The sequence below is a fragment of the Nonomuraea roseoviolacea subsp. carminata genome, assembly GCF_024172185.1.
GTDB lineage: Bacteria > Actinomycetota > Actinomycetes > Streptosporangiales > Streptosporangiaceae > Nonomuraea > Nonomuraea roseoviolacea.
Map to the genome: position 1 here is coordinate 2728926 of NZ_JAMZEC010000001.1, position 109436 is coordinate 2838361.

The 109436-nt window shown below is 71.6% G+C and carries 115 protein-coding genes, 1 tRNA gene and 1 pseudogene (2 of these 117 cut by a window edge); 46 read left to right on the forward strand and 71 right to left on the reverse strand.

The genetic code is table 11. The features are described 5' to 3' along the window. A protein-coding gene (locus HD595_RS12445; protein WP_253768621.1) for an epoxide hydrolase family protein crosses the window boundary here: on the forward strand, nucleotides 1-573 show its 3' portion. Its footprint begins 567 nt before the window's first position; only the last 573 of its 1140 coding nucleotides appear in the window; its start codon lies beyond the left edge, outside the window; the stop codon is at nucleotides 571-573. 70 nt (nucleotides 574-643) lie between these two features. Here HD595_RS12445 and ygfZ read toward each other — a convergent pair whose 3' ends face one another. The 4 genes from ygfZ to HD595_RS12465 all read right to left on the reverse strand — a co-directional run bounded on the left by ygfZ (nucleotide 644) and on the right by HD595_RS12465 (nucleotide 3168). Next, nucleotides 644-1582: a CAF17-like 4Fe-4S cluster assembly/insertion protein YgfZ gene (gene ygfZ / locus HD595_RS12450; protein ID WP_253768622.1), complete on the reverse strand. Its 939-nt coding sequence runs from the start codon at nucleotides 1580-1582 to the stop codon at nucleotides 644-646. 35 nt (nucleotides 1583-1617) lie between these two features. Further along, nucleotides 1618-2031, reverse strand: coding sequence for a Fur family transcriptional regulator (locus tag HD595_RS12455; protein WP_175595643.1), 414 nt, complete (start codon nucleotides 2029-2031; stop codon nucleotides 1618-1620). Between the two features lie 352 nt (nucleotides 2032-2383). Further along, the gene (locus tag HD595_RS12460) at nucleotides 2384-2683 is read right to left on the reverse strand and encodes a DUF2470 domain-containing protein (protein WP_253768624.1); all 300 of its coding nucleotides are present in this window, start codon (nucleotides 2681-2683) and stop codon (nucleotides 2384-2386) included. Then, nucleotides 2680-3168, reverse strand: a complete 489-nt coding sequence (locus HD595_RS12465) for a heme-binding beta-barrel domain-containing protein (protein ID WP_253768625.1) — start codon at nucleotides 3166-3168, stop codon at nucleotides 2680-2682. Before HD595_RS12465 ends, HD595_RS12460 begins: the two co-directional genes overlap by 4 nt. A gap of 53 nt (nucleotides 3169-3221) precedes the next feature. Between HD595_RS12465 and HD595_RS12470 the strand changes: the two genes are divergently transcribed. Further along, complete coding sequence (locus HD595_RS12470; protein ID WP_253768627.1) at nucleotides 3222-3584, forward strand: DsrE family protein; 363 nt, start codon at nucleotides 3222-3224, stop codon at nucleotides 3582-3584. 18 nt (nucleotides 3585-3602) lie between these two features. Here the strand turns inward: HD595_RS12470 and HD595_RS12475 are convergent, their stop codons facing one another. Next, nucleotides 3603-3896 carry a hypothetical protein gene (locus tag HD595_RS12475; protein ID WP_253768628.1) on the reverse strand — a complete coding sequence of 98 codons (294 nt, stop codon included), beginning with the start codon at nucleotides 3894-3896 and terminating at the stop codon, nucleotides 3603-3605. Between the two features lie 80 nt (nucleotides 3897-3976). Between HD595_RS12475 and HD595_RS12480 the strand changes: the two genes are divergently transcribed. The 3 genes from HD595_RS12480 to HD595_RS12490 are packed head-to-tail and all read left to right on the forward strand — an operon-like array spanning nucleotide 3977 to nucleotide 9973. Then, the gene (locus HD595_RS12480; protein ID WP_253768630.1) at nucleotides 3977-4363 is read left to right on the forward strand and encodes a YbaB/EbfC family nucleoid-associated protein; all 387 of its coding nucleotides are present in this window, start codon (nucleotides 3977-3979) and stop codon (nucleotides 4361-4363) included. A gap of 19 nt (nucleotides 4364-4382) precedes the next feature. Next, nucleotides 4383-9446 carry a hypothetical protein gene (locus tag HD595_RS12485; protein ID WP_253768631.1) on the forward strand — a complete coding sequence of 1688 codons (5064 nt, stop codon included), beginning with the start codon at nucleotides 4383-4385 and terminating at the stop codon, nucleotides 9444-9446. Next, a complete protein-coding gene (locus HD595_RS12490) occupies nucleotides 9443-9973 on the forward strand; it encodes a hypothetical protein (RefSeq protein ID WP_253768632.1) in 531 nt (176 codons plus the stop codon). Before HD595_RS12485 ends, HD595_RS12490 begins: the two co-directional genes overlap by 4 nt. A 36-nt stretch (nucleotides 9974-10009) precedes the next feature. Here HD595_RS12490 and HD595_RS12495 read toward each other — a convergent pair whose 3' ends face one another. Then, on the reverse strand, nucleotides 10010-10729 hold the full coding sequence (locus HD595_RS12495; RefSeq protein ID WP_253768634.1) for a type 1 glutamine amidotransferase: 720 nt from the start codon (nucleotides 10727-10729) through the stop codon (nucleotides 10010-10012). Then, on the reverse strand, nucleotides 10719-11948 hold the full coding sequence (locus HD595_RS12500; RefSeq protein ID WP_253768635.1) for a MurT ligase domain-containing protein: 1230 nt from the start codon (nucleotides 11946-11948) through the stop codon (nucleotides 10719-10721). Before HD595_RS12500 ends, HD595_RS12495 begins: the two co-directional genes overlap by 11 nt. Nucleotides 11949-12113: 165 nt before the next feature. On the opposite strand from HD595_RS12500, the gene HD595_RS12505 reads away from it, so the two are divergent. Then, complete coding sequence (locus HD595_RS12505; protein ID WP_253768636.1) at nucleotides 12114-12536, forward strand: YjdF family protein; 423 nt, start codon at nucleotides 12114-12116, stop codon at nucleotides 12534-12536. Between the two features lie 26 nt (nucleotides 12537-12562). Here the strand turns inward: HD595_RS12505 and HD595_RS12510 are convergent, their stop codons facing one another. Both HD595_RS12510 and HD595_RS12515 read right to left on the reverse strand, forming a co-directional pair. After that, nucleotides 12563-15607: an ATP-binding protein gene (locus tag HD595_RS12510; RefSeq protein ID WP_253768638.1), complete on the reverse strand. Its 3045-nt coding sequence runs from the start codon at nucleotides 15605-15607 to the stop codon at nucleotides 12563-12565. A 70-nt stretch (nucleotides 15608-15677) separates the two neighbouring features. After that, nucleotides 15678-17651: a hypothetical protein gene (locus HD595_RS12515; RefSeq protein WP_253768639.1), complete on the reverse strand. Its 1974-nt coding sequence runs from the start codon at nucleotides 17649-17651 to the stop codon at nucleotides 15678-15680. A 176-nt stretch (nucleotides 17652-17827) separates the two neighbouring features. Between HD595_RS12515 and HD595_RS12520 the strand changes: the two genes are divergently transcribed. The 3 genes from HD595_RS12520 to HD595_RS12530 all read left to right on the forward strand — a co-directional run bounded on the left by HD595_RS12520 (nucleotide 17828) and on the right by HD595_RS12530 (nucleotide 20110). Then, the gene (locus HD595_RS12520; protein WP_253768640.1) at nucleotides 17828-18484 is read left to right on the forward strand and encodes a hypothetical protein; all 657 of its coding nucleotides are present in this window, start codon (nucleotides 17828-17830) and stop codon (nucleotides 18482-18484) included. Then, a complete protein-coding gene (locus tag HD595_RS12525) occupies nucleotides 18481-19128 on the forward strand; it encodes a hypothetical protein (protein WP_253768642.1) in 648 nt (215 codons plus the stop codon). The genes HD595_RS12520 and HD595_RS12525 overlap by 4 nt, the downstream gene beginning before the upstream one ends. Nucleotides 19129-19375: 247 nt before the next feature. Then, complete coding sequence (locus HD595_RS12530; protein WP_253768643.1) at nucleotides 19376-20110, forward strand: hypothetical protein; 735 nt, start codon at nucleotides 19376-19378, stop codon at nucleotides 20108-20110. A 15-nt stretch (nucleotides 20111-20125) separates the two neighbouring features. Here the strand turns inward: HD595_RS12530 and HD595_RS12535 are convergent, their stop codons facing one another. The 12 genes from HD595_RS12535 to HD595_RS12585 form a co-directional block, all read right to left on the reverse strand. Beyond that, on the reverse strand, nucleotides 20126-21427 hold the full coding sequence (locus tag HD595_RS12535) for a hypothetical protein (protein WP_253768645.1): 1302 nt from the start codon (nucleotides 21425-21427) through the stop codon (nucleotides 20126-20128). A 74-nt stretch (nucleotides 21428-21501) separates the two neighbouring features. Further along, on the reverse strand, nucleotides 21502-22245 hold the full coding sequence (locus tag HD595_RS12540) for a methylated-DNA--[protein]-cysteine S-methyltransferase (RefSeq protein WP_253768646.1): 744 nt from the start codon (nucleotides 22243-22245) through the stop codon (nucleotides 21502-21504). Continuing rightward, on the reverse strand, nucleotides 22242-22793 hold the full coding sequence (locus HD595_RS12545; RefSeq protein WP_253781142.1) for an RNA polymerase sigma factor: 552 nt from the start codon (nucleotides 22791-22793) through the stop codon (nucleotides 22242-22244). The genes HD595_RS12540 and HD595_RS12545 overlap by 4 nt, the downstream gene beginning before the upstream one ends. 128 nt (nucleotides 22794-22921) lie before the next feature. Continuing rightward, nucleotides 22922-23224 carry a DUF1416 domain-containing protein gene (locus HD595_RS12550; RefSeq protein WP_253768647.1) on the reverse strand — a complete coding sequence of 101 codons (303 nt, stop codon included), beginning with the start codon at nucleotides 23222-23224 and terminating at the stop codon, nucleotides 22922-22924. Beyond that, nucleotides 23221-24060 carry a sulfurtransferase gene (locus tag HD595_RS12555; RefSeq protein ID WP_253768649.1) on the reverse strand — a complete coding sequence of 280 codons (840 nt, stop codon included), beginning with the start codon at nucleotides 24058-24060 and terminating at the stop codon, nucleotides 23221-23223. The genes HD595_RS12550 and HD595_RS12555 overlap by 4 nt, the downstream gene beginning before the upstream one ends. Then, nucleotides 24057-24470, reverse strand: a complete 414-nt coding sequence (locus HD595_RS12560) for a DUF4395 domain-containing protein (RefSeq protein ID WP_253768650.1) — start codon at nucleotides 24468-24470, stop codon at nucleotides 24057-24059. The genes HD595_RS12555 and HD595_RS12560 overlap by 4 nt, the downstream gene beginning before the upstream one ends. A gap of 61 nt (nucleotides 24471-24531) precedes the next feature. Next, nucleotides 24532-24615 (reverse strand): putative leader peptide, encoded by an 84-nt coding sequence (locus HD595_RS47205; RefSeq protein ID WP_358371395.1) that lies wholly within the window; start codon nucleotides 24613-24615, stop codon nucleotides 24532-24534. Between the two features lie 32 nt (nucleotides 24616-24647). Next, nucleotides 24648-25202 carry a TlpA family protein disulfide reductase gene (locus HD595_RS12565; RefSeq protein WP_253768652.1) on the reverse strand — a complete coding sequence of 185 codons (555 nt, stop codon included), beginning with the start codon at nucleotides 25200-25202 and terminating at the stop codon, nucleotides 24648-24650. A gap of 52 nt (nucleotides 25203-25254) precedes the next feature. After that, complete coding sequence (locus HD595_RS12570) at nucleotides 25255-26112, reverse strand: anti-sigma factor family protein (protein WP_253768653.1); 858 nt, start codon at nucleotides 26110-26112, stop codon at nucleotides 25255-25257. Then, a complete protein-coding gene (locus tag HD595_RS12575; RefSeq protein ID WP_175595620.1) occupies nucleotides 26109-26621 on the reverse strand; it encodes a sigma-70 family RNA polymerase sigma factor in 513 nt (170 codons plus the stop codon). Before HD595_RS12575 ends, HD595_RS12570 begins: the two co-directional genes overlap by 4 nt. 49 nt (nucleotides 26622-26670) lie before the next feature. Next, on the reverse strand, nucleotides 26671-27354 hold the full coding sequence (locus HD595_RS12580; RefSeq protein ID WP_253768654.1) for an LmeA family phospholipid-binding protein: 684 nt from the start codon (nucleotides 27352-27354) through the stop codon (nucleotides 26671-26673). Between the two features lie 85 nt (nucleotides 27355-27439). Then, a complete protein-coding gene (locus HD595_RS12585) occupies nucleotides 27440-27691 on the reverse strand; it encodes a MoaD/ThiS family protein (RefSeq protein WP_253768656.1) in 252 nt (83 codons plus the stop codon). Between the two features lie 175 nt (nucleotides 27692-27866). On the opposite strand from HD595_RS12585, the gene HD595_RS12590 reads away from it, so the two are divergent. Beyond that, nucleotides 27867-28559, forward strand: a complete 693-nt coding sequence (locus tag HD595_RS12590; protein ID WP_253768657.1) for a response regulator transcription factor — start codon at nucleotides 27867-27869, stop codon at nucleotides 28557-28559. 49 nt (nucleotides 28560-28608) lie between these two features. Here HD595_RS12590 and HD595_RS12595 read toward each other — a convergent pair whose 3' ends face one another. Continuing rightward, nucleotides 28609-30390 (reverse strand): bifunctional metallophosphatase/5'-nucleotidase, encoded by a 1782-nt coding sequence (locus HD595_RS12595; protein WP_253768658.1) that lies wholly within the window; start codon nucleotides 30388-30390, stop codon nucleotides 28609-28611. A gap of 108 nt (nucleotides 30391-30498) precedes the next feature. Between HD595_RS12595 and mshD the strand changes: the two genes are divergently transcribed. Continuing rightward, the gene (mshD, locus tag HD595_RS12600; RefSeq protein WP_253768660.1) at nucleotides 30499-31410 is read left to right on the forward strand and encodes a mycothiol synthase; all 912 of its coding nucleotides are present in this window, start codon (nucleotides 30499-30501) and stop codon (nucleotides 31408-31410) included. Between the two features lie 4 nt (nucleotides 31411-31414). Here the strand turns inward: mshD and HD595_RS12605 are convergent, their stop codons facing one another. From HD595_RS12605 to dcd, 3 genes are all read right to left on the reverse strand, one after another. Further along, on the reverse strand, nucleotides 31415-32419 hold the full coding sequence (locus HD595_RS12605) for an inorganic phosphate transporter (RefSeq protein WP_253768661.1): 1005 nt from the start codon (nucleotides 32417-32419) through the stop codon (nucleotides 31415-31417). Nucleotides 32420-32424: 5 nt separating this feature from the next. Continuing rightward, nucleotides 32425-33042, reverse strand: a complete 618-nt coding sequence (locus tag HD595_RS12610) for a DUF47 domain-containing protein (RefSeq protein WP_175595614.1) — start codon at nucleotides 33040-33042, stop codon at nucleotides 32425-32427. Between the two features lie 559 nt (nucleotides 33043-33601). Continuing rightward, entirely contained in the window at nucleotides 33602-34177 is a 576-nt protein-coding gene (gene dcd / locus HD595_RS12615; protein WP_253781144.1) for a dCTP deaminase, read from the reverse strand. Between the two features lie 77 nt (nucleotides 34178-34254). Between dcd and HD595_RS12620 the strand changes: the two genes are divergently transcribed. Both HD595_RS12620 and HD595_RS12625 read left to right on the forward strand, forming a co-directional pair. Beyond that, nucleotides 34255-34328, forward strand: a tRNA-Gly gene (locus tag HD595_RS12620). A 1643-nt stretch (nucleotides 34329-35971) separates the two neighbouring features. After that, on the forward strand, nucleotides 35972-36199 hold the full coding sequence (locus tag HD595_RS12625) for a hypothetical protein (protein ID WP_253768662.1): 228 nt from the start codon (nucleotides 35972-35974) through the stop codon (nucleotides 36197-36199). A 514-nt stretch (nucleotides 36200-36713) separates the two neighbouring features. Here the strand turns inward: HD595_RS12625 and HD595_RS12630 are convergent. Then, nucleotides 36714-37838, reverse strand: a complete 1125-nt coding sequence (locus tag HD595_RS12630; protein WP_253768664.1) for an alpha/beta fold hydrolase — start codon at nucleotides 37836-37838, stop codon at nucleotides 36714-36716. Between the two features lie 1180 nt (nucleotides 37839-39018). On the opposite strand from HD595_RS12630, the gene HD595_RS12635 reads away from it, so the two are divergent. Both HD595_RS12635 and HD595_RS12640 read left to right on the forward strand, forming a co-directional pair. Next, nucleotides 39019-39366: a DUF6247 family protein gene (locus HD595_RS12635; protein WP_253768665.1), complete on the forward strand. Its 348-nt coding sequence runs from the start codon at nucleotides 39019-39021 to the stop codon at nucleotides 39364-39366. Further along, nucleotides 39367-39561 (forward strand): hypothetical protein, encoded by a 195-nt coding sequence (locus HD595_RS12640; protein ID WP_253768666.1) that lies wholly within the window; start codon nucleotides 39367-39369, stop codon nucleotides 39559-39561. Nucleotides 39562-39734: 173 nt separating this feature from the next. On the opposite strand, the gene HD595_RS12645 is transcribed toward HD595_RS12640, so the two are convergent. The 3 genes from HD595_RS12645 to HD595_RS12655 all read right to left on the reverse strand — a co-directional run bounded on the left by HD595_RS12645 (nucleotide 39735) and on the right by HD595_RS12655 (nucleotide 41520). After that, entirely contained in the window at nucleotides 39735-40148 is a 414-nt protein-coding gene (locus tag HD595_RS12645; RefSeq protein ID WP_253768668.1) for a type II toxin-antitoxin system VapC family toxin, read from the reverse strand. Then, nucleotides 40145-40405 carry a CopG family transcriptional regulator gene (locus tag HD595_RS12650; protein WP_253768670.1) on the reverse strand — a complete coding sequence of 87 codons (261 nt, stop codon included), beginning with the start codon at nucleotides 40403-40405 and terminating at the stop codon, nucleotides 40145-40147. The genes HD595_RS12645 and HD595_RS12650 overlap by 4 nt, the downstream gene beginning before the upstream one ends. Nucleotides 40406-41253: 848 nt before the next feature. Next, a complete protein-coding gene (locus tag HD595_RS12655; protein ID WP_253768671.1) occupies nucleotides 41254-41520 on the reverse strand; it encodes a hypothetical protein in 267 nt (88 codons plus the stop codon). A gap of 157 nt (nucleotides 41521-41677) precedes the next feature. Here HD595_RS12655 and HD595_RS12660 point away from each other — a divergent pair, with 157 nt between their 5' ends. Beyond that, nucleotides 41678-41959, forward strand: a complete 282-nt coding sequence (locus HD595_RS12660) for a hypothetical protein (protein WP_253768673.1) — start codon at nucleotides 41678-41680, stop codon at nucleotides 41957-41959. A gap of 178 nt (nucleotides 41960-42137) precedes the next feature. Next, nucleotides 42138-42473: a hypothetical protein gene (locus HD595_RS12665; RefSeq protein ID WP_253768674.1), complete on the forward strand. Its 336-nt coding sequence runs from the start codon at nucleotides 42138-42140 to the stop codon at nucleotides 42471-42473. Between the two features lie 202 nt (nucleotides 42474-42675). Here HD595_RS12665 and HD595_RS12670 read toward each other — a convergent pair whose 3' ends face one another. After that, nucleotides 42676-43074: a VOC family protein gene (locus tag HD595_RS12670; RefSeq protein ID WP_253768676.1), complete on the reverse strand. Its 399-nt coding sequence runs from the start codon at nucleotides 43072-43074 to the stop codon at nucleotides 42676-42678. A 109-nt stretch (nucleotides 43075-43183) separates the two neighbouring features. On the opposite strand from HD595_RS12670, the gene HD595_RS12675 reads away from it, so the two are divergent. Beyond that, nucleotides 43184-44152, forward strand: coding sequence for a helix-turn-helix transcriptional regulator (locus HD595_RS12675; RefSeq protein ID WP_253768678.1), 969 nt, complete (start codon nucleotides 43184-43186; stop codon nucleotides 44150-44152). A 5-nt stretch (nucleotides 44153-44157) separates the two neighbouring features. On the opposite strand, the pseudogene cpt reads toward HD595_RS12675, so the two are convergent. The 3 genes and pseudogenes from cpt to HD595_RS12690 all read right to left on the reverse strand — a co-directional run bounded on the left by cpt (nucleotide 44158) and on the right by HD595_RS12690 (nucleotide 46032). After that, a pseudogene (cpt, locus tag HD595_RS12680) lies at nucleotides 44158-44711 on the reverse strand (chloramphenicol phosphotransferase CPT). A gap of 66 nt (nucleotides 44712-44777) precedes the next feature. After that, the gene (locus HD595_RS12685) at nucleotides 44778-45389 is read right to left on the reverse strand and encodes a hypothetical protein (protein WP_253768681.1); all 612 of its coding nucleotides are present in this window, start codon (nucleotides 45387-45389) and stop codon (nucleotides 44778-44780) included. 13 nt (nucleotides 45390-45402) lie between these two features. Beyond that, complete coding sequence (locus tag HD595_RS12690) at nucleotides 45403-46032, reverse strand: hypothetical protein (RefSeq protein ID WP_253768682.1); 630 nt, start codon at nucleotides 46030-46032, stop codon at nucleotides 45403-45405. Between HD595_RS12690 and HD595_RS47210 the strand changes: the two genes are divergently transcribed. The 5 genes from HD595_RS47210 (at nucleotide 46031) to HD595_RS12715 (ending at nucleotide 50917) form a co-directional block, all read left to right on the forward strand. Further along, nucleotides 46031-46540 carry an SCO4402 family protein gene (locus HD595_RS47210; RefSeq protein ID WP_420540754.1) on the forward strand — a complete coding sequence of 170 codons (510 nt, stop codon included), beginning with the start codon at nucleotides 46031-46033 and terminating at the stop codon, nucleotides 46538-46540. The genes HD595_RS12690 and HD595_RS47210 overlap by 2 nt on opposite strands. A 495-nt stretch (nucleotides 46541-47035) precedes the next feature. Beyond that, a protein-coding gene (locus HD595_RS12700) for an IS5 family transposase (protein ID WP_420540749.1) occupies nucleotides 47036-47901 on the forward strand; the annotation gives its coding sequence in 2 pieces (ribosomal slippage) (nucleotides 47036-47432 and nucleotides 47432-47901; 867 coding nt in all). 195 nt (nucleotides 47902-48096) lie between these two features. Further along, a complete protein-coding gene (locus HD595_RS12705) occupies nucleotides 48097-48696 on the forward strand; it encodes a PadR family transcriptional regulator (protein ID WP_253768686.1) in 600 nt (199 codons plus the stop codon). 13 nt (nucleotides 48697-48709) lie between these two features. After that, a complete protein-coding gene (locus HD595_RS12710; protein ID WP_253768687.1) occupies nucleotides 48710-50059 on the forward strand; it encodes an FAD-dependent oxidoreductase in 1350 nt (449 codons plus the stop codon). Nucleotides 50060-50134: 75 nt separating this feature from the next. Then, nucleotides 50135-50917: a transposase family protein gene (locus tag HD595_RS12715; RefSeq protein ID WP_253768689.1), complete on the forward strand. Its 783-nt coding sequence runs from the start codon at nucleotides 50135-50137 to the stop codon at nucleotides 50915-50917. A 57-nt stretch (nucleotides 50918-50974) separates the two neighbouring features. On the opposite strand, the gene HD595_RS12720 is transcribed toward HD595_RS12715, so the two are convergent. Continuing rightward, on the reverse strand, nucleotides 50975-51526 hold the full coding sequence (locus HD595_RS12720) for a winged helix-turn-helix transcriptional regulator (RefSeq protein ID WP_253768690.1): 552 nt from the start codon (nucleotides 51524-51526) through the stop codon (nucleotides 50975-50977). Between the two features lie 73 nt (nucleotides 51527-51599). On the opposite strand from HD595_RS12720, the gene HD595_RS12725 reads away from it, so the two are divergent. After that, nucleotides 51600-52970 (forward strand): M20/M25/M40 family metallo-hydrolase, encoded by a 1371-nt coding sequence (locus HD595_RS12725; protein WP_253768691.1) that lies wholly within the window; start codon nucleotides 51600-51602, stop codon nucleotides 52968-52970. Continuing rightward, nucleotides 52967-54253, forward strand: a complete 1287-nt coding sequence (locus HD595_RS12730; RefSeq protein ID WP_253768692.1) for an MFS transporter — start codon at nucleotides 52967-52969, stop codon at nucleotides 54251-54253. Before HD595_RS12725 ends, HD595_RS12730 begins: the two co-directional genes overlap by 4 nt. Here HD595_RS12730 and HD595_RS12735 read toward each other — a convergent pair. Next, complete coding sequence (locus tag HD595_RS12735; RefSeq protein ID WP_253768693.1) at nucleotides 54222-54641, reverse strand: MerR family transcriptional regulator; 420 nt, start codon at nucleotides 54639-54641, stop codon at nucleotides 54222-54224. The genes HD595_RS12730 and HD595_RS12735 overlap by 32 nt on opposite strands. A 15-nt stretch (nucleotides 54642-54656) precedes the next feature. Then, nucleotides 54657-55433, reverse strand: coding sequence for an SDR family NAD(P)-dependent oxidoreductase (locus HD595_RS12740; protein ID WP_253768694.1), 777 nt, complete (start codon nucleotides 55431-55433; stop codon nucleotides 54657-54659). A 112-nt stretch (nucleotides 55434-55545) separates the two neighbouring features. Between HD595_RS12740 and HD595_RS12745 the strand changes: the two genes are divergently transcribed. Next, complete coding sequence (locus HD595_RS12745) at nucleotides 55546-56241, forward strand: class I SAM-dependent methyltransferase (RefSeq protein WP_253768695.1); 696 nt, start codon at nucleotides 55546-55548, stop codon at nucleotides 56239-56241. Here HD595_RS12745 and HD595_RS12750 read toward each other — a convergent pair. Further along, nucleotides 56196-57467, reverse strand: a complete 1272-nt coding sequence (locus HD595_RS12750; RefSeq protein WP_253768696.1) for an MFS transporter — start codon at nucleotides 57465-57467, stop codon at nucleotides 56196-56198. The genes HD595_RS12745 and HD595_RS12750 overlap by 46 nt on opposite strands. Before the next feature lie 129 nt (nucleotides 57468-57596). Between HD595_RS12750 and HD595_RS12755 the strand changes: the two genes are divergently transcribed. Next, nucleotides 57597-58577, forward strand: a complete 981-nt coding sequence (locus tag HD595_RS12755) for a LysR family transcriptional regulator (RefSeq protein WP_253768697.1) — start codon at nucleotides 57597-57599, stop codon at nucleotides 58575-58577. On the opposite strand, the gene HD595_RS12760 is transcribed toward HD595_RS12755, so the two are convergent. Further along, a complete protein-coding gene (locus tag HD595_RS12760; RefSeq protein ID WP_253768698.1) occupies nucleotides 58547-59128 on the reverse strand; it encodes a GNAT family N-acetyltransferase in 582 nt (193 codons plus the stop codon). The two genes, HD595_RS12755 and HD595_RS12760, sit on opposite strands and share 31 nt — an antisense overlap. Next, nucleotides 59121-60194, reverse strand: a complete 1074-nt coding sequence (locus HD595_RS12765; protein ID WP_253768699.1) for a hypothetical protein — start codon at nucleotides 60192-60194, stop codon at nucleotides 59121-59123. Before HD595_RS12765 ends, HD595_RS12760 begins: the two co-directional genes overlap by 8 nt. A gap of 87 nt (nucleotides 60195-60281) precedes the next feature. On the opposite strand from HD595_RS12765, the gene HD595_RS12770 reads away from it, so the two are divergent. Both HD595_RS12770 and HD595_RS12775 read left to right on the forward strand, forming a co-directional pair. Then, nucleotides 60282-60908: a hypothetical protein gene (locus tag HD595_RS12770; RefSeq protein ID WP_253768701.1), complete on the forward strand. Its 627-nt coding sequence runs from the start codon at nucleotides 60282-60284 to the stop codon at nucleotides 60906-60908. 115 nt (nucleotides 60909-61023) lie between these two features. Next, entirely contained in the window at nucleotides 61024-61434 is a 411-nt protein-coding gene (locus tag HD595_RS12775; RefSeq protein ID WP_253768702.1) for a 2'-5' RNA ligase family protein, read from the forward strand. On the opposite strand, the gene HD595_RS12780 is transcribed toward HD595_RS12775, so the two are convergent. The 5 genes from HD595_RS12780 to HD595_RS12800 form a co-directional block, all read right to left on the reverse strand. Continuing rightward, entirely contained in the window at nucleotides 61421-61927 is a 507-nt protein-coding gene (locus tag HD595_RS12780) for a pyridoxamine 5'-phosphate oxidase family protein (RefSeq protein ID WP_253768704.1), read from the reverse strand. The two genes, HD595_RS12775 and HD595_RS12780, sit on opposite strands and share 14 nt — an antisense overlap. 85 nt (nucleotides 61928-62012) lie before the next feature. Next, nucleotides 62013-62852, reverse strand: a complete 840-nt coding sequence (nadE, locus tag HD595_RS12785; protein ID WP_253768705.1) for an ammonia-dependent NAD(+) synthetase — start codon at nucleotides 62850-62852, stop codon at nucleotides 62013-62015. A gap of 67 nt (nucleotides 62853-62919) precedes the next feature. Beyond that, a complete protein-coding gene (locus HD595_RS12790) occupies nucleotides 62920-63168 on the reverse strand; it encodes a hypothetical protein (protein ID WP_253768707.1) in 249 nt (82 codons plus the stop codon). Between the two features lie 13 nt (nucleotides 63169-63181). Beyond that, on the reverse strand, nucleotides 63182-63727 hold the full coding sequence (locus HD595_RS12795; RefSeq protein ID WP_253768708.1) for a dihydrofolate reductase family protein: 546 nt from the start codon (nucleotides 63725-63727) through the stop codon (nucleotides 63182-63184). A gap of 55 nt (nucleotides 63728-63782) precedes the next feature. Further along, a complete protein-coding gene (locus tag HD595_RS12800) occupies nucleotides 63783-64484 on the reverse strand; it encodes a helix-turn-helix domain-containing protein (RefSeq protein ID WP_253768709.1) in 702 nt (233 codons plus the stop codon). A 179-nt stretch (nucleotides 64485-64663) separates the two neighbouring features. Between HD595_RS12800 and HD595_RS12805 the strand changes: the two genes are divergently transcribed. After that, entirely contained in the window at nucleotides 64664-66046 is a 1383-nt protein-coding gene (locus HD595_RS12805; RefSeq protein ID WP_253768711.1) for an alpha/beta fold hydrolase, read from the forward strand. A gap of 91 nt (nucleotides 66047-66137) precedes the next feature. On the opposite strand, the gene HD595_RS12810 is transcribed toward HD595_RS12805, so the two are convergent. Then, a complete protein-coding gene (locus HD595_RS12810; protein WP_253768712.1) occupies nucleotides 66138-67151 on the reverse strand; it encodes an MOSC domain-containing protein in 1014 nt (337 codons plus the stop codon). Nucleotides 67152-67373: 222 nt separating this feature from the next. Continuing rightward, nucleotides 67374-68993 (reverse strand): ADP-ribosyltransferase domain-containing protein, encoded by a 1620-nt coding sequence (locus HD595_RS12815; protein WP_253768713.1) that lies wholly within the window; start codon nucleotides 68991-68993, stop codon nucleotides 67374-67376. A gap of 443 nt (nucleotides 68994-69436) precedes the next feature. Here HD595_RS12815 and HD595_RS12820 point away from each other — a divergent pair, with 443 nt between their 5' ends. From HD595_RS12820 to HD595_RS12830, 3 genes are all read left to right on the forward strand, one after another. Next, the gene (locus tag HD595_RS12820; RefSeq protein ID WP_253768714.1) at nucleotides 69437-70114 is read left to right on the forward strand and encodes a macro domain-containing protein; all 678 of its coding nucleotides are present in this window, start codon (nucleotides 69437-69439) and stop codon (nucleotides 70112-70114) included. A gap of 25 nt (nucleotides 70115-70139) precedes the next feature. Beyond that, a complete protein-coding gene (locus HD595_RS12825; RefSeq protein ID WP_253768715.1) occupies nucleotides 70140-70616 on the forward strand; it encodes a hypothetical protein in 477 nt (158 codons plus the stop codon). Nucleotides 70617-70703: 87 nt separating this feature from the next. Continuing rightward, entirely contained in the window at nucleotides 70704-71105 is a 402-nt protein-coding gene (locus tag HD595_RS12830) for a hypothetical protein (RefSeq protein ID WP_253768716.1), read from the forward strand. A gap of 133 nt (nucleotides 71106-71238) precedes the next feature. Here HD595_RS12830 and HD595_RS12835 read toward each other — a convergent pair whose 3' ends face one another. After that, a complete protein-coding gene (locus tag HD595_RS12835; RefSeq protein ID WP_253768717.1) occupies nucleotides 71239-71742 on the reverse strand; it encodes a VOC family protein in 504 nt (167 codons plus the stop codon). Beyond that, a complete protein-coding gene (locus HD595_RS12840; RefSeq protein ID WP_253768718.1) occupies nucleotides 71739-72215 on the reverse strand; it encodes a GNAT family N-acetyltransferase in 477 nt (158 codons plus the stop codon). The genes HD595_RS12835 and HD595_RS12840 overlap by 4 nt, the downstream gene beginning before the upstream one ends. A 111-nt stretch (nucleotides 72216-72326) precedes the next feature. On the opposite strand from HD595_RS12840, the gene HD595_RS12845 reads away from it, so the two are divergent. Then, nucleotides 72327-73031, forward strand: a complete 705-nt coding sequence (locus tag HD595_RS12845) for a hypothetical protein (RefSeq protein ID WP_253768719.1) — start codon at nucleotides 72327-72329, stop codon at nucleotides 73029-73031. A gap of 511 nt (nucleotides 73032-73542) precedes the next feature. Here the strand turns inward: HD595_RS12845 and HD595_RS12850 are convergent. From HD595_RS12850 to HD595_RS12860, 3 genes are all read right to left on the reverse strand, one after another. Beyond that, nucleotides 73543-74097, reverse strand: a complete 555-nt coding sequence (locus HD595_RS12850; RefSeq protein WP_253768721.1) for a GNAT family N-acetyltransferase — start codon at nucleotides 74095-74097, stop codon at nucleotides 73543-73545. Between the two features lie 27 nt (nucleotides 74098-74124). Further along, entirely contained in the window at nucleotides 74125-74664 is a 540-nt protein-coding gene (locus tag HD595_RS12855) for a DinB family protein (RefSeq protein WP_253768722.1), read from the reverse strand. Nucleotides 74665-74746: 82 nt separating this feature from the next. Beyond that, nucleotides 74747-75505 (reverse strand): NAD(P)H-binding protein, encoded by a 759-nt coding sequence (locus HD595_RS12860; RefSeq protein WP_253768724.1) that lies wholly within the window; start codon nucleotides 75503-75505, stop codon nucleotides 74747-74749. Nucleotides 75506-75756: 251 nt separating this feature from the next. Here HD595_RS12860 and HD595_RS12865 point away from each other — a divergent pair, with 251 nt between their 5' ends. Both HD595_RS12865 and HD595_RS12870 read left to right on the forward strand, forming a co-directional pair. Continuing rightward, complete coding sequence (locus HD595_RS12865) at nucleotides 75757-77139, forward strand: APC family permease (protein WP_253768725.1); 1383 nt, start codon at nucleotides 75757-75759, stop codon at nucleotides 77137-77139. After that, nucleotides 77136-77774 carry a GOLPH3/VPS74 family protein gene (locus HD595_RS12870; protein ID WP_253768727.1) on the forward strand — a complete coding sequence of 213 codons (639 nt, stop codon included), beginning with the start codon at nucleotides 77136-77138 and terminating at the stop codon, nucleotides 77772-77774. The genes HD595_RS12865 and HD595_RS12870 overlap by 4 nt, the downstream gene beginning before the upstream one ends. A 32-nt stretch (nucleotides 77775-77806) precedes the next feature. Here HD595_RS12870 and HD595_RS12875 read toward each other — a convergent pair whose 3' ends face one another. Together HD595_RS12875 and HD595_RS12880 are read right to left on the reverse strand one after the other, a co-directional pair. Beyond that, complete coding sequence (locus tag HD595_RS12875) at nucleotides 77807-78139, reverse strand: YnfA family protein (protein WP_253768729.1); 333 nt, start codon at nucleotides 78137-78139, stop codon at nucleotides 77807-77809. A 32-nt stretch (nucleotides 78140-78171) separates the two neighbouring features. After that, complete coding sequence (locus tag HD595_RS12880; RefSeq protein ID WP_253768731.1) at nucleotides 78172-78663, reverse strand: GNAT family N-acetyltransferase; 492 nt, start codon at nucleotides 78661-78663, stop codon at nucleotides 78172-78174. 104 nt (nucleotides 78664-78767) lie between these two features. Between HD595_RS12880 and HD595_RS12885 the strand changes: the two genes are divergently transcribed. Together HD595_RS12885 and HD595_RS12890 are read left to right on the forward strand one after the other, a co-directional pair. Further along, entirely contained in the window at nucleotides 78768-79040 is a 273-nt protein-coding gene (locus HD595_RS12885; protein WP_253768733.1) for a hypothetical protein, read from the forward strand. Nucleotides 79041-79074: 34 nt separating this feature from the next. Continuing rightward, complete coding sequence (locus tag HD595_RS12890) at nucleotides 79075-80070, forward strand: MerR family transcriptional regulator (protein ID WP_253768734.1); 996 nt, start codon at nucleotides 79075-79077, stop codon at nucleotides 80068-80070. On the opposite strand, the gene HD595_RS12895 is transcribed toward HD595_RS12890, so the two are convergent. Further along, nucleotides 80063-81271, reverse strand: coding sequence for an MFS transporter (locus tag HD595_RS12895; protein ID WP_253768735.1), 1209 nt, complete (start codon nucleotides 81269-81271; stop codon nucleotides 80063-80065). The genes HD595_RS12890 and HD595_RS12895 overlap by 8 nt on opposite strands. 65 nt (nucleotides 81272-81336) lie before the next feature. On the opposite strand from HD595_RS12895, the gene HD595_RS12900 reads away from it, so the two are divergent. From HD595_RS12900 to HD595_RS12920, 5 genes are all read left to right on the forward strand, one after another. Beyond that, on the forward strand, nucleotides 81337-81735 hold the full coding sequence (locus HD595_RS12900) for a MerR family transcriptional regulator (RefSeq protein ID WP_253768737.1): 399 nt from the start codon (nucleotides 81337-81339) through the stop codon (nucleotides 81733-81735). Further along, nucleotides 81735-83342: a serine/threonine-protein kinase gene (locus HD595_RS12905; RefSeq protein ID WP_253768738.1), complete on the forward strand. Its 1608-nt coding sequence runs from the start codon at nucleotides 81735-81737 to the stop codon at nucleotides 83340-83342. Before HD595_RS12900 ends, HD595_RS12905 begins: the two co-directional genes overlap by 1 nt. 35 nt (nucleotides 83343-83377) lie before the next feature. Continuing rightward, a complete protein-coding gene (locus HD595_RS12910; protein ID WP_253768739.1) occupies nucleotides 83378-85861 on the forward strand; it encodes a molybdopterin oxidoreductase family protein in 2484 nt (827 codons plus the stop codon). Next, nucleotides 85858-86310, forward strand: coding sequence for a hypothetical protein (locus HD595_RS12915; protein ID WP_253768740.1), 453 nt, complete (start codon nucleotides 85858-85860; stop codon nucleotides 86308-86310). Before HD595_RS12910 ends, HD595_RS12915 begins: the two co-directional genes overlap by 4 nt. Before the next feature lie 132 nt (nucleotides 86311-86442). Then, nucleotides 86443-87228, forward strand: coding sequence for an alpha/beta fold hydrolase (locus HD595_RS12920; RefSeq protein WP_253768741.1), 786 nt, complete (start codon nucleotides 86443-86445; stop codon nucleotides 87226-87228). Nucleotides 87229-87282: 54 nt separating this feature from the next. Here HD595_RS12920 and HD595_RS47215 read toward each other — a convergent pair whose 3' ends face one another. The 3 genes from HD595_RS47215 to HD595_RS12930 are packed head-to-tail and all read right to left on the reverse strand — an operon-like array spanning nucleotide 87283 to nucleotide 88964. Next, nucleotides 87283-87423, reverse strand: coding sequence for a zinc ribbon domain-containing protein (locus tag HD595_RS47215; protein ID WP_420540702.1), 141 nt, complete (start codon nucleotides 87421-87423; stop codon nucleotides 87283-87285). Continuing rightward, nucleotides 87359-88408, reverse strand: a complete 1050-nt coding sequence (locus HD595_RS12925) for an RNA-guided endonuclease InsQ/TnpB family protein (protein ID WP_420540755.1) — start codon at nucleotides 88406-88408, stop codon at nucleotides 87359-87361. The genes HD595_RS47215 and HD595_RS12925 overlap by 65 nt, the downstream gene beginning before the upstream one ends. Next, a complete protein-coding gene (locus HD595_RS12930; protein ID WP_253768742.1) occupies nucleotides 88293-88964 on the reverse strand; it encodes an FAD:protein FMN transferase in 672 nt (223 codons plus the stop codon). Before HD595_RS12930 ends, HD595_RS12925 begins: the two co-directional genes overlap by 116 nt. An 18-nt stretch (nucleotides 88965-88982) precedes the next feature. Between HD595_RS12930 and HD595_RS12935 the strand changes: the two genes are divergently transcribed. Then, nucleotides 88983-89273: a sensor histidine kinase gene (locus HD595_RS12935; RefSeq protein ID WP_253768743.1), complete on the forward strand. Its 291-nt coding sequence runs from the start codon at nucleotides 88983-88985 to the stop codon at nucleotides 89271-89273. Between the two features lie 10 nt (nucleotides 89274-89283). On the opposite strand, the gene HD595_RS12940 is transcribed toward HD595_RS12935, so the two are convergent. From HD595_RS12940 to HD595_RS12980, 9 genes are all read right to left on the reverse strand, one after another. Continuing rightward, nucleotides 89284-91242 carry a dipeptide ABC transporter ATP-binding protein gene (locus tag HD595_RS12940; protein WP_253768744.1) on the reverse strand — a complete coding sequence of 653 codons (1959 nt, stop codon included), beginning with the start codon at nucleotides 91240-91242 and terminating at the stop codon, nucleotides 89284-89286. Further along, nucleotides 91239-92132, reverse strand: a complete 894-nt coding sequence (locus tag HD595_RS12945; protein ID WP_253768745.1) for an ABC transporter permease — start codon at nucleotides 92130-92132, stop codon at nucleotides 91239-91241. Before HD595_RS12945 ends, HD595_RS12940 begins: the two co-directional genes overlap by 4 nt. Then, complete coding sequence (locus HD595_RS12950) at nucleotides 92129-93214, reverse strand: ABC transporter permease (RefSeq protein ID WP_253768746.1); 1086 nt, start codon at nucleotides 93212-93214, stop codon at nucleotides 92129-92131. Before HD595_RS12950 ends, HD595_RS12945 begins: the two co-directional genes overlap by 4 nt. Beyond that, nucleotides 93211-94833, reverse strand: a complete 1623-nt coding sequence (locus tag HD595_RS12955) for an ABC transporter substrate-binding protein (RefSeq protein ID WP_253768747.1) — start codon at nucleotides 94831-94833, stop codon at nucleotides 93211-93213. The genes HD595_RS12950 and HD595_RS12955 overlap by 4 nt, the downstream gene beginning before the upstream one ends. An 11-nt stretch (nucleotides 94834-94844) precedes the next feature. Further along, the gene (locus tag HD595_RS12960) at nucleotides 94845-95408 is read right to left on the reverse strand and encodes a flavin reductase family protein (RefSeq protein ID WP_253768748.1); all 564 of its coding nucleotides are present in this window, start codon (nucleotides 95406-95408) and stop codon (nucleotides 94845-94847) included. Beyond that, entirely contained in the window at nucleotides 95405-96577 is a 1173-nt protein-coding gene (locus tag HD595_RS12965; protein WP_253768750.1) for an LLM class flavin-dependent oxidoreductase, read from the reverse strand. The genes HD595_RS12960 and HD595_RS12965 overlap by 4 nt, the downstream gene beginning before the upstream one ends. Next, complete coding sequence (locus HD595_RS12970) at nucleotides 96574-97608, reverse strand: LLM class flavin-dependent oxidoreductase (RefSeq protein ID WP_253768751.1); 1035 nt, start codon at nucleotides 97606-97608, stop codon at nucleotides 96574-96576. Before HD595_RS12970 ends, HD595_RS12965 begins: the two co-directional genes overlap by 4 nt. Then, on the reverse strand, nucleotides 97605-98783 hold the full coding sequence (locus HD595_RS12975) for an LLM class flavin-dependent oxidoreductase (protein ID WP_253768752.1): 1179 nt from the start codon (nucleotides 98781-98783) through the stop codon (nucleotides 97605-97607). The genes HD595_RS12970 and HD595_RS12975 overlap by 4 nt, the downstream gene beginning before the upstream one ends. Before the next feature lie 78 nt (nucleotides 98784-98861). Beyond that, nucleotides 98862-100211, reverse strand: a complete 1350-nt coding sequence (locus HD595_RS12980) for an NtaA/DmoA family FMN-dependent monooxygenase (RefSeq protein WP_253768754.1) — start codon at nucleotides 100209-100211, stop codon at nucleotides 98862-98864. A gap of 194 nt (nucleotides 100212-100405) precedes the next feature. On the opposite strand from HD595_RS12980, the gene HD595_RS12985 reads away from it, so the two are divergent. Beyond that, nucleotides 100406-101419, forward strand: coding sequence for a zinc-binding alcohol dehydrogenase family protein (locus tag HD595_RS12985; RefSeq protein WP_253768755.1), 1014 nt, complete (start codon nucleotides 100406-100408; stop codon nucleotides 101417-101419). A 74-nt stretch (nucleotides 101420-101493) separates the two neighbouring features. Here the strand turns inward: HD595_RS12985 and HD595_RS12990 are convergent, their stop codons facing one another. The 4 genes from HD595_RS12990 to HD595_RS13005 all read right to left on the reverse strand — a co-directional run bounded on the left by HD595_RS12990 (nucleotide 101494) and on the right by HD595_RS13005 (nucleotide 105860). Next, nucleotides 101494-102369 (reverse strand): universal stress protein, encoded by an 876-nt coding sequence (locus HD595_RS12990; protein WP_253768756.1) that lies wholly within the window; start codon nucleotides 102367-102369, stop codon nucleotides 101494-101496. Nucleotides 102370-102396: 27 nt separating this feature from the next. Then, a complete protein-coding gene (locus HD595_RS12995) occupies nucleotides 102397-103491 on the reverse strand; it encodes a carboxylate-amine ligase (protein WP_253768758.1) in 1095 nt (364 codons plus the stop codon). A gap of 112 nt (nucleotides 103492-103603) precedes the next feature. Continuing rightward, nucleotides 103604-105184 carry an aminotransferase class I/II-fold pyridoxal phosphate-dependent enzyme gene (locus HD595_RS13000; RefSeq protein ID WP_253768759.1) on the reverse strand — a complete coding sequence of 527 codons (1581 nt, stop codon included), beginning with the start codon at nucleotides 105182-105184 and terminating at the stop codon, nucleotides 103604-103606. A 64-nt stretch (nucleotides 105185-105248) separates the two neighbouring features. After that, entirely contained in the window at nucleotides 105249-105860 is a 612-nt protein-coding gene (locus tag HD595_RS13005) for a DUF305 domain-containing protein (RefSeq protein ID WP_253768760.1), read from the reverse strand. A 183-nt stretch (nucleotides 105861-106043) separates the two neighbouring features. Here HD595_RS13005 and HD595_RS13010 point away from each other — a divergent pair, with 183 nt between their 5' ends. Beyond that, nucleotides 106044-107711: a VanW family protein gene (locus HD595_RS13010; protein ID WP_253768762.1), complete on the forward strand. Its 1668-nt coding sequence runs from the start codon at nucleotides 106044-106046 to the stop codon at nucleotides 107709-107711. Nucleotides 107712-107789: 78 nt separating this feature from the next. On the opposite strand, the gene HD595_RS13015 is transcribed toward HD595_RS13010, so the two are convergent. Beyond that, nucleotides 107790-109436, reverse strand: partial view of a heavy metal translocating P-type ATPase gene (locus HD595_RS13015; protein WP_253768763.1) — the 3' portion only. The gene runs 627 nt beyond the window's last position; 1647 of the gene's 2274 nt are visible here — the last part of the coding sequence; its start codon lies beyond the right edge, outside the window; its stop codon occupies nucleotides 107790-107792.

Genomic DNA, 109436 nt, shown 5'->3' on the forward strand with positions numbered 1-109436 from the left:
GGCCTCGACGGCGAGCACGTCATCGGCGTGCACGTGGTCACCGATCCGCTGACCGCCGCGAACGTCGCCACCTTCATCCCCGGAATGGCCGACCGGCTGGATGCGAACGACCCGGTCGACAAGCTGATCCTGGACCGGATGGACGACTTCGCGAAGGAGGGCTCCGGGTACCTGGCGATCCAGAACAGCCGGCCGCAGACCATCGGCTACGGCCTGGTCGACTCGCCGCTGCTGCAGCTCGCCTGGATCGCCGAGAAGGTCCACGAGTGGACCGACCTGCCGGTCGACCGCGACCAGCTGCTCACCACGGTCAGCCTGTACTGGTTCACCGGCTCCGGCGCCAGCGCCGCGCACACCCTGTACGAGCAGGCGCACTCCTCCGAGTGGGGCGCGCCGTCGGCCGTGCCGCAGGGGTTCGCGGTCTTCGGCGCGGACGACACCGTACGCAGGCTGGTCCCCGCGCCGGCCGACGCGCACTGGACCGAGTTCCGGCGCGGCCGGCACTTCCCGGCGATGGAGGCCCCGGCCGAGCTGGCCGCGGACCTGCGAGCCTTCTTCGAACCGCTGAAGTGACCGAGGCGCCGAGCCGGCGTGGCCCCGACCGGGCCACGCCCACCGCCCGGGGCCCGTTCCTGGACGGCCCCTATCGGATGCGACGCCGCAGCGAAGGGTCGATCTGGACGTTGCGCCCGGCGTCCGGCGGGACGATCACTTCCTGCGCGGCCGCCACACCCCCGGCCAGCAGCGGCGCGTCCACCGGCACCGTGCGCTTGACCACCGCGAGCGCGATCGGCCCCAGCTCGTGGTGGCGGGCGGACGAGCCGACCGTGCCCACCTCCTGGCTCTCGAAGATCACCGGCGCCCCGTGCGGCGGCAGCGTGTCGACGCTGCCGTCGAGGTGCAGGAACACCAGCCGCCGCGGCGGATGCCCCAGGTTGTGCACCCGCGCGACCGTCTCCTGGCCGCGGTAGCAGCCCTTGCTCAGGTGGACGGCGCTGCCGATCAGGCCGATCTCGTGCGGGATCGTCTTATGGTCGGTGTCGAGGCCCATCCGCGGCTCGTACCGCTCGATCCGCAGCGCCTCGTACGCCCACAGCCCCGCCAGCGGCCTGCCCAGGTGCTCCGGCAGCTCGGAACGCGGCACCAGGAAGTCCTCGGTGGCCGTGGACAGCACGGCCAGGTCGTCGGCCCGCGACACCTCGACCCGCAGCATGAACCGCATCCGGTCGAGGTAGGCCACCAGGCTGTCGGCGGCGCCCGGCTCGACGTGCGCGAGCACGCTCTCGCCGTCGTCGACCAGCGTCAGGTGGTGCAGGATGCGGCCCTGGAGGTCGAGGTCGAGCGTCCGCGTCCACTGGCCCGGGGTCAGCGTGTCGAGCTTCTGCGAGGTGAGGTCGTTGAGCCACTTCAGCCGGTCGGCGCCGGAGATCCGGATCACCTCGCGGTTGCTGCGGTCGACCACCGCCTCGCCCCGCACCAGCGCGCGCTGTTCGGCGAACAGGTCACCGTAGTGGCCGGCGACGTCGGCGTCCGGGGCCTCGGCGGCCACGGCGCCGGGCAGGTCCAGCAGAGGACTACGCATGCCGTCCAGATTATCGGCCGCGCGGACCTCCGATCTCAGCGGCAGTCGCGGCAGCGGCCGAACACCGTGAGGTGGTGGACGTCGGCCGCGAACCCCAGCTCCTCGTCCAGCCCCCGCACCAGGCCCTCCGCCAGCTCGGGCCGCACCTCGATCACCTCGCCGCAGCCCCGGCACACCAGGTGGACGTGGTCGGCCTCGGCCGCCAGGTGATAGGTCGGCGCGCCGTGCCCCAGATGGGTGTGCGTCACCATGCCCAGCTCCTCCAGGAGCTCGAGCGTGCGGTAGACGGTCGAGATGTTGACGCCGCGCGCCGTCTCCCGGACCTTGGCGCAGATCTCCTCCGGGGTGGCGTGCTCCAGCGTCTTGACCGCCTCCAGCACCAGCTGCCGCTGGGGAGTCACCCGGTAGCCCTTGGCGCGGAGCTCCTCGTGCCACTGCGTCTCGGTCATGCTCCGAGTCTACGGCCGGCGCTTTAATCGCTTGCCCTTCTCGCGGGCCACCGCATAACTTCGTGAGTACGCGGAAAGGAGGTGGTCCAAACAATGGTGATTCATAGTTGGGCTAGCGAGGTGGTTGTCCGCTGACGATGCGGACGCCCCGTCTCGCGCCGTTCGGCGAATACGAGGCAACCACCGGGGCCCCCGGCGGCTGGAGGGCGGGAATCCCATCCCGACCATGGTCCATCCAGCCCGCTCACCATCGAGCGGAGCACGCCCGGGGCCCTTTTTCATGCCCGCGTTTTCATGCCCGCGTCTTTCCATGACCGCGTCCCGGCCCGGCCCCGCTGCTCGTCAGTGCTCGTCAGTGCTCGCCGCGCGGTTCGACGCCCAGTTCCTCGCACGCCCGCCGGTAGAGCCGCACGACCGCCGTGCGCACCTGCGCCCGCTCGGTCAGCGTCTCGCCCCACGGCACCCGCACCCGCTCCCCGCCGTCGACCGTGAACTCGATCGCCTCGCCGTCGACGCCGCTCGTCAGCGCGCTGGTCGCCTCCGGACGGCCGCCGAGGCCGCGCACGATGAGCAGCGCGTCTCCGCCGTGGTCGTCGTTCATGTGCCGCTTGATCGCCTCGACCGCCTCGGCGGTGAACGGGCTCGCGCTCATGCCACCTTCTTCAGCTCGGCCGACATGTGCGAGGTGAGCGGGTGCCCCATCGCGGCCATGTCGTAGGCCCACATCAGGTTGCCCTTGACCAGCCCGTACAGGCGCCGCCCCGCGGTGTACTCCTTGGCCGTCACCGTGCGGGCCACCACGTCGGTCTGCAGCTCGATCTTGTGGAAGACGACCTCGCCGACGTAGATCTCCACGACGCCGGTGGGATGGGCGAGCACCACTTCGAGCTGGCGGTTCGGCTGCGCGCGCCAGTAGCCGGACTCGGTGGCGAGCGGCCTGACGCGGTTGCCGTCCTCGTCGAGCAGCCAGGTGCGGCTCACGTACGACAGGAACGGCTTGCCGTTGTGGCCGAACTCGATCTCCTGGCCGAAGTTGAAGCTCTCGATCGTCGGGTAACCCCCGACACCGGCGCCCTCCCACCTGCCGAGCAGGAAGGCGATCGGCTCCAGATCGGGATGCAGCTCAGGTTCTTCCATGTCCCCCAACCCTAGTGGCCGCGCGGACGGTCGAGGGCGTTAGTGTGACGGGCATGGCACGATCACTGGTGATCAAGGTGACCGCGGGGGCCGACGCTCCGGAGCGCTGCAACCAGGCGTTCACGGTCGCGGCCGCCGCGCTGGCGAGCGGTGTCCCGGTCTCCCTGTGGCTGACCGGCGAGTCCTCCTGGTTCGCCCTCCCGGGACGGGCCAAGGAGTTCAGCCTGCCCCATGCCGTCCCGCTGACGGACCTGCTGGACGCGGTGCTCGCGGGCGGGCGCGTCACGGTGTGCACGCAGTGCGCGGCCCGGCGCGACATCACGGTGGACGACGTCATCGAGGGCGTGCGGATCGCGGGCGCGCCGACGTTCGTCGAGGAGGCGGTCGCCGAGGGCGCCCAGGCGCTCGTGTACTAGTCCAGGCGGCTCACCGGGTCAGTCGCCGGGGTCGGCCTCGCGGTAGTTGAAGGAAGCGTGGCTCAGGCGCGCCTCCTCCCTCTGGGCGGCCTGGACGAGCAGCCGGAGGCCGAGGCCGATGGCCTCCAGCCGCGGTCCGTTCGCCTGCCAGTACGCGCGCCCGTAGTCGTCGTCGCTGAGCGCCGTACGGGCGGCCGCCTTCGTCGTGTCGTACCGCTCCGCGGTTTCCCGGAACCGGTCCGCCAGATCGCCCATCGCCCCGGCCAGCCCGTTGATGTGGCTGACGCTGTAGGTGACGCCTTGCATCTCCATCCAGCGGTTCCCCTCCCTGACTGCCTCGGTTGATCGATAGTATGCGGGCGTCCTGACTGCTTTGTGGGATTGAAGTAACGATGAGTGATTCATGGGAGTTGCTCCGGCAACTCGTCCAGGACGTCAACCGGCAGGCCGAGCAAGCCAAGGAGTTGCACCGTAAGGCACGCGACCTGACGGGTTCGTCGCAGTCCGAGGACGGCATGGTCACCGTCACCGTCGGCCCCCAGGGAGAGCTGCGGTCCGTCGACTTCGACCCCCGCGTCTACCGGGAGCTGTCACCCACCGAGCTGGCCGCCTGCGTCGTCGAGCAGGCCGCGCTCGCCACCCGGCAGGTGTCCGACGAACTGCGCACCCTGGCCGGACCACTGATCGCCGACGACGTCCCGCTGGAGGACCTGTTCGGCGAGGGCGTGAGCTTCGAATCCTTCCTGCCCGGGACCGACCGGCGGGAGCCGGGCGCGTGAGAGCCCGGGTCATCGGCTGATGGGGCTGGATCTGGGGCTGGTCCCCGAGGTGGTCAAGCCGCTGGCGCTGCCGCTGACGGCCAACGCGTTCCCCGAGGGGGAGCCGGACGCGATCACGCGGCAGGCCGGCGCGCTGGAGGCGCTGGCCGACGAGCTGGCCGGCATCCGCGCCGAGGACGCCGAGCCGCTGCTGAGCCGGCTCAGCAAGCTGGAGTGGGAGGGCGCCGCCAAGGAAGAGTTCGAGAAGGTGCTCGCCGACCTGGCCGGCGAGGGGCACAAGGCGTCCTCCCGGAAGGACAACGGCGGCGAGACGCTGCTGAGGCTGCTGGAGAAGGCCCTTCGTGAGGAGGCGCAGCGGCTGCGCAAGCACGGGGAGACGACGGAACACACGCAGTGGATGCAGTACGCGGCACTGGCGCTGCTGGGCCTCGCCATCGTCCGCCTCCTGGTGTGGATCATCGCGAACGGGCCGTCGGTGCTCAGGCTGATCCAGTTGCGCACGATCATGACCCGGATGTCGATCCAAGCGCTCAAGTGGCGCCTGCTCATGAACATCCTGGGCTTCGGCGGGATGATGGGCCTCACGGACCTCACCGTCCAGGAGCTGCAGAAGCGCTTCGGCCACCGGGAGGACATCGACGGCCACTCGGTGCTGATGTCGTTCCTCAACGGGGCGATGATGGGGCTGGTCTACACCGGGGTCGACTTCGGGCTCTCGCGCCTGGCCACCCGCGAGGTCGTGTTCATCATGTCCCGCGCCGAACTGGGCGTGCGCGACCAGATCGCCGCCATCGGACAAAGCATCTACGGCCGCGCCGTGGTGGGCGGCTTCTCCGGCGCCGTGGGCTCCGTCCCGGGCCTCGCCGTGAGCGACCAGCTCGACCCCGCGCACCTGTTCTACTCCTTCGTGGCCGGTACGGCGGGCGGCATCGGCATCCCGCAGAGCGCCCGCGTCTCCTTCATGCCGACGGCGGCCGGGGACCTCCCGCCGAACCGTCCCCCGTCCGGCGGCCCCGCGTGGACGCGTACGGCAGGGGGTGACGGCCCGCCGCCGGTCGGCGGGCACAAGCCGCCGTCGAGCGGGGACGGCTCCTCGCTCGGCCTCGGGTCGCGGCGCGTGGTGGAGCCGACCCAGGTGGTGCTGAGCGGCGAGACCGCCCCTGCCGCCGGGCGGCCTGCCGACGTGCCCATGCCTCCGAAGGGGGACGGCGGGTCCGCGCCGGCCCCGGCGCGGGAGGCGGAGATGATCGCGGGCGAGGTCGTCCGCAGGGAGGACGGCCCCTCGGAGGGCCCCCTTCCGCCGCCGGACACGAGGATGCTCCACGGTCCGGCCCCGGAGCTGCCCGGCGCCGCCTCCCACACGGCCGGGGGCGCCACCCACACGGCCGGGGGCTCCTCCCACACGGCCGGGGGCGCGCACGACACGTCCGGCCACGCTCCCGCGGCCGGCCTGACGCCCGACGCCCCCGTGGCCGGCCGACAGCCCCACGCCCCGAACGGCACACCGGCCGGCCATCCGCAGAACACGGCACCCGCCGGCCATCCGGCGAACGGCACACCCGCCGGTCATCCTCAGCACACCGCGCCCGCCGGCACCTCCGGCCACGCCAACGCCGCCGGCACCCCCGGTCATGCCAACGGCGCCGGCCACACCCCTCTCGCGCCCCCACAGCCTGTACGCGACGCCCTGCCGCTCCACACCCCGTACGTGCAGACCGCCCCCGCGGCGCCGGTCCCGCCGTTACCGCCCACGGACGCGCAGAACGGGGCGACCGACGCCTCCCAGGACAACGACCGCGGGCAGGCCGCCCGGCACGGCACCGGCCACTCCGACGGCCCCAGGCACCCGGACACCCCGCAACCCACGGACCAGCCCCGCCCGGTCACCCCCCGAGACGGTTCGGACACCCCAGCCGCTCCCCGGGACGACGCGGCGAATCCCCGGAGCACGGACCCGGCGCGGGTGACGCACGCCCAGGACGTCGCCTCGGGGCGCGCCCCGGAAGGGCAGCCCCTCGTCACCGGCCGCCTCCCGGACACCCAGGCCCCCGGCCGGGGCACGGACGGGCAAATCAGGGACGCGGCCCCCGCGGGCACCCGCGAGACCCCACCCGCCCGCGCCGGCGACCAGCGCACCACCCCACCGGCACGCCAAGCCGACCAGCACGCCACCTCGCCGACCCACCCGGGCGGCGGGCGCACCACCGCGCCCGACCCCGCGCCCGAGCAGCACCCCACGCCCCACCCCGATGACCCGACCACCACACCCCCCGCGACACCCGACGGCACGCGGCAGGGCGGCGCGCACGAGGACGCGCCCGCCGTCGTGCGGCACGGGAACGACGCTGGACCGGGCACAGGCCGCATCGACCAGCTCATCAACCGGGACGAGCACGCCCCGGCAGCACTGGACCCCGCCCGCGTCGCCCTCGGGCACCGCGTCGCGCGCCTGCTGGAGGAGCCGGTGCCGCACGACACGTTCGCGCACAGCCTGGGGACGATGGCCCACATCGTCACCCAGGGAGTGAACCGGCCCACGGGTGAGACCATGGCGGGCGGCATCCGCGCGATCGCGACGCACCTGGGCATGCCCTACATGGTCGACGGGCTGGTGCGGGTCTTCGACGAGGCGCAGCGGCAGGGTCACGACCCCGCCGGGGCGACGGACCGGCAGGACCTGACCGACCGGCTCGACCAGTACCGGCAGACGGACCCACTGGTCTTCCCCGGCCTGTGGCTCGCGCACCGGGACGTGCCGAACGTGTCCTTCCCGGTCGCCCGGGCGCTCGCCCGGATGGACCAGGCGCTCGGCTCGCACCCGACGACCGATCTCGCGGACAGGCTCACGCAGCTTCGCAGTCTGGCCTACGACGCGGACGTCGGGTTCCACTCGATCGACCACGTGGGACGCCTGTTCGTGGACGCGCAGGCGCGGGGCATCGACGTCCGGAACGCACCGGGATGGCACGAGCTGAGGCAGGGACTCCGGCAGGCCCGGCAGCACGACACGGACCTGTGGGACGGGCTTCGGGCGGCGGACGAGCACGCCATGGGCGGGCTCGGCGACCCGGAGGCGCGGGCGCTGGGCCGCGCCGGGCGGCTGCTCCACTCGGTGTCGCCGGACGCCCGCCTGCGCGACCTGGCGGCCGACGCGGGGTTCTCCCACGCGTACCGTTCGTTCTCCGAGATGCTCGCCGAGGCGGACGCGCACGGCGCCCTCCCGGAACGTCCGGCGACCCGCCGGGAGCTCGTGGACAGCCTCGCGTCCTTCCGCGACAGGGACGGCGACGGCTGGGACCTGCGGGTGATGGAGGAACGCTTCCCCGACGCGCGCCTGGACCCGGCGAAGGCGGCGACGCTGGGCCGGCTCGACCGCGTCATCGTCGCCGACGCCGCGCCGCGTCCCGCGATGGACCCCCTTCTCGTGCTCGCGCGGGAGCTGGGTCTCGGCGACTCGCCCCGCCGCCTCGCCCACGCGGCCGACCGGGCTCGGCGGCTCGGCTTCGACCCGGCGGGCGCCCCGGACCGGGCGACGCTCGTGGCGAGGATGCGCGGATACATGGACACCGCCCCGGACACCTGGGCCCGGGTGCGGGTGTCGGAACGGTACGCGACCCAGCTCGGCGAGCCCACCACCAGAGCGCTGGCGCGCATGGACCGGATCGTCGGCTCGCGTGGCAAGGCTCCCGCGTGGGTTCTGGACCCCCTCCGGAAGCTGGCCGGCGACCTCGGCCTGGACCACTCGGTCGAGCGGCTGGCGCACGTGTTCCAAGGGGCCGAGCAGCGCGGGCTGGACCCGGGCGGCGCCGTCGACCGGGCCGACCTCGTCCAGCGGCTGAGCTCGTACCATCGGGCGGCGGCGGAGAAGCCGTACCACTTCACGGTGACGCTGCTTCGCGTGGCCGAGGACGCGCTCATGGACCAGCTTCGCCAGGCGGCCGCGCGTGACGCCGCCTTCGCCCGTGCGTCGCTGACCAGGGCGGGCGGAGCCGCCTCCGACCTGGAGAACGCACACGTGCAGGCGCTGGAGGCCCGGGCGCGGGCGTGGGAGAGCTGGCCGGCCGAGCCGGAGGTCTCCTACCGGGAGAACCCCGAGGTGTTCGAGCGCCACCTGGCCGAGGCGTTCGAGCGGGCCGAGAGCGGGGAGCCGGTGGTCCCCCTCATGATCGAGGAGGCCACTGACGGGCTGACCGTGCCCGGTGGCCAGTTCAAGTTCGCGCGGGAGATCGAGTACACCTTTCCGGAAGCGCTCGATCGGCACCGGGACGCGATCAACCAAGCCATCGCCCGTGACCTGTACGACGCGGGACTGACTCTGGATCCGTGGGTGCATCCCTACCACACCTCACGCGACACCGGCTATTACGAGGGGGACAACGGCTGGCGGCTGGAGCGGGAGGGCACGGCCGCCGGTGAGCTCGTCCCGCCACCGCTGCGCTACACCGAGCGCGCGTGGCAGGCCGTCAAGCTGGTCTGCGAGATCATCAAGTCGCACGGCGGCGAGGCGACGATGGACGCGGGAGGCCACATCCACGCGGGCACTTCGGTCTTCGATCACGTCGCGGGCTTCTACCAGCGGCTCCTGCAACTGGAGAACATCACCTTCGCCGACACGACCCTGCGGCTGTTGACGAACCCGGAGCAGCAGCACCACCGAGGCACCGAGTTCTGCCGGCCGAACGCGCTGCTCTCCCGCGGTTACGCCTCCCTCGATGGTCTTGTGAACCAGCACAAGAAGCACCTTGCCGCGGTCAACCTGGCAGCCGTCAAGGGTGGCCGGACCGACCACACGGAGTTCCGCCGCCCCGACGCCTCCTTGGACCCCGGCGTCATCCAGGCGCAGACCAAGCTGGTGCTGGCCGAGCTGGCGCTGGCCCTGCGGCTGGCGGATGATCAGTTCCCGCTCAACAACGGCGAGAAGGACCTTCCCGGTAGTCACGCTGACCACCGCAGAAGCCGCGACTACTCGTCCTACTTCGAGCTGGCGGACCTCCTCTTCCACCGGGAGGCCGACAAGGCGCAGCTCACCGCCCTGTTCGCGATCACCCGATGGAACGAGAAGAAGGAGGCCCGGTACCTGTGAGCGGATCCGCGGCCGTCGTCGTCCGCAACACCTCGGCCGCCGACCGGCCGCCCGTCGCGCCGGTCAAGGGCGACGGCTTCCCGTACCGGTACGAGATGATCTTCGCGGGCGGGAGTCTGCGGGCGTACGCGGACGAGCCGGGCGCGCTGGTCGCGGCGCTGCGCCCCGGCTACGACGCGCTGGCGACCGCCGAGGAGCGGCGCGAGGCACGCCTGCGGGCCGCGCTGGACACCCAGGTGCGGGTGCAGGCGGAGCTGGCGGCCACCGGGCCGCTGGAGGAGTGCACGGCCGAGGAGCGGGCGGTGCTGCTCGGCGGCCGGCACGTGCCGCCCGCGCCCGAGGAGTGGACCGGGCCGGTGCCCCTCGTGCTGGTCACGTCGTTCTACGAGCCCTCCGGGTCGCTGCCCCGGCCGCGCGGCCCGGAGGAGCTCCAGGTGTGGCTGGACCCGGCGGACGACTGGACGCTGCTGCGGAGCCTGCACTCCGCCGGCGCGATCCACGTCGCCGTGAGCCAGAACCGCCGCTGACCGTGCCACCACCTCGGATGGCGGCCTGACGTGCGGTCAGCCGGCGGCGAGGACCGTGTTGAGGCGCTCCTGGCGGAGCAGCTCGTAGCGGGTGTCGTCGAGGGGGGCGAGCTGCCCGCCCACGCGCCAGGACAGCAGCAGGTCGGCCAGTGCCGGGTTGCGGGCCAGGGCCGGCCCGTGCAGGTAGGTGCCGACGATGTGGCCCGTGTAGCAGCCCTCGAAGCCGTCGCCGTTGCCCGTGCCCTTGACCGTGCGCGACAGCGGCTTGACCCCGGGGCCGAGCCGGGTGACGCCCATGTGGTTCTCGAAGCCCGTCAGCGTCGGCAGGCCGAGCGCGGCGTCGACCTCGGCCACCAGCTCCCCCACGGCGCGGGCCGGGCCGCGGACGCTGGCGATGTCGAGGATGCCGAGCCCGTCGACCGGCTGGCCCTCCTCACCGCCGAACGTGCTGCCCATGATCTGGTAGCCGGCGCACACGGCCAGCAGCGCCGCGCCCCGGTTGAGGGCGCGGTGCAGACCGCCGTCGCGGCGCAGCCGCGCCGCCGCGAGGATCTGCGGCCGGTCCTCGCCGCCGCCGATGAGGTAGATGTCGCCGGTCTCGGGCACCGGGTCGGCCGAGCGCACGTGGATGGTCTCGGTCTCGATGCCGCGCCGCTGCGCGCGCTGCTCCAGGACCAGGACGTTGCCCTGGTCGCCGTACGTGCTCAGCAGGTCGGGGTAGATCCAGACGATGCGCAGGGCGCTGTCAGACGGCACGGCCGAACTCCGATCGGATCTGCTGGAACGCGGTGTAGTTGGCGATCACGTCGACGCGGCCGGGCGGCTGCATGGCGAGCGCCTCGGAGAACGTCTCGCACACCGCGAACGGCACGTCGGCCACGTCGAGCCGGAGCGCCAGGTCGAGGCGCCGCTCACCGGTGACGAACACCGGCCGGCCGCGCAGGATGCGGTAGTCGACGTCCCACAGCCAGGACGTGTCGCGCCCGTCGGGACCCTGCGCGTTGACCGACAGGATGATCGGCAGCCGCGGGTCGGCGACGTCGAACGCCTCCAGCCAGCCGGCGGGGTTCTTGGCCAGCAGCAGCCGCGCCTGGCGGCCCTCACGCTCGACCGTGGTGTAGCGGCCGGCGACGCTGGTGACCTCGCGCAGCCGGGGCAGCGCCCGCTCGACGGGCAGGTCGAACGCCTCGGCCACGGCCAGCGCCATGACGGCGTTGGAGCGGTTGGCCAGGCCGGGAAGCTGGATGTCGAGCAGCCACCGCTGCCCGCGCGGGTCGATGACCGCGTCGTCGTCGAGGATCCACTGCGGCTCGGGCCGGTGGAAGGTGCACTCGCGGCAGGCCCAGTCGGCGTCCTTGCGGTCGAGGGGGCCGCCGCACTCGGGGCAGCACCAGGAGTCCTCCTTCCACCGCTGGCCGCCCGCGACCCAGGTGACCTTGGCGGCCGTGGAGGCGCCCCAGGTGACCAGCGGGTCGTCGCAGTTGGCGATGACGTGGGTGGGCTTGCCGGACAGCGCCCGCCGCCACTTCTGCGCCAGCAGCCAGATCTCGGCCGCGCGGTCCATCTGGTCGCGGCTGAGGTTCATCAGGCAGACGACGCCCGCGCCGGTGGTGTCGAGGACCTCGGGGAGGTACTTCTCGTCGACCTCCAGCACGCCGTAGGGGGCGTCCTTGTGCTGCGACAGCGCGGAGACGTGGCCGGCCGGCATGTTGGCGCCGAAGACGTTGGTCGCGACCTCGCCCATCTCCAGCAGCGCGGACGTGATCAGCCGGGTGGTGGTGGTCTTGCCGTTGGTGGCGCTGACCAGGGCGAGCTTGCGGTCACGCGCCAGTTGGCGGAGCAGGTCGGGCTCCAGCATGAGGCCCACCCGGCCGCCGATCACCGAGCCGTCACCGCGTCCGGTCATCCGGGACAGCGTGGCGGCGCTGCGGCCCAGGGCGCTCGCGAGCTGTGCGCGCAGTGGAAGCTGGGTCATGGCTAAGGATCCTAGTCGGCGTCGGCGGTTACTCTGATAACGCACACGAAAACGCGGCCCGGTTGGTAGCCCGGGCGACATATCCGTAACCGCCCTTGAGGGATGTCCGGTGTGCCGGAAGCGGTCTCGTCAGACCGCCGTTCGGCATACCTGGGGAGCAAGGGCATGGTCACGTTCTCCGTCTACCTCGACGGGTCGTTCTGGGTCGGCGTGCTGGAGATCGCCGAGGGCGGCGTCCTGCGCGTCACGCGTCACACGTTCGGCTCCGAGCCGACCGATCCCGAGCTGTACGTCTTCCTCATGCGCCACGGCGTCCCGCTCCTCGAACAGGCGTCGGCCGCGCCCGCGGTGCCCGCCGGGGAGCGCACCGGCCGGCGGGTCAACCCCAAGCGGGCGGCCAAGCTCGCCGCGCGGGCCGCCGCCCGGGTCTCCTCGCGCAGCACGGCGGCGCAGGAGGCCATGCGGCTGGAGCTGGAGAGCCGCAAGCGCGAGGCGGCGGAGGGGCGGCGCGAGCGCCGGCGGGAGCTGGCCGAGCACAAGCGGGAGGTGGCCCGCCGCAAGCGCGTCGAACGCCGCCGCGACCGCTGAGCCGGTGAGCGGGATCTCGGGCGCGCCTAGCCGGTGAACGGGATCTCGGGCGCGCCGCCGTGGTCGAACGGCAGGACGAACCGGCGCGGCCAGGACAGGACGCCTTCGAGCCACCCGGCCCCCATGGTCTGCCCCACGTGCCGCAGCCGCGCGGCGGGCTCGATGCCGATCGCGACCGTCATGACGTCGCGCTGCAGGCCCTCGTTCTCGTCGTCGCCCAGGATGACCCGCCAGGCCAGGGCCCGGTTGTGCTCGATGGCCATGGACAGCGGGTGGTGGCGCAGCGCCTTGGCCCGATGGCCGAGCAGCTCACCGTGCGGGGCGGCGGCCGTCACCACGGCGGTGGCCGCGCCACTCGGACCGCCGGTCATCGCGCCCGTGCCGCCGGGCGTGTCGCGCGGGGCCGAACCGTTCTCGCGGCCCGCCGCCGTCCCGGGCGTGTCGCCGAACAGGGCGTACTCCATGGGCGGCGCCGGGGTGCGCAGGTCCGGGGCGGGCCGGCCGTACGGGAACAGGCGGTCCACCTCGTGCAGCCAGCGCACCTGCGGGATCACCCACGCCACGCCGGGACGCTCGCCGCCCCGCTCCACTCCGGCCAGCAGCCGCGTGGCGGTCTCGGCCGCCTTCTCCGTGAGGAGGGCGGGGTCGAGCCAGCTCCGCAGCGCCCAGGCGCGCCGCTGCACCGACCGCTCGACCAGCGTGGCGAGCAGGCACTCGCCGCGCCGCACCGGCAGGTCGGACCAGGCGGCGGCCAGCGCGCGCGGCACCCCGGGCAGCGGGCGGTTCGTCACGAACGCGAGCACGACGGTGTCGCACCAGACGCGCAGCCACGCCCAGTCGGGCGCGTCGGCCAGCACGTCGGCCTCGCGCAGCTCGACGAGCGTGCACGCCTGGCCGGTGCGGCACTGGCTGCCGCAGGCCGCCGAGCGGCGTCCCCTTATCGGCGGCGGCGGGCTGGGCATGAGCCGCTCGCGCGACTCGCCGAGCGGCACCCGCACCCGCAGCGGCCGGTCCATGCCGTCGGCGAACACGGCCGCGCAGCCCGGCTGCAACGACACGACCTGGCGGGACTGCTCCTCGCTGAGGTTCATGGCCGCGCCGACGAGCTGCCGGTCGTCCTCGGCCGGCAGCCGGTGGACGACCTTGAGCGCGGTGTTCTTGACCACGTCCGGCACCAGCTTGGTGGGGATCTGCTCGGCCACGACGATGCCCTCCCCGTACGCCCTGATCTCGGCGAGCATGCCGGCCAGCAGCTCCACGGCGTGGGTGGCGGCCCGGCCGGCGCCCCGGTCGCGCAGCAGCCGGTGGGCCTCCTCGATGACGATGACGTGCCGCAGCCCCGTGGACTTCTCCTGGCGGGCGCGCATCCGCAGGTGCTCCACGATGCGGATGATCAGCGTGCCCATGAGGAACGCCTTGTCCTCGTCGTTGGCCACGTCCTCGATGGCGAGCACCACGTTGCGCTGGAGCAGGCCGCCGACGTCGGCGGGATGGCCGCCCTCGAAGAAGCGCCCGGCCGAGCCGACGCGCAGCGAGCGCAGCCGCAGCGAGATGAAGCCCTCGACGTCGGCCTGCACCTCGCGGCCGTAGCCGATCTCCTTGATCACGTCCATGGCGTGCTGCTGGAGCAGCTCCAGGGTGGGCACGCTGGGCGGCACCTTGGAGCCGGGCACGGCGCCGCCGGTGACGACGTCCCAGCCGGTCGCCTCGTAGACGCGCTGCAGGGCCAGCGACATGATCTGCGGGAACGGCTCCTCGGCGTCGAAGGCGGCCATGAACAGCGCCCTGACCATGTCGATGTGCGCCTGGACGGGGTAGCCGGGCTCGGGTTCGAGGGGGTTGATGCTGAACGGCACCCCGGCGGGCGCCGACGGGTTGATCACGGTGACGGGCCCGAGGTGCTCGACCCGGCCGGCCATGGCGGCGTACTCCGACTTGGCCGGCTCGATCGCGAGCCACGGGATGCGGGCCGCGCTGAGCTGCTCCAGCAGATGCCGTACGGTCTGCGACTTGCCGGAGCCGGTGGCGCCGGTGACGAACGCGTGCCGGTTGAGCGTGGCCAGCGGCACCCGGAACGAGCCGACCCCCCGGTCCTGCCCGTCGAGGATCTCCCCCAGCTCCAGCTCCCCGCCGTCGGCCTCGGAGGTGACGTCGAAGAACCCCGAGTCGAGCACCCGCACGCCGGGCACCTCGCGCCGGGGCAGCCCGGCCAGCGCCGCGAGCGCGCCGGCCGTGGCGGCGAAGGGCGCGGCGGCACCGTCGGCGGGGTCCTGGAGCGTGATGGTCAGCGCCTCGGCCAGCGGGTGGACGGCGCCCTGGGCGCTGCGCAGCCGGTAGGGGTGGTGGCTCATCTCGACCGAGCCGACGAGGACGGGCGCGATCTGGCGCAGCTCCTCGGCCGTCGCGCCGCCGGCCAGCACCCGCACGTTCCACAGCCCGGCCTCGCGGAACGCGTCGAGCTCCTGCATGCGCCGCTCGGCCCGCTCGGCGTCGAAGCGGGAGCGCTCGGAGGCGTCGCCGTACTGGCGCAGCACGTTGAGCTGGGTGCGCAGGTGGGCCACCTCGGCGTCGAGCAGGCCGGTCGGCTCGGCCACGACGAGCCAGGCGAACGGCCGCGACATGAGCGTGATCAGCGTCGACTCGAACAGCGTGGGCCGCTTCAGCTCGTCCGGGTCGAACTCGCGGCGGTTGCCGAGCGGCGGCGCCTGCCGGCCGGGGCACGGCGTCCACACCAGGTCGGCGAGGTCGTCCAGGTACTCCTCGCCGAGCTGCACCCCGCGCGCCCCGCCGGGGAACAGCAGCGGCTGCGGCCCCGTGGGCGTCCCCGGCGCGCCGGTGGCGCGGCGCGGCTGGCGGGGCGGCGACAGCGGGCCGGCGTTCGTGATGAGCTCCAGGGGCGCGCCCGAGCCGCGGGAGAGCCAGCCGATGGCGAACGGCCGGTCGCGCTGGGCGGCCGACAGCACGGCGGGCAGCACGGTGACGAAGTCCCACTCGGCCGAGGAGCTTCGCGAGGGTGCGGCGATGGACTGGATCCGGTACCACGGCCCGCTCAGCGAGACACTCGGCTGCATTTCATCCCCCCACAGACGGCTCTAAGTAAAATCCGCCGACCGTCAGCCCGTCACCTTGACATTGACCATCTCATTGCCTTCCCTTGCGCCAGTCGAGGCGTGGCGGCGGCGGCCCGAGGTTCGGCGGCGGCTCGGCGCCGTCGCGCCCCGGCGGGTCGCCGTGCTCGCCCGCGCGCTCGCCCTCCTGGTCGGCGCCCTGCTCGCCGTCGAGGGCCAGGACGGCCTCGCGCACGTCGTCCAGCTCGCCGAGCGTGGTCTTGGGGAAGGTGAGGATGGCCGGGTTGGCGTCGGCGAGGCGGACCCGCCGGCCCTGCGAGGTGGCGTCGGTGACGATGACGGACGTGGTGGGGAGCTGCTGGAGCTGGTGCGGCTCGACGAGGAACTCGCGGGAGCGCTGGAGCACCCGCTCCCTCTCGCCGATCTTGCCGGTGGTGCGGCCCCACTCGGTGGACTCGTTGATGTCCTCGGCCAGGTCGGTGGGGTTGTCGTCGTGGTCCTCGTGCCGGCCCTCGACCTCGGCGATCGTGCTGGTGTAGCCGCCGTCGACGCCGGGGAGCGAGTCGCTGATCGTCTCGGTGAGCTGGGCCAGCTCCAGCCGGTGCTCGGTGCCGACGTGCTCGCTGGCCACCCGGGCGTCCTCGGCGTTGCCGAGCCGCATGAACGCGACCGCGGCGTGGCCGCGGCCCAGCCGCTCCCGCACGGTCGGGGTGAGCGACCGGTAGGTGAGGACGAGCCCCGTACGTGAGGTCTCGCAGGCGTCCATGAGCCGGTCGAGCACGTCGCCGCGGAGCTTGTCGGCCCCCGCCACGATGATCGTGTGGTACCAGGGCCGGTCGGAGGCGGGCGACTGACGCAGGATGTGGGTGAGGGCGGTCGCCACGTACGTGCCGAGCACCCGGTTGCCGAACACGCCGGCCTGGCGGTCCATGCTGATCACGCGCAGCCGGGCGGGCGGCAGGCGCACGGCCTCCGTGCCCAGCGTCTCCAGCTTGCGAAGCTGCGACTCCAGCGCCCAGGCCCGCTCGATGACCACGCGGTCGCTCACGCCCCGGCCGAACAGCGTGCCGATGCGTTCGAGCTGGCTCGCGGTGATCAGCCCGTACCTGAGGTCGTCGCGCGGGTCGCCGACCTGGGCCAGGGCCCGCAGCGCGGCGGTGACCTGGCTGATCGTGGCGTTCTCGCCGAGCACTTCGAGGACACGCTCCAGGATCGCGTTGTCGAAGCTGAGGTCGCGGGTGGTGCGGTGCTCCTCGCTGACGCTGACCACGTGGGCGAGCACGTCGGCGAACGCCTCGGGCTTGAGCGTGGCGCCGAGGTCGAGGCGGGGCAGGTCGACGGGCAGCACCCAGACCAGCGGGTCGTCGCCGCCGCGCCGGGCCAGCTCGATGAGGTCCTTGGCGATGGCGCCCTCGGACAGGTCGAGCACGGTCAGGTGGCCGCCGCTGTAGAGGCGGGTGGCGCCGAGCAGGGTGACGAGCGCCGACCAGCCGGGCAGGGTGCCGCCGGCCACGTCGATGCGGTCGATCTCGTCGGGCACGGCCACGGCGTACCAGGTGAGCTGGCGGTCGTGGCGCTCCTTGAGCCGCTGCCACTCGCGGTAGCGCTGGGCGTGCTCCTCCTGGGCGCGGAACAGCTCCTTGTCACGTTCCTGTCGCCGACGGTCGTCACGGGCCCGCTGCTCGCTGATGCGGTAGCGCACGGCCCGGTCGCCCTGGACGAGCGCGTAACTGCAGATGATCGCCACGCCGCAGGCCGCGACGAGGCCGAGCAGGGCGAACTTCCACTGGAGCAGCCCGGCCACGGCGAGCACGAGGACGAGCAGCGACAGCACGACCGCGAACAGCCGGAAGACGCGTACCGGCCGGTTGAGCATGTCCTGCTGCATGCGCTCGCGGCGGGCGAGGTCGGCGTCGGGGCGGGCGGGCGGCGGCTCCTCCGCCGGCGAGGGCCGTTTCGGTGGCGGACCGGGATCCGGGTGCAGCAGGATGTACTGCCAGCCCAGGTAGATGCGGTCCGCCTGCAGCTGCGCATGCTCAGGATGCACGTCCACCACGTGACCCTCCGGCCGCGATATGTCGTTAGTCGTCGAGGCTAGTCCCGCTGCTCCGTGACAGCGTATGAGCTAGAACCCCTTCTACGGCAGGGTTCTCGGCAATTAGACCAGCCCGTTGGGAGGATAGCGGCGGATGGGACAAGCGTGACCTATTACCATCCTTACCCATGACCGAACCCTCCGGCGGCAGCGGCAGGCCCAGACGCCCGGTAGTGGTGCCCGCGGTGGCGCTGGTGCTGGTCACCGCCCTCGGGATCACCGCCCTCATGGGCGGCCTGAACGAGGCCCCGGACGCCCCGCCCCAGCTCGGCAAGGGCGCGGTGCTCGACCAGGGCCTGTACTCCACCCGCTTCGTCGAGTCCCGGGTCCGCACCGAGCGGGCGCAGACGCAGTTCGACGAGGACAAGCGGTTCGTGGAGATGGTCTTCGAGGTCACCAACCGCGGCGACGGCACCACCTCCGTCGGGATCCCCCCGGCCGAGGGGAAGGGCGGCTTCGCCACCACGTTCGCCGGCTCGCTGGTCAAGATCAGTCCCAAGTTCCCCGACGACGCCGGCCCGTTCGCCTTCGCCCTGGCCAAGGGCGGCGAGAGCCGGCAGCTCCACCCGGGGATCAAGACCACGGTCATCGTCCGCTACCGGCTGAAGGAGGGCGAGAAGCCCCCGGAGAAGATCACGATGGACGTGGGCTCGTTCGAGTACGCGGCCGGCTTCAACGACCCGACCGAGAGGTGGACGATGGTCACCCAGGCCGCGGGCGAGAGTCTCGTCCCCGAGATCAAGGCACAGGTGACCCTGCCCGTCCAGGAAGAAGCCGCGACGTGACCGCGGTCCAGCCCCGGCCGGCGGCGCGGCCGGGCGGGCGCCGCGGAGGAGGCTCCGGCTCCGGGCGCGGCGGCTCGCGCGCGCTCAACGCGCTGCTGGGCCTGCTCCTCGCGGCCGGCGCCGTCGGCCTGCAGACGTTCGCGCTGACCGAGAACGACACCGGCGCCCCGCTGACCTACACCGGCGCCAAGGGTCAGGACGTCGACGCCCGGCGCTTCCACGTGCGGCTCGACTCCTTCACCGCCGCCAAGGCGATCCGGACCAGCAGCGTCAGGACCGTCGAGACGGACAACGTGTTCCTCGTCGTGAACGCCTCCGCCAAGTCCGTCCTCAAGCCGTACCACCTCGGCCAGCCCACGCTGCTGACCGAGGACGGCCACCGCTTCGCCGCCACCGACCGGGTGGAGTCCACCGCCACGCTGGCCGCCACCTGGATGCAGCCGGACATCTGGGTCAGCGGCCGGTTCTTCTTCGAGGTGCCCGCCTCGGCGCTGCCGGGGGCCAAGGTGGTGTTCGGGCTGCCGCCGTCGGCCCTGGTGGAGCCGTACCAGCCGGAGGTCGAGATCGACCTCGGGCTCGACGACAAGGCGGCGCGCGACCTCGCCGCCAAGCCGCAGGACGTCTACTCCATCGTCAAGAAGTGATCGGCTCATGAGCGCAGACGACCGCGACTGGTTCGCGCCCCGCAACCCCCGCCCGGCCAACGGAGCGCCCCGGCCCCCGGCGCCGCCGCCCCAGCAGCCCCCGGCGGGCCCTCAGCCGCCGCAACAGCCCCCGGCGGGCTCTCAGCCGCCGCAGGCGCGCCCTCAGCGGCCCTCCGCACCCCCTCAGCCCGGCGGGCCTCGGCCGGCTCAGCACGGCGGGCCTCGGCCGGGCGGCTCGTGGCCCGGCATGCGCCCGCGGGTGCGGCCCGACCGGCAGGTGTGGCCCCCGCTCCCTCCCGAGCCCGTCGAGGGCGTCACCCAGCCCCTGCCGCCCGTACCCGCGAGCGCGCCCCCTGAGGAGCCCGCGCGGGCCCCGCTGCCCCCGCCGCAGGCCCCACCGCGGGCGCCCGAGCCCGCGGCGCGGCCGCGGAAGCGGGGCAGGGCCCTCCTGGTGGCCGCCGGCGCGCTGGTGAGCGTCGCCGTGGCCGTCGGCGCGACCACGTACGACGGCTACCTGTTCTACGAGAAGGTCTCCGCCAAGGAGACGCGCCTCGTGCCCGTGGCGGCCGGCCAGGCCGGCACCGTGCACGGCATCGAGTGGAAGGCCGCGCTCAGCCCCGCCGAGGCCCCGCCGAACAGCAAGCACGGCGACACCGTCGCCTGGCTCAAGGTGGACATCACGGAGAAGGTCGTGGACCCCGCCAGCGCCACCATGACCGCCAAGCCGGACGACATCCGGCTGGAGGACCGCACGGGCCGCGCCTGGGTCGTGGAGCTCGCCGACGGCGAGCGGCCGACCGAGCGGCTGGAGGTCGGCAAGGAGTACCGGCTGGAGGGTCTGGCCGTGGTGCCGAAGCCGGTGGCCGGCGAGGTGGAGCTGTCGTTCCGGCCCAGCGGCTACCGCTCCGACACGCCGACCGCCGACCTGTTCAAGCGGGGGACGAGCAAGCCCGACGTGGACGTGCTGCGCTTCCGCCGGTAGCGGAGGCGGCCCGGGTCAGTCCGTGGTGAACGCCTCGCCGCGCAGGCGGGCCCGGGTGGCGGCGAGGTCGAACGTGGCGGCCAGCAGCGCCATGGTGACCACGGTCACCAGCAGGTCGCGGCCGAACGCGAGCGGCGGCTCCAGGTACGCCCAGGCCCACTCCACCTGCGACCCGACCAGCGTGCGGACCGCGCGGTCGGCGTACTGCGCGCCCACCGTGACGGCCACGTAGCACAGGCACATCATGCCGAACAGCGGCGCGCCACCCTTGATCACCAGCCGCAGGGAGTTGACCAGCGGCACCCAGCGCTCCTGGAACCCGCCGGTCACCCGCTCGAAGGACCGCTTCGTCAGGTCGTGGCTGCCCTCCAGGCGGTCGATGCCGCGCTCGAACCGGGTGCCCTTGAGCATGGTGCGGGTGTCGTCGGCGTACGCGCCGAACACGAGCATCGCCACGGTGAGCCAGGCCAGCGGGATGGCGACGGAGTCGAGGAACAGCGGCCAGACGTCGTTCACCACGTCAGTGAGGGTCTTCAGGACGGGCACGGCGTCCTGCGCCTTGGTCCACAGGCTCTCGGTGCCGACGACCACGGTGCGGTGCTCCACCCACTCCGAGCGCGCGTCGGCGATCGCGACCGTGGCGTTGAGGCCGTAGAAGACGAAGGCGAACTCCGAGAACGCGGCGGCGAAGCCGTAGAAGCGGCCGGTGCCGCGCTCCACGAGCTTGGCGAACAGCGTCTTCAGACCGAACGCGACGAGCATCGTGGCCACCGACACCCGCCAGTCGAGGTCGATGAGGCTCCGGCCGACGTGCGACTTCTCGCCGAAGAACGCGGCGTCGGTCATGTCGAAGAAGTGGTGGAACAGGTCCATCTGCTGCAGGTCGCGGGCGTCCTCGGTCTGGAAGCCCCAGGCCATGTAGAGCACGGCGAAGGCGGGGGCGACCCGGTCGAGGGCCGTGAAGAACGGCTCGTCCTCCGCGCCCTCGGCCGTCCTCGCCCGCATCTCCCACAGGGCGCCGCGCAGCGTGTGCAGCATGCCCGTGACCACGGTCAGCGCCGCCAGCACGACGAAGGTGAGCAGGGTGATCGTGGCCACCAGCCGGGCCTGCCGGAAGTCGCCGTAGGCCACCTCGGTCGCGCCGTACAGCAGCGCGAAGCGCACGGCCTCACCCGCGGCGAACCACAGGACGAGCGGCAGCACACAGCGCCCGAGCAGGCGGAGCGTGTGCACGGGCAGCGAGAACGGCGACGGCGGCTTCCGGGCCGGTGAAGGCGCAGGTCGGGGCGGCGCCGCCACACCAGACGAACCTGACATCTGGTGCATCGTAGCGGCACCGTCACCCCACCGCAGCCCCCGCCCGCCCCTCGGGCACCTTCGGGACGGACCGGTCAGGCGGCCTGGAGGTCGGGCCGGCAGGTGCGGCAGGGGCGGTAGCCGGCGGTGCGGGCCGCGCCGAGCGTGCGGAAGCCGTGCCGGTGCGCGGGCGTGATGCGCCGGGCGTTGTGGCAGGTCGGGAAGCACACCACACCCGTCGTGTCGCTGGCCAGGTAGAAGACCCGCTCCTTGGCCAGGCCGTCCAGCCGGCCCAGGTCCACGCCCTCCGCCAGCAGCAGCCGCTGCTTGGCCGCCGGCCCGAACACGTACTCCCCCAGCGCCCCGTCGGAGCGCGTCACCCGGTGGCAGGGGACGAGCAGCGGCACGGGGTTGCGGGCGAGCGCCGTGCCCACCGCGCGCACCGCTCCGGGCCGCCCCGCGCGGGCCGCGATCCACGCGTACGGCCTGACCTCGCCGCGCGGGACGGCCTGGACGGCGCGCAGCACGTCCCGCTGGAACTCGCCCAGCTCCTCCAGGTCGAGCGCCAGCCCGGAGAGCCTGCCGGTGCGCAGCGCGGGCACGAGACCCGCGGGCGGCCGCGTGGCCGGCATCAGCGGCCGGCCGAAACGCGCCCGGAACGCACCGGAGAACCCGTCGCCCTGATGGACGTAGGCCACGCCCCGGGCGGTCCAGGCCACGGACAGCTCGCCGATCGGGCTCGGCACCGCGATCCAGCGCGCCGCGATCCGGTCCAGCAGACCGTCGGGCGGCTCGACGGCCAGCCCGGCGAGCCTGGCGAGCAAGGGGTCGTCGTTCATCGGACACCTCCTAGCGTGCGCAGCCGCTTCAACCCGCGCGACACGTGTGACTTGACCGTGCCCTCGGGGATCCTCAGCACTGTGGCGATCTCACTGACCGGCAGGTCGGAGACGTGCCGGAGCACGACCGCGAGGCGCTGCTCCTCCGGCAGCAGGGCGAGCAGCCCCGCCAGCTCGTCGCCGGTCTCCCTCCGCAGCGCGCTCTCCTCGACGCCCTCGCGTGGATCGACGGTGTCCACCGGCTCCTCGCGCAGGTCGGGTGGCGGCTTGCGGGACTTGGCGCGGCCGCAGTTGCGCCAGATGTTCATGAGAATGGTCAGCAGCCACGGCCTGGTCTGCAGCGCCGCGATGCGTTCGGCGTCGTAGCCGGCCACCGCCCGGTAGGCGCGCAGGAACGTCTCGGCGGCCAGGTCCTCGGCGTCGGCCCAGCGGCCGCTCAGCCGCAGCGCCGTCGAGAAGACGACGCCGCGGTGGGCGCCGTACAGCTCGGCGAACCCTTCGTCGAGGTCGTCGAGCAGCGCCTTGCGCACCGGGTCGAGGCAGTCCATCACACTCACGTCTACAGCAACACCGCCGGGCGACGATCGGTGGCACCTGGAGAAAAAATCTCGCCGGAACATGCGGAAGGCCCGCGCCGTTGCGGCGCGGGCCTGTCGCGATGGGGCGGACGTACGGGTCAGACGGCCACGGCGAGCTGGGACACCTCGCCCAGCTTGGCCGCCACCTGCACGTCACGGGTGACGCCGCCGCCCGCGATGATGCGGACGGTCCAGTCGCCCGGCGCGGCGAAGAACCGGAACACGCCGTCGTCGGACACCACGACCTCACCGGTGAACTCACCGGAGTGGTCGAGCAGCCGCGCGTAGGCGGTGCCGGCGCCGGTGACGACGCCCTGGATCACGGCCTGGTTGGACAGATCGATCCCGGCGGGCAGAGCGATCGTCTGCTCCGGGGCTCCGCATCCCTGCGCGGTGCTCATCGGGCCTCCCCCAGCTCGATCGGCACGCCCACGAGCGAGCCGTACTCGGTCCACGAACCGTCGTAGTTCTTCACGTTGGACTGGTCGAGCAGCTCGTGCAGCACGAACCAGGTGTGCGCGGAGCGCTCGCCGATGCGGCAGTAGGCGATGGTGTCCTTGCCGAAGTCGACGCCGGCCTGCTGGTAGAGCGTGCGCAGGTCGTCGTCGCTCTTGAAGGTGCCGTCGTCGTTGGCCGCCTTGGACCACGGGATGTTGCGGGCGGTGGGCACGTGACCGGCGCGCTGGGCCTGCTCCTGCGGCAGATGGGCGGGGGCGAGCAGCTTGCCGGTGAACTCGTCGGGCGAGCGGACGTCGACCAGGTTGAGCTTGCCGATGGCGGAGACGACGTCGTCGCGGAAGGCGCGGATCGCGGTGTCCTGCTCCTGGGCGACGTACTGGGTGCGCTCGCGCTGCGGAACGTCCTTGACCAGCTCGCGGGAGTCGAGCTCCCACTTCTTGCGCCCGCCGTCGAGCAGCTTGACGTTGTCGTGGCCGTACAGCTTGAAGTACCAGTAGGCGTAGGAGGCGAACCAGTTGTTGTTGCCGCCGTAGAGCACGACGGTGTCGTCGTTGGAGATGCCGCGCTCGGACAGCAGCGTCTCGAAACCGGTCTTGTCGACGAAGTCACGGCGGACGGGGTCCTGGAGGTCCTGCCTCCAGTCGATCTTCACGGCGCCACGGATGTGGCCCTTGTCGTAGGCGCTGGTGTCCTCGTCGACCTCGACGAGTACGACGCCTGGCGTGTCGAGGTTGGCCTCGACCCAGTCGGCATCCACCAGGACGGCGGAGCGGCTCATTGGTGAACCTCCCATGTGGCGGCGGGCAGTAGACGGCGAATCAGCAGGTACGTTTCGCAGCCGAGACAGAGTCCGAAGGCTGCGTTGAGGAAGGCGGCGAGGAGAGCCGCGGCCGTGGCCCCGAGGGCCAGCGGCGTGATCCCGGCGACGAATCCGGCCAGTCCCGCGACCGCGAAGGCCAGCCCCACACCCTGCGCGAACCGCGGGGGGCGGGCGTCCTCTGTCACCTTCGGCGCGCTCGTGACGAGCGCCCGGAAGACCATCCCGTACGGTGATCGGCCCGCCAGCCCGAGAGCGAACACCACGGCCTGGGCGGCCAGCAGCCACACGCTTCCCGTCACGAGGACGAGGGCGAGGACCAGGGTGGTGACGGCCGCGCCGAAGCGCAGCGCTCTAGGGTCGGCACGCATCTGGGGATGCTCCCTGAAGGGGTCGGGTTGAGGCGGACCGGATGTCCGCGCGAGACCGTCCTCAGGCAGCGCGACAGAGCGCGGTGGCCACGCGGCAGAAATCCACCGCGCGCCGCTTCGTCAGCAGCTCTGTCGAAAGGTTCATGCGGAAGACACTACTCGTCGTCTCGCCATCTGTCACATCTCGTCCGTTTCTTGAGACATAAGCGTCTCGGGACGTGACTCCGCGGGCGTCGCGGGGCGTGAATCCGCGGGCGGAACGGGGCGTGAATCCGCGGGCGGGACGGCGGCCGCGAGGGCGGTCAGCACGTCGGCCTTGCGTGGCTGGCCAGAGGCCCTTTTCACGATATTTCCGGACGGGTCGAGGACGAGGACCGTCGGGGTGCGCAGGACGTCCAGCTCCCGCACCAGATCCAGCCGCGACTCCGCGTCGATCTCGACGTGCGCGACCCCTGGCACGACCGCGCTCACGTCGGCCAGGACGCGCCGCGTCGCCCGGCACGGCTGGCAGAACGCGGTGGAGAACTGCACGAGCGTCGCCCTCGGCCCGAGAGGGGCGCCCAGCGCCTCGGCGGTGAGGCGGTCACCGTGCCCGTAGCCGTTCCCGTCACCGTGCCCATCGCCGGCCCGGTCGCCGGACATGTCGCGCATGCGGCCGTCGCGGCGCAGACGTACCACCCCGATTCCCGTACCCAGCGCCAGCGTCGCCAGCACCACCCACACGCCCGTCATCGCCAGGTGCAACCACGCCCGCGCCGACGGCATTCCGGCCCGGCCGGCCGGGTCAGCCCCGCGGTCCGGGGATCTTGACCAGCACCTGCCGCGAGGAGGCGTCCACCACCTCGAACCCGGCGATGTCCTTCACCGGGAACGACGTCCGGCTGGCGAAGACCGGCTTGTCCTGGTAGCTCTCCCTGTCCACCGTCCAGCCGTCCGTGACGTCGCGCCGCCCGTCGCGGCCGACCACGACCAGCCGGCACGTCGTGCCGACCGGCACCCCGGACACCTTCACCGACAGCCCGGTCCCGCGCGCCCCGGGGAACACGGTCACGCTCGCGTAGTAGTCGGCCGACCGGTTCCGGCCCGCGAACTCCGACCCGCTCGCCCTGGCCGACGGCTTCGGCGTCGCGCTCGCCTCGGGCTGCCTCTCGGCCATGATCCTCGGCTGGTCGTCCTGCGTCTTCTTCGCGCGCGGCCCCTCGGTGGCCTTCGGGCGCGCCGCCTCGCCCGACGAGCGGGCGGAGTCCTGGGCGCTGGTCAGCCCCTCGCCGGACCGGGACGCCGCCGGGGCGGAGGCGGTCGTCGCGTGCTCCTGCTGGGTCCCCACGGCCGTCCACACGGTGCCGCCCGCGACGATCGCCGCCGCGGAGGCGGCCACGACCATGAGCATCCGGCCCCTGCGGTGCCGCCTGACGCGCGCGTTCAGCAGCCGGTCGAGCACCTGGCGCGGCGGGCTGGTCACGAGCTGCACGTCGCGTTCGGACACCTTCTCCAGGAACGCCGACACGCCCTCCAGCTCCACCAGCTCGGCGCCGCACACCTCGCAGGTCGCCAGGTGGGCGTCGATCTCCAGCGCCTCGTCCGGCTCCAGCGCCCCCAGCGCGTGGGCGCCCAGCGAGATCCGCACCTCCTCGCACGTCATGGCGCCAGCCCCCGCTCCTCCAGGGCGAGCTTCAGCGCCCGCAGCGCGTAGTAGGTGCGCGACTTGACCGTGCCGGGCGGTATGCCCAGCGTGGCCGACGCCTCCTTCACCGATCGCCCCCGGTAGTAGACCTCCAACAGCACCTCGCGGTGCTCGGGTCGCAGCGCGGCCAACGCCTCCGCCACGGCCCACGACTCGACCGCCCGCTCCAGCTCGTCCTCCGCGGGGACGACGGCCAGCGCCTCGTCGCCGGTCTCCTGCGGACGCGACTTGCGCGCGCGGTGCTGATCGACCACGAGGTTGCGGGCGACGGTGAACAGCCAGGCGCGGATGGGGCGGCCGGAGAGCGCCTCGGGGTGTCGCCACGCCCTCAGCAGCGTCTCCTGCACCACATCCTCCGCCCGTCCGGCATCGCCGGTCAGTCGCAGCACGTAACCGTAAAGCGGCCCGGCGTGCTCGTCGAAAAGGGTCCGCACGAGCTCCTCGTCGGCGGTGCCTGCTGGACTCACGCCCTCATCACGTACGGCGGGGCCGGATGGTTCAGGTGAGCCCGGGGGTTCATCGGGATCCGAGCCGCTGTCCGCTGAGGGGGACGTTCTCCGCCTCGGCCGTGAACTCCAGCCCGTCGGCCACATTGCGCACCCCCGTCACCTTCACGTCGAACGGCAGGTCGCCCTTGAACGGGATCGTGTAGCTCACCAGCCCGGCGATCGCGTCGGGCACCCCCTCGATCTTCTGCGCCCGCAGCCGGATGCCGCCGTCGGCCACCTCGATCTTCATCTCGGCGTCGACCTTCACCTTGTTCACCCCGACGGCCACCTCGCCGGACGCGACGAGCCGCGACCCGTTGCCGCTGATCTTGATGCCCTTCGGCGCGTACTTGTCGATCGTCGCGCGCGTCAGCGTGCCGCGCACCGTCAGCCGCCCGGCCCGGACGTCGGCCCGGTTCTGGAGCACGTCGGCGAGGGGCGCCGTCACGTCGTACGCGGTGCCCTGGAGGTTCTTCACCGGCACTCCCCCGTACGTGAGCGTGCCGAGGTCGAAGCGCACCTCCGGGTAGCGGCCCGCGACGGCCTGGGTGAGGAACGGGAAGCCCTCGATCGACACCTCCGGCTGCCGGTCGAGGTCGGCGGAGGCCGCGATCCGGGTGGACAGGTCCCGCTCCACGCCCGCGACCGCGACCCGGTCGACGACGGCGAGAAGGACTCCCAGGACGATCAGGAAAACGAGCAGTTTGCGCATCGGGCTCCCTGTCTCAGGCCATGGATCATGAGCTTATCGACAGAAATGCCCCTTCCCCGCAGGGTCGCCCGTTCACCGAAAGACGTCAGCCGCCCGCGAAAGGCGGCAGCACCTCGACCGTCGCCCCGTCGGCGAGCACGACGGTGTCATGGGCCCGCCTGCCGACCGGTGAGCCGTCGACGAGGAACGACGAACGGCTCACCACCCGCGCCAACTCGGCGCGGTCGCGTGTGATGTTCGTCATGAGTTCGCCAAGGGTCGCCGCCTCGAACGGCTCCTCGGCGACCCCGGCGGCAGCGCGCGCCGCGGCCCAATACCGCACTTTTCCAGTAGCCATGGCAACCTCATCATCGCAAAATCGTCGCCGTGCGACTTCCTTAACATTGTCGTCGCAGGTAAAACGCTGTTCATCTGTCGGACGCCCCCTGGACGCGACTTTCGCGTGGGTTATCCTCCCCTACAGGACCTGGGCGATGTAGCCCCCGGGTCCTTGTGCGTTTGAGGAGGCCGAAATGAGCAATCTGCTCCTGCTGACCAACGCCCTCGAGCCGTCCTCCGAGGTGCTGCCGGCGCTGGGGCTGCTGCTCCACTCGGTCCGTGTCTCCCCCGCCGAGGCCTCCGCCCTCATCGACGCGCCACCGGTCGACACCGTGCTGGTCGACGCGCGCAAGGAGCTGGCCCACGCCAAGAGCCTCTGCCGGCTGATCCGCACCACCGGCGTCGACTGCCCGCTCATCGTCATCGTCACCGAGGGCGGCCTCGCCGCGATGACCGCCGAGTGGGGCGTGGACGACGTGCTGCTCGACAGCGCCGGCCCGGCCGAGGTCGAGGCGCGGCTGCGCATGGCGACCGGCCGCATCTCGCAGGCCGGCGGCGAGGATGTTCCCGACGAGATCCGCAGCGGCGACCTGGCCATCGACGAGGCCACCTACACGGCCCGGCTGCGCGGGCGGGTGCTCGACCTCACCTTCAAGGAGTTCGAGCTGCTCAAGTACCTCGCCCAGCATCCCGGCCGGGTCTTCACGCGGGCGCAGCTCCTGCAGGAGGTGTGGGGGTACGACTACTTCGGCGGCACCCGCACGGTCGATGTGCACGTGCGGCGGCTGCGGGCCAAGCTCGGCACGGAGTACGAGTCGCTGATCGGCACGGTACGCAACGTCGGCTACCGCTTCGTCCCGGACCGCGCCGAAACGGCCGACGTCTGACGAGAGGCCCGCCCCCTCGGGGAGCGGGCCTCGCCGGTTCGTCAGGAGGTCAGCTCGTCACCGTGATGCGATCGGTGGCGGGCGGGGCGATCGGGCCGTTCTTGCCCAGGTGGTCGACGAACGCGTCGATGTCCAGCGGGCCGCTCCAGAGGTCCGTGCCGTCCTTGAAGGCGAGGAACGCGTCCCCGCCGCCGACCAGGAAGTTGTTGGCCGCGACGCGGATCTGCTGGGTGTCCGTGACCGGGGTGCCGTCGATGCGGATGTCCGACACCTTCGAGCCCCACGCGGCCGAGGTGCTGTAGGTGTAGGTCAGGTTCGCCGAGGGCTGCAGGATCTTGGTGAACGGCTGGTTGTTGGGCCCGCCGGTGAACTGCTGCTCCAGCACCGTCTTGAGCTGCGCGCCCGTCAGCGTGACCACCTGCATGAGGTTGTTGAACGGCTGCACGGCGAACGCCTCGCCGTAGGTGACGACGCCGTCGCCCTCACCCGCCGGCGAGCCGGCGTAGGTCAGGGGCATGCGGACGCCGCCCGGGTTCATCAGGGCGATCTGCGCGTTCCCGCCGGTCTTGGTGGCGGCGAGCTGCGCGTCGGCGATGAGGTCGCCCAGCGGCGTCTCCCCGCTCGGCCCGCCCGTGTTCTTGATGTCGGCCGTGATGCGGCCCACGGGCCTGTTGGCGACCGGCGCGACCCGGTCCTTCCAGGTCTGCACGAAGTCCGCGACATCCCGGTCCGGTTCGACCGTGCGCGTCACGACGTGGTTGTCCGCCACGACCGAGGAGCGCACGACGTCCCGCGTGCGGACGTCCACCTTCAGGTCCACCTGCGTGATGACGCGGCCGAACGAGCCGCCCTGCGAGTAGAGGCGGTCGTTGCCGGCCGGGTCCTTGACCTTGCACAGGTACGCCTGGTGGGAGTGGCCGCTCAGCACCACGTCGATCTCGGGGTCCACCTGGGTGGCGATGCGGTTGCCCGCGCCCGGGACGGCGCTGCACGCGTCCGGCGACTGCCCCGGCGTGACCTGGTCGCCCTCGTGGACGAGCACGACCTGGGCCTTCACGCCGAGGAGCTTGAGCACCTTGGAGGCCACGTTCGCGGCCTTGACCTCGTCCACGAACTTGAGGTCCTTGATGCCCTCCGCCGTGACGATGCCGGGGGTGGTCTGCGTGACCAGGCCGATGAAGCCGACCGGCACGCCGTTCATCCACTTGACGCTGACCGGCGGCAGCGCGGGCACGCCCCAGTCGGACAGCAGCTTCGTGACCTCGGGCCGGCTGCCCAGCGCCGCGAGCGCGTCGGACTTCTCGCCCGGGTTCTTGAACAGCACGTTCGCGCCCACGTAGTCGTAGGAGGCGCCCTTCCACTCGCCTGCGGGCGAGCAGCCGTCGACCGGGTGGCAGCCGCCCTTCATGATCCGGCGCAGCTCGGCGTAGCCCTCGTCGAACTCGTGGTTGCCGACCGCGGCGACCTTCAGCCCGAGCTTGCCGAGGAACTCGACGGACGGCTCGTCGTGGTAGGCCGCGGAGATCAGCGGGGTGGCGCCGATGAGGTCGCCCTGGGCCACGGCGATGGTGTTCGCGTCGGTGTGGGCCTTCATGTGGGTGGCGATGTAGGCGGCTCCGCCCGCGTCCACGGTGGCGCCGTTCTCGTCGACCATGCGGCCGGACGAGCCCGTGGGGGGTTCGAGGTTGCCGTGGAAGTCGTTGAGGGCCAGCAGACGGACGGGGACCGTCCGGGGGGCCTGCTGCGCGTCCGCCGGGGCCACGGCCAGCAGGGCCGTGGTCGTGGCGACGGCTCCGGCCACGGCGAGCCGGAGGAGGGAACGAGACGTCATGGCCCAAGACGTTACGGCGCGCAGCTTTGCAGCCAATGTCGCAAAGGTAACGATTCACCAGTCGACGCCATGGCGTGTTTTGCCAGTCGTACGCCTAGAGTTCGACCTGTGACGGCACGCGTGGAAGTAAGGCAACGGCTGGATGACCAGGAAATCACCGACGTGCTCGCGCTCGTCGAGGCGGCGACGGAGGCCGACGGCGTCCGGCCGCTGAACGAGCACGTCATGCTCCACCTGCGCTACGGGGGCGACCCGCGCGCCCGCTCGCTGCTGCTGCACGCCGGCGACGCGCTGGCCGGGTACGCGCACGTGGACCCCACCGACGAGGTCGAGGGGCCGAGCGGGGAGCTCGTCATCCAACCCGCGTACCGGCGCCAGGGGCACGGGCGGCGGCTGCTGCGGGCCGTGCTCGACGAGGCCGGCGGGCGGCTGCGGCTGTGGGCGCACGGCGACAACGAGGCGGCCGGGGCGCTGGCCGCCTCCCTGGGGCTCCAGCGGGTGCGGTCGCTGTGGCAGCTGCGCCGGTCGCTGTTCGCGCCGCTGGCGCCGTACACGCTGCCCGACGGCGTGCGGCTGCGGACCTTCGAGCCCGGCCGGGACGAGGAGGAGTGGCTCAAGGTCAACGCCGCCGCCTTCGCCCACCACCCCGAGCAGGGCGCGTGGAGCCTGGACGACCTGCGCAGGCGGGAGGGTGAGCCGTGGTTCGACCCGGCGGGGTTCTTCCTGGCCGTACGCGACGAGCGGCTCGTGGGGTTCCACTGGACGAAGATCCACGGATCGTCGGAGCACGGGCACGAGCCGCTCGGCGAGGTGTACGTCGTGGGCGTCGACCCCTCCCAGCAGGGCACGGGCCTGGGCAAGGCGCTGACGCTGGCCGGGCTGAGCCACCTGCGCTCGCGCGGGCTCGCGCAGGCGATGCTCTACGTGGACGGGACGAACACGGCGGCGATCCGGCTGTACGAGTCGCTCGGCTTCGCCCGGTGGGACGCCGACGTCATGTACGCCACCACCGTGTCGTGAGGGCTTACTCGACCATCCAGTGGAGGGCGAAGTAGGTCAGGGCGGCCACCAGCGCCGCCGCCGGGATCGTGAGGATCCAGCCGGTCACGATGTTGCCCGCCACGCCCCAGCGCACGGCCGAGAGCCGCTTGGTGGAGCCGACGCCCATGATCGCGCTGGTGATGGTGTGGGTGGTGGAGATGGGGGCGCCGAAGCCGATGGCCGCGGTGTACAGGACCGTGGCCGCCGCCGACTCGGCCGCGAAGCCCTGCGGCGGGTCTAGGGCGATGATGCGCCGGCCGAGCGTGCGCATGATGCGCCAGCCTCCGGCGTACGTGCCGAGCGAGATGGCGCCCGCGGCGGAGATGATGACCCACTGCGGGATGGGGTCCTGCGGGCTCGCGTAGCCGCCGACGACGAGGGCCAGGAAGATGACACCCATCGTCTTCTGCGCGTCCTGCAGGCCGTGGCCGAGGGCCATGGCGGCGGCCGAGACCGTCTGGGCGTACCGGAAGCCGCGGTTGGTCTTGCCCGGCTGAGCGCGGCGGAAGATCCAGTAGATGGCGATCATGATCGCGGCGGCGATCGTGAAGCCGAGCACCGGCGAGAGGATCATGGGGATGACGACCTTCTCCACCACGCCGTCCCAGTGCACGAGGCTGGCCGAGGCCAGCGCCGAGCCCACGAGACCGCCGATCAGGGCGTGGCTGGAGGAGGAGGGGAGTCCGAAGTACCAGGTGATGAGGTTCCAGGCGATGGCGCCGACCAGGGCGGCGGCCACGATGACCAGGCCGTGTGTGCCCTGTGGGGCGTCGATGATGCCCTTGCCGACGGTCTGCGCCACCTGGGTGCCGAGGTGGGCGCCGATGAAGTTCATCGCCGCGGCCATGAACAGCGCGGCCCTGGGGGTCAGGGCGCGTGTGGAGACCGAGGTCGCGATGGCGTTCGCCGCGTCGTGGAAGCCATTGGTGTAGTCGAAGGCCAGCGCCACGACGACCACGCCGATGACGAGGGCGAGCGTGAGGTTCACGGGGCTTAGCTTTCCTTGACCGCGATCGACTCGACGGTGTTGGCCACGTGCTCGAAGGCGTCGGCCGCCTCCTCGAGGGCGTCGATGACCTCCTTCATCTTCATGACCGTCAACGCGTCGTACTCGCCGCTGAACAGCTTGGCCAGCAGCCGGCGGTAGACCTGGTCGCCCTGGTTCTCCAGGCGGTTGACCTCGATCCAGTACTCGTTGAGGTTCTTCATCGAGCGCAGCCGCGGCATCGCCTCGGCGGTCAGCTCGGCCGCCCGCTCCAGCACCTCGACCTGGCGCACGACGTCCTTGGGCAGGTGGTCGAGCTGGTAGAGCACGATGAGGTCGGAGGCCGCCTCCATGGCGTCCATCACGTCGTCGAGGTTCGAGGCGAGACGGTAGATGTCCTCGCGGTCGAACGGCGTGATGAAGCTCTCATTGAGCCGGTTCATGATCGCATGGGTGCGGTCGTCGCCCGCGTGCTCGCAGGCGCGCATCTTCTCGGCCAGGGCTTCCCTGTCCGACCCGTCGCTGATGATCTCCACCAGCAGGCGGGAAGCAGTGACCAGGTTGTTCGCCGAGTCGGCGAACAGGTCGTAGTAGCTGTCCTCACGTGGCGTGAGACGCAGGCGCACGTCGTTCTCCAGATGTGCGGGGATGGTCCGTGGAAGAGGGTACGGCTTACCAGGCGAAATGCGAACTTCATGTCCCCTTCTCCTAGTCGCTACCCTCCGTATGTTCTGCGACACCGGGGCACCTGTCGGGCCGGGGGCACACTCGCTGGGGACTTGTTCTGCCTTACGGTCACCATCTTCGTGAGTTTCCTTCCAGACCGCCAGCCTGGTCAGGTGTCGTAACTGGAGCTTCACCTTCCCCGGAAAGGGGGAGGATCACCGGCCGGGCCGTCGCGCCCGGACGTCCGGGCGCGTCGTCCCGGCAGCGTCGCCCGAGCGACACCTCAAACGCCTCGCCGGAGCGACCTGTCAACCCCCCGCCCCGGCACCTCACCGGAACGACAGCTCAACACCGGCGCCCCGGCACCTCACCCGACCGCCTCCGCCAACTCCGCCAACTCCGCCAACTCCGCCAACTCCGCCAACTCCTCCAACCTCCTCCACCCGAACGTCCGGAGCGAGAGACGGGGGAGCCAGATCGCCGAGAAGGGGCCATCGAGCGGCGGCCGGACAGGTGAGGTCAGATCACGGTGCGGTGGAAGTCACGGAAGGACCGGGACGGCGTCGGCCCCCGCTGCCCCTGGTACCGCGACCCGTACTTCTGGGACCCGTACGGATGCTCCGCCGGCGAGCTGAGCCGGAACACGCACAGCTGCCCGATCTTCATCCCCGGCCACAGCTTGATGGGCAGGGTCGCCACGTTCGACAGTTCCAGCGTCACGTGCCCGCTGAAGCCGGGGTCGATGAAGCCGGCCGTCGAATGCGTCAACAGCCCCAGCCGCCCCAGCGAACTCTTCCCCTCCAACCTGGACGCCAGGTTGTCGGGAAGCGAGATCACCTCGTACGTCGAAGCCAGCACGAACTCGCCGGGGTGGAGGATGAACGGTTCATCCCCCTCCGGCTCGACCATGCGCGTCAGATCGGGTTGCTCGACGGACGGGTCGATGTGCGGGTACTTGTGGTTCTCGAAGACCCGGAAGTACCGATCGAGCCGCACGTCGATACTGGAGGGCTGGAGCATTTCCCGATCGAACGGATCGAGCGCCAGCCGTCCCGAGTCGATCTCGCTCAGGATGTCACGGTCAGAGAGCAGCACGTGGAGCAACCTACCGTGTGCGGGCTTGCTGAAGTGGGCTGGGTTTCCGCTACAGTGGGAGCGCGGCTCCGGCCGATGCGGGTGTAGTTCAATGGCAGAACATCAGCTTCCCAAGCTGACAGCGCGGGTTCGATTCCCGTCACCCGCTCCACCTCACGCTTTTTGAGCTCAACGGCATGGCCTTCTCCTATAGGGGCGCTACGCGCCACGGGGAATCAGCCTGCGTCCAAGTGGGGGCGCGGCCCCCACACCCCAGCCCCACTGCATCGCCTTCCCGGTGGGGGCGCTTCGCGCCAAAAGGCTCAGACAGCGTCTGATTGGGGCTCCGCCCCAAACCCCAATCGAGGGACTCCCGCCCCTCGAGCTCCCCGGCCCGTTGCCCGCCCCGACACTTACAAGGCCGTGGCCTGTGGCGTCGCAGCCGCTCTCGGCACGTACGGGAAGGCAAGTTCCATGGCTGCGCGAACGGAGGATGAAAAGGTGAACCCGAGCCTCCAGCTCTGTCCTGGCGGTGCTTCTGTGGATCCCGGCCCTTCTGGGCGGCTGTCGGCGCCGGTGCGGCTGCCTGCCGATCTGGACGAGGCGTCCCGGGCCTAGCCAACCGAGCTGACCCTGCGTGAGGCGCAGGCCGCAGGCTCGGCTTGTCCCGGGTCGATGGCGGGCGGGATGATCAGGCTTCCACCTCAGCAAGTTCGCCGCAGCGCATGCGGTCTGGCAGGCGCTCGGGCATGAACCCGAACACCGGCCATGGATCAGAGAGGATGGCGTGGCGGTCTTTCCTGAATGACCGCCTCCTGCGGAAGCGCTCCACCTCCGCGATGACCGCGCCAAGGATGCTCCTGGTATCACCGGCCTGTCAGTGGCTGAGGCAGGGCAGGGTGCTGGCCGCGCGGGTGAGACCCGGACCCCCTGATCGTCGTGCAATTCGCATGCAACAAGCCGGGGAGACGAAGGGCCAACCACGGTCACTTATGGCCCACCGCAGGCCCAGGTCAGCAGCCCCACGAGGCATGATCCATGCGATTCCCAAGCTGACAGCGCGGGTTCGATTCCCGTCACCCGCTCTCAGAGCGAAGGCCCAGGTCAGGGATGATGCCCCAGCCGGCTTCGACCTTTTCCAGGGCTCTTTTCAATCTCCCGCGCAGCCGACCTGCAATCAGCTCACCGAAGTGAGCACACCCGCCGAGCCGCGACCTCCCTCATTGCCAGTCTTGTTGATGTGGCGGTCGATCGCATCCATGATCGCTTTGTCGGCCCCTCTTCACGGCGTGCTGACTGGTCACGCCGCAAGCACGTTGTCGTGTTCCATCCGGGGCCCTCAGGTCCTTGAGCGTCGTGCCCGACTCGGCCCCGTGCATGTTGCCGGCGTGACGCAAATCATGGAAGTGCAGGCCAGGCATGCCCATGTCCCTGACCACGTCCACCCAGCGCGTATGCGTGTTGAGTCCACCGCGCCCGCAACGGTCCGCCCTTCGCACCGGGGAAGAGCAGCGCCCCGGCTCGTTGTCGAGGTAGGCCTCAGGTGCTCTGGAGGCGCGGGATGATCGCTTGCGGGATGCCGACCACGCGCCCGTCTCCTCCACGGTCAACCGACCGCCCTGACCTGCCTCGGATTTCCCAGCTCAGGACGGCATAGCCGGTACCCACCCCCAGCGCGGGATTCGGTTTCCGTCACTCGCTCCGAACTTGAAGGCCCAAGTCAGGAGTCGAATCCTCGCCTGCGCCTTGATCATTTCGGCGGGCTTGTCGATCCTACGTCGCGAGCGTTCGCAGAATCGGCACATACTGGAGGGGATGAAGCCAGCAAGCGGCGAGTCCCGCCGTCACCTGTCCACAAGTCCCTTCAAACCCCCGCCACCCGCCCCGCCTGTCGAGCGGTTCAGCGTGAGCGACCAGGTGACCCACGACCAGTATGGCCTTGGTGTCGTCATCGGTGTAGAAGACGAGGTCGCCGTGCTCATCGATTTCGGATCACGGCAGGAACGAATCACGACACCATTCAACAAGCTGTACAAACTCTGAGATCACTGCACCGCGGAGAAGCGGACAGCGTGACGCTTCCCAAGCGGACGATCACGAGGGACACCGTCGCCGGCTGACGGCCCTGGTCACGGCTGCACCCCGGCTACAGGGCCCGCGGGGGGAGCCGGTCGGCCTCAGCGTCGGGGCGCTGCGCGCGCTGACGTTCGCCATCGACCCGGTTGGGTCTGAACAGCCAGGTCCCGACGAGCAGCCGCGCGAAGGGCTCTGAACAGGACTGGAGATGGTTACTTACTGAGGCAGGCCCAGCCTTCGTGTGCGTGAAGGACGTCCCCCTTCTCCCCATCGCCCGCCTGACCCCCATCAGAAACCCATCCCCCAGTCGTCGATCGCCTTCAGCGGCATCTGGGTTCCGTGACCACAGCGCCGAGCCACGCCCAAACGGATTTCCTTACAAGCAGGCGAAGCACTGTGGGGTTACCTCGACCCCCTGGGAACCGCAACGCGGTCCCACCGGGATGTTTCGCATGGGCGCGGACGTACTCGAGCAATTTGATCATGGTGTGATCCGGAACACTGGAGTGCTGACCGTTTGAACAGGCCGGGCATAGGCGGCGGAGTCTGACCGTACTGCCGACCCATGCCGCAACGAGCTACCGTCGGCGGACTCCTGTCCGCTTCGGCCTGACGCCATCGGTGGTGCCCCCAGAAAAGCGACAAGTTCGGGGTTGACGAGAGCAGGCGCGTCCTCGTGGAGGACATGCCCCAGGCCGGGGAACATGCGGAGCGTGGATGCCGGAATTCTCCGACGCAGCCGGTTGGCCTGCTCTGGGGAGACGAACGTGTCCCTGTCACCCCAGAGGATCAGCGTGGGAGCGCGGATATCGCCCAGTTTCCGATCGACAAGCGACAGATCGAGCGTGCGGACCTGCTTCCACATCGCCTTGCGGTTGGATCGCCGACTCAGCGGCGCCCAGTACTCATCGACGGCTCGGGAGGTCAACCGTTCGCCTCGCGCGTAGGCGCCCGACAGACCGGAGGCGAAGGTGGATCGGCCCATCAGCTTGGTCATCGCCTCACCGATCACCGGCGCGCGCATCAGTTCGAGGTTGAAGTTGACCTGCGCGTTCAGCCCCAGGGGCGCCATCAGGACGAGCTTGTCCACGCGTTCAGGACGGGTTTCAGCGAGATACAGCGCCACGGAACCGTTGAGTGAATGGGCGAGGATGGACGCCCGCGGCACGCCGACCGCGTCCATGAACGAGGAGAGGGCATCGGCCATCGCCTGCACGTCGTAGCTGAAGTCCTCGTCGTGGACACTCGTGTATCCGTATCCGGGTGGGTCGACCGCGTACACGGTGTGATGGTTGGCAAGGGCCGGGATGGTGTCGCGATAGGTGTAGCTCCACAGCGTGCCGCCGGGAAGCAGCACGACGGGCGAGCCGTTCCCGGTCTTGGTGTAGTGGAATCGGGCCACGGGCGTGTCGACGAAGTGCGAATCCACCGACCAGGATGAGTGGAAATCCCGTTCCTCGGGGGGCTGCCACACGTAAGCCACTGTCAGGATGGCCGCGACCACACAGGCCAGAAGCGCGGCGACCCCCTTCAGCACGCGGCGCCGCCCTCGCCTCCGCCGGGTCGCCTCCGGCTGTCTCCCGGCATTCTCGTCTTCAGTGAGCATGGTCCGCCCTCTTTCTCTGTGCCGTTCGGAGAGAGGACGGGCACACCGGACGTCATGTGACACTCGGCCTGTATGTCGTCAATCACACGCTCGGCGAGGAGGCCACAAGACGATGAGTCCGAGCGGCTGGATGATGCGGTGATTACCCGAGGCGGCGGCGCTGCTGCTCCGAGGATCCATCGCCGCCGCTCGCAGCGACAACGGGACAACGGGACAACGGGACAACGGGACAACATCGCCAAACTTCGGCCACGACGGCAACCGCAGGTGGACTGCGGCACGACAAGGCCCCGCACATTCTGTGCGCAGCCGACGAGCCCGCCCCAGAGGAGGTGCCGTCCAACTTGTCCGCGACATCCTGGCAACGGCACAGATCAGTGTGCGTCGCCGCGAAGCCCGCGAGTACGCCGAATCCCTGGGAGTCATCGCGTGACCCGACCCGGCAAGGTCCTCTACATCATCGTGTGCGCAGGCGGACCGGCCGCAGGCGTCGGCCACCTCGTCACCATGGCCCAGAACGACGGATGGACCGTCCAGATCGTCGCGACTCCCGCCGCCGCGCTCGACTTCATCGACGTGCCGAAGCTGGTAGAGCAGACCGGCCGCCCCGTCCGCAGCCAGTACCACAAACCCCACGAGCCGAAGTCGCCCGGGCCGACGCCATCATCGTCGCGCCGCCGAGCTACAACACGATCAACAAGGAGGAATGCGTGCGTCTGCACGAGGTCCTCGGGTCGCGCCCGTTAGAGGAGTGATCAAGGGGGAACCACGGGGACTCGGCCCGCGCCCCCGCAGGTCAGGGTTTTGCCAGGTCAGAGACAAAGATCAGGAGAGACTTCCCAAGCTGACAGCGCGGGTTCGATTCCCGTCACCCGCTCCACCTCACGCTTTTTGAGCTCAATGGCATGGCCTTCTCCTATGGGTGCGCTACGCGCCACGGGGAATCAGACTGCGTCCAAGTGGGGGCGCGGCCCCCACACCCCAGCCCCACTGCATCGCCTTCCCGATGGGGGCGCTTCGCGCCAAAGGGCTCAGACAGCGTCTGATTGGGGCTCCGCCCCAAACCCCAATCGAGGGGCTCCGCCCCTCGAGCTCCCCGGCCCGTTGCCCGTTGCCCACCTCCTTCGGCAGAGCCTTACAGAGATGAGGCGAAAGTTCAGCCCGTGACCAGCAGGACGAGATGATCAGCCAGGGCATGGCCGCACGACCGCAGGACTTCGTCTCCGTCGGCGCGCCTCTGCCTGAGAAGAACCTGCGGGCGATCCGTGCCGCGCTGGTCGTCCCGGAAGATCGCAAGGCTTTCGACGCCGGGCTCAAGGCTGTGCTTGACGAGGTCCGGGTGAGCCGGGACCTCGGAGCGCTGAACGCCTTCGTGCACCGCTGGTGGATCTCCGCGTGTGACACCGCGAAGGATCCGGAGGGGCGCCGTCCGATGCACGTCCGCGCTCAGCAGGCTTTGGCCGGCGAACCCGTTCCTCAGGGGAGGCCATGGCGGGAGATCCTTACCGCTCGTGGGATCGATGTCTAGATGTTCAAGCTCATCATCGATCCCGTGGCCGAGGAACAGAGCGCTGCGCTACCCGATCATGCACTGTATCCGCTCGCGGATCTGTTCGCGCTGTTGGAGACCGCTCCTTGGAGTGGAGACGCGTACAACTCCAAGAATCCCGAGCGAACATGCTTACGCATCCGTTCGGCGAACGTGGCCTCATCACATATGTAGCCCTAGAGCGACAGAGCGCTATCTACCTTCGATTCGATACCCGCGCTCGCCGTGAAAGCTCAGGCAGATCGATGAATTAGACGCCTGGGCTTTATGCTGCCAAGGTTGTTGATCTCTACGTGCCATCAGGCCTAATAATCACCTGCCAGCAACCGGCAGGCCAGGAGCATGTCTCAGACCTTGATGACAGTGACCCGTGGGCCGCACAGGCCGGCGAGGTCATCGGGGTCGGAGGTGAGAACCGTGACGGGGCTGGGGGCGGCAAGGGCAGTGGCGCTGAGCATGGCATCGATGGCGTACTTGTGCCCGTGCAGGCTGGCGTCGGACAAGAGCGTGGCAGCGTGGCGGGCGATCGGTTCGGTGACCGGCTCGATGACGAGGCGGGACAGCGTCCACTCCAGGGCCGGCCGGTTGACGCGGGGGTGGACCACCTCGACGAGGGTGGCGGCGGAGGTGATGACGCGAAGGTCGTCGGCACGGGCGAGAGCGAGCCATGAGGTGACCGTACGGTCGCGCAGGACGGCCTTGGCCAGTCCCTCGCTGTCAAGGACGAGCGTGCCACCGGGAGCAGCGGGAGAACGGCTCACGCGGCGCCCCCACCACCGGTCTGTCCCTGCCGGGCCCGATGGAGTCGGTCGCGCAGTGCCTGGACTTCGTCGTCGGTGATGGGGCCATGCTCGGCCTCGGCGACCTGGATGAGTTCGTTGAGATTGTCGCGCTCGATCTGGCGGGCGACGGCTGCGGCCACGTAGGCGGACAAACCGGAAGGGCCGCTCCGGGAGCGGGCGGCCTCGGCGATGTCACGCGGCATGGTGATCGAATATTTGCCAGTAGGCTCGCTCATACTCTCTATCCTACCTCGAATCCTCCTGCGGCAGCGGGTCATCGTTTGGCTTCGTAGAAGGGCGTTTGGTTGCGGAGCGAGCGGCAGGAGATCGACCACCCCCGACGGAGCATGGTCCACGTGATGCCGTCGACATGGGATCCAGAAAGGGCCGACGCAGAAGTCTCCTCATTCCGTCTCATCAACCAAGCGAGAGCGCCGGGTACCTATCGCGCATGGAAGCAACGTTCCGGCACTGGCGGGGGCCTCGGCCTCCGGGATGATCGTCGTCGGCGTCCGAGGTGCGTAGGTGGCTGGGGTGGAAGCCTGATCATCCCGCCCACCATCGACCCGGGACAAGCCGAGCAGACCCTTGGCCCGATTCCCTGCGACTGGACGACGGCATGGGACGATCGGGCGAGGAAATGCAAGGCTTTCCCGACTGCTGACCGAAATGCCATGCTCTCCTCGTGACTACGACGAGGAAGAAGTGAACCGTGCTCCATACAACGCCACCGACGGAGCCCGAGAAGATCGGCACCGTCCGCACCTGGGGAAGCGTGCTCCTTGCTGTCGGTCTGGTGCTCTGCGTCGGTGCACTCTTCTGGGCGAACGGAAAGCCGTCTTGGCAAGTTCTCGGCGTGTTCGCGCTCGTGATAGTGGTCGGCTTGGGCTTGCGCATCGAAGGGGCCATACGGCAACGCTGACGCCCAGCATGATGAGCCCATTCCCGTTGCGGTTCCATAATGTCTCGACCGGATCAGAACGGACCAGGCATGGTCTCTGACCTGCATTGAACTACGCCGAAACCCTCCGCTGATAAATCCAGGGAACGCTCCGGTAAGTCTCTGACCCGGCTACGGAGTTTCTCAGACGGACTTCACCCAGGAACGAGCGGCACGTACCGGCATCCCCAACTCGCCCCGCACGAGCTGGACTGCTTGCTCCTCCTGCCCGCGAACCTTGAGTTGGCGCACACGTCCGGTGAGTTCTTCTGCTCTGATCCGGTCGATGTACCGGAGCACCTGACGCTGTCGGAAGACCCGGACCATGCCCACCGCCCAGATGACGCCGCCGCAGACGAAGAGCGCCGGAATGGCCACTCCGAGAATTTCGAGGAGCGAGAGATCGGACACCAGGTGATCATAGGCCCAGTCCGCCCCACCATGAGAGCCCGAGCTGGTCATGTGGTTCAGTGGCAAGCCATTGAGTTCGATCTCTTATCCTCCGCAGCGCGGAGACCCCCTCGGAGGTGGCTTTGTTCTCCTTGGCCAGCCGAAGGTTCATCCGGCCATGAATCAGTCGGTAAGACGTCTGTTATGGGGCCTGGCCGGTGCGGCCACGGCTCTGATCACCTACATCGCCGTGGCCTTCGTTCTCTTTTTGTTGACGTTCAGCCTCTACGCACTGCCGATCCTCCTGATATACACGCCGCTCGCCTTCCTGGCGATCGGCGTGCTAGGAGTCATCCGATCGATAAGGCTGACACGGCCCCAGTCGTCGACGCCTCTTTCATTCTGGTCCGGTTGGGCGCTCTGCCCAGCCGGATACCTCGTCCTCTTGCTGACAAGCTGACGAACTGATTCGCCCGGTCACCTGAGCTGCCGGAGCCACTGCGAGTCCGGTTGAGGGCCGTGCTGGCGCGTGCCGTGTTCGGACCGCGCCTACGGAGAGGTCCTCTTCGGGTGTCACAGTTCGACACCCATGGCTCTCGCCGGGCTCTTGCTGCTACCGAAGTTGATGGCAGCATGGCATGATCCATTCGCTCGAACCGGGTGCAAAGGGAGGCTTTTGCATGAGTGCCAAAGCGTTGGCGTTCGCTGCTTTTCTGCTGATCGGCTCAGGCATTCTCACCGGTCTCCTCCCCGTCACCTCGGGCGGAGAGGCATGCGGATCGGCGTTCGTCGAGGGCAAGACCGGCGAGTCCCCTTCCGCATATGGCTCCTTTCTGGAACAGAACAGGGCGGCAGGATGTGACGACGTCCGCAATCTCGTGCGGATTCCAGCAATAGTCCTCATGGCGGCCGGGGGCGCCACTCTCTGCGCTGCAGGCGCGACACGTTGGCGCATCAGCCTGACAAGAAGCTAGGAGGCTTCGGCGGGGGCGCTCCACACAGCCGAAGAATCGCCCCATGCTTCCAGCGCTGGCCGCTCTGGGAATTCACGACCAGTGGACAAGCGGCCGATACTCCCGATCGCCTCCGACGACTTGCGCGCGATGACGACGCGGCGGGAGAGGGCGCCATCGTCCGGCTCGGCCCGCATGATTCAAGCCGCGGCTGCGCGTGGCGTCAGCGGGCGAACTTCTCGACAGCCGCGGGGGTGACGGGGGTGAAGAAGTTGACGAGGTTGCCGTCGGGGTCCCGGAGCAGCAGTGACCGGTTGCCCCAGGGCATCGTGGTGGGCTCGTTGACGAAGTCGGTCACGAAGCCGGCCAGGTTCTGGTGGACGCTGTCCACGTCGTCGACGAGGAACTCGATGATCACGCTGCGGTTGTCGGCCGGGCGGGCGGCGCCCGGGGCGAACAGCGGGACGGTGCGAGTGCCGGCGATCGCGAGGGTGGCCGTCGGGGTCCTGAGTTCGGCGAAGTCCTCGGTGGCCCGCATCGCGCGCACCCCGGTGGCTCGCTCATAGAACTCGACGAGGCGCGCGACGTCGCCGGTGATGATCCGGATCGAGACGAAGTTCATGGGAGTCTCCTTGGCTGTCTGGTCGTGTCTTCGCAGGCTAGGGGAAATAGTGGACAGAATCGGTCCACTATTTACGTAGGCTGTGCACATGGTTCGACCCACTGGGCGCGTGCTGACGCTCCTGGAGCTGCTGCAGTCGGGCGGCACCCGGACGGTGGCCGAACTCGCCGACCGGCTCGGCGTCCAAGGCCGCACCGTGCGGCGGTACGTGGATCAGTTGATCGACCTTGACGTTCCGGTGGAATCGGTGCGGGGCCGCTACGGCGGGTACCGGCTCGCCCCCGGATACCGCCTGCCTCCACTGATGCTCAGCGACGACGAGGCGCTGGCCGTGCTGCTCGGCCTGGTCGCCGGCCGCCGGGCAGGGTTGATGACGACGCAGCACACGGCAAGTGAGACGGCGGCGGCGAAGATCCGGCGGGTGCTGCCCAAGCACCTCGCCCGTCGGCTCGACACGCTCCTGGAGGCGCTCGCCTTCACCGATCAGCCCGGTGAGTTCGACACTCCGGACGCCGGAATCCTGCTCACCATCGCCGATGCGGTACGCCACCGCCGACCGGTCTCGATCCGCTACACCGATCGCGAGGGACTGCGCAGCGAACGCACTCTGCACGCGTACGGGATCGTCGCCCATTCGGGCCGGTGGTACGTCACGGGCCAGGACCCCCGGATCGGCGAGGACCGGACCTTCCGGCTCGATCGCATCGCAGACGCGCGGACCCTGCCCGGCTCATTCGAAGCGCCCGTGGGTCCCGGTCCGGCGCAGCGCGTGCTGTCAGGGTTCGCCACGGCGGAGTACCGGCATGAGGTGACGTTGCGGATCCACGGGACAGTCGCGCAGATCCGCGCCCAGCTTCCCGCCGGCGTCGCGAGCCTGGAGGAGCACGAGCTCACGTCAGGCGAGGACCGAGCGACCGAGCGCTGGATGCGCGTCGAGCTGCGAGTGGAGCGGCTCGACTGGTTGCCTCCGGCGCTCGCCGCACTCAACCGGCCGTTCGTCATCGAGCGCCCTGATGAGCTGCGCGATCTCGTCAGCGCGCTCGCCGATCGCCTCGCCTCCTACGCCCGCCAAGCCTGACAGCGTCATGTTCGCCGGGCCTCCCCTACATGACCCGCGATCGTCTTCGCGCACACGCGGGACTCGGTGTGCGTGGTGTCCACTTCCAGGTCATAGACGACGCCTTCGGAACCATCTCCGCCTGAGCCACGGCCATTCCCGGAATCCGGTCTCCCCTGGCCCTTTCACGCTCGGCGGCGATCACGCCGTCACATCTGACGCCAACCCAAAGGACGTCGAGTCCGCCGAGTACGCCCTGCCACTGCCGCTGACCGGCCGCTCCACCGAGAAGGACGTCATCGATGATCACTCGGGCTCCGGCGCGGGCCATCGCGGCGATTCCTTCCATCCATGCCGACTGCAGCGCCAGGAACTCCGGGCCGACCGTCACTCCGCCGTCGGAAGCGAGCTCAATCCCCGTAGGCGACGTCTTCATGGATTCGGGCATCACCTCGATGAGCGAGTCGACTCCTCCGATGGCAAGCCAGGGTTGTGGCAGGACAGCCTGCAGATGGCGGACGATCGAGGACTTGCCCGCGCTGGATCCGCCATTGAGCACGATTACTTGATGAGTGGTCACCGCCTACACGGTAGAGGGCCTCTCATCGGTTCAGGCGTCGTTCAGGGTCATGAGGCGCGGGCGCGGTCAAGGCAGTTCACCGACTCGCGCGACGATATGCGTTCCATCGCCGGTGCACCGCCACACGGCCATCCCACGTTCGAATCCGGCGTGCAGGCCACGATTGTGCGTGGCGCAGACAGGCCAGACTTTCCAGATCAGCTCCATGATCGTTTCTTGGGTGGCGTCGGCGATTTCCATGAGCGCCTCTTGAGGGTTGCTGCCCCACATGGGGTCGATGCCGTTTCCGTGATAACCACCCCGGAACTCCACCCAGGCGCACCCCCCGTTCCCCCAGTCATGCTCGATCAAGCGAAGCGCACCGGTGATCCCGCGGGTGCGGACGTCGCGCTCCACGACCTCCAGCGCGTTCTCCAGCGTCGCCCACAGGCGGGGTTCGACAGCGAAGCTCGGCTTGTAGCCGGCGTCGCGGAGAAGGCTCTCGCCCAAGCGGGTCAGGTCGGCCGTGGTCAGCTGGGCGAGTGGACGTTCGAGGAGTTCCTGCGTCGCCGGCGTGCTTATGCCCTCCTCCTCCAGCAAGCAGCCGAGTTCGAGGAGGAGTTCGGCGTCGAGGCCGCCGTCGCGCAATGCCGTGTAGACACGGGCCGTCAACTCGTCTTCAGTTTCTTCGACGTACATGCCGTGGTGCCGCCTATCCCTCGAACCAGGCGACCAAGCGGACCGCATCGTTGCCGTGAACGTGCGCGAGCGTACGCATGACCGTCCATACCCCCTGCCAGTGACTGTCGGACGGTACGGCATGGCGGCGCGTGAGACGTTCAACGCGGAAGACGGCGTCCCCGTCCCTCCACTCGGTGCCCTCGTCCCACAGAACAGCGACCTGACCAGGATCGACGGCCAAGGTGTTCACGCCGCTGGCCCGAGCGAATCTGCGGCTCCATACCGAGCGGTGGACGAGCTCCAGGCGCTGATCGGAAAGCTGCCGGTACTGGGCCACATTGGTCGGGTGGAGGGCTGGTTCGTCCCAGTCGATCGCGGCGACTTCATTCCAGGTCAACCACGTGACACCGAAGGCGGCGTCTCCCCATTCCGCCAGCCCCGCCCTGGTGGTCTCCGACGCGTCTTGTGGGAGTCCGCGGTCGGCGGCGATCGGCTGCCAGTCGCCGGAGCTGCGGACCCCGAAAAGGCAGTCGAAGGCGGCGTATTCTCTGCCCGCCGACAACATCTCCAGCGAGATGGCAGCGCACCAAGCGGTCTCGCCGAAATCGAGCCCGCGAGTCCACGCGCGACACTCGATGAATCCGTGGATGTCGGTCCCCATGCCGGGATTTTCTTGTCCGCGTAAGGGCGCTGTCCAACCTTTTACGATCACGAGTAACTGGGACAGCAGCGGTCCGAGCACTGCCCGCAGTTCGTCATCGACCTATCGAGGGAGACAGAAAGGACGTCCAGTGACACCTCAGGTCCAGTGGCCACAGCGACGTGAGGACGTTCTGGAGGCACTACGCGCCTTGGGGGATCACGAGTACCAAACCCATCAGTGGCGATCAGGACAGGGATGGCCGGATCTCACCGCTGCCGTGCACTGGCTGGTCGACGACACCTTCATGGACGAAACGGGGGCACGCGCGATGATCCCCTACCTGTTCTGCGACGAGGAAGAAGCCGACCTCGTACAGATCGTGGTCGACGCCCTCGTGCATGTACTCGATGACTTGGGCCCCACCGCTCCGGACAGCGCCTATCTCGACCATCCTGGGTGGATCGACGTCCTCGACTCGGCTTGCGCCGCCTACCTGGCCTTGGCCCCCGGCAAGCGCAGCTCGTGACGGAACTCCGAGCGATCGCCCTTGTGCCTGCAAAAGTGTCTTCGTGACCGACGATCCTTCCGAACTCATCAACCACTGGCTCGGCGTGTGGGAGGTCAACAGCTTCTACGCCCGTAAGCCTGAGCAGGGCGAAGGACAGCGAATGTGGGCGGAGACGGCCATAGGAGAGCCGAGGCCGCAGGCCTGGACACGTTCAGAGCCGATGTGCACCGCTTCTCCTTGCGCGCAGGTCTGATCAGCGATCTCGGCCCCATGGGCTCGTCGCTCTGGAACGCTGACGCGCTCGCCGCGGACATCCTGGCGGCTCTCCCTCTGCGACTGGAGCAGGCCGCAGAGTGGGCCGCCGACTGGCGGCAGCGGCCTCGGACAGAGATTCTGTCCCTCCGCCGGTGCAGGAACCTGCTAGGGCGTGTTTTGTGGATCAGGAGGTGGGTTCAACCTCCTGATTCGCCGATTCGGGCAGCGCGATGAGCTCGGGTGTGGCTCGATGGGTACATGGTCCGTCGCCATGAGTTAACCGATGCCGCGTGGGAACGTATCGCGCCGCTACTGCCGGCCCACCCAGGACGAGGTGGCCGGTGGCGGGATCACCGTCAAGTGCTCAACGGCATCGTGTGGAAGATCCGCACCGGTGCCGACTGGCGGGACATCCCCGAACGGTATGGCCCTTGGCAGACGATCTATCAGCGGTTCCGTCGCTGGTCAGCGGATGGGACGTGGCAGCGGCTGCTGGAGCATGTCCAGGCTCACGAGGATGCGGCAGGAGCGGTGGACTGGTCGGCCGTCTGCGTCGACTCGACCATTGTCCGGGCCCACCAGCACGCCGCGGGCGCCCGTAAAGGGGGAACCCGGCAAGGACGAACCATCACGTTGGGGATCAAGGCGGACAGGCGCTCGGGCGCTCGCGCGGCGGACTGACCACCAAACTCCACCTGGCCACCGACGGACGCGGCCTGCCGCTGGCGTTCGTTCTCACCGGCGGCAACATCAACGACTGCACCGAGTTCACCCGTGTGATGGCAGCCGTTCGCGTCCCTCGGCTCGGCCTTGGCCGTCCCCGCACCCGGCCTCAGCACGTCATCGCTGACAAGGGCTACAGCTCCCGGGCCATCCGTACCTATCTGCGCCGGCGGGGTATCAGCGCGACCATCCCTGAACGCGTCGACCAGCTGGCTGGGCGAGCTCATCGAGGGCACCGGCGCTGCGCGTTCGACCCTGCCCGTTACAAACGTCGCAACGTCGTCGAACGCTGTTTCAACCGGCTCAAGCAGTTCAGAGGCATCGCCACCCGCTACGACAAGCTCGCCGTTCACTACCAGGCAGCTGTCACCATCGCCTGCCTGCTGCTATGGCTTGCATGAGATCCACAAAACAGGCCCTAGGGCCGGCCCAGTACATCCAGGGGTATTTGTCACCCACGCCAACGGCGAGAGAGCTTGGCCCTTGGCTCACGCTTCGGAAACAGCTCCCTTAGCCGGTCAAGACGGCAGGCTCGACCCTGATCCGTACGGGCGCCAGATTTGAATAGTAGCCAGGCAACTAGTACCCTGGCGACTATGAGCGTCACCCAGCGCCGTTCGACCCTGGCCCTGGCGGTGCTGTCCCTCCTGCGGGAGGCGGAGTACCGGGGCATGCCCGCCATGCACCCCTACAAGATGCAGCGCCTGATCAAGGACCGCGGCAAGGGTGAGGTGGTGAACGTCGGGCAGCGTGCCAGCCTCTACCGCACCATCGAGCGCCTGCAGAGGAGCGGGCTGGTCGAGGCGCGCGAGAGCAGCCGGGAGCACAACCGGCCGGAGAGGACCCTGTACGCGCTCACCGACGAGGGGCGCGCGATCTGGCGGGAATGGATGCTCGACGCGCTGGCCAATCCGACGCGGGAATTCCCGGAGTTCCCGGCGGCGGTGGCGTTCATTCCCCTGCTGACGCCCGACGAGGTGCGGAAGCAGTTGGAGAAACGCGAGGACAAGCTCTCCGCCGAGCTGAGCCGAATCCAGACGGTCCTGGAGGAAGGCGCGGAGTGGGGGCGGCTCTTCGTTCTGGAAATGGAGTATCTGCGCGCCACTACCGCGGCCGAACTGGAGTGGGTGCGGTCCGTCGCCGACGATCTGCGGTCCGCCGAGATCACCTGGGACGAGGAGTCACTGCTGCCCTAGGAAATCAGGAACCATGTTTCACGTTCTCATCATCGGCGCGGGAACCGGAGGGCTCTGTCTGGCCCAGGGGCTCAAGAGGGCGGGCATCAGCGTCGCCGTCTACGAGCGCGACCTCAACCGGCGCGACGGCCTGCAGGGATACCGGGTCGGGATCGACGCCGACGGCAAGCGGGCGTTGAAGGCTAATCTCGCGCCGGAGCTGTATGACACGTTCATCGCCACCTGCGCCCGGCGGCCCGTCTACGGGAACCAGCTCACCCACGAGCTGAAGTTCCTCTTCTCCGCCGGCCCCGAGGTGGCCGCGGCCAAGGAGGAGGACGAGCAGGACGAGTCGGTGAGCCGTATGACGCTGCGCCAGGTCCTGCTCACCGGCGTCGAGGATGTCGTGCACTTCGACAAGGAGTTCGTGCGTTACGAGCGACGATCGGACGGAAAGGTCACGGCCTTTTTCCGGGACGGCAGCACCGCCACCGGGGATCTGCTCGTGGGCGCCGAAGGAGCGCGGTCAGAAGTGCGGGCGCAGTATCTCCCGCACGCGAGACTCGTCGAGACCGGGCTCATCGGGATCACCGGCAAGACGCCGCTCACCCCGGAAACCGCCGCGCTGCTGCCCCGGCGCATGATCGAAGGGGTCAGCATGGTGCACGGCCCGAAGGGGTTCATGTGCGTCTTCCACGTCATGCGCTTCAAATGGGACGCCGACGGCAGGCCGAAGAGCGGAATCGGCGCCACGGACGCGCAGGCCATCGCGAACTGGCCCGGCATGCTCTACGACAACAGCCGCGACTACATCATGTGGGGGTTCGCGGCGGCCGAGCGGTGGCTGCCGAAGGACGTCTCCCGCATGCGCGGGGCGCAGATCCAGCGGCTGGTGCTGGATCTGACCAGTGACTGGCATCCCAGCCTGCGCCGGATCTTCGAGCTCGGCGATCCGGGGAGCAGCTTCCCGCTCATGATCCGCACCTCCGAGCCGATCGACCCCTGGCCGACCACGAACGTCACGCTGATCGGCGACGCCATCCACACGATGACCCCCGGCCGCGGCGTCGGCGCGAACACCGCCCTGCGCGACGCCCGGCTCCTCACCCGCAACCTCGTCAGGGCCCACGGGGGCGAGTGGACCCTGCTGGAGGCTGTGCACGGCTACGAGACGAAGATGGCCAGGTACGCCTGGGACGCCGTCATCAAGTCCCGCGCGCAGATGGACGGTCGCTCCGTCCTGCACGGCGGCGGCCTCGCGGGCGGCCTGGCGCGGGCGGGCATGCGAACGGCCCTGCGCGTCATGGACCGGCTCCCACCGGTCAAGCGCAGGATCGTCGACGCCGAGTCCGCCTTCCGGGGCGCGGGCCGCGACGACGACTGACGCCGCCGCGGCCTCGGGTGCCCGCCGGCCTCCAAAAGTTGTTGCAGAAAGTAGTTGAACGGGCATCTTGCGTGTATGGGTGGGGTGTTACGCGCTGATCCGTTATGGGTGGAGACCTTCACCGGGCTGCGGATGAGCCGGTTCAACCGGCTGTTGCGTGTGGTGCGGGAGCGAGGCGGTGAGGGCCCCGGCAGGGGGCGCGGAAGAGGGCGTCCGTGGTGTCTTGCGCTGCCGGAGCGGGTGCTGCTGGTGGCCGTCTACTACCGCACCAACCTGACGATGCGGCAGCTCGCACCGTTGTTCGGGGTGTGCCCGGCCACCGTGTGCCGGATCGTCGCGCGGCTGGGCCCGCTGCTCGCGCTGGAGCCGGTGACGCGCCCCGCCCAGGTGGCGGAGCGGCTGTGGATCGTGGACGGCACCTTGGTCCCGGTGCGGGATCGCACGGTCGGCGCCTCCAGCAAGAACTATCGTTTCTCCGCGAACGTGCAGGTCATCATCGATGCTGACACTCGGCTGGTGGTGGCGACGGGGCAGCCCGCGCCTGGTAACAAGGCCGACGCGCATGCCTGGCGGGACTCCGGCCTGGCGGCTCACTGCGAGGGCGTCGCGGTCTTGGCCGACGGCGCCTATGTCAACACGGGTCTGGTCGTCCCGCACCGAAGACGGGCGGGACGACCTCTGTTGCGGGCTCAGGAGGAAGACAACGCCGAGCACCGGCGCATTCGCGCCCGCGTCGAGCACGTCTTCGCCCGGATGAAGAACTACAAGATCCTGCGTGATTGTCGGCAGAAGGGGTCCGGCCTCCACCACGCTGTCCAGGCCGTCGCACACATGCACAACCTCGCCCTCGCGACATGAACCCGGCTGTCACGAAGCCGCGCTGACCTGCCCACACACACATTTCTGCAACAACTTTTAGGGCGTGTTCCGCTGCTCGATCGCGTTCCACAGGACGGATACCGGCGTGCCGTCCTGTGTGGAGCGGTTCTCGAATTCGTCGAGGAGGGCGTCGATCCGCCGGTCGAGTTCGGCGCGGGTCTCGGCGTCGAGGTGCAGGATCGCGCGCCGGGTGTGGCGGCCGGGGGTCGGGCCGGTCTCGAACAGCTCGGCGCGGTGGGCGTCGACGATGGCCAGGTCGATCTGGGCGGTCAGTTGGTCCACGTCCGTGCCGAGGTCGAGCCGCCAGGTCGCGCCGGTGGCGCGGTAGGGGCGTTCCCATGCTCCGTGTTCGCCCTGGCGGGGCGGCTCGACGGTGAGGAAGCCCGCGTCGGTGAGGGCTCGTACGCGGCGCAGCAGGGTGGCCGGCGCGACGCCGAGCCGCTGGGCGAGCTGCTGGTTGGTCTGCGAGGTCTCCAGGCAGAGACGCAGGATGCGCCAGCTCAGCGGGTGTGTCAGGGCGCGCAGGTCTTGCGGGGTCGCCCGCCGGCGGGGTTCCGGTTCAGCCGTCGGCAGCGTTGAGTCAGCCATTGACAGCAGTATAACCGATGTTCATTATTGGGATCGATTTCACTTTGTGGAGGCAATCGCAAAGGGCGGTGGCATGTCGATCGAGGACATCAAGGACTACGTGTCGCGTAACAGGGCGCGGCACGAACAGGAGCTGGCCGGCTGGATCGGCGTGCCGAGCGTCAGTGCCACCGGGGAGGGCATGCCGGAGGCGGCCGAGCACGCCAAGGGACTGCTGGCCGCGAGCGGCCTCGCGCCGCGCGTCGTCGAGACGGGCGGATGGCCGTTGGTGACCGGTCACGTACCGGGTCCCGAGGGCAGCCCGCATGTGGTGGTCTACGGGCACTACGACGTGCAGCCGACCGGCCCGCTCGAACAGTGGGACAGCCCGCCGTTCGAGGCCGCGATCCGTGACGGGCGGATGTACGGGCGCGGCACAGGCGACAACAAGGGCCAGCACTTCGCACAGCTGCTCGCCGTCCGCGCGCTGCTCGCGAGCGAGCAGGGGCTCCCCTGCTCGGTGACGGTGCTGCTCGACGGCGAGGAGGAGATCGGCAGCCCGCACCTCGCGGCCACGCTCGCCGGCATGCGCGCGGACCTCGACGCGGACGTCGCCGTGTGGAGCGACGGGCCGGTGCACGACAGCTACGAGCCGACGGTGCTGCTCGGCGTGCGCGGCGTGGTGAGCTTCGAGATCACGGTACGCGGCCCGGATTCCGCGTTGCACTCGGGGAACTGGGGCAACGTCGCGGCCAACCCGGCGTGGGAGCTGGTGTGGCTGCTGTCGACGATGCGGGCGCCCGACGGGCGCATCCTCGTCGAGGGCCACGACACCGGCACCACGGAGCTGACCACGGCCGAGCGCGCGGCGCTCGACGCGCTGCCCGTGGCCCCGCGGGAGCTGCTCGCCGGGGTCGGGCTCGACCGCATGGACGCGTACCCGGCCCGCCCCGAGCAGAGCGGCGACGCCGGGGTCAACGAGCGGCTGGCGTTGCCCACCTTCTCCATCAACTCGCTCACGTGCCTGGACGGCCAGGACCACCGGTCGGTGATCCCGTCGGTCGCGATCGCCCGCTGTGACATGCGGCTCGCCATCGGCCAGCGCGCCGCCACGGTCGCCGACGCGGTGCGCCGGCACGTGGCGGCCCGGCTTCCGCACGCCGAGGTCACCTTCGAGGCCATGATGGAGCCCTCACGCACGTTGCCGGACGCGCCCTACGCGCAGGCGGTGCTCGACGGGGTGAACGCCACGGCCGACAAGCCGGCGCTGTTCGCGCCCGCGATGGGAGGCAGCCTGCCGATCGCGGGTCTCACCGACGGGCTCGGGCTACCCTGCTACGGCATTCCGCTGGCCAACGTCGACGAGCGCAACCACGCTCCCAACGAGAACTTCGAACTCGCCCGATTCCATGACGGCATCGTGACCGCGGCCGCGGTCCTGCGCAGCATCGGTGGTGCACTATGAGCGGCACGTGGCGGCCCGTGGCGGCGGCATCGGTCGGGAACGCCCTGGAATGGCTGAGCTTCACCGCGTACACGCTGGCCGGCAGCACCATCGCGGAGCAGTTCTTCCCCAGCGAGGACGAGAAGAGCTCGCTCCTCCTGGCCTTCGGCACCGTCGCGCTGGCCTACGTCATCCGCCCGGTCGGCGCGCTCGTGCTCGGCGCCTACGCCGACCGCGCGGGCCGGATGCCCGCGCTGATGGCCTCCATCCGCATCATGGTGCTCGCCACTCTCATCATCACGTTCCTGCCGGGCTACGACACGATCGGCGTCGCCGCGCCGATCGCCATGGTCCTCGCGATGCTGCTGCAGGGCTTCTCCGCGGGCGGGGAGTTCGGCAGCGCCACGGGCTATCTCGTCGAGCAGAACGCCGACCGGCGCGGCTTCATGGCCAGCTGGCAGGGCGCCAGCCAGGCGTTCGCCACGGTGCTGGCCACCCTGCTGCTCGCGATCACCAGCGGCGTCCTGACCGACGCGCAGTTCGACGCCTGGGGCTGGCGGGTCCCCTTCGCGGTCGGCCTGCTGCTCGGCCCCGTCGGCTACTACATCCGCAAGAACCTCAGCGAGACGCCGGAGTTCAGCCAGGCCCGCGGCGCTCACCAGCTCAGGCAGCCCGTGGCGCAGACGCTGCGCTCGCACAAGACCAGGATGGCGCTCTGCATCGGGATCCTCGCAGTGTCCACCGCCTACTCCTATCTGATCACCTACATGCCGACGTACGCCATCCGGCAGTACGGTCTGCCCGCGTCGACCAGCTTCACCACGGTCATCATCACGGGCTCCGTCATGGTGCTGATCGCTCCGCTCGCCGGCCACGTCTCCGACGTCATCGGCCGGACCAGGCTGCTCGTCATCGCGGCGGTGGGCATCGCCGTCTCCGGCATCCCGCTGTTCCTGCTCTTCCAGGCCGCGCCCAGCTTCACCACGATGGCCGTCGTCATGACGCTGATGGGACTGATCAAGCCGTGGTACACCGGGCCCCTCGCCGCCCGCATGGCCGAGCTCTTCCCGACCACGGCCCGCGGAACCGGCCTGTCCATCAGTTACAACGTGGGCGCCGTCATCTTCGGCGGCCTCACACCGGTCGTCGTCACCTGGCTGCTCGCGACGCTCGGCACGCCTCTCGCGCCGGCGTTCTGGCTCGTCGCGCTCGCCGCGCTGTCGCTCGTCAGCGTGCTGGTCAGCAACCGCTATGTCCGCCCGGCGAGCCGGATCAGGCCGGTGAGCCCGCACGAGAAGGTGTGAAGGCGGGGTGGCGGGTGACAGTGCCGGGCCGCCGCGGCGTCGCGTTCCCGCTCAGGGCCTGGACGAGCCGGTCCCGGACGGCGCTCAGCTCGGCGATCCGCTCCTCCAGGGCCGTGACCTTCCTGGTCACCGCCTCCACGCTGGGCGGGCAGGCCGGCCCCAGCGAGACGTCGGCGTCGTCCAGGCAGGGCAGGAAGTCTCGTACGTCCTGGGCGGTGAAGCCGTTCGACAGCAGGAGCTGGATGTTGCGGACCCTGGTCACCGCCCTGCGGTCGTAGTGCCGGTACCCGTTGGCGGCCCGTTCCGGCAGCAGCAGACCCTGCTGCTCGTAATACCGCAGGGCCCGGACGGTGACGCCGCTCGCTCGCGCCAGCTCCCCGATCAGCACTGTCCGAGTTTATGTCTACTGTCCCGCCGCCACGGGCTGCCCCGCCGCGACGGAGAGTCCGCCGTCGACGCGCACCACCGTGCCGGTGAGGTACGCGGCCTCGGGGCGCGTCACGTTCACGATCCACCAGGCGATCTCGGCGGGCTGCGCGACGCGGCCGAGCGGGATGCGCCCGACGAGTCCCTCGCCCGCGGCGGCGATCTGCTCCGGGGTGTACCCGGCGTGGGCGAGCACGGGTGTGGCGGTGATGCCGGGCGCCACGGACACGACACGCACGCCCTTGGGCGCGAGCTCCACCGCCCAGGTGGCCGTCAGGAAGTCGAGCGCGACCTTGGTGGAGCCGTAGACCGAGTTGTCCGGCCAGCCGCCCCAGGGCGGATTGGAGGACACGTTGACGATCGTCCCTTGCGCCGACGCCAGGTGCGGCAGGGCCGCCTGGGCCAGGAAGAGGGGAGCGAGGAGATTGGTGGCGATCTGCTCTTCGGCGGTACGGCGGTCGATCGCGCCGAGGGCGGCGGGCCGGGTGATCGCCGCGTTGTTGACCAGGACATCGATGCGGCCCAGCCGCCGCATCGCCGCCTCGACGATCCGCTCGGGCCCGTCGGCCGCCGCGCCGTCGGCGGCGAAGACGCTGATCGAGGAGTGCGCGGCGGCGGTCTCCTCCAGGCGCGCAGCGGTACGACCGACGACGAGCACCCGCGCCCCCTCGGCGGCGAACCGGTGAGCCGTGGCCCGGCCGATCCCGGTGCCGGCTCCGGTGATGACCACGCCCTTGCCCGCGAAGCCGTCCATGAGTGTCCTCTCTCCGTAGGTGAGTGGACGGGACGCTAAAGGCTGACCTGGGCGTCAAGGTCAAGGGGAAACTCGATGGCGGTCCGCTTCCGCCTGCCGCCATGATGTCCCGATGCGCAAGGCAACCGCTTACCATGACGCGCTCGGCGACTTCTTCGCCGAGCATGCCGATACGAGCCCTTACAACGCCTACACCGACAGACCCGCCATGCTGGAACTCGCGGGCGACGTCTCCGGGGCCGGAATCCTGGATGTCGGCTGCGGGGCAGGCCACTACGCGGCCGAACTGGCGGCCCGGGGCGCCCGAGTGGTGGGGATCGAAGGCAGCGACACGCTGTTGCGCCACGCGCGAGCACGCGTGAACGGCCATGCGGACCTGCTCCTCCACGATCTGGAAGAGCCCTTCGGCTTCGCCGACGACGCGTCGTTCGACGGGGTGCTCTGCGCCCTCGCGTACGAGCACATCAGGAACCGGACGCAACTGCTGCGCGAGGTGCGCCGCGTCCTGCGACCGGATGGATGGCTCCTGGTCTCGACCACTCATCCCACAGCCGACTGGCTCCACTTCGGAGGCTCGTACTTCAGCCACGACTGGAGAGACCTGCCTGTCGGCGGCAGCGGGCTCTCGATCCACTATCAGCGCATGCCGTTGGAGACCTTCCTGGGCGAACTGCTGACGGCGGGTTTCGTCCTGGAGCAACTGGTCGAACCCCGCCCGATCGCCGACCTGCGGCAGATCGACGAAGCCGCGTACGACAAGCTTCATCGAAAGCCGTCCTTTCTCGCGGTGAGGCTGCGGCGTCCCTGATCGCCGGTCGGTGCCGCGACCGCGGGATCAGGCGTATGCGCTCCCTTGGGCAGCAGGAGCGGAGTGGCGAGCAGGAGGACACCGGAGATCGCGATCGCCGTGAGCGGGCTGGTGAGGGTGGCGAGGACGCCCCAGACCACCATGAGGGCGGCCTGGGCGAGTTTGCCGCTGACGCTCCACGCGGTGAGGACTCGCGCGGTGTGATCCGTGGGGGTGCGTTGCAGGCGTTCTGTCGCGTAGATGGGGTTGAAGACGCCCATGCAGGTGATCAGCAGGCCCTCGACGGCGATGACCGTGAGGAGGCCGGGGACGCCCGGCTGGGTGAAGGCGAGGCCGAGCGGGAAGAGAGACCGCAGCCAGCCCGAGACGATCATGACGCGGTGCCGGCCGTGGCGGGCGACGAGGCGGGCGGAGAGGCGGGCGCCGACGAAGCCGCCCACGGCCGGGAGGCCGAAGGCCAGACCGTACTGCCAGGCCGGGAAGTGGTACTGGCCCAGCAGGAGGACGGACAGGAGCGGGAGGGTGGCCATGATCAGACCGCCGACGGTCACGGAGTTGAGGAACAGACCGCGCAGGACGCGGTCGTGGAGGATGAAGCGCCAGCCGTCGAGGAGGTCGGCCGCGCGCATCCTGGTCCCCGGGTCGCGAGGCGCCGCGACGTCGCCTCCGCGGATGCGGAGCACTCCGAGCGCGGACAGCAGGTAGCTGAAGGCGTCCGCCACCACCGTGACGATCGGGCCGAGCAGCCCGATCAGCGCGCCGCCGAGCGGCGGTCCGGCCGCGGTCGCCACCCACGCCGTGCCCTCGAACCTGCCGTTCGCGACCAGGAGCCGGTCGCTGGGGACGAGGTGCTTCACGTACGCGCCGGAGGCGGCGGCGAAGGCGATGCCCGCGGTTCCGGTGACGATCGACACGACGAGCAGGTGGCCGTACGACAGCAGGCCCAGCACGTACGCGATCGGGACGCTCGCCATGGCGACGAAGCGGACCAGGTCCATCGCGATCATCACCGGGCGCTTGGCCCGATGCTCGACCCACGGCCCGAGCGGGACGGCGACGATCGCCGCGACCGCGAGCCCGGCGGCTTCGAGGAACGAGACGGCGAATGCCGGCGATTCCAGGACCTGAACGGCGATGAGAGGGAACGCCCCGAAAGCGATCCACGTGCCATAGGTGCTGACAGCGTAGGCCGACCACAGCCAGCCGAATCCGGACCCCAAACTCACCCGCACGTGACTCCTTAGCGACAACCGACTGTTCGGCGTCCCGCATCACACCAGCCGCGCCAGCCCAGGATCAAACAACCGACTCTCCGCCGACCACAACGATCGGTTGTGCGTCTCTATGCTGAGGCGATGGACACGGAAGCGGTGCGAACGTTCGTCCTGGCGGCCGAGGTCGGACAGTTCCAGCACGCGGCCGACGAGCTGGGCGTGACCCAGCAGGCGGTCTCGAAGCGGATCGCCGCCCTGGAGCGCGAGCTGGAGGCCCGCCTGTTCACCCGTACCGCCCGAGGGGTCGAGCTGACGATCGACGGCCAGGCGTTCCTCCCGCACGCACGCGGCATCGTCACGGGGGTCGAACGCGCCATCAACGCGATCAGGCCGGACACCCGGGCCCTGCGGATCGACGTGCTCGGGTTCCGCAGCGGGCAGGCCGTCGTCCTGCACGACTATTGGCGGGCGCATCCCGGGATCGGCCTCGACGTCGTGACCCTGAAAGCCGGCGACCCGCACGTGGCGGTCGCCGCCATCCGCGCGGGCGATGTCGACGCCTCGTTCCGCACCGTCACCGACCCGGCCGCGCTGCCCCGCGACCTGGAAATGGCGCACGTCATCGACTTCCCGCTGGAGCTCCTCGTGGGCCCGCGACATCCGCTCGCCTCCGCGCGAACGCTGACCCCGGCCCAGCTTCGCCGGCATCGGATCTGGGTGCCGGGCATCGCGCCGCGCAGCGAGTGGGCGGACTTCTACGATCAGCTCGCCACCGCCTTCGACCTCCGCATCGACGGGGCAGGCCCGAACTTCGGCGTCGAAGCACTGCTCGAAACGCTCGCGGAAAGCGCGGACGTGGCCACCTTCGTCGGCTCACGCGACCGCCTCGTCTGGCCGACGACCTACGGCCTCCGCCGCGTTCCGGTCGTGAATCCCACGATCGCGTATCCGCAGTCGCTCATCTTCCCCCGAACCAATCCGCACCCTGGGCTTCGGGCGATCATCGACTATTTCCGGGGCCTGGCTGCGCCGCCTGAGCCGGCCTGGGTTCCGTCATGGCCGACGCCGCGCCGTGCTGTTCACCGCCCGGCTCAGGCCGGGTCGGTGAGCAGCCTGGAATAGACGTACATGTCGCGGCGCTCACCGCCGATCTCCTGCCAACCGCGCAACAGCCCTTCGCGGAGGAAGCCGGCTCGCTCCGCCGCCTTCCACGACGCCGCGTTCCACGGCTCGACATGCAGCTCCAGCCGCGGAATCCCCAGACGCTCCAGGCCCCAGGACGAGATCGTGCGCAACGCCGCACAGGCGACACCTCTGCCCCGGGCCGAGCCGGCCACCCAATAGCCCACCGAGGCGCGCCCGTGCGGTCCCGGCCACAATCCGATCTGGCCCAGCGCGCGGTCATCGCCGGCATCGGCGATCGCGAACGAATACCCCACGCGCTCGACGGCCCTGCTCCACTGCCGCCGGACGAAGGCCGCGCCCTCCGTGTCCGAATAGCTCGACGGCACGGTGCTGATCAAAGGGATGTAGGGGTCTCCGGAGGCCTCTTCGACGACCGCGACGTCATCGAGCCGCCACGGACGGAGCAGGACCCCGTCACCGGCCGAGAGCTCCGGAACCGTGAGGGGATCCTCGATGGTCGCATCATGCCGGCGAGGACGATCACTCATGCGGCAGCCTCCACAGGTGCAGGGTGGTCCGGTCCTCGGAGATCGTGTACCAGGCGCCCTCACCCGCCGATCGGGGCGACCCCGAAACGGGGAAGGGGTAGACGACCCGGCCGCGCAGGGCCATCGTGCGTCGATCGACAAGCCAGTGGCGAGGGGTCTCCGCGTGGCACTCGGTGCCGACCACGGCGACCTCGTCGTACGGGAACGCCGCCTCGTGGTCCCAGCGAACGCGGTCGCCGTCCCCGCTCGAAACCGGGGGCACGGCCGCGTCGGCGTCCAGACGCCGCAGCTCCGTGCCGTCCTCCCCCCGGCGCAGGTAAAGGGTCCACTGCCCCGGATCCGTGGTCAGGAAGTGCTCCCCGGACGGGCTCACGGCGAGGAGGACCTCCTCGGCGAACCGCCGGACGGTGAACGTCGCGCCGTCCCAGTGTCCCCACAGCACGGGCGAGTCCTCCTCGCCCTCGGCGACGGTCAGCCCCATGTACGCCGGGTCCGGATGGGGGAAGTGGATCGAGCCCGACCCCACGGTCATCGTCTCGGCCCGCGCCAGCACCATGCCGTCGACGGGGTCGATGACCAGCCATTCCTCCTTGATGTCGTGGCCCTCGTAGGTGCGGATGTGGGCCCAGAGCAGCTTGCCGTCCGAGGAGAAGGCCGCCGAGCCGCTGTCCGCGTGATCGTGGTCGTGGTCGTCGGCGTACTCGGAGAACGAGGCATGGGCCTCGGCGCACTCGGCGGCGGACCAGCAGCCGTGCCGGATCTCCCACCGCACGGCGCCGGCCGGGTCCACGGCTCGCAACGCGTGAACGCCGGCGAACACGGCGACATCACCTGCGGGAGACACCGCCACCGAGCCGTACCGGCGGGGCCAGGGCGCGGGGAAGCGGGTCTCCGCCTCCTGCCGGCGCAGGTCGCGTACGGCCAGCTCGGTGTCCCCGCGCTGCACCAGCAGCAGCCCGCGTCCGGGCCGATGCGTCACCTGCGGGGCGTCCGCCGAGGCGGGGTCGAGCGGGACGGCGGCGACCGGACGAGCGGCGAACTGGGTGAGGGCGGCATCGTGTGACATGGTGCGGGCATCGTCGCACATCTCCTCGTGACGGCCGACGGCCGACGGCCGTTCGGCCGTCCGGTCCGGCGGACGTAGGCTGCTTCGGTGAGCACCCCAAGGGCCTCCTGGCGCAACACCACGCACGACTGGGCGAGCGGCGTGGACGTCGAGCACCTCTCGCAGATCCGGCGGAACCCGGCCGTGTTCGCCCCGGGCGGCGTCCGGCATCTGGTCCTCGAGGTCCTCGCCTACGCGGCCGACGAAGCGGAGAGCAACGGCGGCGGGCGCTGCGCCGTCACCCTCCACCCCGACGGATCGGTGTCCGTGGCGGATGAGGGGCGGGGCACCGACACCCGCGTCGACGAGGACGGCCACGTCGTGAAGAAGCCCGTCATGGCCTCGAAGGACCTGCGTTTCTTCGACGCCCCTGACGCCCCGCTCCTGCCCGACGGCCACCCGCGCCGGGGCATGTCCGTCGTCGCGGCGTCGAGCGTCTGGCTCGTCCACACCAACCGTCGCCGCGGCGGGGCCTGGACCCAGCGCTACGAGCGCGGCGTTCCCGTGACCGGTCTGACGCCGATCAGCGATGACGGAACGACCGGGACGGTCGTCCACTTCCTCCCCGACGAGCACCTGGGCGGGGTGGGGGAGGGTCTGGCCGTCGAGTCGGCCGGGTTCGCCGGTCAGTGGGGGATGTTGTCGGTCGAGGTGGACGACCGTCGCGCCCGCTGACGGCCGACGCGTACCGAGCGTGCTCACCGGTCCCCCGGTGGACGGCCGCGCAGCTCGCATTCCCGCGCAGGATAAGAGATGGCGACGCGCCCGGGACGCCTGACATCATCCCCTCATGTCGGACGGCACCTCAGGGCGTTATCGAGCGGGCGAGACGGCCTTGCTGGCCGTCGTCGGTGAAGCGGAGCCGGTGGTGGGGCCCTGGCGGCAGCGGTTCGACTCCTTCGCCTCCGCCGGAGTTCCCACGCCCGCCGAGCCGTTCCGCGCGCTGACCGAGGCCGTCGTGGCGCGATGGCCCGAAGCGCCGCCCTACGGCGGGCAGTTCGCGGAGGTCGTCCCGCATCTGACCGTCGCCCACGGCCGGCAGGGGCACGTGCTCGACGAGGTGGAAGCGGCGCTGACCGCACGTCTGCCGGTGAGCGCCGACGTCACGTCCGTCAGCCTCTTCGTCAGCGACGGCGACCGGTGGCATCGGCGCGCCGCGTTCCCCCTGCTGGGCGCCAGGCACGACGCTATGGGCGCTTGAGGCGGTGCAGGCCCTGGCCGGGGCGCCACAGGTCGATGACCATGGAGGGTCCCTCGATGTGCGTCAGCACGACCTCGCGGATGTCCGCCCTGAAGAAATGGGAGTCGGGGAACGCATCGCGGTCGAAGCCGCGCGCGGCCAGCATCGGCGCGATCCGGTCGCGGTCGGTCACCTCGACCGCGTACCCGGACAGCTTCGTGTCACCTGACTTCGTGTCACCCGACGAGGCGGCGGAGTCGTCGGCGCCGAGGATCACCGGAGGGCCGTGCAGGGCGAAGCGGGGATCACGCCGCAGGTCAAGGGCCTTCAGGGCGCCGGGCATCGACCCGAACCACAGGTCGTCGCCGACGATGTACGCCTCGATGCCGCTGACCCGCGGCGAACCGTCCTTGCGCAGTGTCGCGATGGTCTTGTGCTTGTGCGACTCGAACGACTCCCGGACCCGGGCGGCGAACTCCGGCGCCGCGTCGGTGACTTCACGCCAGTCGGCCATGCGGTCTCCCGTCATACGATCTTGGGCAACCGGCTCAGCCTGTCATACGGGACCGACAAAGAAGCGTCGGCGGACCAGCCGGCGGTCAGCGCCACCAGTCGTCGAGCGGGGTGACCGGGACGGTCCGCTTGTGCCGGGTCGCGAGGTAGACCGACTCCACCTTCGCCGCCAGGTCCGGCGTGACGTCGACGCCCTCCAGATAGTCGTCGATCTGCGCGTACGTCAGCCCGAGAGCCACCTCGTCCGGCAGCGCCGGCCGGTCGTCCTCCAGGTCGGCGGTCGGCACCTTCTCCCAGACGCTCGGCGGCGCGCCCAGCTCCTGCAGCAGGGCCGCGCCTTGGCGCTTGGTCAGCCCGGTCAGCGGCGTGACGTCGGCGCCGCCGTCACCGTACTTGGTGAAGAAGCCGGTCACGGCCTCGGCCGCGTGGTCGGTGCCCACGACGAGCATGCCGAGCTGCCCGGCGATCGAGTACTGGATCACCATGCGTTCCCGGGCCTTGATGTTGCCGCGCACGAAGTCCCGCAGGTGGGGCTCGCCACCCAGCAGCTCCCGCAGGCCGAGCGCCGTCTCGGCGCCGGCGGCGTCGGCGCTCGGCTTGACGTTCACCGTGATCGACCGGTCGGGCCGGATGAACTCCAGCGCGATCTGCGCGTCGTGCTCGTCGGCCTGCACGCCGTACGGCAGCCGCACCGCGACGAAGGTGGCCTCGTGCCCCTCGGCGCGCAGCTCCTCGCCGGCGAGCTGGCACAGCCTGCCGGTCAGCGTGCTGTCCTGGCCGCCGCTGATCCCGAGCACGAAGCCCTTGGCCGGGGTCGATCGCAGGTAGTCCTTGAGGAAGTCGACGCGTCGCCGGATCTCCTCTTTGGGGACGATGGTCGCCTTGACGCCAAGCTCGGCGAGGATCTGCTGCCGTAGGTTCGCCATCCACGTACTGTACTGACCGAAATTCGGCTGGTTCGGGCCGGGGGCCGCGAAGAACGCGGCCACACCGTCACCGGCGGGCGTTCCTCCGTCGCGCGTACCTGGATTTCATCCACGACAGCCGCTCCACGCGAGCCTGCTCCTCGTCACAGCACTCGCACCGGATGTCCAGCTCGATCCGGTCGAGGACCTCCGGGCCCTCCTCGGCGACCATGCGCCGCACCCAGGCGCCGTACACGCGCGCCAGCCGGTGGCGCCGCCTGCCGAAGCGGGCGAAGTACTGGACGACGACGGCGTCGTTCTCCACGTCCGCGCTCAAGTCGCTCCTTTGGTCAGCCGGCGTCCGGCACGTAGGTCAGGTTGAGCACCCCCGTCTGGAACGTCTCGGACTTGACCAGCTTCAGCGGGTGGGTCGGAGTGTCCTCGAACAGCCGCTGCCCGCGCCCGACGGCGATCGGGTGGACCAGCAGGTTCAGCTCGTCGAGCAGCCCGTTGGCCAGCAGCCACCGCACGGTCGTCGCGGACCCGGACATCTGGATGTCGCCGTCGGTCCGCTTCTTGAGGTCGCGCAGCCGCGCCGCGACGTCGCCGTTGACGACGGTGGTGTTGTTCCAGTCCGCCTTCTCCATGGTGTTCGACACGACGTACTTGCGCATGTCGTTGAAGGCCCGGGCGACGTCCTGGTCGTCCTGCGTCGTCGTCCAGTACGCGGCCCACTCGTCGTACAACCTGCGTCCCATGAGCATCGCCGCCGCGCTCCGCATGCCCTCCTCGACCACGGCCCCCATCTCGTCGTTCCAGTACGGGAAGTGCCACTTGTCCGGCGACTCCACCACGCCGTCCACCGAAATGAAGAAGTTCGAAATGATCTTAGCCATCGCTCTGCTCCTCGCTCGCCGGGATGATGGTGAGAGGCTAGGCGGGATCGGACGCTCAGGTCTTGTACAGAAGCGACAGCGGCTCCGCCGCGTCGGGATCCTTCAGGCGGGTGGCGGTGCGGCCGATGTAGCGGGTCAACGACCTCGCCAGATGCGGCTGGTCGTAGTACCCGAGCCGGTGGATCACGTCCTGGATCGGCACGCCCTCCTGGATCAGGAGCGCCGCCTGCCTGGTCCGGTCGATCTGCCGGACGGCGCCGCGGGTGAGTCCGGTCGCGGCCACGAAACGCCGCTGGAGGGTGCGTTCGGACACGTCCGGCGACGCGTCGTGGAGGGCGGCGGCGACGACCGGATCGCGGTCCACGATGCCCTCGCGCACCAGTCGCCGCACGAAGGTCTCGGCGTTCTCGTAGTCGGGGAGGCGCCAGGACGAGCCCTTCAACCAGAACGACCTGGGCGTCACATCGGGAATCTCCGCGGAACCGTCGACGAGCCCGCTGACCGGCAGATGCGGCATGTAGGTGCCGAGCGAGAAAAGGATGCCGAAGAACGTGGCGCCCTCGGGAACGGGGGCCTGGCTCGCCTTCGACTCGGGGCCGAGAACGGCCACGCTGACCTTGCCGCGGTGCTGCCAGAAGACCAGATCCCAATGCGCCGCCGCGATCGACGTCATCCGGCTCACGTCGTGGCTGGTGCTGCGCCACACCCGCTCGACGTACGGCGAATCCGACGGTCGGCTCTCGACCTCCAGGCCCATCCGCGTCGTTCCCCTCGGCTCCGCCGGCTTTGGCCGACTTTCTCATGATGCAGGAGAGACCACGGGACCGAGCACTGGGCGAGCGATCGGGATGACAAACCCAGGTCTGATGTCCCGCCCCGAGATATCAAACCGTGGTCCGACGCGCCACGCCGGCCCTTTCCAGCATCGTGAACGGCATGTTGAAGTCTCTCGCGATGGCCCTGGTCCTGGTGAGCTCCGGAGGCGGGGCGCACGCCCAGCGCGCCGCCGACGCCCTCGACTGGAGCGCCTGCCCCCATGACACGATCGGCATGAGGTGCGCCGACCTCCAGGTCCCCGTCGACTGGAAGGACCCCGACGGCCGCAAGATCACCCTCAAGCTGGGCCGGCTGGCCGCCACCGGCACGTCGGAGGGCGTCGCCCTGGTCGCCTACGGCGGGCCGGGCGCCCCCGGCATCGCCCTCACCCAGTCGCTGCCGAGCTGGTGGACGGACCTGCGCAAACGCATGGACGTCGTCACCTGGGACACCCGCGGCTACGGCGCGCAGTTCCGCGGCCTCAGCACCGGCCTGCCCTGCCTGTGGACCCGCACCCCGATCCCCGACTTCCCGCGCGACGACGCCGACCTCGGCCGGCTGTCCGACACCAACCGCGGTCAGGCGGAGGTCTGCCGCCAGGCCGACCCCGCGCTCTTCGCCAACATGAGCTCGGCCGACCACGCGCGCGACATGGAGGCCATCAGGAAGGCCCTCGGCGGCGCCAAGCTCAACTACTACGGCGCCTCCTACGCCGGCTTCTACGGCCAGGCCTACGCCCGCCTCTTCCCCGACCAGGTGCGCACCATGGTCCTCGACGGCACCTGGAACCACAGCCCCGCCGACTGGAACCACGAGCTGGAGGAGATGGCCAAGGGCAACGAACGGTTCCTGACCCGCTTCTTCGACTGGTGCGCCGCCAACGGCTGCAAGGACATCCCCGGCACCTGGCGGGCCCTGGTGGCCAGAGCCGATCACACCCCCGTCCCCGCCACGAAGAACGTCGCCTACACGGGCCGCGACCTGCAAGCCCTCGCCATCGCGTCGGCCCGGCAGGGCAAGACCGCCTGGCCGGCGCTGGCCCGGTCCATCCGCCAGGCCCACGCCGGCGACGCCTCCGCCTTCGTCCCCGCCCGTGGCGCCCGCTTCCCCGACCAGGCCACCGGCGTGACCGAGTGCACCGACTGGCCCCGCCCCGCCGACCTCAAGGAGCTCGACGCGACCGTCACGCGCCTGCGGAAGGTCGCCCCCGACGCGGGCACGGCCGGCACCATCGCGACCGGCACCCTGCAGTGCATCGGCTGGCCGGTGCCGGTCACCAACCCGCCCACCCCGCTCCCCAAGACGCTTCCGCCCCTGCTCGGCGCCGGCGCCTGGGGCGAGTCGGACGCCGTCGCCAGAGCGATCGGCCAGGTGCCGGGCAGCGTCACGATCGCCCATGACGGCCCCGGCCACACCCTCTACGGCGACAACCCCTGCGCCCGCGACCACATCAACCGCTATCTCACCGAAAAGACCCTCCCACCGAAGAGCACGACGTGCTGACCCCCGGCGTCACCTGCGACCTGGGCCTGCGCTCCGCGACGTGCCGCCTCCTGCTCCGCGCGGCCCACGGTGCCGCCCTTCTCGCCGCAGGTCACCGAGCGCTGACCGGATCACCCACCCGGATCCGGCCCAACTCCAAGGGCACCAGGCGGATGCCGAACCAGGTCTTGCCGTCCCACTTGCGGTGCCTGGCCAGGGTTCGGAGCGGCTCCTTGCCCTTGACCTGGGTCTCCGGATCGATCGTGGTCACCGCGCACCGGTCGCAGAGCTCCGAGACGCGGAAGGGGACCGTGCCGATCCGCACCTCGCTCCAGCGGTCCTCCGCGAACGCCTCCGCGCCCTCGATGATCACGCTGGGACGGAACCGCACCCGCGACAACCGCGCCGGCACGCCCGCATCCCGCACCGCCCCGCCGCCTGCGAAGCTGACCTCGCCAGGGACAACAGAGCCGCTCCCACCGCGCTCAGACCTGCCCGCCCCACCCCCTCCGGGAAATGCGGCCTCGTCCCGCCCGAACCCGGACTCCCCTTGCACGAACCCGGACTCCCCTTGCACGAACGGGGAGTCGCTTCGCCCGAAGGCGGACTGGCCGAGGACGGGCGCCTCCTCACCGTGGAGGGCCGCCTCCTCGGCCAACCACTCGTCCAGGGCGCGTGCCGACGACTCCGAGATGAGCAGGAGCGGCGCGTCCCACGCGAAACTGACCACCTCACCGGGCAACCCGCCGTGCGCGGGGTCGATGGACCGCCGCCCGGGGTCGTCCAGCCACACCAACCTGGCCGGGCGGCCGAGCAGTTCGGTGCACCAGGCGTGCGCCGGGTCGTCGGCGAGCACCGCCCGGTCCAGGCCGGAGAAGCCGACCGGCGTGGTCGGCCCCGTGGCGGGTGGCACGGTGAGGTGCTCCATCCCTCGTGCCGCGAGGCGCAGACCGCCCTCGGGGGTGGAGTCCGCGGCGACGGAAGCCAGCCGGGGGAACTCGCCCAGCCACAAGTTGTCGCCCCGCTCGTCGACGACCGCCCACCGGCGGTCGCCCTCCAACCCCCAGGGGTGAACGACCGCCTCCGCCAGCGAGCGACCTTTACCGGATTTGAGGGGATAAATCATGATTTGATCAAGAAACATGGCTGCAGCTTATGCGACACGACAATCTCCGCATATAGATAAATAGCCGAAATAGCTTATATCTACATGGATGAGAGATTTATCAGCAGCCATATAGCCGAATAATGCGCCTTCACCCCGGCACGCACACCACACCCCGCCCACCTAGGGCGCACCACCCGACCAGGAGCGTCTCCGCGCACCATGACCACCCCCGACACGCGCTCACGCCACCAGGTGCTGCTCTTCCAGCTCCGCGAGCCTCACGGTGCACAGGCCGCCGCGTTCGACCTTCACATCCGTCACCTTGAGCTGCGTACCGGGAGCGAGGATGTACTCCTCCTCCCCGGTGAACGCCGAGAACCTGCGGATGCCCACGGCCCTCGCCGGCAGCACCTCGAAGAGGGTCCGCTTGCCGCGGCGGCCGAGGAACGCCTGGGCCACGCCGAGCTCCGACGTGCACGAGGAGACGCCCCACCACGTCACGGTCCGGCCGAGCGGGTACTGCGCCCGCAGGTCCAGCGACACCCCGCGCCACAGCGGCTCCTTGCGGACCGGCAGACGCGACACCGCCGAGAACAGCAGCCGCAGGTACGGCAGATACGGGACGACCTGGCCACGGTCCGGGTTGCGGAGGGTCGCGTTGATCTGCCGGTAGAACGCCGACTCGCAGGTATAGAGGTAGAGCGCCGCGATCTCGTCGGCGGTCAGCTCGCCGGGCGCGCCGGCCGCCTGCCTGACACCGAACTGGTGCGACTGTTCCGCGTGCCAGTCGAGTCCCGACAGCAGCTTGGCCACCGGGCGGATGGCCTCGCGGAAGTCCATGAGCGGGGTGTCGAACACCCCGGTGATCGCGGGAAGGACCAGTCCCTCGTCTTTGACGCTGGCCAGTCGTTCGAGGTAGAGCTTGTGCAATTCCATCGTGGAGGCGATGAACGCCCCCATCCGGTCGGCGGTGTCCGCGTCCGGGCCGCCGTCCTGGGCGGCCGGCTTGTTCCACCCCTTGCTGGGCAGCCAGTCGATCTCGTCGGCTCCGAGTTCCCTGAGCGCCTCGTTGACGGTGCCGAAGTGGTCGCCGTCGCAGAAGATGTCGCCCTGGGCCGCCGGGTTGGGGTGGTCGATGTGCCGTACTTCCACCTCGGGGTACTTCTGCTGGAGCCGGAGGACGACCTGCTTCAGGCTGCGGGCGTGCACCCCCCACCAGGCGAAGACCACGCCGCGGTCCTGTTCGTCCGCGTTCTGCTTGGCCCTGAGGATCTCCTCGACGATCTTCTCGACGACCGGCCGCCAGAACGCGGTGTGCTGGTCGGTGGCCATCGCCCCGTCGCCGCTGGCGGTGAGCGCGGCGTTCAGCAGCAGGACGCCCTGGGTGAGCATCGCCTGGAACCACTCCGGCGGCTGCACGGTGTCGTGCTGCTTCAGCAGGGCGCGGATGTCGGCGATGGGCGTCTTCTTGGGGATGCTGTGCTTCCACATCGCCGCGGCCTTGATGATGCAGCGGATGCTGATCACCCTGCCGAACTGGCTGTCCTTCCAGTCGTGGAAGGTGTTGTCGAACATGGCGATGCCGGTGGCGCTCTCGGCCCGGGGATACGGGTTCTGGCCGAAGACGACGACCTTCCATTTGTGCGGCGGGTTGGGCTTGAGCGCCTGGAAGGTCAGCTCCCGCACGGGGACGACCATCGGGCTGCGTCCCGGGCCGATGAAGGTCGCGGCGGCCGGCTGCGCCTCGATGACCGGCTGCAGCAGCGGCAACCACGGCTCGCCGCCACCGTTGAAGAGCTCGGTGAGGGCCAGGGGGTCGTTGGGGCCGGGCGGGGTGGAGGCGCTGCTGTCTCTCATCATGGGCTCCGTAGGGCGAGCCGTGCCGCTGCGAGGCACGGGGGACATGGGGGTGGGGGAATTGTGCCGTGTCAAGATCCCTATCGCGATCTCGAAGCCGCCGTCTCGTTCCCGCGGGGGCGTCGGTTCGGCGTACGGCCTGGTGCGAGCAGGTCCGTGCGGCGTCGGGGACACATGAGGTGCCATGAGCGCGAGGGCGCTCGCAACTGAGGCGTAGAGGAGGGTGGGCGTGCACGGGCCTGGGCGTCACTCCAAGGCCGGGGCGTGCACGGGCCTGGGCGTCACGCCAAGGCCGGGGCGTGCACCAGCCTGGACGTCACTCCAAGGCCGGGGCGTGTGCGAGCTTGGGCATCGCTCCCGCCTCTGTCGCCAAGATCCGTTTTGTCGGAGGGCGGCGGTATGTTCGTCGACGTCGGAAATCCCCTCCCCCGCGACCGGAGTGAACCATGATCGTCGACCGTGTGAAGCCGCAGCTCAAGGTAGTGCTGGCGGACGTCAACGCGGAGGTGGTGCAGTCATGGCGGGCGGCGTTCGCCGACACCCCCGACATCGAGATCCACCACGGCTCGATCCTCGACCAGCAGGTCGACGCCTGGGTCAGCCCGACCAACTCGCGGGGCCGGATGGACGGCGGGGTCGACGCCGTCATCAAGCGGCACCTCGGGGCGGGGATCCAGTTGCGCGTCCAGCGGGCGATCCGCGACCAGTTCGGGGGAACGCTGCCGGTGGGCAGCGCCGTGTGCGTGCCGTCCGGGGCGGTGAACCCGAAGTTCCTGATCTCGACCCCGACGATGGTGCGGTCGGCGCAGAACGTCAGCGAGACGCTGAACGTGGCGCTGGCGTGCGCCGCCGCCTTCCAGGCCATCCACATGCAGAACGAGAGGGAGCCCGGCAGCATCACCTCGGTGGCGCTCGTCGGCATGGGCGCGGCGACGGGCCGGGTGCCGGCGCGGGTGTGCGCGAACCTGATGTGGACGGGCTACACGCTGTTCAACGACTACTCGTTCCAGGACTACGACGACCTGCGGAAGACGATCAACGAGCAGCTCGATGACCTGGAGTCCCACTCGGAGGAGACGCGGGTGCGGATCACGCCGCCGGAGTCGTCCCGCTCGCGCGGCTGAACACTCCGACATCGAGGAGGCGACGATGCGCGCGAAGGCGCAGCAGGGCCCACCACCGAGCGACGCCGAGACCGCCGCGCACATGCGGGACCTGGCCGAGCTGTTCGTGGAGCATTCGCGCGCGGACGGGTACTCCTTCGACTGGGACCCGGCGTTCATTCACCACCTCGACAACTACTGCGCCGAGTTCGCCGCCGCCAAGCCCTCGCCTGAGGTCACGCACAGCGTGATCCTGGGTGCGGGTGCGTACCTGGGCGAGATGATCGTCCGCGAGTGCGGATGGCGATGGGTGTACTGCGGCGACCAGAAGGCCGCCGCCGTGGAAAGCCCCGACGGCATGCGCGGCTATCCGCACAACAAGGTCGCCAAGCGGATTCACGAGGGGAACACGCATGACCTGGAGGCGTTCTTCAAGTACGCCGTCACAGGGGAGGCACCTCGCGGGAGCGCCGCTCGCGTCATCAAGCCTTCCTGGTGGCGACGGCTGAGATCACGCGCTTGATCGTCGCGCCTTCCGAATCTTCCCCAGCGCCCGGCCGCGAAAATAAACCTTCAATACGCCGAATACTCGCGTGCTACGGTCTGAGGTGTGGCTGAGTCGGCGTTCTCCTCCTCGGATACCGCTCGTCATCGTCGCACGATTTTATGGGCGGACACCGCCTCCCTTTTTCTGCTCGCCGCTACCGGGATGTTATTGCTGGTGAGCCGCCGCACGATGACCGATGGCCTCCTGCCGGCATTGGCGGCCCTGTTCGCGCAGGCCTGCGCGGTGGGTGCGGCGGTTGTGCTGGTCGCGGGGCTCTTGCGGCGGCCTGGCGCGCCGCTGTCGATGGGCGGCCTGAGCCTGATCGACCGTGAGTCGCTGGGGCAATGGGCCGCCGGGCGGGTTCTGCTGGCAGTTCTCTGGAAACTGATGGCGCTTCGCGTCGCTGTCAGCGTCATTGTTCTCCAGGCGGCTTTGCTGGGCGTTTCCACGGCCCTTTCCTGGTAGTCGTACCGCACGGTTGCGAACCAGGAGCGGCGCGCTGGAGTCGCTGACGTGTTTCCCTTGATCTGGCCATGACAATGTGGCGGCCGCCGAACGGACTTTCTCTGTGGACCCCGGCCGCGCCCACCCCACCGGATCACGATGCGCCGGAAGCGACCAACTCCACCTCGAAACCGTCCTGATCCTCCAGGTACGCGGCATAGTGCTGTTCCCCGCCGGCGAACGGGTGGCGATCGGCGAACATCAGGGTCCAGCCGTGCGCCGGCGCCTGCTCGACCAGGGCGTCGAGCAGGGCACGGCTACCCACGTGGAAGGCCAGGTGGTTCAGCCCGGGGCGGCGGCGGTCATGCCGGTCGGCGCTGAGCGCGGGCGACTGCTCCAGGACCAAATAGGTGTCGCCCAGCCGCCAACTGCGCCCGTCGCTCCAGTTCTGGAACTCGGTGTAGCCGAGGGCCGTCAGCAGCCATTGCCAGGCGGCGATGGCCCGGTGCAGGTCGGGGACCCAGATCTCGACATGGTGCAGCGTTCCGGTGACGGGCCCGCCGTTACCGGATCCGCCGGTGGCCGGGCCGCCATCACCGGATCCGCCGGTGTCAGACCCGCCGGTGGCCGGGCCGCTCTCCATCTCGCTCCCGCTCACGATGCGAGGTTCGTCAGGTCCAGGACGCCGACCGTCTGGCCGCCGCTCGTCTCTCCCGTGAGCTGGAAGCCCAGTTTCCGGTAGAAGCCCTCCGGCCCGTCCTCCGCCGGCTCCCAGGTGACGTACATCCGCGTACCGCCACGACGCCTGACCTCGGCGGCGACCGAGGCGACGGCGAAGCGTCCCACTCCGCGCCCCTGCGCGTCCGGCGTCACGTTGAGCCGCCACAGGCCGGACCGGAAGTCGACACCCTTGCCGTCCCAGTCGATGTCGAGGAACGCCATGAGGAAACCCACCGGGCTCTCACCGTCGAGGATGAGGCGGGGCCAGGCCACCTCCGGGTGGACGTAGGCCTCGGCCAGCGACTTCGCCACCGGCGAGACGAAGCGCTCCTGGTCGGGACGGACCTTCACGGAGAGGGCGGCGTCGATGTTGGCGGGGGTGATGGGCACGAGCCGGAGACTGGTCGTCATGACGAGAACGATAGGGAAATCTCCGGCGAGAGCGGACATGACTTTCGGCAGGAGCGACGCTTGACGATCGGCGGATGATCCGTCCGGCTCGCCGGTGACATGGTCGCCGTCATGGACGCGTACTTCCCCGGACGCCGGCTCGGCGGCGTCGCCCTCGTTCTGGGACCGGTCGTCATGGCGGCCGGATATCTGCTGCGCTGGACGAGCTCGGTCGTCGCCCTCACCCCTCAGCAGCAGGCGTGGGCGGACGGGCGGCCGTTCGCCGCGTACGGGCAGCTCCTCGCCTACGCCTCGGAGCCCGCGCTGGTCACGCTCGCGTACGCGGTGTTCGCGCTCGGGGCGTTGCTGCTCTTCCCCGCCTTTGTCACCCTCGCCCAGCAGGTGGGAGGCCGCCTCGCGTTCTGGGGCGGCACGCTGCTGGTGGCCGGGCTGTTCGCCCGCCTGTACTTCGCCGGCGCCGACCAGACCGCCTTCCAGCTCACGGAGGTCATCGGGCTGGACCGGGCCACGGACGCGATCATGAAGGAGTACGTCGACATCTCGTACGGGCCGTGGCGGATCCCGGTCTGGGCCTCGGTCGGCCAGTACGCGGGGTCGCTGCTGCTGGCCGTCGCCGCCTGGCGGTCGCGGCTGTTCGGCGTCACCCGCGCCGTGATGCTGCTGCTGGCGGGCGGGACCTGGATGGGGGTGCTGAAGGGCGCCTCGGTCCCGGACGTGCTGGTGACCGTTCTGCTCTGCGTGGCGCTGGCGCCGCTGGGGGTACGGCTGCTGCGCGGACTGCCGCCGATACGTGAGACGACGTCCCGATGGTGGTGATTACCCTCCGGAATGGCTTGATGACAATGCGCGTCGTGGAGGCTCATCCGGGCGCGGTCGTCGCTCTCGGCGGTCGTCGCGATATTCGGGGACGACACCCTGCCCAATCCGACGGCACGTGGTGGGCCGTCGAGACGAGGCGGCGAAACGCAGCGGCCGAAAAGAATGGTGTACGGGCGGCGGATTCATTTGAATTCACAATGGCGACGCTGAAGACATCCAGATGCCGAATCGCTAAACTCCTGAATAAATCCAGCCAATTCCCGGAAGGAGAAATCGTATGCGTCGTCGTATTGTCGCCGCCGTTCTCACGGCGCTCATTTCGGTCGGGATCGGAGCCGCCATCACGGCGGCCACGGCCGCTCCCGCCAGCGCGAACTGGTACTGCTGCTGACATTCGCGTACCCGCGCCCCGCCTTCTTCCCTTCTTCGAGGAGGGCGGGGCGCGAATATCATCACGTGTCTCGCCGGCGAGACAGGCGGCGAGCGAAGGCGAGCGAGGCGGCGAAGGCTAGGCGACGTCTCCGGAGCCGGCGTGAGGCGGCGGCGCGGGGTCGCTGCGCAGCCTGCTGTAGACCCAGCCGTCCCGCCACCGCCCCGCCCGGAACTCGATGGCGCGCAGCACGCCCTCCAGCCGGAACCCCGCCTTCTCCAGCGACTTCTGCTCCGCGATGTTCTCCGGGTGGGTGCGGGCCTCGATCCGCTCGACCGGCGTGTGCGTGAACAGGTAGTCGCACAGCATCGCCTGCGCGCGCCAGCCGATGCCGCGCCCCCGCCAGTCGGGCAGCAGCGCGATGCCGATCTCCCAGTACGCCGCGACGCCGACGACCGTCTCGTGCCAGTCCACGAAGCCCGCCGCGCTCTCGCTCCCCTCGACGGCCACCATGAGCCGGCCGTGTTCCTTGCCGAGGTAGCCGTCGGTGGCGAAACGCCGGGCGGGGGCCTGGGCGTCGCGGAAACCGGTCCAGTCGAGCCCGATCAGGCCCGGTTCCGTGGCGAAGCGCCGGAACAGGTCGAGGTCGCCCTCGGCCACCGGCCGCAGCCGCACCACCGCGTCACCCGTCATCGAAGCCTCCCGAGCGATCTCACGCGTTCACTCCCCCGTGAGCCCGTCCACCGACTCGCGGATGAGGTCGGCGTGCCCGTTGTGCCGGGAGTACTCCTCCACCAGGTGCAGCAGGATCCAGCGCAGGCTCGGGGCGCGGCCGTCGGACCGGGTGCGGCGGGCGAGCCGGCCGGGGCCGCCGTCGGCCAGCGCCTGCGCCACCAGGGCGCGCGAGCGGTCCACCGCCTCCCGCCACAGGGCGTGGAGCTGCTCGGGGGTGTCGTCGGCGGCCGAGTGCCAGTCCCAGTCGGGGTCGGCCTTCCAGTCCACGGTGTCCCACGGGGGCTGCCGGTCGCGCCCGTGCAGCCAGTACGCCGACCATTCGTCCTCGACGTAAGCGAGGTGCTTGAGCAGCCCGCCCAGGGTCATCGAGGAGGCGCCGGCGGTCGCCCTGAGGCCGTCGGCGTCGAGTCCCGCGCACTTCCACGCGAGGGTCGCCCGCTGGAAGTCCAGGAAGCCCAGGACGGTGGCGATCTCGTCGCCCGCGAGAGGGGGCTCGGGCCGGCCCTGGTCGTCGAGGGGGGACATGGGGGTGATCATACGGCCGCCGCCTGGTCGCCCACCACGGCGAGCCCGGCGCTCCGGCGTACGACGCGATGGTGGACGGTGCTCAGGCGTCCCGGCGGACGCGGGAGACGATCCGCTCCGCGGGCCGGCCGAGCACCTTCTCCAGGTCGGGGCTCTGCTGTTCGAGCGCGCCCGCGCGGATCTGCGCGTTGATCCAGCTCATGGGCCCCGGAGCGGTGTCCGGGACCTCGCGGTAGGCCACCCCCAGCTCCTCGGCCAGCCCGGGATGGCTCCACAGGGGGCCGGTGAAGTCGTACGCCCGCCCGAGGTGGCCCTCGCCGGTGAGCACGTTCGCCGCCGCCTCGGCCAGGTCGGACCGGAACGCGGTGTTGAGGCCGCGCCCGCCCGTGCTCGCGGTCAGTTCGCCGCCGGTGATCCGGGGCACGAACGCGTCGCTGTAGAAGGGGTGCCGAAGCAGCGTGTACGGCAGGCCGCTGCGCAGGATGGCCTGCTCGGTGGCGTGGTACGCCTCGGTCATGCCGGTGGCCCCGGTGCCGGCGCCGAGGAAGCTGGTGAAGGCGACGGCGCCGACCCCGGCGTCCCGGGCGGCGTCCACCGCGGCCAGGTGCTGGGCGATCCGCCGCGCGGGGTCGAGCTCCGGCGAGGAGATCAGGAGGAGCCGGGCGGCCCCGTCGAAGGCCGTGCGCAGGCTCGCCGGGTCGTCGTAGTCGCCGTGCCGCGCCGGGACGCCTTCCGGAGCCCGGCCGGGGTCGCGTACCACGGCCACCACCTCCGCGCGGGTCCGGAGGTGGTCGACGACGAGCCGGCCGAGCGCGCCGGAGGCGGCGGAGACGACGATCATGAGAACCAGTGAAGTCGGCCGGGCCGGCCCGGCGCCACCGGTTTTCGGCCCGCACCGGCACGGATTTTGGTCACCTTACGATCACCTTGCGGCCACAACAGGCGCTCAATGCCCGTTTGCCCCTTCCGCCCCTTGCGACGCGACCCTCCGCTACGGGAGGATCACCCGTTGAAATACCGCGATGTCCGCGCTCCGTCCGGACCGGCGGCCACCCCCCGCACACCGGTGCATGACGACATGGAGAGACTGTCGTGCAGCCACAAGAGCAGATCGAGCAGTTCGGCTACCGGCAGGAGCTGCGGCGCGGCGTCGGGCCGGCCGACCTCGTGTTCTACGGCCTCAACTTCATGGTGCCGATCGCCCCCTTCGCCATCTTCGGGCTCGTGTACTACCGCTCGGGCGGCATGCCGGTGCTGGCGTACCTGGTCGGCATGGTCGCCCTGCTGTTCACGGCGGCCTCGTACGCCCAGATGGTCAAGGCGTTCCCGCTGTCCGGCTCGGTCTACAACTACACCAGCCGCGGCATCAGCCCGCCCGTCGGGTTCCTGACGGGCTGGGCGATCCTGCTCGACTACCTGCTCCTGCCGAGCCTGCTGTACCTGGTGGCGTCGCTGGCCATGAACGAGACCGTGCCGCAGGTGCCGGTGTGGGGCTGGCTGATCATCTTCGTGGCCGTCAACACGGTGATCAACCTGCGCGGCGTCCGCATGACGATCAGGCTCACCCGGGTGATGATCGCCGCCGAGCTGGTCGTGCTGGTGCTGTTCCTCGCGGCCGGCGTCTGGGCCCTGCTCCAGGGCGCGGGCCACGGGTTCAGCCTCTCGCCGCTGTTCAACCCGGACACCTTCTCGTGGCCGGTGATCTTCGCCGCGGTGTCGGTCGCGGTCCTGTCGTTCCTCGGCTTCGACGGCATCGCCATGCTGGTCGAGGAGTCCACCGGCGGTTCGGCGCAGGTGAGCAAGGCCATGCGGTTCGCGCTCATCCTGGCCGGCGTGCTGTTCATGGTCCAGGTGTGGGTCGCCGCCCTGCTCGTGCCCGACCCGGCCACGCTGCTGAACCACGACACCGGCACCGCGTTCCAGGACGCGGCGGCCGTCGCGGGCGGCGAATGGCTGCGCGAGCTCACCTCGGACGCGACCGCCATCTCCTGGGGCGTGGCCAACACGCTGGTCGCCCAGGTGGCCGTGTCGCGCCTGCTGTACGCGATGGCCCGCGACCGCCAGCTCCCGGCGTTCCTGTCGAAGGTGTCGGTCAAGAACTCGGTGCCGACCAACGCCATCCTGCTCGTCTCCGCGCTGTCCATCGGGCTCGGCCTGTACATGGCCTCCCGCGAGGACGGCGTCGACGTGCTCGGCAGCCTGATCAACATGGGCGCGCTGGTCGCGTTCATCATGCTGCACGTGTCCGTGATCGTGCACTACGTGATCCGGCAGCGCTCGGACAACCTGTGGGCGCACCTGATCTCGCCGCTGATCGGGATGGCGATCCTCATCCTCGTCGTCATCAACGCGCACGTCCTGGCGCAGGTGACCGGCTTCGTCTGGCTCGTCGTCGGCGCGGTCTTCCTGGCCGGCATGTACGCCACGGGACGCCGGCCCGTCCTGCGCGGCCTGGACGCGAAGGAACGGGTGTGAACCGGCTGCTGCTCCACCAGGACCTCTACCTCATCGCCCACACCGAGGCCGGCAAGCTCCTGACCCACCAGTCGTCGCTGGCCCTGGGCCTGGCGGGAGCGGTGCTGGCCGAGCTGATCCTGGCCGACCGCGTCGCCGTCGTCCAGGGCCGGGTCACCGTCTTCGAGCGCGGCCTCACCGGTGACCCGATCGCCGACGCCATGGTCGGCCGGATCCCCCGGGACCGGGACCACGAGGACGTCAAGTTCTGGATCAAGACGGCGGCGAAGGACATCTACGAGCGCACCCGCGACGACCTGGTCGCCAAGGGTGTGCTCGCCCCGGTGACCAAGCGCCGCATGGGCATGCTGCCGTACCTGCGTTACCAGCTCACCGACATCACCTGGGCCGTGCGCGCGTCGTCGGGGGTGCGGGCCGCGGCGGAGAGCTGGAAGGAGCCGGACACCCGCTGCGCCGTGCTGTGCGGCCTGGTGTCGGTGCTGCGGGTGGAGGCGGAGCTCTACCTCAACCAGCCGGCCGGCCGGCTCATCGAACGGCTGCGCGCCATCGCCGACGCGGACTCCCCCGAGGCCAAGCTGGTCGTGGACCTCGTGGACACGCTGGTCGCCGAGGCCGCGATCGCCATCTACCGCTGACCCTGCCTACCGCTGACTCCGGCGGCGCGTCGTCATCCCCGGGGGCCGTACATGATGACCAGCACGCCCACCAGGCAGACGGCCGCTCCAACGACATCCCACCGGTCGGGCCGGAACCCGTCCACCACCACGCCCCACACCAGCGAGCCGGCGACGAACACGCCGCCGTAGGCGGCCAGGATCCGGCCGAAGTGCGGGTCCGGCTGGAGGGTGGCGACGAACCCGTACAGGCCGAGCGCGATCACCCCGGCGCCGACCCACAGCAGCCCGCGCTGCTCCCTCACCCCTTGCCAGACGAGCCAGGCGCCGCCGATCTCGGCGAGCGCGGCGATCAGGAACAGCAGCAGGGAACGCGCGACAGTCACGGCTGCGACTGTACGGGGCGCGACCGCACGGGTCAGAGGGGTTGCTCCAGGAGGCGCTTCATCGGCCGGAAGCCGGCCGCCTCGTAGAACGAACGGGCGCCCTCGTTGAAGTCCCAGACGTCGGTGACCATGCGCCGGCAGCCCTCCTTCCTGCCCGCCTCCCGCACGGCCTCCAGCAGCGCGCCGGCCACGCCGAGGCGCTTGGCCGCGGGCACGACGACGATCTGGTCGAGGGCGATGAAGGAGTCCGCGTTCAGCAGGACGTCGGCGGGGCGGTGGTGCACGGTCGCACCCGCGTACCCGGCGGCCCCGCCGTCCGGAAGATCTGGAAGATCAGGAAGCTCCGCGACGAAGATCCGCGCGGTGTCCTGCCGGAGCTGCTCCGCGAAGCGCGCCGTCAGCCGCTCGACGTCGGGGGCGCCCTGGAAGATGTCGGGCCGGCTCTCGACGTGGAGCGAGTGGACGTACGGGTTGAGTCGGGCCAGGAGGGCGGCGTCCTCGGGAACTGCCCGGCGGATCCTCAACGATGACACCTCTCGTGATCGGCCGTCCACAGGCTGTGGACTGGGCGGCCGCGACCGGCCGTGCGACCATGGGCACGCCGGACGACAGACGGGACGGACGAGCTATGACGGACAAGCAGCCTACGACGATAGGCCGCTGCTACGGCTGTGGCCGCACGTTCGCCTACGACCCCGCGACCGCCACGATGTTCGCCGTCGACCCCGAGACCGGCTTCCCGCCCGGGATGACGGTCCTGGGCTCGGTCCGCGAGCCGAGCCCGGAGGCCGTGGCCCGCGCGGTGGACAAGCCCGTCTGCCCGGAGTGCGTGGACCGGGCGAAGCGGTACCTGGAGGACGCCGACGCGCCGCCCACGCTGAAGCCCTGGCACCGCCCTTGAGTCTCCAGTGAGGGGAGACGGCAGGGTGGGGGGCATGGACGGCGACGCGTGCTACTCGATCGGTGACCTGGCCCGGCGGACCGGCCTGACGGTCAAGGCCATCAGGTTCTACTCCGATCAGGGCATCGTGCCGCCGATCGGCCGTACCCCGGCCGGTTACCGCCGGTACGGCGTGGACGCCGTCGCGCGGCTGGATCTCGTACGGACGTTGCGCGAGCTCGGGCTGGACCTGCCCACGGTGCGCCGGGTCGTGGACCGGGAGGTCGCGCTGCCCGAGGTGGCCGCCGCGCACGCCGACGCGCTGGCCGTGCAGATCCGGACGCTGCGGCTGCGGCGCGCGGTGCTGACGGCGGTGGCCAGGCGCGGGTCCACCCCTGAGGAGATGGAGCTCATGCACACACTGGCCAGACTGTCCGAGGACGAGCGGCGGCGGCTGGTCGAGGACTTCCTCGACGCCGCGTTCGGCGGCCTCGGCGAGACGGACGCGACCGGGACCGCGGTGGGGGCGTTCGCCGGGATCAGGCGTTCGTTGACGCCCGAGCTGCCCGACGACCCGGAGCCGGAGCAGGTGGAGGCGTGGGTGGAGCTCGCGGAGCTCTCCGGCGACCCCGGCTTCCGGGCCGTGATGCGCCGCGTCGCCGAGGAGCACGCGGAGCTCGCGGCCGGGGCCGGGGCCGGCGGCGTGCCGCGTCCGCACGCGGTGGCGGTGGTCCGCGAGAAGGCGGGGCCCGCGGTGGCGGCCGGCCTCGACCCGGCGTCCGAGGAGGCCGGCGCGGTCCTCGACGCCATCGTGGCCAGGTGCGCCCGGATCACCGGGCTGCCCGGCGACGCCCGGGGCGGGGACGACCGCCTCCCGCGCTGGCTGCTCGCCCACCTGGAGGCGGTCAACGACCCGCGCCGCGAGCGCTACCTGCGGCTGCTCGCCGTCGTCAACGGCTGGCCGCCGCCCGAGAGCCTGACGCCCCCGATCGACTGGACCGTACGCGCCCTGCGCGCCCGCACATCGGGATCGCCGCCCGCCGTCAGGTGAGACGGCGGGGCGGGAAGGCGTGGCGGCGGGCCAGGAGGACGGCGGCCAGGGTCGGAGCCAGCAGGACGAGGGTGCTCCACGCGAACGCGCCCGTCCCGAAGAGGTTCAGCAGGACGCCGCCCACCGCGCCCCCCGCCGCCATGGCGGCGTTCCACAGCGTGACCAGCGCCGCCTGCGCCGTGTCTGCCGCCTCGCCGCCCGCGTCGCCGGCCGCCGTCTGGAGCAGCGTGGGGGCGCCGCCCCAGCCGAGCCCCCACAGGGCCGCCGCCACGTACACCAGCGCGGGCTCGCGGGCGGCGACCGCCAGCACGAAGGCTCCCACGGCGACCAGGATCACGGCGCCGATCGTCAGCGGGCGCAGGCGCCGGTCGATGTGCGCCCCGACGAGCCAGATGCTCACCAGCGAGGCGACGCCGAAGATCAGCAGGAAGAGGTCCACGGCGTCGCCGAGGCCGTTGGCGTTCAGGAGCGTCGCGACGTACGTGTAGAGGATCGTCTGCGCCAGCACGAACAGCAGGGTCACCAGCAGCACCGGCGCGACGCCCGGCACGGTGAGCGTGCGCAGGAGCGCGGGACGGCCGCCGGCGCGCTGGCCGGGGTGGTCGGGGACGAGCGCGGCGATCCAGGCGAGCAGGACGACGGCGATCGCCGTCATCGCCCAGAACGTGACCCGCCACCCCAGCGCCGCGCCCGCGAAGGTGCCGGCCGGCACCCCGAGTGACAGCGCCGCCGGTATGCCCGCCATGACGATCGCCATGGCCTTGCCCTGCAGGTGGACGGGGGCCAGGCGACGGGCGTACCCGGCGAGCAGCGCCCAGACGACCCCCGCGGCCACCCCGGCGACGAAGCGCGCCACCAGCGTCAGCGGGAAGGACGCCGAGACGGCGGTGACGGTGTTGGCCACGGCGAACCCCGCCACGCCGCTCAGCAGCAGGCGCTTGCGCGGCCAGCCGGCCGTGGCGGCGGACAGGGGGATGGCGGAGACTGCGGTGCCGATCGCGTAGACGGTCACGAGCTGTCCGGTCGCGGACTCGCTCACGCCCAGGCCGGCGCTCATGGCGGGCAGGACGCCGGCGGGCAGGGTCTCGGTGAGTACGGTGATGAAGGCGGCCGTGGCCAGCGCCAGCAGCGCCCCCAGGGGCAGGCGTTCCCCGGGGATCGCGGTGCTGGGCGGGGCCGGCCGCGTGATGCGGTCGCTCATGCTGCGTATGCTCGAACCATCACATACATGTGAGGGTCAACGCGACGACATGTGAGGTCGGTCACGTGCGAATCGGAGAGCTGGCGGAACGCACCGGCACGCCGCGGCGGCTGCTGCGATACTACGAGGAGCAGGAGCTGATCATGCCCACCCGGTGCGCGAACGGCTACCGCGACTACGACGAGCGGTTCGTGGACCGGGTCGTGCAGATCCGCGGGCTGCTCGACGCCGGGCTGCCCACGCGGATCATCAAGCAGATCCTGCCCTGCCTGGACAAACCTCGCGTCATCCACTTCAAGGACGCCACGCCGGAGATGCTCGCCACCCTGGAGGGGGAGCTGGACCGCATGAACCACCGCATCGCCTGCCTGACCCGCAACCGCGACGCGATCGAGGAGTACCTGGAGGTCGTGCGGCAGGACAAGGCGCCCGAGCCGGCCGCGCAGTCGCCCGGCGGCCGCTGATGCCGTCGCTGCGGCCGCTGCGCTCCACGGATCCCCGGGAGATCGCCGGGTACGTGCTGCACGGCCGGCTGGGCGAGGGCGGCCAGGGGACCGTGTTCTTCGGCACGTCGCCGGCCGGGGTGAAGGTGGCCGTCAAGCTGCTGCACGACGGGTTCGGGTCCGGCTCCGACCTGCGGCGCTTCTTCGAGCGGGAGCTGGCGGCGCTCCAGCGGGTGGCGCCGTTCTGCACGGCCCGCGTCCTCGCGGCCGATCCCGGCGCCGACCCGCCGTACGTGGTCAGCGAGTACGTCGAGGGCCCGTCGGTGCTACAGGCCGTGCGCGAGCGGGGCGTGCTGAAGGGCGCCGACCTCGACCGGCTGGCCATCGCGACGGCCACGGCGCTGGGCGCCATCCACGCGGCCGGGGTGGTGCACCGCGACTTCAAGCCCGCGAACGTGCTGCTCGCCGCCGACGGCCCGCGGGTCATCGACTTCGGCATCGCCCGGCCGCTCGACGCCTCCTCCGCCACCGTCAGCGGCGCCGTCGGCACGCCCGCGTACATGGCGCCCGAGCAGCTCTCGGGCGACCCGGCGGGGCCGCCGATGGACATGTTCGCCTGGGGCTGCACGATCGCGTTCGCCGCCAACGGCCGGCCGCCGTTCGGGCACGAGCAGCTCCCGGCCGTCATCTACCGCATCATGCACGCCGAGCCGGAGCTCGGCGCGCTGGGCGGGCGGTTACGCGAGTACGTGGCCGCCTGCCTGGCCAAGGACCCGGCGCGGCGGCCGAGCGCGCAGCAGGTGCTGCTGGGGCTGATGGAGGACCGGCCGGGCGGGGCGAACTCCCCGTACCTGATGACGCCTCCGCCGTCCCGACCTCCGATCACCCCGTACCCGCACCATGCGAGCACCCCGCCGCCCCCGAGGAAGGACACGACCCGGCCCGGTCAGGCGCGGGCCCGGGCCGTCGTGCGGTCGGCGGTCGTCGTCGGAGCCGCCGCCGCCCTGGTCGCCGGCGCGGTCCTCCTCACCACGAACCTCGGCCGGGGCCCCGGCCCGACCCCCACCCCCACTCCCACTCCCTCGGCACCGGTGACCCCTGCGGCCGCCGGCCAGCTCAGCCGCACGCCGCGCCTCGGGCTGGAGGTCTGGCAGGACGGCGCCGCCAGCCCGCTCAGCCTGTCCGACCTCGACAAGCCGGTCACCACCGTCGCCATGAAGCGGAGCCCGTTCGAGCTGCGCTTCCCCACGCTGAAGAAGGACGAGGCGCTCCAGGTCTGCGCGTGGACCGACGACTCGGTCTTCTCGATCAGCGACGGCGGCAAGGTCGCCGACCACCCCTGCTTCCGGCCGGGCACCGGGATCGCCGACTACGAGTACGGCTCCGGACGGCTGTACCTCGACAACGAGGGCCACAACTACCTGATCGGCACCCGCGTCTCCCACCAGTCCGGCACCCAGGACAAGGTCTACGTCTCCCGCTTCTTCCGCGACAAGGTGGACACGGCGGTGGCGGACCAGCGGCAGGACGTGTACCTGACCGTGTTCCGCGACCTCGACGGCGACGGGACGTTCAAGCGGGCCGGCGAGGGCGAGTACGAGTACGTGATCCTGCATTTCCCGACGTGACGCGTGTCCCCTCGCCCAGGGGGTAGCGAGGCGGCATGCCGAAAGTCGACAGGATCGCCGAGCCGTGGGGCACGCGCACGCCGTACGGGCCAGGGGAAGAGTGGCGGGTGCGCGTGGACCGCTTCCTCCAGGACGGGGTCGGCGAGCAGGACGTGGAGCGCTGGGCGCAGAGCGCGTCGATCCTGCACAGCAACGGTGACGCCCTGGACATCGCGGTCAGCGACGGCCGCATCGTGGGGGTCCGGGGCCGCGCCGCCGACCGGGTCAACCGCGGCCGGCTGGGCCCCAAGGACCTGTACGGCTGGCAGGCGAACCACTCGGCGGACCGGCTGACCAGGCCGCTCGTGCGCGAGGGCGGCCGGCTGGTCGAGTGCGACTGGGACACCGCGATGGACCGCGTCGCGGGCCGCGCCAAGGAGCTGCTGGCCGAGCAGGGCCCGAGCGCGCTCGCCTTCTACACCACGGGCCAGCTCTTCCTGGAGGAGTACTACACGCTCGGCCTCATCGCGCACGGCGGCATCGGCACGAACCACGTGGACGGCAACACCCGGCTGTGCACGGCCACGGCGGCGGCCGCGCTCAAGGAGTCGTTCGGCAGCGACGGCCAGCCGGGCTCGTACGCCGACGTGGACCACGCCGACGTGATCGCCCTGTACGGACACAACGTGGCCGAGACCCAGACCGTGCTGTGGGCGCGGATCCTCGACCGGCTCGCCGGGCCGAACCCGCCCGCGCTGATCTGCGTCGACCCGCGCGAGACACCCGCCGCCCGGGCCGCGGCCGTGCACCTGGCCAACCGCCCCGGCACGAACGTCGCGCTGATGAACGGCCTGCTGAACGAGATCATCGCCAACGGCTGGATCGACGAGGACTACCTGCGCGACCACGTGGTCGGCTTCGAGGAGCTGCGCGAGCGGGTGGCCGACTACCCCGCCGAGGAGGCCGCGCGGATCTGCGACGTGCCGGTCGCCCGGCTGCGCGAGGCGGCCCGGCTGATCGGCACGGCCCGCCGCCTGCTGTCCACCGTCCTGCAGGGCTTCTACCAGTCGCACCAGGCCACCGCCGCGTCGGTGCAGGTCAACAACGTCCACCTGGTACGCGGCATGCTGGGCCGCCCCGGCTGCGGCGTCCTGCAGATGAACGGCCAGCCCACGGCGCAGAACACCCGCGAGTGCGGCGCCGACGGCGACCTGCCGGGCTTTCGCAACTGGTCCAACGACGCGCACGTGGCGGAGCTGGCGCGGATCTGGAACGTCGACCAGCTCGCCATCCCGCACTACTCGCCGCCCACCCACGCCATGCAGATGTTCCGCTACGTGGAGGACGGCTCGATCCGCTTCCTCTACGTCTCGGGCACCAACCCGGCCGTGTCGATGCCGGAGCTGCACCGCATCCGCTCGATCCTGGCCCAGGAGCGGCTGTTCCTGGTGGTGCAGGACATCTTCCTGTCGGAGACGGCCGAGCTGGCCGACGTGGTGCTCCCGGCCGCGACGTGGGGCGAGAAGACGGGCACGTTCACGAACGCCGACCGCACCGTTCACCTGTCGGAGAAGGCCGTGGACCCGCCCGGCGAGGCCCGTCCCGACCTGGACATCTTCCTCGACTTCGCGCACCGCCTCGACCTGCGCGACAAGGACGGGGCGCCGCTGGTGAAGTGGAGCGACCCGGAGGGCGCGTTCGAGGGCTGGAAGGAGTGCTCGCGCGGGCGGCCGTGCGACTACACCGGCCTGTCGTACGAGAAGCTGCGCGGCGGCAGCGGCGTGCAGTGGCCGTGCGACGACGCCCACCCCGACGGCACCGAGCGGCTCTACGCGGACGGCGCGTTCTGGAGCGCGCCGGAGGTCTGCGAGGACTACGGCCGCGACCTCGTCACGGGCGCGCCGCTGTCCCCGACGGAGTACAAGGCGCTCAACCCGGAGGGCAAGGCGGTCATCAAGGCGGCCGAGTACATCCCGCCGCACGAGCCGCCGGACGAGGAGTTCCCGTTCGCCCTGACGACGGGGCGCACGCTCTACCACTTCCACACCCGCACCAAGACCGCGCGCGCCCCGCAGCTCCAGCGGGCCGCTCCCGAGGTGTGGGTGGAGATGGCGGCGGCGGACGCCGAGCGGCTCGGCTTCGCCGAGGGCGACCTGCTGGAGGTGGCGACGCGGCGGGGCGGCGTCCAGGCGCGGCTGCGGGTCGGCGGGATCCGTGACGGCGTGCTGTTCCTGCCGTTCCACTACGGCTACTGGGACCGGCCGGACGCCTACGACCCGGAGAAGGGCCCCGACAAGGGCATGGGGCGGGCGGCGAACGAGGCCACGGTCACCGACTGGGACCCCGTCTCCAAGCAGCCGCTGTTCAAGACCGCGGCGGCGCGCGTCTCGCTGGTCGAGCGCGGCCGGGGGCTGCCCGCTCCGGCGCCGACGACCACCGCGTCGTGGCCGGCCGGGCCGGGGGGCGAGGTGCCCGCCACGCGCGGCGGGGCCGAGGCGGAGGCCGAGGAGTCCGTGGCGGCGTCGGGAGGCGCGCGATGAAGCTGGACCTGGTGATCAAGGAGCTGCACCGCTCCGAGAACGAGCTGGCCCACGTCCTGCTGCGGCTCTCGGAGCGGCACAAGGCCGACCACGAGACCTACCACGTGGCCCGCGACCTGGTCCGGTGGTGCCACGACCACGTGCGGGAGCTGGCGCGGATCGGCGAGCACTACGGCGTGAAGCTGGACGCGGAGCCGGCGGGCGAGTCCACGGTGGCCGAGCGGGTGCGGGAGAAGGCCGCCGAGTGGCTGGGCCGCCGCAAGGAGCCGGGGCTGCTGCTGCTGGCCGACCTGCGTCACCTATACCGGGTGGCGTCGGGGGTGTCGCTGGACTGGGAGCTGCTGGCCCAGGCGGCGCAGGGCGCGCGCGGCAGAAGGAGCTGCTGGAGCTGGCCGAGCGGTGCCATCCGCAGACGTTGCGGCAGGTGCGCTGGGCCAACGCCCGGCTGAAGGAGTCGGCCACCCAGGCCCTGGTGAGCTGACCGGGCGGGGAACGGGCGGTCCAGTCGTGAGCTGAGCGGACGGGAACGGGCGGTCCGGCCGCGACGTTGGGACGGGGAAAGGCGGGACACGGACGAGTGGGTGACGGAATTGGGGCGGGTACACGTGGACGAGCGCTGGGACGGGGCCGGAGGGCCGCGGGTGCGCAGCCTCGAAACGGGACGGGAGAACCCCGACCGCCGGACCGTGGTCATCGTCCCCGGGCTCGGCGCCCTCGGCTACCTGTTCGACACGCTGGCCGGCTGCGGCCCGTGGGCGCGCTCGTTCCTGCTCGACGTGCCCGGGTTCGGGCGGCGCCCGCCGTGGTCGTGCCCGCCCGAGCTGCCCGCCGTGACGGAGCTGGTCACGCGGTGGCTGGAGACCGTGCCGGCCGGGCCGGTGGTGCTGGCCGGGCACTCCACGGGGGCGCAGGTCGCGCTCCGGGTGGCCGCCGAGCGGCCTGACCTGGTCCGCGCGCTGGTCCTGCTCGGGCCGACGTTCCCGCCGAACCTGCGCACCGGCCCCGGCCTGCTGCTGCCGTACGTCCGCACGACCGGGCACGAGCCGGCGGGCCTGCTCAAGGCGACGATGCCGTACTACCGGCGGGCGGGGCTGAAGGCGCTGGCCCGTTTCGTGCGCACGGCGCAGGAGGACGAGCCGGAGAAGCTGGTGCCGGCCGTGGCGTGCCCGATGGTCGTCGCCCGGGGCGTCCACGACGCGTTCTCGCCCCAGCCGTGGGCGGACCGGCTGGCCGCGGCCGCCGCCGACGGGCGGTCGGTGACCGTGCCGGGGGCGCACGCCTTCCCGTACCAGCACGGCGGGCTGACGGCCGCGCTCATCAGCGGGGCGGCCAAACAGGCAGGAGTCCTGTCAGCTTCTCGGCCGTGAAGGACCGAGCTCGCAGCTCCTCGCCGTGGATGGTCTCGACGGCCGGGGTCCGCGTCAGGCAGCGTGACTCACTGCCCAGCCCGCCGCACCGCGTGAGGCGATGTTGCGGGCTGCGTTGACGTCGGCGTGCTCAGCGAAGCCGCACGACGTGCAGGTGAAGGTTTCCTGGTTCGGGCCGGTTGTTCCTGTCCACATGTCCGCAGTGCGAGCATTGCTGGGAGGTGTAGGCCGCATCCACGTGGATGACGGCGACCCCGGCCCGGGCCGCCTTGTAGGCGATGAAGGCTCCCAGCTGGTGGAAGCTCCACGCGTGCAGCGTGACCCGCTGGGGCTTGCGAAGCCGTACCCGATCGCGGATGCCCTGGAGGTCTTCCAGAGCGATGCCGCGCCCGGTGCGTTCTGCCTCGGTCACGATCTGCTTGGCGATGCGGTGGTTGAGGTCTGCGGCGAAGCGGGCCTCCTTGCGGCGGCGCCGTTTCAGCAGCCGCTTGGCCGACTTGGTGGCCTTGGCCTGCAGGCGGCGGCGCAGCTCACGATTGTGGCGCCGGATCGCGTTCACGTGCTTGCCGCTGTGCCGGACGCCCTGGCTGGTGGTGGCGATGTTGGCGATACCGAGATCCACCCCGACAAACCCGCCCGGCGCGGTGACCGGCACGTCCGGTACCTCGACGGTGGCGTGCAGGAACCACATGCCGTCCCGCCACACCAGGTCGGACTCGCCCTTGCGGTGCTTGGCCAGCAGCACGAGCTGCTGGGCTGAGCCGGTGAAGGCGATGCCGCGCAGCCGCCCGGCGGTCGTCCAGATCGACACCGTCCGGTCGGCGTGCTGCCAGGACAGGCACCGGTCGTCATACGGCTGGGCGGCCTGGGGGCGGAAGGAGATCGGTTTGCTTTCGGCCTTGACGCGCCGCGCCGATCCTGGCTTGCCGAGGTTCCCGGCGGCCAGGTTGGCATGCAGCGTGCGGTAGGCGTCGCAGACCTTCTTAATCACGTGCTGTGCGGCCTGCGCGCCCAGACCAAAGGCAGCCTTGACCTGCTCGTAGGTGTGCTTACGCAGGTCGAAGTTACGGAAACACCACTGCTGGAAGGCGATGCGCGAAACGAGATCGGCGGCCTTGTTGGCAGTGCGCAGCGTGGCCTCCAAAGCCGCCGCCTGTTCGGGCGTCGGCACGAGCTTCACCTGCACCACCAGCCTCACAGCCGAAGACGTTATCGCATGACCTATGCCATGGCGGCACGTGGCGGTGGAAGCCGCTGGTCCGCCACGTCTCGCCCGTGGCCGTGACCGCCAGCGCCTCCAGGTCGTCCATGTCCTCCTCCCAGTCGCGGGCCGCCTGCCCCATGGCGAAGGCGGCGGTCGCGTAGGCGTCCACGGTCGTGAGGCAGGGGCCGACCAGCGTGACGGAGGCGAGGGCGGTGGCGGGGCGGCCTGTGCGCGACTCGAGGATGTGGTGGCCGCGCTCGGCCGTACCGGAGGTGGCGACCGCCAGGTCCGACCCCGCGACCACAGTCAGCAGCGCGTCACGCGCCGGGTGGCCGGCCGCCGTGGGCGGGGCGGCGGCGCCGACGCGCCAGGGACGGCCCGGCTCCGGCCCGGCGCCGAGCCGGACGTCTCCCCCGCCGTTGACGGTGTGCCGGGGCGCGCCCGCGGCCGTGAGCAGGCCGGAGGCGCGCTCGATCGCCCACCCCTTGACCAGTCTGGACGGGTCGACCTGCCGGCCAACGCCCGCCTCCACACGCCCGCGGGCACCACCGTGACGGTCGCCGTGCGTCCGCTGCCGGACGGCGCCGAGCTCACCGTCGCCGATGACGGGCCGGGCGTCCCGGCGGAGCTGCGGGAGGAGATCTTCGAGCGGTTCTCCCGGGTGGACAAGGACCGCTCGCGCGCCTCCGGCGGCACGGGGCTGGGGCTGGCGATCGTGCGCGCGGTGGTGTCCGCGCACGGGGGGACGGCCGGGGTGGACGGCGGGCCGGGCCGCACGGTGTTCCGGATCCGCCTGCCCGCCGAGCCGCCCCCGGTGGAGGCGGAGACCGCGCCATCCTGATGACGGGTGGTCAGCGGGCGGCCCGCGGGAGGGCCATCCGGGGGACGGCGGCGACCAGGTCCCGCGTGTACAGGTGGCGGGGCCGGTGGAAGACCTCGTCCACGTCACCCTCCTCCACCACCCGGCCGTCCTTCATCACGAGCACCCGATCGCACAGGTGATGGACGACGCCGAGGTCGTGCGAGACGAACAGCAGTGCCGTGCCGTCCCGTTCCTTGATCTCCGCCAGCAGGTCCAGCACCTGGGCCTGGATCGACACGTCGAGCGCGGAGACCGGCTCGTCGCAGACCAGCACCTCGGGGCGCGAGGCGAGCGCGCGGGCGACGGCCACCCGCTGCCGCTGGCCGCCGGACAGCTCGCGGGGCCGCCGCCCGGCCAGCTCCGGGGGCAGGCCGACGCGTTCGAGCAGCTCCAACGCGTGCGCGTGACGCCGGCCGCGTGGCCCGCGCAGCGGCTCGGCGACCAGGCGGCCGACGGTGTGCCGGGGGTCGAACGAGTCGAGCGGGTTCTGGGAGACGAGCTGGATGAGCGACCGGCGGGAGCGGCGGTGGCGCTCGGGCACGCCGCTCCAGGGGCGGCCGTGCAGCCGCACCTCGCCGGTGTGCGGCTCCAGCAGGCCGAGGACGAGCCGGGCCAGGGTGGTCTTGCCGGAGCCCGACTCGCCGACCACGCCCAGCGCCTCGCCGGGGCGGAGGGTGAAGGAGACGCCGTCCACGGCGGCCCGCCGGCCGTACCTGAGGGACAACCCGGACACGTCGAGCGCCGGGGTGCCCCGGCGGGCGGGCGGGCCGCTCCCGGCGGGATCGGCCCGGCGGGCGGGCGGACCGCTTTCGGCGGGGACGGTCCGGTGAGCGGCCGGATCGCTTTCGGCGGGGACGGCCCGGCGGGCGGCCGGATCGCTCCTGACGGCAGCGGTCCTGCGGGCGGGTGGGCCGGCGGGCCGGACGGCGTCGGGTGACCGGGGCGCGGACAGGCGCGCGCCCTTGGTGGCCGCCGAGGGGATCGCCGCGAGCAGCGCGCGGGTGTAGGGATGCCGGGGCGAGGCCAGGACGTCGGGGGCCGGCCCCTGCTCGACGACGCGGCCGTCCTTCATCACGAGGATCGTGTCGGCCGTCGAGGACACCACGGCCAGGTCGTGACTGATCAGCAGCAGTGCCGTGCCACCGGCCTTGCGGGCGGCGAGCAGCCGGAGGATCCCGGCCTGCACGGTCACGTCCAGCGCCGTGGTGGGCTCGTCGGCGATGATCAGCGGGGGTCCGGCGGCGATGGCGGAGGCGATCAGCGCCCGCTGCCGCAGCCCGCCGGACAGCTCGTGCGGATACTGTCCCGCGCGTACCTCGGGCTCGGGCACGCCGACGGCCTCCAGCAGCTCACGTACGCGCTCCGCCCGCTCGGCCCGGGACCGGGCGGGACCGGCGCCGGCCGCACGCGTTGCGAGAGAACGGGCGGCGGTGGCGCGGTGGACGGTGAGGACCTCGGCGATCTCCGCGCCCACGGTGCGCAGCGGATCCAGCGAGACCAGCGCGTCCTGGAGCACCAGCCCGGCGAAGCCGCCGCGCACGCGCCGCCAGTCGCGGGGCCCGAAGGAGAGCGCGTCCCGGCCGCCGACGGTCAGCGCCGAGGCGCTGACGACCGATCCCGGACCGGCCAGCCCCAGCAGGGCACGGGCCGTCACGCTCTTGCCGGAGCCCGACTCCCCCACGACGGCCACGCACTCTCCCGGCGCGATCGTGAACGACACGCCCCGCACGGCCTCGACCCCCGCGCCGGGGAACGACACGCGCAGGTCACGCACCTCGACGAGCGGCCCTGCGCCGCCGGCACGGCCCTCCTGACGCGCGGCGGGCTCCTCGGAGGCGACGGTCGCCCGACGCGCGGCGGCCCCCTCCGGTGCGGCCGTCTCCCGGCGGGCGGCGGCTTCCCGGCGTGCGGCCGGCCCGGTGAGCGGATCGGTCAGTGGGTCGATCATGTGGTTCTCCCCTCGAAGCGGCGTTGCAGGCGGCGGCCGAGCACGGTGACGCAGACGACGGTCAGCGTGATGGCCAGCCCGGGGAACAGCGCCTCCCACCAGGCGACCCGCAGGTAGTCGCGGGCCTGGGAGAGCATCGCCCCCCACTCGGCGGCGGGCGGCTGCGGGCCCATGCCGAGGAAGCTGAGCCCCGAGGCGGCGACGATCGCCTGACCGAGCCCGAGGGTGGCGAGGACGGGGATGGGGTCCAGGGCGTTCGGCAGGACGTGGCGGACGATGATCCGGCCGCGCGGGTGGCCGAAGGTGACGGCCTGCTCCACGTACCCGGACCGGCGCACCACGAAGGTCTGGGCGCGCACGACCCGGGCGTACGTGGGGATCTGCGCGACGCCGATGGCGAACACCACGTTCACCGTGCCGGGGCCGGTGACGGCGACGACGAGGAGGGCGAGGAGCAGTTCGGGGAACGTCGAGAGCACGTCGAACGCGCGGGCCAGCGCCTCGCCCGCCCACCGGTGGGCCAGCCCGGCGGCCAGGCCGAGCAGCACCCCGGCGGTCACGGCGACGGCGGTGGCGAGCAGGCCGATGCTGAGCGAGTGCCGCGCCCCGTGCACGACCCTGGCGAGGACGTCGCGGCCCAGGTGGTCGGTGCCGAACCAGTGCTCCGCGCCGGGCGCGGCCAGGGCGCGCAGGGGGTCGGCGGCGAGCGGGTCGGCGGCGGTGACGACGCCGGGGGCGGCGACGGCCACGGCGAGCAGGGCCAGGAACAGCGCCGCCAGGACGGGCGCGGCCCGGCCGCGGGAAGGCCGCCCGGCGACCCGGCCCACGCCCGGGGACGTCGTCGCCGGTCCGGCGTCGAGGGAGTCGACGGATGAGGCGGTGGTGGTCATCCGGCGCTCCTCAGCCGCGGATCGATGAGCCGGTACGCCAGGTCGAGCAGCGTGCTGACGCTCACGTACACGGCGGCCGAGAGGATCACGACGGCCATGACGACCGGCATGTCCTTGCCCGTGACCGCCTGCATCGTGACCTGGCCCAGCCCGGGCCGCCCGAACAGCGCCTCCGTGATGACCGCCCCGCTCAGCAGCACGCCCACGAACCAGCCGGTGAGCGTGACGGCGGGCAGCGCGGCGTGGCGGAGCGCGTGCCGCGCGACCAGCGCCCGCTCGGTGAGGCCGCGCGAGCGGGCCGTGACCGCGAACGGCTGCTCCAGCGCCCGTTCCAGCCCCTCGCGCAGCACCTGCCCCAGCACGCCGGCGATCGGCAGGCCCAGCGCCAGCGCCGGGAGGACGAGCGCCGACGCGTCCCGCGCCCCGGAGACGGGGAACCAGCCGAGCGAGAACGAGAACACGGCCAGGAGCAGCATCCCGATCACGAACTGCGGCACCGACACCGACACCAGCTCGGCGGCGGAGGCCAGGCGGCGCGGCCAGCGCGAGCGCCCGGCGGTGAGGACGGCGATCACGACGGCCAGCACGACCCCGGTGCCCGCCGCGGCGAGCGTGAGCTGCGCCGTCGGCCACACCTGCGTGGCCAGCACCTCGCCGACGCCGCGCTGGAGCTGGTACGACCGGCCGAGGTCGCCGTGGGCGAGCCGGCCGAGATAGGAGAGGTACTGGAGCGCCTCGGGGCGGTCCAGGCCCCACTCGGCGACGATCCGCGCCCTGATCTCGGGGGTGTCGGGACCGTCGCCGACGAGGATGTCCACGGTGTCGCCGGGGGCCAGCCAGAGCGCCAGGTACGCGAGGGTCGCGGCGGCCCACAGTACCGCCACGGCGGACGCGACCCGTGCCCCGGCCCGGCGCGCCACCCGCCGCCAGGGCCGCGCGCCGGCGGCGCCACCGCTCTCGCCGTCGCCCGGCCCGTCCCCGACCGCGTCTCCCCCCGTCACGGCACCAGGCAGCGACGGGACGGGAGAATCCGGGGAGGCGGCCGGCGAGGCGATCGGAACCTGGGCCGCGGGGCGGGTCATGGGGCGATCCGGACGTCGTAGGCGCTCCGCGGCGTGCCCGAGACCGGGTCGAACCCGAGCCCCTCCACGCTCCGGCTCGCCGCGATCTGGTCCGCCGGCACGTAGATCGGGAAGGCGGTCGCGTGCTCGGTCACCACGGCCCGCTGGATCCTGGCGTACAGGGCCGCGCGGGCCTTGGTGTCGGACGTGGCGGACGCCCGCGCGAGCCACGTGTCGATCGAGGCGTCGGAGAAGCGGGTGCGGTTGATGGGGCCCTGCTTGGCCAGGATGAGGTTGAGGGCGGCCCCGGCGTCGGTGTCGCCGCGGGAGTTCTCGAACACCTCGTACTCGTCGCGGTCCCACGCCTGCTGCGCCGACCCCTGGTCCACGATCTTGATCTGGAAGTCGATCCCGGCGTTCTGCTTGACCTGGGCCTGCACGGCCTGGGCGAGGATCTCGCGCCGCTCGCGGACGAACGGCGCCGCGGAGACCGAGCGGACCGTCAGCCGCCTGCCGTCCTTGGTGCGGAAGCCCTGGGCGTCGCGGCCGGTCCATCCGGCCTGGTCGAGCAGGGCGTTGGCCTTGGCGGGGTCGCCGCCGTACGTGTGCTCCAGCGTCGCGTCGTAGAAGGGGCTGGTCCTGCCGACGACGCTCCATGCGCGCGTGGCCTGCCCGCGGTAGACGGAGGCGAGCACGGCGTCGAGGTCCACGGCCTCGCGGAACGCCCGCCGCACCCGCACGTCGTCGAACGGCGGATGCCCGGTGTTGAAGTAGTAGGTGAAGGCCGAGCCGGAGTTGAGCGCGGTCTGGTAGGCGAGGCCGGGGTCCTTCTTGACGAGGTCCACCTCGGTGGCCGGGACGCCCTCGATGACCTGCGCCTGGCCGGAGGTGAGCGCGCCGACCCGGACGGCCGCCTCGGGCAGGAAGCGGTAGGTGATCTCGGCGAGGTGGGCGGGGCCCTGGTGCCGGGCGGTGCTGGGCGCCCAGGCGTAGGCGGGGTTGCGCCGGTAGTGGACCTCCTGACCCTGGACGTACCGGTCGAGGATGAACGGGCCCGTGCCGACCAGGTCGGGGCCGCCCGCCTTGAGGTTCTTGGCCGTCTTGAGGGACTTCGGGGAGACCTGCCCCCCGTACGGCGAGGCGAGGAAATCGAGGAACAGCGCGTCCGGCCGCTTCAGGCGGATCCGCAGCTCCGTCGGCGACACGACCTCGGCCCGGTCGAACGAGCCGAGCTGGATCGAGGCCACGGCCGGGTTGTAGCCGGGGGCCCGTAACTGGTCGAGGTTGGCCTTGACGGCCGCGGCGTCGAACGTCTCCCCGTCGTGGAACCTCACGCCGTCGCGCAGGTGGAAGGTGTAGGTGCGGCCGTCGGCCGATGTCTCCCAGGAGGTGGCCAGCCACGGCTTGAACGAGCCGTCCTCGCCCCGGGCGAGCAGCGCGTCGAACTGGTTCCACACGAGCAGACGGGCCTTGTTCTGCGCCCAGAGGTGGGGGTTGAAGGTGATCGGCTGCGTCTCGACGGCCCAGGTGAGGCCGCCACCGTCGGCGGTCGCGGCGGTTTCGCGGGGCGCGCCGCCGCACGCGGTCACCGCGAGGGAGGCGGCGACCAGCAGGGCAAGCGTCCTGCGGAGGTGCTTCACGGGTGTTCCCTTCACGACGGGTGGGCGAGGAAGCGGCCGAAGCGGCCCTGGTGGTAGAGGAGCGGGCGGCTCGCGCCGTGGACGGCGGCCTCCGCGACGAGGCCGACGACGAGCACGTGGTCGCCCACGTCGGAGGTGTCGTACGGCAGGCAGATCAGGTGGGCGGACACGTCGAGGAGCAGCGGCGCGCCGAGCGGCCCGGGCCGCCAGCGGGTGGGCTCGGCGAAGCGGTCGACGCCCTTGCGGGCGAACCGGGCGGCCACGTCCGACTGGTCGCTGGCCAGCACGTTCACCGCGAAGTGGCCGGCGCCGCGCAGCGAGGGCCAGGTGGTGGAGGAACGGTCCACGTAGAAGGAGACGAGGGGCGGGGCGAGGCTGACGGAGGAGAACGACGTCGCGGTCAGCCCCACCGGGACGCCGTCGTTCTGCGCGGTGATGACGACGACCCCGGCGGCGTGCACGGCGAGCGCCTCACGGAACCGGCCGGCGTCCACACCCCGGGCGGCGTCCAACCCCCGGCCGGCGTCCACACCCCGGGCGGCGTCCGCTCCCCGGCCGGGCAGGGTCCGCGTCATGCCGCCGCTCCTTCCGCGCGGGCGTCCCCCTCGTGCCTCCGGCGCCTCTCGCGCCAGGCGGCGGCGAGCAGTTCGTACGAGCGGACCCGGTCGGCGTGGTCGTGGGTGATCGTGGTGACGAGCAGCTCGTCGGCGCCGGTGACGCGACGCAGCACGTCCAGCCGCTCGGCGACCCGGTCGGGCGTGCCGACGAAGCGCGTGTCGATCCGGTCCGCGACGAGCGCGCGCTCCTCCTCGGTCCAGGAGTGGGCGCGGGCCTGCTCGGGCGTCGGGTAGGGCGGCGCGCCGGCGCCGGTGCGGATGTCGCGCACCCACAGCCCGTACGGCTCGGCCAGCTCGGCCGCGGTGGCGTCGTCGGGCGCCACGAGCACGTCCGCCGAGACGATCACGTACGGCCGGGCCAGCTCCTCCGACGGCTTGAACGCCTCCCGGTAGGCGGCCACGGCCTCCAGCACCGACGCCGGGCTGACGTGGTAGTTGGCCGCGAACGGCAGCCCGCGCTCGCCCGCCACCCGGGCGCTCTCGCCGCCGCTGCTGCCGAGGACCCACACCTCCACGTCGGCGCCCTCGCCGGGCACGGCGTGGACGGGCCGGCCGTCCGGCGCGCGGTACTCACCGCGCAGGAAGGCGAGGATGTCGTCCACCTGGTCGGGGAAGGCGGGCGACCGGCCGCCGGGCTGCTTGAGCAGCGACGCCTGGAAGGTGAGCCATGGAGAGGCGATGAGCGGGCGGAAGTCGAAGGGCGGCGGGATGAGCAGCCCGTCCACGACGCGTCTCTCATGGGAGACCGGCTCCGGCGGCGCCACGGGTGTCTCGCCGGGGGCGCGGTCGCGGTGGCCGGAGCGGCCGAGCCCGAGGTCGACGCGGCCCGGGTGGAGCGCCTCGATCAGCCCGAACTGCTCGACGACGGCCAGCGCCGTCTGGTGCCCGAGCTGGACGGCCCCGGACCCGACGCGGATGCGGCTGGTCGCGGCGGCCACGAGCCCGATGAGCACGGCCGGCGCGGAGCTCGCCACCCCGGCGGCGAGGTGGTGCTCGGCCAGCCAGTACCGGTGATAGCCGAGCTCCTCGGCCCGGCGGGCGAGGTCGAGGGTGTTGCGCAGGGCGTCGCGGGCGCTCGCCCCGGACGGGATGGGCGACAGGTCGAGGACGGAGAGCGGGGTGGTCATGCGAGGGCCTCCGGGAAGGGCCGGCTGGGGATCTCCTTGCGCAGCACGGGCGCGATCTCGGCCTGGAAGAGCTCCAGCGCCTCGCGGTGCTGCTTGTCGGTCAGGCCGTCGGCGTCGGCGTGCAGGTGCATGACCTCGTGGCCGAAGCGCGCGTGGTAGCGGTGGACCTTGTCGATGATCTGCTGCGGGCTGCCGACGAGGATGGAGCCGCGCTCGACGGCGTCCTCCAGCGAGTCGAAGACGGGCCGCACCCCGTGCCTGGCGAACAGGGCGCGGCGGGCGTCGAAGATCGGGCGGTAGGTCTCGACGGCCTCCTGGGAGGTGCGGGCGGCGTAGTACCCGGCGGTGCCGGCCCCCACGAGCGCGTCGGCGGGGTCGTGGCCGTAGTGGGCCCAGCGTTCGCGGTAGTGGTCGATGAGCTCGGCGTACGGCTCGATGGGGTTGGTGACGTTGGCCGAGAACAGCGGGTCGCCGTACCTGGCGGCCAGGTCGACGGAGTCCTTGCTGGTGGCGCTGCCGTGCCAGACGCGGATCGGCCGCTGGAGCGGGCGCGGCCAGGTCTCGGCGTCGGTGAGCGACGGGCGGAAGCGGCCCTGCCAGGTGACCTTGTCCTCGCGCCAGAGCCGCCGGAACAGCTCGTAGCCCTCCTGGTTGCGCGCCCACTGGTCGTCGGCGGTGACGTGGAACAGCTCGGCCTGGGCCGTGCCGTTGCCCTTGCCGATGATCAGTTCGAGGCGGCCTCCGGACAGGTGGTCGAGGGTGGCGTAGTCCTCGTAGGCGCGTACGGGGTCGAGCAGGCTGAGCGTGGTGACGGCGGTGAACAGGCGGATGCGGGAGGTACGGGCGGCGATGTGGCTGAGCACGACCGGCGGCGAGGAGGAGAGGAACGGCCGCTCGTGCCGCTCCCCGACGCCGAACCCGTCGAACCCGAGCTCCTCGGCGAGCACGGCGTTGTCGACGACCTCGCGGAAGCGCTCGGTGGCGGACCTGCGGCCGTCGTGCGCGATCAGGGTGATGGCCAGGAACTTCATCGTGCCCCCACGGGGAGGTGGCGGTTGACCGGCCGGGGCAGGCCGAGCAGCCCGCGCAGGGTGCCGGCCTCGTAGGCGTCGCGGAACGCGCCGCGCCGGCGCAGCGCGGAGGTGAGGCCGCGGGTGACGGCCTTGAGGTCGTGCGGCAGGCCGCCGGGCCGCAGCCGGAAGCCCTGGATGCCGGCGTCGCGCCAGTCGAGCAGCAGGTCGGCCAGCTCTTCGGGGGTTCCGGTGAAGACGGCGGCGTCGGACGCGGCTCCCTCGAAGGCGGCCCCGTCCAGCTCGTCCAGCCGCGCCTTGCGCTCCGCGGCGCCCGCGCCCAGGAACACGACCAGGTCGGCGAAGATCTTCAGCGGCTCCCCCGTACGGGGCAGCGCCCTGATCTGGCGCACCAGCGCGGCGGCGCCCTCCCGGTCGGACGGCGTCACGAACACGACGTCCGCCGAGCGGGCCGCCAGCTCCAGCGCCGGACCGGCGTGGGCGAGCAGGGCGACGACCGGCTGTCCCTGCGGCGGGCGCGGCGTGATCGACGGCCCCTTGACGTCGAACCACCGCCCGCGGAAGTCGGCGTAGTGCAGCCGGTCGCGGTCGAGGAAGCGGCCCGTGGCCACGTCGCGGATCTCGGCGCCGTCCTCCCAGCTGTCCCAGAGGCTGCGGGCCACCTCGACCGCGTCGCCGGCCTCGTCGAGCAGGTCGGCGACGTGGTACGGCTCCAGCACGTCCGGCAGGTCGCGGCGGCCGAAGTGGCGGGCCTCCTCGGCCCGGGCGGAGATCTGCGGCCGCCAGCCGGCCCGGCCGCCGCTGACGTGGTCGAGCGTGGCGATGCCGATGGCGACGTGGAACGGCTCGGTGTGGGTGGTCGTCGCCGTGGGCACCAGGCCGATGCGCGTGGTGACCGGGGCGAGCCGCGCGGCGAGGAGCACGGCGTCCAGCCGGCCCGTCACGTGGCCGGTGCGGTCGGGCGGCGCCTGGGGGCCCAGGGCGTCCTCGATGGTGACGAAGTCGAGCAGGCCGCGCTCGGCCTCCGCGACGAGCCCGGTCCAGTAGCCGGCCGAGAAGAGCCGGGCGGGCCGGGCCGGCGGCTCGCGCCAGGCCGCCGGGTGCCGGCCCGCCCCGTCGAGGGCGACGGCGAGGTGCAGATGATCCGTCGCGGGGGTGTCGGAACGGTCGTTCATGGGGTCCTCCCAGGCGCGGCCGGGTGCGAGAGGGCGGTCATGGAGTCCTCCGGGGGGCGGCCGGGCGTGGGAAGGCGGTCATGGAGTCCTCCGCGGCGCGGCGAGGCCGAGGTGGTCGCGCAGGGTGGTGCCGGTGTACTCGGTGCGGAACACGCCGCGTTCCTGGAGGATCGGGACGACACGGTCCACGAACGGGTCCAGCCCGCCCGGCGTCAGGTGCGGCACGAGGATGAAGCCGTCGGCGGCCTCCGCCTCGACGAACTCCTCCATGCGCCGCGCGACGGTCTCCGGCGAGCCGACGAACGACTGCCGGCCGGTCATCTCGATGACCAGGTCGCGGATGGACAGCCGCTTCTCCTCGGCCACGGCCCGCCACTTGGCGGCCACGGCCAGGCGGTCGGCGACCTGGACCCGGCCCTGGGAGATGCCCGCGTCGGCCGCCGGCTCCACGTCCGGCAGTGGCCCCTCGGGGTCGTGCGCGGACATGTCCCGCCCCCAGATCTGCTCCAGGAACGCGGTCGCGGTCTGCGGGCCGACCTGGAGGCGGCGGATCTCCGCGGCGTTCTCGGCCGCCTCGGCGTCGGTGTCGCCGAGCGCGTAGGTGGCCGCGGGCATGATCTTCAGCTCGTGCGGCTCGCGGCCGTGGCGGGCCAGGCGGCGCTTGACGTCGGCGTAGAAGGCCCGGCCGTCCTCCAGCGTGCCGTGACGGCTGAAGATGACGTCGGCGTTGGCGGCGGCGAACTCCCTGCCCTCGTCGGAGTCGCCCGCCTGGATGATCACGGGGTGGCCCTGGGGACTGCGGGGGAGGGTGAAGCGGCCCTGGACGGTGAAGTGCCGGCCGTGGTGGCGGACCTCGCCGACGGCGCCGGGCCGGACGAACCGGCCGAGCTCCTGGTCAGCGGCCACGGCGTCGGGCCGCCAGGAGTCCCACAGCGCGCGGGCGAGGCGCAGGAACTCCTCGGCCCGGGTGTAGCGGTCGGCGCGGTCGAGGAAGCCGCCGCGCCGGAAGTTCTCGCCGGTGAAGGCGTCGGAGGTGGTGACGACGTTCCAGGCGGCGCGGCCCTCGCTGAGGTGGTCGAGGGTGGCCAGGCGCCGGGCCAGCTCGTACGGCTCGTTGAAGGTGGCGCTGACGGTGCCCGCGAGGCCGAGCCGCTCGGTGACGGCGGCGAGCGCGGACAGCACGGTCAGCGACTCGGGGCGGCCCGCCACGTCGAGGTCGTGGACGCGGCCCTTGAGCTCGCGCAGCCGCAGGCCCTCGGCGAGGAAGAAGAAGTCGAACCGGCCGCGCTCGGCGGTCCTGGCGAGGTGGAGGAAGGAGGCGAAGTCGATCTGGCTGCCGGAGCGGGGGTCGGTCCAGACGGTGGTGTTGTTGACGCCGGGGAAGTGGGCGGCGAGGTGGAGTCTTCGGCGCGATGCGGTGCGCGGCATGGTCTACCGGGCCCGCTGGTGGCGGTGGGATGTCCGGATGGTCACGGGTCTCCTCGGTTGGGGTGGCCGAATAACCTATAAAAACTGTAGGAAAACTAGGTATCCCGGTCAACCCTCTTTTGTCCCCTTCTGCCGTGCTTTCATCGGGTGCCGCGCACCGTGAGACGCGGGGCCGGTCGTGTGACCATGGAGGTATGGCGGAGACGATGACGGCGTGGGTGGTGGCCCGGCCGGGACCCGTGGCCGGCGGCCCCCTGGAGCGCGTGCGCCTGCCCGTCCCCGAGCCCGGCCCCGGCGAGGTGCTGGTCAGGGTCGAGGTGTGCGCCGTCTGCCGCACCGATCTCCACCTGGCGGAGGGCGACCTGACCCCGCGCCGCCCCCGCACCGTCCCCGGGCACGAGGTCGTGGGCCGGGTCGCGGGCCGCGGCCCCGGCGCCGACCTGCCCGACGGCGCCCGCGTGGGCGTGGCGTGGCTCCGCTCGACCTGCGGCGTCTGCCGCTACTGCCGCCGGGGCGCCGAGAACCTGTGCCCCCGCTCCCGCTACACCGGCTGGGACGCCGACGGCGGCTACGCCGAGTACCTGACCGTCCCGCAGGACTTCGCCTACCCCCTCCCCGCCGATCCGCCGGCCGAGAAGCTGGCGCCGCTGCTCTGCGCGGGCATCATCGGCTACCGGGCGCTGCTGCGCGCCGAGCTGCCGCCGGGCGGGCGGCTCGGCGTGTACGGGTTCGGCGCGTCGGCGCACCTGACCGCCCAGGTGGCCATCGCCCAGGGGGCGACCGTGCACGTGCTGACCCGCGCCCCGGAGGCCCGGCGGCTGGCGCTCGACCTGGGCGCCGCCTCGGCGGGCGACGCCTACGACGCCCCGCCGGAGCCGCTGGACGCCGCCATCCTGTTCGCGCCCGTGGGCGACCTGGTGCCGGTGGCGCTGGCCGCCCTGGACCGGGGCGGCACGCTGGCCGTGGCCGGCATCCACCTGACCGACGTCCCGTCCCTGAACTACCAGGAGCACCTGTTCCAGGAGCGCACGCTGCGCAGCGTCACCGCCAACACGCGCGCCGACGGCCGCGCCCTGCTGGAGCACGCCGCCCGCAGCCCGCTGCACGTCACGACCGTGCCGTACGGGCTGGACGAGGCCGGCCGGGCCCTCGCCGACCTGGCCGCCGACCGGATCACCGGCGCTGCCGTCCTGCACATGAACGCCTGACGCCCCGGCTCACCCGCACGGTCGTGCGCGGCTCTCCGCCGTCTCGACTACCGGCCGGTCGCCCGCCGCCGCCTTCATGGTGTCCTCCTCGGAGCCGGGACGACCGCCACCGGACAGGGCGCGTGCTCGGCCATGGCCGGCACGACCGCGCCCAGGCTCCCCGGGTGGCGGCTGCGCACGCTGCCCACGACGAGCAGCGTCGCGCCGTCCGACGCGGCCCGCAGCGCCTCCCCCGGCGCGGCGACGACGGTCCGGCGCTCGACGGCGACCTCGGGGTAGCGGACGGTCCACGGCTCCATCCGCTCGTCCATGCCCTTGCGTGCGGCGGCGGCCAGGCCCTCGACGTCGGGCTCGGGCGCCATGCTGACGCCCCAGGCCGTCGGCAGCGGGTGCACGGCGTGCACCACCAGCAGGCGGAGCTGCCGCAGCGCCGCCTCGGCCAGGGCGAACTCCACCGCCTCGTCCGGCGTGCCCTCGCTCAGCCCGAGCACCACGGGACCGGGGTCGGCCGGGGCCGGGATCGGGCCGGGCCCGCGCACGACGATCACCGGGGCGTGCGCGTGCGCGGCGACGTAGGCAGTGACGGAGCCCACCACCGACCTGGCCAGCGCGCCGAGCCCGCGGCAGCCGAGCACCACCATGTCCGCCTCGGCCGACAGCTCGACGAGGCGCTCGGCGGGCGGCCCCTCGTACAGGTCGGTGGCGACGTCACTGATCGTGCTGGAGGAGCGGGCGCATTCCGCGCCGTGGTACAGGACGTGCTCGGCGGCCTTGCGCAGGTGCTCCTTGGCCTCGTCGGGGGCCTCACCGTACGGCCAGCGCCACGCGTGGGCGACCGTCAGCGGCAGCTTGCGCAGCTCGCACTCGTCCATGGCCCAGTCGAGGGCCTGCATCGAGAAGTCCGAGCCGTCGTAGCCGACGACGATTCCGTACGCTCCCGTCATGGTCATGGCTCTCACCCCGTTCCATCCCCGAGCTCACGAGACGGTGGCCTCCGCCAGCAGGCGGGCGAACTCCTGAGGCGTCTCGGCCGCCGCCCACAGCACCCGCTGGCGCGCGGCGCCCGTCCCCCGTTCGCGGGCGCGCCGGAGCAGGTCCGCGATCAGGTCGGCGTCCGGGACGCGGTCGAGCAGCGTCTCCAGCATGTGCTCGTGGTTCACCACCCGGCCCGTGTACGGGTGGCGGGTGGGCGCGCTCAGGCCGTGGTGTGCGGCGGCGTTCAGCGCGGCGGCGATCCGGACGTCGCCGATGCGCCTGATCGGCACGCCGGCCCGCAGCTCGGCGACGGCCAGCCCGACGACGGCCCGCGCCAGGCTGGTGATCAGGACGGTGTCGTCCACGGACAGGCAGGTGTCCATGATGCGCAGCTCGATCGTCGGGTAGCGGCAGGACAGCCGGGCGTGGAAGTACACGCCGCGCTCGTCGATCGCGTGCCCCCGGCGGATCAGCCTGTTCACGGCGGCGTCGTAGTCGCCGACCGACCGCCACGCCTTGGGAGCCATGGCCGAGGGCCAGCGGGCCCAGCGCCGGTACCGCTTGCTCTGCCACCCGGTGTCGCGGCCGTGGGCGATCGGCGAGTTGGCGCTGACGGCGAGCAGCGTGGCCAGCCACGGCCGCACCCGGGTCAGCACCTGGACGCCCAGCTCCCGCGAGGGCATGCCGACGTGGACGTGGCAGCCGCAGGTGCCGGTGCAGGCCAGCAGCGCGCCGAAGCGCCTGGCCAGCTCCCGGTAGCGGGGGTCGGGTGTCACGGCGTAGGCGCCCGGCATGCGGCCCGGGGCGACGCCGCAGGCCACGAGACGGCAGCCGTTCTCGGCCGCGGCCTGGGCCGCGCGGCGGCGCAGCGTCCGGAGCTGCCGGCCCGCCTCCTCCGGGCATCCGCACACGCAGGTGACGGTCTCCAGCTGGTAGCGCATGGCCTCGGGTTTGACGTGCTCGTCGCCCAGGAGGTCGATGAGCTCGGGCGCGAGCAGCGCCAGTTCGCCGTCGGCGCTGTTCAGGAGGAGGAACTCCTCCTCCACGCCCACGGTGAGCGTCCGGTCCGCGGACCGGACCGCCGCGGTGGTGACCATGGCGTCACCTCCTCGCCCGTCACGCCGGTTGCGCCGGAGGGGGAGCCGTGTGGGGTAACTACCCTCTCCGGCGCCTTCTCACGCGGCGTCCTCGCAGGTCAAGCACGGTTCATCAGGACGCGACGACCCGTACGGACTTGACGTCGGAGTCCACGGAGTCCGGGACCACCATGCCCGCGTCCACCCCCGACCGCAGGTACGTCAGCATCTCGTGCGTCAGCCGCTCCCCCGGCACCACGGCCGGGACGCCCGGCGGGTACGGCGTGAGCATCTCCGCCGAGACGCGCCCGGCGGCCTGCTCCACCGGCACCTGCTCGGTCTCGGCGAAGAACGCGTCGCGGGGCGACATGACCTGCTCCAGCCGCATCCGGGACGGCGAGGGCAGCCGCACCGCGGCCCTCGGCAGCTCGTCCATGTGCTTGACGAGGTCGCGCAGCCCGTCGAGCAGCTTCCCGGCCGACTGCTCGTCGTCGGCGTGGGTGAGCTGGGCGCTGATCCGCAACTGGTCCGACAGGTGCAGGTTGAGCTGGTGGTGCTCGCGCAGCCAGTCGTGCATGGCGTACCCCGGCGGCAGGTGCCCGCTCACGTCGATGATCACCTGGAGGGGGTCCATGTCGGTCGCCAGGCCGGAGCCGACGAACTCGTCGCGCCCGTACACGTGCAGGCCGTCGATCCCCTCGACGGCGGCGCGCACCTTCTCGGCCAGCGCGAGCGTGCGGTCGTAGAGGGCGCGGCCGTGCTCCACCATCTGCCGGCGCCAGCCGTCCAGGGCCGCGTACACCAGCACGGAGGCGCTCGTCGTGGACAGCAGGTCGGCCCGCGCCTTCAGCACCGCGGGGTCGACGAGGTCGCCCTGGAGGTGGAAGACCGAGCTCTGCTCCAGGCCGGAGCCCATCTTGTGGACCGAGGTGACGCACAGGTCGGCGCCCGCGTCCATGGCCCAGATCGGCAGGTCGGGGTGGAAGGGGAAGTGGGCGCCCCACGCCTCGTCCACGATCAGGGGCTTGCCGTGCTCGTGGCAGAGCCTGGCCAGGCCCTCCAGGTCGCCGCAGGTGCCGTACGGGGTGGGCGTGGTCACCAGCACGCCCTTGGCGTCGGGGTTGGCCGCCAGCGCCTCGGCGAACGACTCCACGGACGGCGGGTGGGCCAGGTGCAGGCCGGCGTCCCACTGCGGGTCCACCCAGATCGGCTCGACCCCGGACAGGATCAGGCCGGCCACCATGGACTTGTGCGCGTCACGGCCGAGGATCAGCTTCTCGTGCGGGCCGGCGACGGCCAGCATGGCCGCCTTGACCGACAGGGAGCTGCCGCAGGTCGAGAAGAACGTGTGCTCGGCGCCCACGGCGTCGGCCATCAGCTCCTGCGCCTGCTCCAGAATGCCGCCGGAGGACGAGCGGTCGTCCAGGCCGGCGCTCGCGAGCACGTCCGAGCGGAAGACGCCCTCGCCCAGCACCTCGACGACCCGGGGGTCGGCGCCGCGCCCCTGCTTGTGGCCGGGCGGGCTGAACGGTGTCTGGCCGGTGCGGTGATAGGCCTCCAGCGCCTCCAGCACGGGCGCGCGCGAATGATCCGTGGTCAACGGCTCCTCCAGGTGTTCCTCGATGCCGGCGCGACGCCCGGCGTCCCCCTCGGCGCCGGGCGTCGCGCCGGTGCTCGTGCCCGGGCCGCGGGAGCCCTCTTTCCCGGCCCTCAACGGTCAAACCACGCGAGACCTGCACGAACCTCTCGAAAGATCCTCTGGAGGCGGCGGCCGGGGGTCAGAGACGGTCGAGGATGCGCCGCATCTGCTCGATCTCGTCCCGCTGCGACGTCTCGATGCTCTGGGCGAGCCCCTTGGCGTCGGCGCTCTCGCCCTCCCGGCGCTCCCTCTGGGCCATCGTGACCGCCCCCTCGTGGTGGGCGATCATCAACCGGATGAACTCCTTGTCGAAGATCTCGCCGCTGACCGCTTCGAGATCCTCCAGGTCGTCGGCGGACAGCATGCCGGGCATGCCGCGGCGCAGGTGCCCACGGGTGGACTCGGGCATCCCCCACGCCTGGAGCCAGACCCGCATGGCGGTGATCTCCGGCTCCTGAGCGGCCCTGATGCGCTCGGCCAGCTTCTTCACCTCGGGGTCCGCGGCGCGCGTGGCGGCCAGGCCGGCCATCCGGACGGCCTGGAGGTGGTGCGGGATCATCATGCGCGCGAACATGACGTCGGCGTCGTTGTGCGCCGTCGAGGGCCGGGCGTCCGTCCGCCGCGCGGCGGGGGACTCGGGAGCCGCGCCGCCGGCCGGAGCCCCGCCGCCGGGCCCGTCGCAGGCGGTGAGCAGGGCGAGGGCTCCGATGGCGGCGATCACGATGCGGGCGGTCCTACGGTGCGCGAGCATGACTGATGTGACTCCTGGTGACGGTACGTGCGTTGACCGTAATCGTGGGTCGGGCGGCTCCGCGCGCGCGGCACCGACACGCGGGCCGCTGCGGCGGCCTCCCGACCCGACCGCCGGCGGGCCCGTCCGCGTATCTCCCATCGGCGCCGGCACCGTGGCGGCGCCCGGGCAGGAGGCACGCGCATGACCGCACGGCGCAGGATCGTTCGCCCCAGGGCAGGACGGATCGCGGCCGTCGCCGCGGTCCTCGGCCTGTCCGCGTACGGGGTGCCGGCGGTGGTGCTGGCCGGCGAGGTGCCGCCGCGCACGACGGCCGCGGGCGTGGACATCGGCGGGCTCTCCCCCGCCCGGGCGCGGGCCCGGCTGGAGGAGGCGTTCGCCCGGCCGGGCCGGATGGCGCTCGCCGCACCGGGCCGGACCGTCACCGTGGCGCCCGCCGACCTGGGCCTCGCGCTCGACGCCACGGCCACGGTCGCGGCCGCCATGGACGGCGTGAGCACGCCCGCCGGGGTGGCCCGCGGCCTGCTCGGCAGCCGCGCGCTGCCCCCGCGGGTCCGGGTGGACGAGCGGCTGCTGGCGCGGAAGGTCGCGGCGCTGGCCCGGGCGGTGGACCGCGCGCCCCGCGAGGGCGGCGTCCGCTACGTGGGGCTGGAGCCGCGGCCGGTGCCGCCCGAGGCCGGACGCGCCCTGAACCGGGCCGCCGCGGCGCGGGCGATCCGCGACGCCTTCCTCGCCCGCCGGGCGCGGGTCGCGCTGCCGGTCCGCCCGCTCGCCCCGTCGGTGACGGCGGAGAAGGCGCGCGCCGCCGCGGCCACCGCCCGCGCGGCGGTGGCGGCGCCGCTGACGCTGACGGCGGGCGGGCGGCGGGCCACCCTGTCACGCGCGCGGCTGGCGGCCCACCTGCGGTTCGTGGCGGACGGGCGGGGCGGGCTGCGGCCGTCGTTCGACGCCCGCGAGGTCGCCGCCGAGCTGCGGGACGAGCTGGTCCCGGCGGCCGAGCGTCCCGAGGACGCCGGGTTCACGATCGCCAAGGGCCGCCCGGCGGTCGTGCCGGGCCGGGCGGGCAGCGGCCTCGACCCCGCGGCGGTGAGCGCGGCCGTGTCGGCCGCCCTCGCGTCGGGGTCCCGCACGGCCGGGGTCGCCCTGTCCCGGGTCGAGCCCGCCCTGACCACCGAGCGGGCGCGCGCGCTGGGCGTCCGGGAGAAGGTGAGCTCCTTCACCACGCGGCACCCGTGCTGCGCGCCCCGCGTCACGAACATCCACCGCATCGCCGACCTGGTGGACGGCCACGTGGTGCGGCCGGGCGCGACGTTCTCGCTGAACGGCCTGGTGGGCAGGCGCGACCGGGAGCGCGGGTTCGTGGAGGCGCCCATGATCCTGAACGGCCGGTTCGTCGACGACGTGGGCGGGGGCGTGTCGCAGTTCGCGACCACGATGTTCAACGCGGTGTTCTTCGGCGGGTTCGAGGACGTGCGGCACACGCCGCACCAGTTCTACATCTCCCGCTATCCGGCGGGCCGCGAGTCCACGGTGTCGTTCCCGCAGCCGGACTTCCGCTGGCGCAACGACTCGCCGTACGGGGTGCTGATCAGGACCTCGTACACGAGCACGTCCGTCACGGTCGAGTTCTGGAGCACCAAGCGCTACGACGTCGAGTCCCGCAGCTCCGCCCGCTACGCCGTCAAGGACTTCCCCACCCTCACGGACTCGGGGCCGGACTGCCTGCCGATGGGCGGGGTGCAGGGCTTCGCGATCGACGTGTGGCGGATCTTCCGCACGGGCGGCGAGGTGGTGCGCAGGCAGAGGTTCCACACCGTGTACGCCCCCGAGCCCCGCCTCACCTGCACCTGAGCGGGAGACGAAAGAGCCGAGGCGGCCGGGACCCTCTCGTCACCGGCCGCCTCGGCCGCTCTCGGGCCGCGGCGCGGATCACTTGAATCCGCGCAGCCGCAGGCTGTTGCTGACCACGAAGACGCTGGAGAACGCCATCGCGGCGCCGGCGATCATGGGGTTGAGCAGCCCCATGGCGGCCAGCGGCAGGGCGGCCACGTTGTAGGCGAACGCCCAGAACAGGTTTCCCTTGATCGTACGCAACGTCCGGCGCGACAGGCGGATCGCGTCGGCCGCCACGCGGAGGTCGCCCCGCACGAGCGTCAGGTCGGACGCCTCGATGGCCACGTCGGTGCCGGTGCCCATGGCCAGGCCCAGGTCGGCCTGGGCGAGCGCGGCGGCGTCGTTGACCCCGTCGCCGACCATGGCCACCGACCTGCCCTCGGACTGCAGCCGCTTGACGACGTCCACCTTGTCCTGGGGCAGCACCTCGGCGATCACCTCGTCGATGCCGACCTCGGCGGCCACGCTCCGGGCGACGGCCTCGTTGTCGCCGGTGAGCAGCACCGGGGTCAGGCCGAGCCCGCGCAGCCGCCGGATCGCCTCGGCCGAGGTGGGCTTGACCACGTCGGCCACGACCAGCACCGCGCGGGCCTTGCCGTCCCAGCCGACGGCGACGGCCGTGCGGCCGGCGTTCTGCGCCTCCTCCAGCGCCCGCTCCAGGTCGGCGGGCAGGTGCTGCGACCACTCGGCCAGCAGCCGGGGCCGGCCGACGAGCACCGCGTGCCCGTCCACGACGCCCTGCACGCCGAGCCCCTCGACGTTGGCGAAGTCCTCGGGCGTGGGCAGTTCGCCGGCCCGCTCGGCGGCGCCGCGGGCGACGGCCCGCGCGATGGGGTGCTCGGAGGCGTTCTCCAGCGCCCCGGCCAGGCGCAGCGCCTCGACGGGGTCCTCGCCGTCGGCCACGTGCGTCTCGACCAGCGTCATGCGGCCCTCGGTGACGGTGCCGGTCTTGTCCAGCACGACGGTGTCCACCCGGCGGGTCGACTCCAGCACCTCCGGCCCCTTGATGAGGATGCCGAGCTGCGCGCCGCGGCCCGTGCCGACCAGCAGCGCGGTGGGCGTGGCCAGGCCGAGCGCGCAGGGGCAGGCGATGATGAGCACGGCCACCGCGGCGGTGAAGGCCGCCGCCGGGCCCGCGCCCGCGCCGAGCCAGAAGCCGAGCGTGCCCAGCGACAGCGCGATCACGATGGGCACGAACACGCCCGAGATCCGGTCGGCCAGCCGCTGGACCTGCGCCTTGCCGGTCTGCGCCTCCTCCACGAGCCTGGCCATCTGGGCGAGCTGCGTGTCGGAGCCGACGCGGGTGGCGCGCACGACCAGCCGGCCGCCCGCGTTGACGGTGGCGCCGGTGACCGCGTCGCCCGGCCGCACCTCGACGGGCACGGACTCGCCGGTCAGCATCGACGCGTCGACCGCGGAGGTGCCCTCCTCGACCACGCCGTCCGTGGCGATCTTCTCGCCCGGCCGGACGACGAACCGGTCGCCGGCGGCGAGGCGGGAGATCGGCACGCGGACCTCGGCGCCGTCACGCAGGACGGCGACGTCCTTGGCGCCCAGCTCCATCAGCGCCCGCAGGGCCGCGCCGGCCCGCCGCTTGGAGCGGGCCTCGAAGTAGCGTCCGGCCAGGATGAACGCGGTCACCCCGGCGGCGGCCTCCAGGTAGATGTTGCCCGAGCCGTCGGT

Coding starts and splice junctions, on each gene's coding strand:
- ygfZ (WP_253768622.1), bottom strand. CDS start 1,582: ATGCGTAGTCCTCTGCTGGACCTGCCCGGCGCCGTGGCCGCCGAGGCC.
- HD595_RS12455 (WP_175595643.1), bottom strand. CDS start 2,031: ATGACCGAGACGCAGTGGCACGAGGAGCTCCGCGCCAAGGGCTACCGG.
- HD595_RS12460 (WP_253768624.1), bottom strand. CDS start 2,683: ATGAGCGCGAGCCCGTTCACCGCCGAGGCGGTCGAGGCGATCAAGCGG.
- HD595_RS12465 (WP_253768625.1), bottom strand. CDS start 3,168: ATGGAAGAACCTGAGCTGCATCCCGATCTGGAGCCGATCGCCTTCCTG.
- HD595_RS12470 (WP_253768627.1), top strand. CDS start 3,222: ATGGCACGATCACTGGTGATCAAGGTGACCGCGGGGGCCGACGCTCCG.
- HD595_RS12475 (WP_253768628.1), bottom strand. CDS start 3,896: ATGGAGATGCAAGGCGTCACCTACAGCGTCAGCCACATCAACGGGCTG.
- HD595_RS12480 (WP_253768630.1), top strand. CDS start 3,977: ATGAGTGATTCATGGGAGTTGCTCCGGCAACTCGTCCAGGACGTCAAC.
- HD595_RS12485 (WP_253768631.1), top strand. CDS start 4,383: ATGGGGCTGGATCTGGGGCTGGTCCCCGAGGTGGTCAAGCCGCTGGCG.
- HD595_RS12500 (WP_253768635.1), bottom strand. CDS start 11,948: ATGACCCAGCTTCCACTGCGCGCACAGCTCGCGAGCGCCCTGGGCCGC.
- HD595_RS12505 (WP_253768636.1), top strand. CDS start 12,114: ATGGTCACGTTCTCCGTCTACCTCGACGGGTCGTTCTGGGTCGGCGTG.
- HD595_RS12510 (WP_253768638.1), bottom strand. CDS start 15,607: ATGCAGCCGAGTGTCTCGCTGAGCGGGCCGTGGTACCGGATCCAGTCC.
- HD595_RS12520 (WP_253768640.1), top strand. CDS start 17,828: ATGACCGAACCCTCCGGCGGCAGCGGCAGGCCCAGACGCCCGGTAGTG.
- HD595_RS12530 (WP_253768643.1), top strand. CDS start 19,376: ATGCGCCCGCGGGTGCGGCCCGACCGGCAGGTGTGGCCCCCGCTCCCT.
- HD595_RS12535 (WP_253768645.1), bottom strand. CDS start 21,427: ATGTCAGGTTCGTCTGGTGTGGCGGCGCCGCCCCGACCTGCGCCTTCA.
- HD595_RS12540 (WP_253768646.1), bottom strand. CDS start 22,245: ATGAACGACGACCCCTTGCTCGCCAGGCTCGCCGGGCTGGCCGTCGAG.
- HD595_RS12545 (WP_253781142.1), bottom strand. CDS start 22,793: ATGGACTGCCTCGACCCGGTGCGCAAGGCGCTGCTCGACGACCTCGAC.
- HD595_RS12550 (WP_253768647.1), bottom strand. CDS start 23,224: ATGAGCACCGCGCAGGGATGCGGAGCCCCGGAGCAGACGATCGCTCTG.
- HD595_RS12555 (WP_253768649.1), bottom strand. CDS start 24,060: ATGAGCCGCTCCGCCGTCCTGGTGGATGCCGACTGGGTCGAGGCCAAC.
- HD595_RS12560 (WP_253768650.1), bottom strand. CDS start 24,470: ATGCGTGCCGACCCTAGAGCGCTGCGCTTCGGCGCGGCCGTCACCACC.
- HD595_RS47205 (WP_358371395.1), bottom strand. CDS start 24,615: ATGAACCTTTCGACAGAGCTGCTGACGAAGCGGCGCGCGGTGGATTTC.
- HD595_RS12565 (WP_253768652.1), bottom strand. CDS start 25,202: ATGACGGGCGTGTGGGTGGTGCTGGCGACGCTGGCGCTGGGTACGGGA.
- HD595_RS12570 (WP_253768653.1), bottom strand. CDS start 26,112: ATGACGTGCGAGGAGGTGCGGATCTCGCTGGGCGCCCACGCGCTGGGG.
- HD595_RS12580 (WP_253768654.1), bottom strand. CDS start 27,354: ATGCGCAAACTGCTCGTTTTCCTGATCGTCCTGGGAGTCCTTCTCGCC.
- HD595_RS12585 (WP_253768656.1), bottom strand. CDS start 27,691: ATGGCTACTGGAAAAGTGCGGTATTGGGCCGCGGCGCGCGCTGCCGCC.
- HD595_RS12590 (WP_253768657.1), top strand. CDS start 27,867: ATGAGCAATCTGCTCCTGCTGACCAACGCCCTCGAGCCGTCCTCCGAG.
- HD595_RS12595 (WP_253768658.1), bottom strand. CDS start 30,390: ATGACGTCTCGTTCCCTCCTCCGGCTCGCCGTGGCCGGAGCCGTCGCC.
- HD595_RS12625 (WP_253768662.1), top strand. CDS start 35,972: ATGAAGCCAGCAAGCGGCGAGTCCCGCCGTCACCTGTCCACAAGTCCC.
- HD595_RS12630 (WP_253768664.1), bottom strand. CDS start 37,838: ATGCTCACTGAAGACGAGAATGCCGGGAGACAGCCGGAGGCGACCCGG.
- HD595_RS12635 (WP_253768665.1), top strand. CDS start 39,019: ATGATCAGCCAGGGCATGGCCGCACGACCGCAGGACTTCGTCTCCGTC.
- HD595_RS12640 (WP_253768666.1), top strand. CDS start 39,367: ATGTTCAAGCTCATCATCGATCCCGTGGCCGAGGAACAGAGCGCTGCG.
- HD595_RS12650 (WP_253768670.1), bottom strand. CDS start 40,405: ATGAGCGAGCCTACTGGCAAATATTCGATCACCATGCCGCGTGACATC.
- HD595_RS12660 (WP_253768673.1), top strand. CDS start 41,678: ATGAATCAGTCGGTAAGACGTCTGTTATGGGGCCTGGCCGGTGCGGCC.
- HD595_RS12665 (WP_253768674.1), top strand. CDS start 42,138: ATGATCCATTCGCTCGAACCGGGTGCAAAGGGAGGCTTTTGCATGAGT.
- HD595_RS12670 (WP_253768676.1), bottom strand. CDS start 43,074: ATGAACTTCGTCTCGATCCGGATCATCACCGGCGACGTCGCGCGCCTC.
- HD595_RS12685 (WP_253768681.1), bottom strand. CDS start 45,389: ATGTACGTCGAAGAAACTGAAGACGAGTTGACGGCCCGTGTCTACACG.
- HD595_RS47210 (WP_420540754.1), top strand. CDS start 46,031: ATGCCGGGATTTTCTTGTCCGCGTAAGGGCGCTGTCCAACCTTTTACG.
- HD595_RS12690 (WP_253768682.1), bottom strand. CDS start 46,032: ATGGGGACCGACATCCACGGATTCATCGAGTGTCGCGCGTGGACTCGC.
- HD595_RS12705 (WP_253768686.1), top strand. CDS start 48,097: ATGAGCGTCACCCAGCGCCGTTCGACCCTGGCCCTGGCGGTGCTGTCC.
- HD595_RS12710 (WP_253768687.1), top strand. CDS start 48,710: ATGTTTCACGTTCTCATCATCGGCGCGGGAACCGGAGGGCTCTGTCTG.
- HD595_RS12715 (WP_253768689.1), top strand. CDS start 50,135: ATGGGTGGGGTGTTACGCGCTGATCCGTTATGGGTGGAGACCTTCACC.
- HD595_RS12720 (WP_253768690.1), bottom strand. CDS start 51,526: ATGGCTGACTCAACGCTGCCGACGGCTGAACCGGAACCCCGCCGGCGG.
- HD595_RS12725 (WP_253768691.1), top strand. CDS start 51,600: ATGTCGATCGAGGACATCAAGGACTACGTGTCGCGTAACAGGGCGCGG.
- HD595_RS12730 (WP_253768692.1), top strand. CDS start 52,967: ATGAGCGGCACGTGGCGGCCCGTGGCGGCGGCATCGGTCGGGAACGCC.
- HD595_RS12740 (WP_253768694.1), bottom strand. CDS start 55,433: ATGGACGGCTTCGCGGGCAAGGGCGTGGTCATCACCGGAGCCGGCACC.
- HD595_RS12745 (WP_253768695.1), top strand. CDS start 55,546: ATGCGCAAGGCAACCGCTTACCATGACGCGCTCGGCGACTTCTTCGCC.
- HD595_RS12755 (WP_253768697.1), top strand. CDS start 57,597: ATGGACACGGAAGCGGTGCGAACGTTCGTCCTGGCGGCCGAGGTCGGA.
- HD595_RS12760 (WP_253768698.1), bottom strand. CDS start 59,128: ATGAGTGATCGTCCTCGCCGGCATGATGCGACCATCGAGGATCCCCTC.
- HD595_RS12765 (WP_253768699.1), bottom strand. CDS start 60,194: ATGTCACACGATGCCGCCCTCACCCAGTTCGCCGCTCGTCCGGTCGCC.
- HD595_RS12775 (WP_253768702.1), top strand. CDS start 61,024: ATGTCGGACGGCACCTCAGGGCGTTATCGAGCGGGCGAGACGGCCTTG.
- HD595_RS12780 (WP_253768704.1), bottom strand. CDS start 61,927: ATGGCCGACTGGCGTGAAGTCACCGACGCGGCGCCGGAGTTCGCCGCC.
- nadE (WP_253768705.1), bottom strand. CDS start 62,852: ATGGCGAACCTACGGCAGCAGATCCTCGCCGAGCTTGGCGTCAAGGCG.
- HD595_RS12795 (WP_253768708.1), bottom strand. CDS start 63,727: ATGGCTAAGATCATTTCGAACTTCTTCATTTCGGTGGACGGCGTGGTG.
- HD595_RS12800 (WP_253768709.1), bottom strand. CDS start 64,484: ATGGGCCTGGAGGTCGAGAGCCGACCGTCGGATTCGCCGTACGTCGAG.
- HD595_RS12805 (WP_253768711.1), top strand. CDS start 64,664: ATGTTGAAGTCTCTCGCGATGGCCCTGGTCCTGGTGAGCTCCGGAGGC.
- HD595_RS12810 (WP_253768712.1), bottom strand. CDS start 67,151: ATGATTTATCCCCTCAAATCCGGTAAAGGTCGCTCGCTGGCGGAGGCG.
- HD595_RS12815 (WP_253768713.1), bottom strand. CDS start 68,993: ATGATGAGAGACAGCAGCGCCTCCACCCCGCCCGGCCCCAACGACCCC.
- HD595_RS12820 (WP_253768714.1), top strand. CDS start 69,437: ATGATCGTCGACCGTGTGAAGCCGCAGCTCAAGGTAGTGCTGGCGGAC.
- HD595_RS12825 (WP_253768715.1), top strand. CDS start 70,140: ATGCGCGCGAAGGCGCAGCAGGGCCCACCACCGAGCGACGCCGAGACC.
- HD595_RS12840 (WP_253768718.1), bottom strand. CDS start 72,215: ATGACGACCAGTCTCCGGCTCGTGCCCATCACCCCCGCCAACATCGAC.
- HD595_RS12845 (WP_253768719.1), top strand. CDS start 72,327: ATGGACGCGTACTTCCCCGGACGCCGGCTCGGCGGCGTCGCCCTCGTT.
- HD595_RS12850 (WP_253768721.1), bottom strand. CDS start 74,097: ATGACGGGTGACGCGGTGGTGCGGCTGCGGCCGGTGGCCGAGGGCGAC.
- HD595_RS12855 (WP_253768722.1), bottom strand. CDS start 74,664: ATGTCCCCCCTCGACGACCAGGGCCGGCCCGAGCCCCCTCTCGCGGGC.
- HD595_RS12860 (WP_253768724.1), bottom strand. CDS start 75,505: ATGATCGTCGTCTCCGCCGCCTCCGGCGCGCTCGGCCGGCTCGTCGTC.
- HD595_RS12885 (WP_253768733.1), top strand. CDS start 78,768: ATGACGGACAAGCAGCCTACGACGATAGGCCGCTGCTACGGCTGTGGC.
- HD595_RS12890 (WP_253768734.1), top strand. CDS start 79,075: ATGGACGGCGACGCGTGCTACTCGATCGGTGACCTGGCCCGGCGGACC.
- HD595_RS12895 (WP_253768735.1), bottom strand. CDS start 81,271: ATGAGCGACCGCATCACGCGGCCGGCCCCGCCCAGCACCGCGATCCCC.
- HD595_RS12905 (WP_253768738.1), top strand. CDS start 81,735: ATGCCGTCGCTGCGGCCGCTGCGCTCCACGGATCCCCGGGAGATCGCC.
- HD595_RS12910 (WP_253768739.1), top strand. CDS start 83,378: ATGCCGAAAGTCGACAGGATCGCCGAGCCGTGGGGCACGCGCACGCCG.
- HD595_RS12915 (WP_253768740.1), top strand. CDS start 85,858: ATGAAGCTGGACCTGGTGATCAAGGAGCTGCACCGCTCCGAGAACGAG.
- HD595_RS47215 (WP_420540702.1), bottom strand. CDS start 87,423: ATGTGGACAGGAACAACCGGCCCGAACCAGGAAACCTTCACCTGCACG.
- HD595_RS12940 (WP_253768744.1), bottom strand. CDS start 91,242: ATGATCGACCCACTGACCGATCCGCTCACCGGGCCGGCCGCACGCCGG.
- HD595_RS12945 (WP_253768745.1), bottom strand. CDS start 92,132: ATGACCACCACCGCCTCATCCGTCGACTCCCTCGACGCCGGACCGGCG.
- HD595_RS12950 (WP_253768746.1), bottom strand. CDS start 93,214: ATGACCCGCCCCGCGGCCCAGGTTCCGATCGCCTCGCCGGCCGCCTCC.
- HD595_RS12960 (WP_253768748.1), bottom strand. CDS start 95,408: ATGACGCGGACCCTGCCCGGCCGGGGAGCGGACGCCGCCCGGGGTGTG.
- HD595_RS12965 (WP_253768750.1), bottom strand. CDS start 96,577: ATGACCACCCCGCTCTCCGTCCTCGACCTGTCGCCCATCCCGTCCGGG.
- HD595_RS12970 (WP_253768751.1), bottom strand. CDS start 97,608: ATGAAGTTCCTGGCCATCACCCTGATCGCGCACGACGGCCGCAGGTCC.
- HD595_RS12975 (WP_253768752.1), bottom strand. CDS start 98,783: ATGAACGACCGTTCCGACACCCCCGCGACGGATCATCTGCACCTCGCC.
- HD595_RS12980 (WP_253768754.1), bottom strand. CDS start 100,211: ATGCCGCGCACCGCATCGCGCCGAAGACTCCACCTCGCCGCCCACTTC.
- HD595_RS12985 (WP_253768755.1), top strand. CDS start 100,406: ATGGCGGAGACGATGACGGCGTGGGTGGTGGCCCGGCCGGGACCCGTG.
- HD595_RS12990 (WP_253768756.1), bottom strand. CDS start 102,369: ATGACCATGACGGGAGCGTACGGAATCGTCGTCGGCTACGACGGCTCG.
- HD595_RS12995 (WP_253768758.1), bottom strand. CDS start 103,491: ATGGTCACCACCGCGGCGGTCCGGTCCGCGGACCGGACGCTCACCGTG.
- HD595_RS13005 (WP_253768760.1), bottom strand. CDS start 105,860: ATGCTCGCGCACCGTAGGACCGCCCGCATCGTGATCGCCGCCATCGGA.
- HD595_RS13010 (WP_253768762.1), top strand. CDS start 106,044: ATGACCGCACGGCGCAGGATCGTTCGCCCCAGGGCAGGACGGATCGCG.